This is a genomic window from Aphanizomenon sp. UHCC 0183 (assembly GCF_009712065.1).
GTDB classification, from domain to species: Bacteria; Cyanobacteriota; Cyanobacteriia; order Cyanobacteriales; family Nostocaceae; genus Dolichospermum; species Dolichospermum heterosporum.
Map to the genome: position 1 here is coordinate 4,536 of NZ_VILC01000012.1, position 83,020 is coordinate 87,555.

Sequence of the window (83,020 nt, forward strand, 5' to 3'; positions counted from 1 at the left end):
TTTTCATTACCCGTCAAAATAAATTTGACGAACTACTAGCCATAAAAAATCTCTTTTCTAAAAAGGTTGCCTTTTTTTAAATTCTGTTGTAGGATTGCAAAGCGAGACAACTGGAGAGATGGCCGAGTGGTTGAAGGCGCAGACCTGGAAAGTCTGTTATGCAGAAATGTATACGAGGGTTCGAATCCCTCTCTCTCCATTTACCAATAATAATTAAGTTTGATTTAACAATCCTTGCTTTTAGGCGCACAGAGTAGATTTTACCAACGAAACTCAAGGACAATTCCTGGATATAAATAGTGAATTTCGCCTAAAGGTGTGCATATTGTGTAAAGTATATGCAGGTAGACGGACAAATATCATATTCACCTAGAAGAAATTGGCTAAAATCTAGCTTATAGGTATTAATTCAACCAAGGCAGTATCAAGAAATTAGTTAAAATTTAGCTATTATCAATTTACTTACAACAACATCCCCACTTTAATATTTAGAGGTATCAATGCAGTTTGAAAATTTTAGCTGCGCGAACACGCAGAGGCGCAGAGTCTCAGAGAGTAAGAGTTTCATTTTTTTGATTTTCCAATTTCATACCTCAATTCAGCAACTCCCAAAATTAATAGCTATTCCCTCAACAATTTTAGCCGTGAATTTGCTCAGAAATGATCTAATTTGAGCGATCGCAAAAATTTCCTATTGACAAATTGACAAAAAAGTGATAGTAAACCTATCAATGTTATTAATTTTAGTGATATTTAGGGTTTGCTGATAGCGTGGCGTTAGCCATAGTATGCCCGCGCCACAAGAAATTTTTGGGTATTTTTTTAATTGGAAGTCCCTTAGCCATATTCCTGAATGGGCGCAAGCCCTGCGCCCCTACCTCCTGATAGCCTAGCGTGTCGATAGCTTGCGTAGCGACGCAGGAGTTAGAGATAGGTATTAAATGCTGCATTCTATTTGGCACTTTTTTCATATCTATGCTATATCAGTGTGGAACTAGCTAATTAATATCAATAAGTATACAGCATATGACAGATTAATGAGGTACAGGATCTAAATTCAAAGCCAGACAGCAAGCCAGTTTTACTCCTGACTCGGTAACTCCTGAATTATGCTGTAGCTACCATACTTCAAAATTCAGATTTGAATCAAGTATGATTGCTTGTTAATTTATTTTTAGCATTCACTTAAAATGTATCTGAAATAGCTATTTTTTTAAGAAATTAAATCATTGAAGGAGTAGGTGTAGTGAATCAAATCCAGTCAACTTTAGTTATTAGCTATGTCTTAATGACTGGCTATTTTCTTACCAATTGGTTAACATTTTCTCTCCGTAACCCTACATCTTCTCCAGCGGATAAATTTCTATCTTTTGTCATGGTCATTATTACTACTATTTTATGGCCTGTAGTTATCGTTATCTATTGCTTAGAAATATTAAAAAAAGGCAAGTTAGAATTTACTACGGTAGTTCCTGTACTTTTGGCAATATTTGCATTTAGTATTTCCTACTATTTGAGTTCTTTACATGAACATTGGTTGTGTTATTACGATCTATTTTGCCATATTTAAATTCGGCGTTGCTGAATTGGCGTATGATTTTTGGAGGTAGAGACGTTCCATGTAACGTCTCTACAAGAGTCTTGAACGTACGCAAAATTATTTTCATCCCTAAAATCAGCAACGCCAAACTCTCTAATCTCAAAATAACGTAGTATACTGGGGTTAATCGTATTTAACCGAAAGATGAAATACCTAACCCCAGAACAAGTTTACAAACAATTTGGCTATCACCCTAAGACAACGGCAGAATGGGCTGACTTAGGGAAAATAGAATGTATCCGTTCTCCTGGGGGACACCGGAGATATCCAGAGTCAGCCTTTATCAAAACAGTTCCAACGGATAAAGAGCGGGTTCTTTACGCCCGTGTCAGCACAAAAACCCAGTTGTTAAGTAGGTGAACACCTAAATTTGTACTTTAAGGAATGTGAATTAAATAAGGTGCAAAAGTAGGGTGTGTTAGCGACAGCGTAACGCACCATTCCAGGTTACATCAGAATTGCAGGTTATTAAATTTGCGTTCCTAAGTAGGTGAACACAATAAAACCAAACTGTGTAAAGAAACATAAAATCGCTGAAAACTTCTTTACTCTTGCCTCTTGCCTTGCTATAACGACAATTTTCAACGCCAACCTACTTACTTGTATTAACTCAATCTTTACAGGAATATCCGGTAAGCGTAAAGCTCAGTGGCTTTAGCCGCTGAGAGTGTCAAGCCGTTCTCAGCGCTACCATTGGATCAAGTTGAGCCGCACGACGGGCAGGAACGACACCAAAAAATAAACCAATCCCACCAGAAACACTAGCGGCTAATATAACTGCACTTGGTGAAATTGTAGCCTGTAAGGGGGTAAATATTCCCACTAAAATGATGCTACCACCGCCTAAAGCAATGCCGATTACACCACCAGCTACTGATAATATCACGGCTTCAATCATGAATTGCAAAAGAATGTCCTGTTGAGTTGCACCAATAGCTTTCCGCAGTCCAATTTCTTGGGTACGTTCGGTGACAGAAACTAACATAATATTCATAATACCAATACCGCCAACAAATAAGGAAATACTGGCGATCGCAGCTAACATTAGTGTCAATCCGCTGGTAATTGTATTGCTAATTTCCAAGATATTTTTTTGGCTTTGAATAGTAAAATCATCTTCACGGACAATTTTGTGCCGACGGCGGAGTAAATTTGTCATTTGAAATTCTGCAGCGGAGATGCTATTTTCATCTTGAGCAGATACAGAAATTAAAGAAACATTAATACCAAAGGGGGATGTTCTCCCTACTAACCGACTAAACATGGTATTAATAGGAATAAAAACTGTATCATCACTATTATTGCCAAAGGAAGAACCTTTGGCTACTGTTAAGCCAATCACCTGAAAAGTAGTATTTTGAATGCGGATTTTTTGACCAACAGGATTTTGATTATCAAATAGTTTGGTGGCTAAATCTGGAGCTAATACTGCTACTCTTTTATTCCGTTTAATATCAAAGTCATTAAAAAATCTGCCTTCTTCGATTTCAAAACTACGAACTGTTGTATAATTAGGAGTAGTGCCGATCACTGTACTAGTTGTACTTTTATTTCGGTAATTGATTGTGCTTCTGTTATTAATTTCTGGGGCAACTTCTTTAACTGCACGCACTTGTTTAGCGATCGCCTGAGCATCTTGTAAAACTAAAGTTCTGGGCATTGTTGTCACCCTTCCCCGGCTTCCTGGACTCCCAGGGACAATAAATAATGTATTTGGTCCTAATGATGAAAATTGCTTAATTGCCAATGTTTGTGCGCCTTCTCCAATGCCAATCATGGAAATTACCGAAGCATTACCAATAATAATCCCTAACATGGTTAAACTACTTCGCAACTTATTAGCTAATAAGGTAGTAGTCGCCATTTTCACACTTTCTAAAATGTCCATATTTTGTATTTAATGATGATTTTATTTTTCCGGTTCTTTATTTCCTTTGCCCTTGGTTTTAGGTAGATCAATAAATATGCGATCGCCTGCTTTTAAGCCTTCTAAAACCTGAATTTGGTTATCAATATTTGCACCAATGGTGACTAACTTAAATTGGGGTTTATTTTGATCACCCAATAACCACACACCAGTTTTTCCCTTTTGAGTAACAATTAACTCTTGAGGTATTAACAGCGCATTTTGGATATTATTACCAATAAATGTCACTTCACTAACATTCATTCCCGAACGCAGTTTATTTGCTGTCTTATCAATAGCCACCCGCACCTGAAAAGATGTGACATTTTGCTCAACTACCGCTTCGGGAGCAATCAACCGGACTCGTCCCTGAAAAACTTCATCAGGATAAGCATCAATGGCAATTTCCACTTTTTGTCCCTGTTTAATTTGGGGAATATCCACTTCAGGAACTTTAGCCAGCACTTCTAAACCTTTAGCTAAAGCAACTATAGAAGTAGATGTTGCCGAAGCATCATCTGAAGCGGAAATTGCCGGACTCACATAAGCCCCCACTGTCGCGTATCTTTGAGTTACAATTCCCGAAAAAGGAGCGCGGATAATTGTATCTTCTAATTGAACTTGTTGTTGTTTTAACTGAGCTTCCGCACTAGCTACTGCTGCTTTCAATTTGGCAATTTCTTGGGGACGATTACCATTTTCTAATTTTCGTAATCCTTCTTTTTCTTGATTAACAATTGCTGCTTGCTTTTGAATATCTTGGTTGCGGTTGCCCACTTTTAGTAAAGATAATCGGCGTTGTGCTTCTTCTAAATTAGCCTTAGCTTTACTATTTTCACTCACATATTGTTCTAAACTATCTTGGGAAATAGCCCCATCTTTAGCTAAATCTTGATAACGTTTGACTCTAGATTGGGTCAGTGCCACAGAAGCTTTTGCTGAGTCTACTTGAGCCTGTGCCTGTTGAATTTCCTGCAAACGATTACCATCTCGAATAATCGCTAATTGAGCCTGTGCTTGGTCTACACGGGCTTTTCCTTGGGCAATTTCTTCGGGACGACTGCCGGCTTCGCTATCTGCTAATTGTGCTTTTGCTTGGTCTAAATTAGCTTTATATTGGAGAATTCGCATTTTAATTTCCGAATTATCCATGCGAGCAATTATTTGTCCTTGTTTGATAGTATCTCCCTGTTCAACATTTAAACCTGCCAATAATCCTGGACTTTTAGGACTAATATTCACACTTTCAACTGGTTGAACTTTGCCACTAGCAGTAATGCGGACAGTTACGCTTTTTGCTTCTACAGGAACAGTTAATTTACTAATATCTAGGGGTTTATTTCTTTGCTGGATGGTTTTGATCGTGGCTGTTGTTCCCACAATTAAAACACCACTAGCTATCAAACCCATTAACCACCGCAATGGATATTTAACTTTTTTGCCAATTAAGGGAATTTCAATGTAAAAAGTCATGATTGAAAAAGGTTAGGAATAGAAGTTGGCAAGAATCTTTTATAGTTGAAAATCAATGATAATCATTTGATTTATTTAATTCATCATCTGATTAGGTGAATTTTCAGTTTGTATAGTTTTCTATCTCCGTCCTGGCTATATTAACACATTTTTCTAGGACTTACATATTAACAAAATCAAGCAAATATGCAGTCCAATACTGTTCGGTTAAGCCTGAAAATTCATTATATGGTAGGTTGGGTTGAGGAACGAAACCCAACCTACATTTTCTTAACCGACAAGTATTGATATGCAGTCTTAGAGGATGTTTGAAAAGTGTTATTCCGTAATTTTCATCACATTGCTACCCCCCTTAGTCCCCTCTTGTAAAGGGGGGAAACAATAAAAATCCAGTTCCCTCCCCTTTACAAGGGGAGGGTTAGGGTGGGGTAAAAAATATTTGATACATCAACCATAACTTTTCAAACACCCTCTTATCTTATCTTCTTTGATTCGTGATCAATTCCTATTTATTTATATCCCCGACTTCTTTGAGAAGTCGGGGATCTGGTATTTTGGTATTTTGTTATTAACGGTTTTTTAATTCATTAAGTTTATAGACTAATAAACTTTCTTGTTTACTATCTTCTAATTTCTGGGCTATGGAAATAGCTTGTGTATATAAATCCTTAGCTTTGGTAAAGTTGCCCATTTTCTCATAAATTTCTCCAGAGACAAATAAATATTTTAGATCTTCTGCGGGATTGTTAATAGAATCAGTTAGTTTAACCCGATTGTCTAACAGTTTCAAAGCCAACTCGTAACGACCTAATGCAGTATTAGCTGTGACTAAACCATCAATTGCTCGTAATTGATTGGGACGTTCAAAACTTTTTTCAGATAACTGCATTGCCAAACTATAACTACCAATAGTCTTTTGATAATCGCCCATAGCTAAATAAGCATCACCAAGATTATTTAGGGTATTAGCTTCACCAATAATATCACCAATCTGGCGGCGGAAAGTTAAGGCATATTCGCCAATTTTCACGGCTTTATGATAATCACCTATGCGGAAAGCAACCAAGCTTAAATTACTTAAAGATAGCCCTTGTCCTTCTGGGTTAATAATATTACGAGCCACTACTAAAGCATCTTCAAGAGTTTCTTGGGCGGCGATATTTTCGCCTTTTTGGAGAAATAATGTAGCTAGATTATTTAGGGCAAAAATTTGATTTTGAAAATCTTGATTATCGCGGGCGATCGCTAACTGTCGGCGAATGGCATCTTCAGCATTATTGATATCATTTAATTGCAGATAGGTATTAGCTAATAAATCATAAGTTAAACCCTGGGCTTTTAAATCACCTAATGAGTGATAAATTTCCAAAGCTGCTAAGGATAATTTTAGGGTTTTTTGGGGAAATCCTTGGGATAATTGCTGTCTACCTTGTCTGAGTAATTTATCAGCTACATTTCGTGATGATTTATTTGCGGGATTATTTAAAGGACGATGAATTTGTTGGGTAATATCAATTGCTTTTACACCTGTGGTAGTCAATAAACAGGTGAGTAGTACCATATAAAAAGTCAAAAATGGTAATTTTAAGAAATTGCTGATATTAATTAGATTTCCTGATAGTAAATGCCGCTGTTTCATAATATATAACCGGGAAATTCCGGCTGTAAATAGATGGTATAAGGAACTTCCAAGAAAAAAATTATTCCAATAAATGAACAAAAGAACCACAGAGGCACAGAGAACACAGAGAGAGAAGAAATAGAGAGAGTTTTTGCGTTAGTTTTGGGACATATTTTTAGAGGGTGTTTGAAAAGTTATGGTTGATGTATCAAATATTTTTTACCCCACCCTAACCCTCCCCTTGTAAAGGGGAGGGAACTGGATTTTTATTGTTTCCCCCCTTTACAAGGGGAAAGGGGGGTAGCAATGTGATGAAAATTACGGAATAACACTTTTCAAACATCCTCTTATTTGGAAGTCTCTAAGACAAGTTTTGTCTGAGCAAGCCAAGAACTAACGAGAGGGATTTTTTCTATGGTTCTGTACCGTAAATGATGGGCGACTGTGATTATTATAGCTAAAGTTAGGACGAAATCCCAGCTTCACCTAAGTAAATAGCCCGAATATCAGCAGGTAATTTATCTTCTAGCATCTCATATCCTTCTTGGAGAGAAATTGCGACTTCAGAAGGGGAAATTTGTTCTCCTTCAGCTTGCAAATAGGCAGCAATTCTGGTTTCACTCCAGTGGAAGGTTTGCGCCATTAAAACGATTAATCGTGATATTGGTGGTAGTTGATCTAATGCCTGTTCTACATAGCACCATAGTGGTGGGGATGTATCCTTGAGGGAATAATGAATGGCTTCTGTGGGTGGAAGCTTAATCTCGTTAATATGGAATGCAGTAATGTTAATTAACCAATTTTGTAAGGTTAAGGATTCCGTTTCTGTGGATGCTTGGTTTAAGTCCAGTCCCCCTAATTCATAATAGATATTTCGCCAGATAAGAGCAAATAAATAATCAGCTTGCACAGGCGATCGCGCCGAATGCCGAATTAAGGTGTAAACTATGGGACTATAACGGCAAAAAATCACCGTAAAATACTTGCCATAATCTGGATATCGCTGAAATAGACTCAGTAGTTCTTGATCACTGTGATGAAATAGCGACTTCACCAATGGGTGATTAGCTTCGGGAAAGTGGGGAATTTGCACAATCTCTGAACTAGATAACTGTTAAAATATACTAGGGAATGGTGATGCGATTATTAATAATATCAGACAGCAATACTTGTTGGTTCAGGAAATGTAGGTTGGGTTGAGCGAAACCCAACCAAATCCTTGATCATGTTGGGTTATGGCTGATGCCTCCGGCGATAGCGAAGCGCTGCTGCAAGCAGTTCGCCGGGATACGCTAGACTTCGTGAACGTTCCGATTGCTCCGCAACGCTAAAGCGAACAACCCAACCTACCATAAGTAATTGGACAAAAATATTTACAGTCATTGCGAGCGAAGGGAAGCAATCGCCAGGGTTGTAACTGCTTCATTTCACTTCGTTCCATATAGCTAACGCCAGGCTGCGCTAACGCAATGACATTGTGTAATTAATTCTGTCTCACTACTTATAATGACTTTTCAGGCTTGACCGAGCAGTATTGTATTGGAAAGTCAGTTAGGAATGTGAATTAAATAAGGTGCAAAAGTAGGGTGTGTTAGCGACAGCGTAACGCACCATTCCAGGTTACATCAGAATTGCAGGTTATTAAATTTGCGTTCCTTAGTTTGTAAAGTCAGACCGCGAGACTATTGATAAACTAGAAACAATGTTAGTCTTAACTGACAATACTAAAAGCGTCTCCTTTATTGTGATTCTGTTTGTTCATGGTTATAGAAGCTAGTTCCATAATGTTCCTGCTGAGTCCACTCACTTTCGGCTCTTTCTTGCCCTCCCTGCCCTTGGATAGCCTGTTCTCCACCCAGGGGATTATGATTATGCTACTGGCAGCTTACGCTGGCGCTATGTGGATGTTTCTCAGCAGCGCCCCTAAAGTTTATACTGTCATGGTATCGGATTTAGAAGTTGCCCGACAGTTATATGCAGGATTGCTAGATTTACCTGTAGCGGAAGTCCCTTTGCACTATTATTACAACTACGAGCAAACCATTGGTGCAACAGGTATTGACCCGCTGTATATGTCCGCTAGTCCCAGTTGGTCTAATAGCACCATGAATAATGGTAATGACGGACTGTGGTATCAACTCAAGAAAAATACTCAATTACATATTATCACTGGTGCAAGTTTAGGCAAAAAAGATCAGCATCGTCATGTTTGCTTTGATCATGATTGTCTAGAATTAATTTTAATGCGGGTAGAAGTCAGAGGTTTAAAGTTCAAAATTCGCAACCAAAAGCCTTTGAATTTTTTAGTTAAGGATTATGAAGGGCGTGTCATTGAAATGGCTGAAGTTGCTAATTAGTCATTATGGGTGTGTTGGGTTTTCCTAATGCACCCTGAATAATATGAATTAGGTTAATTTAACTTATCACAGAAGGAAATTACAGAGAGAAAAAACTCAAGTGAGAATAAAAACAATTGAAGAAGGAGTCAGGAGTCAGTAGCCAGGAGTCAGAATCAATCAGTCGAGGATTCAAACCTGCGACTGATTAAAGACCACCAAATCTACGATTTGGTGGGGGTCTTAAACCCAGTTATTCATCCGCCACTCGCACAGAATTCATTCTGAATTCTGACTCGGTGACTCCTGAATTATGTTCGATAAACATATTGAGTAAAAAAAGGCAGAGGAGAAACATTAAATCACCAAAAATGGGATTATTTTCCTTCTTTTTCCTGTCCTAAAAGTAAAATCTTGTCATATAAAAGCGGAGAAATCCAAAAAGTAGAATTTTCAATCAACTTATCCATCAAAGGCTTAACAGCCACAATAAAACCCTTCTTTTTCCCTTCTAATAAAACCCCCAATAACCCCGTAATTCTAATTCCTAACCGTTCTCAGCCCTTCCCCTGCGTTCATCAATTAACAATAAATCAGTCTTTAACTCCAATGCTAAAATAATAGCCTCTGACTCCCCATTATCTAACTTAGGAATGTGAATTAAATAAGGTGCAAAAGTAGGGTGTGTTAGCGACAGCGTAACGCACCATTCCAGGTTACATCAGAATTGCAGGTTATTAAATTTGCGTTCCTTAGCTTGTTGTTTTAATTCATATACTTTATTTTTATCTTTCACAGTCTTAACCTCCAATAAAGGAGATTTTTCTGCTTATATTTCGCTTAAAAATAGAGGATGACACCTGGATAATTCTTCATAAACTGCTTGAGGAATAATCACCCTTTCATAAAGTACCTGCAACAGAAAAATATGTTCAATACTAATTAAATTAGTAATCACAGAAGTATCACTAATGATCACAATCTTCCCAACTCCTGTAAATTCTGTAAATCAATCTCAAAATCCTCCAAATCATAATGATACAAAGGTATTTTACGTGCTTTCAGTAAATCTCGAAAAGCATTTAACTCCATTTGTGCCATTTTAGCTGCATAATCACAAGTTAATCGCCCCGACTCAAATAAATGTAATGCAATCTCTTGTAAAAATTCCGTAGGGGTTAACTGGGAAGCGTCTAAAAATTCATCTGCAATCACTAATGACATTACCAAAATCTCTTAATTCTATATTTATATTTTAGCGAACAATGTCCACTTTAATAAATCCGACTTCCTACAGCGATTTCCAATCATATAAGGTACATCCTAGCCCCCTCATCGCTTGCGGGGAGGGGGTTGGGGGTGGGGTTCTTGTTCCAGGTTTGATGACAATTTGCTGTAACAAATTAATGCTTCTGTTCCCTGTTCCCTGCGATGCACTGAGCTTGTCGAAGTGTTCCCTGCCCTCACAGATAACTTTTATGGCTTACGCCACGCTATCAGCAAACCCTATTTAATGGTTACAGTTCTTAATAGATACCCAACTAGAGTCTGCTATGGGAGAACCATCTTCACCTAGCAAGCTGTAGTGTTCCTTTTTCCAAATTGGCGCATTATGTTTGAGTGTATCAATAGCATACTCACAAGCGGCAAAAGCCTCACCACGATGGGGACAACCCACAGCCACAACCACACTAATTTCCCCAACTAATAATCTGCCAATGCGATGATATATTACCACCCGACTCACATCAGGCCATTGATGGCGAATATCATCAGCAATTTGATAAAATACCTGTAAAGCCATCGGTTCATAAACCTGATATTCCAAAGCTACCACAGACTTACCATCAGTTTGATTACGAACCATACCACTCATCAGCACCACAGCACCATTAGCAGGATTATCTGCTTTACTGTAGATTTCTTCCACAGACAATGGAGCTAATGTAATCCCAAAACCATCTTCAACCCTGGGTTTAGTTGTAATCATACATTCTCCTCATAAAAATCCTCAAATTTATTCATCCGCGTTTATCTGCGTTTATCTGCGTTTAATAATTATTCTATAAGTTTATAGTGTGGGTAGTTTAAAAACCGTAAAATCAGTTAAACTAATTTTTTCAACTATTCATAAAAACCACAATTATCTCATGCAAGTGCAACTCAGTGGATCTAAAAATCCCCTTGCGTATCTGCTATTAATTGCTCCTTTTTTCCTTTGGGGTACAGCAATGGTGGCAATGAAAGGCATAATTCCTCATACTACACCCCTATTTATGGCTGGAGTCAGATTGATACCTGCGGGAGTATTAATTCTCATAGTGGCTGCATTCATGGGTAAACCCCAACCTCAAAGTTGGTTAGGATGGTTGTGGATTATTATATTTGCTTTGGTTGATGGTACATTATTTCAAGGCTTTTTAGCCGAAGGTTTAGTCAGAACCAATGCCGGCTTAGGTTCAGTGATGATAGATTCCCAACCTCTAGCAGTAGCTTTACTTTCCCTCTGGCTATTTCAAGAACATATTGGATTATGGGGATGGTTGGGGTTAGGTTTGGGAATTACAGGAATTAGTCTGATTGGTTTACCCCAAGAGTGGATTTTTCATCTTTTTGACTCAGGAATCACCATTTCCATAGATAATTGGCAAGAGTTATTTAATCGTGGTGAGTTATTAATGTTACTCGCTGCTTTATCAATGGCTGTGGGAACAGTGATGATTCGGTTTGTTTGCCGCTATGCAGATCCGGTAACGGCTACAGGATGGCACATGATTATCGGTGGCTTGCCTTTGTGGGGAATTTCTTCAGTATTAGAATCTCAACAGTGGGAAAATCTTGTCCTATGGGACTGGATAGCGTTAAGTTATGCTACTGTATTTGGCAGTGCGATCGCTTACGGATTATTTTTCTACTTTGCCTCTAGTGGTAATCTCACCAGTTTAAGTTCTCTGACTTTTCTCACACCCGTTTTTGCTTTAATATTTGGTTATATTTTTCTCAATGAAGTCCTGACTACTATTCAATGGTTTGGGGTTTTTCTGACCTTAATCAGTATTTATTTAATTAACCAACGGGAAAATATCGGCGGAAATCAGAAACCTACTATCACAGAAGTCAGGAGTCAGGAGTCAGGAGTCAGGAGTCAGGAGTCAGGAGTTAAGAGTTAAGAGTCCCTTACAGTATCAATACTGTTCGGTTAACGAAAATTTCCACGTAAACAACCTATTGTATAAAACCAAAAAATCATTGAAAATGTTGGGTTTCGTTCCTCAACCCAACCTACGTATTTTTGTTTTTTAGTCTTAACCGAACAGTATTGCTTACAGTATGGCTTTTACCGTAGATTCTTTATCTAATTTAAATTTAACAACCGCCAGTAATTCTCTTGATGTCTAACATTCAAAATCTCAAATCTACCCTCCTACCCCCACCCCTCAAACCCGGTGATTTACTGCGCGTCATTGCCCCCAGTGGTGCATTGCGAGAAGTTGAAGCTTTTAACCAAGGTGTGGAAATTTGGAAGTCGCACGGCTATCGGATTAAAATCAGCGAAAATATAGATAATAGACATGGTTATCTAGCTGGTACAGATGCCCATCGTCGTCAACAATTAGCCACAGCATGGCAAGATCCAGAATGCAAGGGTATTCTCTGCGCGAGAGGTGGTTTTGGTAGCACCCGGATTTTAGAAGATTGGACTTGGCAAGAAAATACCATTACCCCTAAATGGTTAATCGGCTTTTCTGATATCACAGCCCTGCTTTGGAGTCTCTACAACGCCGGAATTGCCAGTGTACATGGTCCCGTCATGACTACCCTAGCCAATGAGCCAAAATGGTCAATCAAGCGGTTATTAGACATAGTAGAAGGTCGTCCCCTCTCACCTTTAAAGGGTTGTGGTTGGGGTGGTGGGACAAGTACAGGAATCTTACTTCCTGGTAATCTCACAGTCGCTACCCATCTTTTAGGAACACCGATTTTACCCAACTTTGATGGTGTGATCTTAGCCTTAGAAGATGTCACAGAAGTACCTTATCGCATTGATAGAATGTTAACTCAGTGGAGATTAAGTGGAGTTTTGTCCCAAGTTCGCGGTATTGCTTTGGGCGGATTTACCAAGTGTGAAGCCCCACCTAACATACCTAGTTTTACTATAGAGGAAGTATTGCGCGATTGTTTGGGTGATTTGGGTATTCCCATAGTTTCTCATCTCCCCTTTGGTCATGATAATCCCAATGCTGCTTTACCTGTGGGAATAATGGCAACATTGGACGCGGAACAAGGAACATTGCATTTTACCTCATAGATATAGATATATTAAGTAGGTTAGCATTAAAAATTGTCGTTATGGCAAGGCAAGAGGCAAAAGGCAAAAGGCAAGAGTGAAGAGGGTTTGGGCGATTTTACTTTTCTTTACACAGATTAGTTTTATTGTGTTCACCTACTTAGACACTATGTTTCTTATCTATTCCCTATTCCCTGTTTAAGACAATGACAAAACATAAATAACTGTAAATCTGCGAGAACTTGATTAAAATCATGATGATTGTATAAACCTGTTTTATGATTAGCATTTCTGAGAACTGTTAACCAATTTGCTACTTCTTTCATGTACTCTATAGATGTATCAATTTTTTGGGGATTATATGATCCTATTTGTCTATGTAATGCTAATTCTTTATCAGTGGGTTGAATACCTAAATCATTGATTTGAGCAGTAAGTATTTTACAGGTCAATTTTTCAACTAAATTTGCGGCTTTTAGACTTATACAATGAGAATGTACACGATATTTAATTAACACTTTGGGAATATTCCAAACTTTGAATTTTTTGGATATTCTTACCCATAGATCATAATCTTGAGCATTTGGATAATCTTTTCTGTAAACCTCTCCATTTATCTTAACTGCGTTGATTGCACTTCTTCTCATCAAAACTGCTGAATGAGCAAAATAGTTATGGAATAACAGCCGACAAGGAATTTTTTGATCGGGTTCTTCCTCATTCCATACTTCACCCGTCAAATTATCCTGATCATCCATTAATTCAACCCAAGACCCAACCATACCAAAGTCTGGGTTATTTTCCATAAACTCAAATTGTTCTGCTAATCTTGATGGATAAGCATAGTCATCGCAATCTAAAACAGCAATGTATTCACCTGATGATGCTTGCAAACATTTATTTCTAGTTGTTGGTATCCCCAGATTTACATTGTTTTTAATTAATTTGATGCGTTTGTCTTCATAGGAACTTATAATTTTTACGCTGCTATCTGTTGAAGCATCATCTACAATTACAAGTTCAAAATTCGTAAACGTTTGATTTAAAATACTCTTGATTGCTGTATCAAGATATTTTTCGCCATTATACACTGGCATAACAACTGTGATTTTAGGATTTAACTCTTGTTGAATAAGCTGATTTTGATTCATAATATTTAATGATTTTGAACAAATGGGTGATTTTTATAGTAATCCATAAATAACGTATAATATGCGAGTTATACCTAATTTCAAGGAACTTTTGTTCAACCTCAAAAAAATGCCTAGTATAAATTTTGACCCTAAGCCGACAATCTCGATTATTTTATGTACCTACAATCGAGCAAAATATTTAAAAGATTGCATAAATAGTGTACTTCAACAAACTTTTCAGGATTTTGAATTAATTGTAGTTGATGATGGTAGCCAAGATCATACTTTTGAAATTGTCAATGGTTACTTACAAAAATTTAACCATGTTCGTTATCTTAAACATCAAAATCGGAAAGCCGCTTACGCCAGAAATGCGGGTATTCAAGCATCTTTTGGTAACTATATCACGTTTATTGACAGTGACGATACCTATAAACCCCATCATCTAGAATCGCGGCTGGAATTTATGCAAGCTAATCCAGAGATTGATTTGATTGAAGGTGGATGTGAAATTGAGGAGGAATTTTCTGTTCCTGATTATTTTCAACCTGATCAAACAATTAATATTAGAGAATGCGTTGTCGGTGCTACATTTTTTGGAAAAAGACCGATGTTTTTTGAATTAAAGGGATTTAATAATATTCCCTATGGCGAGGATGCAGATTTGTGGGAACGTGCCGAAAAAATCTTCAAAACTCAGAAAATTAAAGAGCCAGAAACCTATATTTATACGAGGGTAGAAGATAGTACGACTAAGATTTTCTTAGATAAAATGTCTGCTGCTAATTAACATAATCTAATATCTAACTATTGGAAGTAAATTAACAAAACAAATAGCAGGATTTGCCACTATTTCTAGTTGGAGTTTTGAGTTGATTTTTTAAACTGCATCTATAAAATATTTTCATTAAAGAAAGTTATTTTTAGATGCAATTAATCAATTAAATTGGGAGATTGTTGGCAATTATCTAGCCTGTTTATGTAAGTTGTAAATTGACTCTTTTTGAAGATTGGATAGTATTTGTGTGAATTGGGTGAGAATATGTTAGAATTATAGCAAAATATGACAACTATTCAAAGTTAATTTGACATAATTTTGTCTTTTGTCAAGTTGAAGCCTAAAATCTACATTTTTTTGGAGTTTTGGAGTTTATGACAACCTCACAGGAGAGGATTATCCCGACGGATTTGCGAGGTGAAATGTCGCGGTCTTATCTAGAATACGCCATGAGCGTCATTGTAGGTCGGGCGCTACCAGATGCTAGGGATGGACTCAAACCTGTGCATCGTCGCATCCTCTATGCCATGCACGAACTGGGTTTACTACATGATCGCCCTTTCAGGAAATGCGCCCGTGTGGTGGGGGAAGTATTAGGTAAATATCACCCTCATGGTGACACGGCAGTGTATGATGCCCTGGTGCGGATGGCGCAGGATTTTTCCATGCGATCGCCTCTCATCAGTGGACATGGTAACTTTGGTTCAGTGGACAATGATCCGCCGGCAGCAATGCGGTACACAGAATGTCGTCTGCACGCCTTAACCAGTGTTGCTCTCCTCCAGGATATTGAAGCTGAAACCGTAGATTTTGCCGATAACTTCGATGGTTCGCAACAAGAACCCACAGTTTTACCCTCTCGCATTCCCCAACTCCTGCTTAATGGTTCTTCGGGAATTGCTGTGGGAATGGCGACAAATATTCCTCCGCACAATTTGGGAGAATTGATTGATGGGTTAGTAGCACTAATTCACAATCCCGAAATAACTGATATGCAGTTAATGCAGTATATTCACGGCCCCGATTTCCCCACCGGAGCGCAGATATTGGGAGTCAGTGGCATCAAAGAAGCTTACACCACTGGACGCGGTTCAATTACCATGCGGGGTGTTGCCAATATTGAAACCCTGACCCAACGCAACCGTCCAGAACGGGAAGCAATTATTATTACCGAATTGCCTTACCAAACCAATAAAGCGGCATTAATCGAAAAAATTGCCGAATTGGTGAATGATAAACGCATTGATGGTATTTCCGATATCCGGGACGAGAGCGATCGCGACGGCATGAGAATCGTTATAGAATTAAAACGAGATGCCTACCCCCGCGTCGTTTTAAATAACCTTTATAAACAAACCCCCCTTCAAGCCAATTTTGGGGCAAATATGTTGGCACTAGTCAACAGTGAACCCCAAACCCTGAACCTCAAACGTTTCCTCAGCGTTTTCTTAGATTTCCGCATTCTCTCCATTGAACGCCGGACTCGCTATGAACTAAGGAAGGCACAGGAACGAGATCACCTATTGCAAGGTTTATTAATTGCCCTATCACGATTAGATGCAATTATTGTTTTAATTCGTCATGCACCGGACGCACCCACAGCCAAAGGGGAATTAATCACCACTTACGGACTGTCGGAAGTGCAAGCAGACGCAATTTTGCAAATGCAACTCCGCCGATTAACAGCCTTAGAAGCTGATAAAATTCGCCTGGAACACGACGATTTACAACTTAAAATTAGCGATTTAGAGGATATTTTAGCCAGACGGGAACGGGTGCTAGAAATCATCGAAACGGAAATCAGCCAAATCAAAACTAGCTTTGCCACACCCCGGAGGACAGTAATTACTCATGGGGAAGGAGACATAGATGATATTGACTTAATTGCCAACGAAAAAGCAATTATTCTTGTCACCGAACAAGGTTACATCAAACGGATGCCCGTCAACACCTTTGAATCCCAAAGCCGTGCTACCAGAGGCAAAGCCGGTGCGAAAGTCAAAGATGATGATACCATCGAGCATTTCCTCACCTGCTGCGACCATGATAGTATTTTATTCTTTAGCGATCGCGGAGTCGTCTACTGCCTGAGAGCATATCAAATTCCCGTGAGTTCGCGCACCAGTCGCGGCACACCCATTGTGCAAATGTTGCCCATTCCCAAAGAAGAAAAAATTACCTCCATTGTCCCCGTAGACGAATTTAGCAGCGAAGAATATCTCGTCATGCTCACCAAAGGCGGTAACATCAAAAAAACCGTCCTAGAAGCATTTAGCCATATTCGCGCCAACGGATTAATTGCCATATCCTTAGAAGAAGGCGACCAACTGCGCTGGGTCAGAAGAGCCAGAGTTGAAGACAGCATAATTATCGGCTCACGTCAAGGTATGGCTATTCACTTCCGCTGCACCCATGATCAACTGCGTCCTCTGGGGAGAGCGACTCGTGGTGTAAAATCCATGAAACTCAAGGATAAAGATGAACTCATCGGTATGGATATCCTGCCGGCAGCCATTCTCGACACCTTGGACACAGGTACAGAAGCAGAAATCGAAGAAACTGTAGAAATCGAAAATAGCGAAGAAACCGCAGAAATTCTAGAAATTGTAGAAACCGCAGAAATTGCCGAAATCGAAAATAGTGAAGAAATCGTAGAAGTCACCAACACCAACAGTATTGGACCCTGGGTATTAGTCATTACCATGGGCGGTTATGGTAAGCGCGTTCCCGTTTCCCAATTCCGACTGCAAAACCGTGCTGGACAAGGTTTAATGGCTACCAAGTTCAAAAACCGCAAAACCAAAGACAAACTAGCCACCTTAAGAATTGTTAACAGCGATGACGAAATCATGATGGCCACCAATCGTGGTATCATTATTCGTCAAGCCGTCAATGCCATTTCTATTCAATCAAGATCAGCTACTGGAGTTAAAGTGCAGCGTCTAGACGAAGATGATGCCATTACCGGAGTTGCTATTGTTCCCCCTGACACGGGTGATAATGGAGAACTAGAAGAAGCAGAATAGACAATTAACAATTAACAAGATCCCCGACTTCTTAGAGAAGTCGGGGATCTATTTTTTGTATAAAATATTGCGTGAATTTTATATCTATACGTATAGAGCGATCGCCAAAATTTTTTTTAATATTTGCTTGACAAATAGGGGCAGTTAGTAATATTACTTTATGTGTGAGTAGATAAAATATGTTCACAAGCCAAAAACTAAAGTAACACTTAAAATTTAATTAAACAATACGTATGCTCTAGTTTATGTAAACTTGTAGCTTAAAGGACATAAAAATCGCTGTAAAGGGTTTTTATTGTTAGAGGATGTTTGAAAAGTATCAGAATTAATCGAGATCCCCCCAACCCCCCTTACAAAGGGGGGCTAAATTCCTCAAAGTCCCCCTTTTTAAGGGGGATTTAGGGGGATCTGCGGGTGTCAGATCCCACACGAAAAAGTTTTCAAACAACCTCTTAAAATGCGATGCAATAAATTTAGTTTAGGTTTTAATCCATCGTCCAAGTACACACATTTAACTCAGTTCAGCAATAATTTATGTTCAAGTTTCAAATTGAATTTAAATACTCTGTCCCTATATCCAAGACTTTAACTTTAGGGACATTAGGACCTAGCGGCACTAGCAGTGAAGCAGCACTAAAATATCTAATCAGTCAAATTGAGCAAGAGAAAATTAAGGAAATTAATGTTTTAGTGAAGTTATTTGATAGTTTTATAGATCTACAGCAAGCGTTAAAAAATGAGCAAGTAGATTTAGCTTTAGTACCCCACGCATACGAAAGAATTAACGAATTTTATATGCAGCCTAAATTTGATTTAGGCTTTATATTTGTCTGTCCAACTCCTGTCTACGGATTAGCCAAAAGAAAAGATCAAGAATTTAAAGTCATAGGTAGTAAGATTGTTACCCATCCTGCACCATTACCTTTGTTATCGGAACTTCTACCGCTACAGTATAGTCCTCAAGAAATGACAGTAGAATTAGTCAACTCTACCAGTGTGGCAGCTAAACAAGTACATCAAGGTTTAGCAGATTTAGCCATTACTAATGAAAAAGCACGACAATATTATGATTTGGAATTTGTTTCAATTTATGGAACAATACCTATGAGTTGGTCAGTTTTTTACAAAAAGCCTGCTGTAGCTTATGTCTAAATTTTTTCCCTCATATCAAAATATCAAAGTTAGTAATATAGATATAGCGGCTTTTCAATGTCAGGATATTGTTTTTCAATTTGCCTGCATTGCCCCTGGAGCTTGTTTTCCACTACATCAACATTCTGAAAGTCAAATGGGGATGGTAATTTCTGGCAATTTAGAGATGAATGTGAATGGCAAGAAAGAATTTTTAAACCCATTACAACAAGTTTATAGTGCTGGATCTGAAGTTCCCCATGGTTCAGTAAATTATTCAGATGAATCCATATTCTGTTTTGATGTAAAACGGCTGACTCATTTATCAACAAATGAAGCAGTTTTTATAGACCTAAAACCAACTTTAGATCAAATTACAAATTTCCCCAGCTATATCGCCGTCGGCTCTTGGTTTACAACCATTATTACCCAAATTCCTCCAGGAGAAAAAACCTCCAACCAACAATCTGATAGTGAGGAAATAGGGGTGATTATTGATGGGAAAATGATGATCAATATAGGTGGAGAACAACAGGAGATAAAAAGAGGGGAAATTTATTATGCTCCTGCTGATGTAATTCATTCAGGTTATAATTCAGCATCAGAAACAGTGACATTAATAAAAATTGTGTTGCCACATCATTCTTAAATTATTAATAGAGGTATATTTTCCATGGATTTAGGATTAACAGGAAAAGTGGCTTTAGTTACAGGATCTAGTGCTGGAATTGGTCTTGCAATTGCCCAAACATTAGCAGAGGAAGGATGTAAATTAATTATTTGTGGACGCAATTTAGAGAAAGTTCAACAGATCGAAAAGCTACTAATTCGAGAAAAAGAAAATTTAGAAATACTTGCTTTATCCGCTAATGTTCAGAAAGCTGATGATTCTGAGAATTTAGTAAATACTGCTTTAGATAAATTCGGAAAAATTGATATTTTAATTAATAATTCTGAAGGACCATCATTTGCTAGTGACGCAGTAGAAACATTATCAGATGATGACTGGCGGCTAGTATTTGAAGCCAAATTAATGGGTTATATTCGGATGACCAATTTAGTATTACCAGGGATGAAAAATCACAAATGGGGTAGGATTATTAATATTGTGGGTACATCAGGAAAAGAACCTTCACCAAGGTTAATTAAATCAGGTGTGGCTAATGCAGCTTTGATGAATTTTACTAAATCTGTTTCTACCCAAACAGCGAAATTTAATGTTTTGATTACTACAGTTAATCCTGGTTTAATTGACACACCCAGACATCGCCAGTATTTAGAGATTGCAGCCCAGGAAGAAGATACAACAGTTGATGTAATTAAATCTCGAATTGCTGGTAAAATTCCTGCTGGTCGTTTAGGTTTGTCTGATGAAGTAGCTAATTTAGTAGTCTTTTTAGCCTCAGAATGTTCTAGTTATATCACTGGAATAACGATTCCTATAGACGGGGGATTATCTGTTTCAGCCTTTTAAGTAATTCAGTGATTAAGTTTGTAGATTGATTTGTATTTGTGGAGATTAATAAAAATGGTAACTATGCAAAATTCTGGTAATAAAACCAATAAAAACATTGAAGCTATTTATCCCTTATCATCAATGCAGCAGGGGATGTTATTTCATAGTCTTTATAACCCAGAATCAAAGGCTTATTTAGCGCAAGTTCAAATTAGTTTGCAGGGTAATTTAGATATATTGTCCCTTGAAAAAGCTTGGTGTAAAGTAGTAGAACGTCATCCGGCTTTACGGACTGTGTTTGTGTGGAAAAACCCCAAACAACCTTTACAGATAGTCCAGAAACAAGTTAATGTTCCTTGGGTTAATTTAGATTGGAGTTCTCTATCATCAGATGTACAACAAGAGCAATTAGATACTTTTTGTCAATCTGATCAGGATGAATATTTTGCCCTGGATAAAGCTCCTTTGACGCGATTTACTCTGATTTCTATGGGAAATAAGAGTTATGAATTAATGTGGAGTTCCCATCACATTTTAGCTGATGGCTGGAGTTTGTCAGTGATCATGGAAGAGGTTTGGCAGTTTTATACAGCTATAAATAAAGGAGAAACTTTATATTTATTACCTACCCGTCCTTATCGAGATTATATTGGTTGGTTACAACAGCAAGATATTAAACAAGCGGAAATTTATTGGCGTAAAAATTTGCAAGGTTTTACTGCAACTACACCTTTACAAGTTGATAATCTTCACCGCAAAAAAGATATTAGTCGAGAATATAATCATAAGTATTTTTCCTTTTCAGCAGAAGAGACGGCTAGTTTAAAAAACCTAGCTCAAGAAAATTATTTAACATTATTTACACTGATACAAGCAGCTTGGGGAATACTTTTAAGTCGTTATAGTGGTGAAGCTGATGTAGTTTTTGGTGCTACCATTTCTGGTCGTCCTCCGGCTTTATCTGGTGTAGAATCAATGGTTGGGTTGTTTGTGAATACTTTACCTGTGCGGGTGAAAATTCCTGAAGATATGGGAATTTTACCTTGGTTAAAACAGTTGCAACAAGAGCAAATTGAACGAGAAGAATATGGCCATACTCCATTGGTGGAAATTCAAGGTTGGAGTGATATACCACGAGGTCAATCTTTATTTGAGAGTTTTGTAGTCTTTAATAATTTACCCCTGGGTCAAGAGCTTGGGAAAGCAGATCATGATTTACAAATAACCAAGACTAAAAATACTGGACACGCTGATTATCCCCTAACTTTGATAGTGACACCAGAGAAAGAATTAAAATTAAATTTAATTTATGCTGGCGATCGCTTTGATCATGGGACAATTGAGAGAATGGCAGGTCATTTGCAGACTCTGTTACTAGGAATTGTGGCTAATCCTCAAAGTCTACCAGGGAGATTACCTCTATTAACTCCCCAGGAACAAAAATTTCTTTTGGTAGATAGTAATCAAACAGCAGCGGAAAATCTGCTCCCAGAAAATATCCACGAATTAGTGACAAAATGGTCAGAAACAACACCTGATGCTGTAGCTTTGGTTTTTGCTGATCAAAAATTAACTTATCGGGAATTAAATAACCGCGCTAATCAATTAGCTCACTATTTGCAAAAATTAGGAGTGGGTGCAGATATACCTGTAGGGTTGTGTTTAGAGAGAGGTTTAGAAGTAGCGATCGCTATTTTAGCAATTCTTAAAGCTGGTGGTGTTTGTGTACCTCTAGATTCTAATTATTCTCCAGAAAGATTGGGGTTAATTTTAGCAGATACTCAAGTACCTGTGCTGATCACGCAAACCAATTTACAAGCCTTACTTCAATGTGATTTCCCTCATCATCGGTTAATTTTAGATCAGGAATGGATACAAATTAATTTAGAGGAGAAAACCAACCCAATCACTCAAATTACATCTGAAAACCTAGCTTATATAGTTTACAGTTCCGGTTCTACAGGTAAACCTAAAGGAATTTCTGTTCCCCATTATTCTCTGACCAACTTAATAGCACATCACTTAGTGAAAATGGCTTCTGGTGTCGGCGTTTTACAATTTGCACCTTTGAGTTTTGATGTTAGTTACCACGAAATTGTTGCTGCTTGGGGTACTGGTGGAACTCTTTATCTGATTCCCGAAAATACCCGGTTAGATTTAGAAAAATTAATGGAATTATTGGCAAATAATCCCATTCAAAAAGTGATTCTTCCCGTTAGTCTATTACAGCAACTAGCAGAATTTTACGGACAACAAATAGAACTATTTAGCAATTTACGAGAAATCTGTGCTGCGGGTGAGCAATTACAAATCACTCAACCAATGATTGATTTATTTAAACAACTGAAAAATTGCCGTTTATATAACTTATACGGACCAACAGAGGCAGATTTAGTGACAACTTATGCCTTTAGCGAAAATCCAGAACAATGGCCTGTTTATGCACCCATTGGTAAAGCGGCTGTCAATGTCAAAGTTTATATTTTAGACAAACATTTCCAACCTGTACCAGTGGGAATTGTGGGAGAAATATATGTTAGTGGTTATGGTTTAGCACGAGAATATTTTCAGCGTCCAGAATTAACAAAAGAGAAATTCATTCCTAATCCTTTTGATGAATCACCTTATCATCGTCTGTATAAAACTGGAGATATAGCAAAATATTTACCAGATGGTAATATTGAGTTTTTAGGAAGAATAGATGATCTCGTCAAAATTCGCGGTTATCAAATTGATTTATGTGAAGTCGAAGCAATTTTAAGCAAGTATCCTCGCATTAGTCAAGCAGTAACAACTACTCATGGGGAAAATGCTAAGGAAAAATTTCTCGTCGCTTACTTTATCCCGGTAATTAATGAAACTGTTAATGCTTCTGAACTGAGAAAATATCTGGCTGCTCAATTACCAGATTATATGATTCCTTCTGTATTTGTGCAAATGGATTCTTTCCCCTTGAATCCTAATGGTAAAGTTAAACGTAAAGTTTTACCAATTCCCACGAATGAGCGACCAGAATTAAATCAAATCTATACTGCACCACAAACCCCAATTCAAGAAATACTAGCAGAAATTTGGGCTGAAGTATTAGGAGTTAAACAAGTAGGAATTGATGATAACTTTTTCCAATTAGGAGGACATTCACTCAAAGCCATACAATTAATTGGGAAAATTCGTCAAACATTAGAATTGGACATTACTATTCGTCATTTGTTTACTTCTCCCAGTGTCAAAGAATTAGCTACTGCGCTAGGAGAATTAGCTGGTGGAGAGGACATTATCAATGAGATTGCTAAGACTATTCAAGAAATTGCCCAACTTTCCCCAGCACAAGTACAGGCAATGTTAGCACAGCAGTAGGTTCAAAAATACATCAATTCTATCAAAATACCAAGAAAGAATACTAGGAGAAAATACCATGAATACAATTAATTTTTTATCGCAGTTAAGAAGTTTAGAGATCACAATGTCTCTGGAAGGAGAAGAACTGAAAATTAAAGCTCCCAAAGGAGTAATTACACCATCTTTAAAAGCGGAAATAGTGCAACGCAAACCGGAAATTATTGCTGTTCTCCAAGAGGCTAAAACTTCCACTCAAGATGTTTTTGTACCCATAGCTTCTGTAGATAGAACGGGTATGTTACCCCTGTCTTATAACCAAAGCTCAATGTGGTTTATACATCAATTAGATCAAGATAATACGGCTTATAATGAATCTTTACAATTGAAAATTAAAGGTCAGCTAAAGATCACGGTTTTAGAACAAAGTATTCGAGAAATTATTCGTCGTCATGAAAGTTTAAGAACTGCTTTTCCTGCTATTGACGGGAATCCTTATCAAAAAATCAATTCTCATTTTACTTTTCACCTGCCAATTATAGATTTACAAACTTATTTAGAAACAGAAATATCATCTTACATTACCCGCGAAGTTCGTCAATCTTTTAACTTAGAAAACGGTGATTTATGGCGATTTAAACTATTGCGTACAGGTGCAGATGAGTACATTCTCCTAATTATTATCCACCACATCATTGTTGATGGTTGGTCAATGGGTATTTTTATTAAGGAATTATGTCATCTTTATCAGAGTTTTGCTAGTGGTTCTCCTATATCTTTGCCAGAATTAAATATACAATATGGTGACTTTGTGGTATGGCAACAGGAAAATATTACAGGAGAAATATTACAAAAACAACTAAAATATTGGCAACAACAATTAGCTGCTAAACCACCGTTATTAGAATTGCCAACAGATAAACCCCGTCCAGCTATTCAAAGTTTTGCTGGTGCAACTCATAAATTTAAAATTGATGGTGATTTAACTCAACAATTAAGGAATTTAAGTCAAAAATTAGGGGTAACTTCCTTTCATACTTTACTGACAGCTTTTGTAGTTTTACTTTATCGTTATACTGGTCAGAATGATATTAGTGTCGGTTGTCCAATTGCTAACCGTAAACAAGTAGCAGTAGAAACATTAATTGGTTTTTTTGTAAATACAATAGTTATCCGTAATCAAATTGAAAATAACTGCCAGTTTTCCGAATTAGTAGCACAAATACGACAAACAAGTTTAACCGCTAATAATCATCAAGATGTATCCTTTGAGCAGGTTGTGGAAGTATTAAATCCAGAACGTTCTCTCAGTTATAACCCAATTTTTCAGGTTATGTTTGCTTTGGAAAACATATCTTTAGATACCATAGAGTTACCTGATTTAATCATCACTCCCCAGATGGTGGAACGGGGAATATCTCCCTTTGATTTAAGTTTAGCTATGTTTGAAACCAAGACAGAAATTATTGGTCAATGGGAATATAGTACGGATTTATTTACGGCAGATACAATGATCAGAATGACAGATCATTTACAGACTTTATTATCAGCTATTGTGAATAATCCCAATGAATATATTAACAAATTGCCTTTGTTGACAGCAGCAGAAAAAGAGCAAATATTAATTACCTTTAATCAAACAGACAGAGATTACCCCAAGGATAAATGTATTCATCAATTATTTGAAGAACAAGTTAAACTTTATCCTGACAACATTGCACTGGTTTATGAAAATCAACAATTTACCTATAAACAGTTAAATTCTCAAGCTAATCAACTGGCACATTATTTACAAAATTTGGGTGTAAAACCAGAGGATTTAGTAGGGATTTGTTTAGAAAGATCATCTGAACTAATTATTAGTTTATTGGCAATTATTAAAGCTGGGGCTGCATATCTTCCCCTTGATCCTCATTACCCTCTTGAACGTTTATCCTACATGATTGATCATTCTCAAGTTAAGGTAATACTAACGAAGGAGTATCTGACATCTTTAACAGTTGATAGTAGCACTAAAATTATTTATTTAGACCATTTAGAAAATACGTTTTCTGTTCAAAGTCAAGACAACCCAGTTAGTGAGGTAAAACCTGATAATTTAGCTTATGTAATTTATACTTCTGGTTCAACTGGTAAACCCAAAGGAGTAGCAGTTGAACATAGGTCTTTAGTGAATTTCGTTCAGGTAGCAATTCAAGAATATAAAATTACCGATAATGATAAAATACTTCAGTTTGCATCCATTAATTTTGATGCTGCTTTAGAAGAAATATTTTCTGCATTAGCTTCCGGTGCAACCTTAGTATTACGCACCGTAGAAATGTTAAATTCCTTTTCCATATTCTTGCAAAAATGCCGTCAATGGCAAATCACGGGTTTATTTTTACCTACAGCTTACTGGCAACAATTAATATCAGAGTTAGTAGCTACAGATAAAATTTTACCAGAAACAATTAGATTAATTGATATTGGTGGAGAAAGATTACTACCAGATAAATTAAAACTTTGGCAAAACTATTTACAAGAAAAATTATCTTCTTGGCCAAGTTTACCAATTTTAATCAATACCTATGGACCAACAGAAGCCACAGTAGTTACAACTTTCTGTAATGTATCTCAAGTGGAAGATGAGCGCGAACAACAGTCTATAGGTCGAGTAATTCCTAACGCCAAAACATATATTTTAGATGCTAAATTACAACCTGTTCCTATTGGTATCCCTGGAGAATTACATATTGGTGGTGCTGGTTTAGCTAGAGGATATTTGCATAATCCAGAATTAACATCTGCAAAATTTATTTCCCATTGTTTTGGTGATTCTCCATCTGTTCGTTTATATAAAACTGGTGATTTAGTCCGCTATTTACCTGATGGTTATATAGAATATCTAGGAAGAATAGATGATCAAGTAAAAATTCGTGGTTTCCGTATAGAATTAGGAGAAATTGAGACAGTTCTTACTGCTCATTCACAAATTACAGCAGCAACAGTTGTAGTTCGAGAAGATAACCCAAATATTAAACAATTAGTTGCTTATATAGTTACTAATGAACCTTCCTTAAATCGCTCTGATTTACAGAATTTTCTCAAACAAAAGTTACCAGATTACATGATCCCTGCTGTTTTTGTATTTCTGGATGCTTTACCTAAAACACCTAATGGCAAAATAGATCGTAAACAATTACCAATTCCATCAACAGTTAACGAATCAGAAACATTTATTGCCCCCCGCACTCCTACGGAAGCAGTTTTAACTAATATTTGGCAGGAAGTTTTACGGTTAGAAAAAATCGGCATTGAGGATAATTTCTTTGAGTTAGGTGGAGACTCAATTCTGAGTATCCAAATTATTGCCCGTGCTAATCAAAAAGGTGTCCAAATCACTACAAAACAACTATTTCAATATCAAACTATTGCCCAATTAGCTACTGTGGCCAGTCATACTAATGCTGTTGTAGCCGCACAAGGTTTAGTAATAGGAGAAGTTCCCCTAACACCGATTCAAAAATGGTTTTTTGCGGAGGATTGGTGTGAACCTCACTATTTTAATCAGGCAATGATGTTGCAAGTACCAGAAGAGATTCAGCCAGAATTATTAGTACAGTCAATTGGACAGTTAATTATTCATCATGATGTCCTACGGATGCGATTTATTAAAGTTGATTCCCAATGGCAACAAATAAATAGTAATATCAACAGTGATCATGATCAATTAGTGCCTTTTGAAGTAATTGATTTTTCTGATATACCAAGTACAGAACAGTCAGCAGCGATTGAATTTAAAGCTAATGAATTACAAGGAACATTAAATTTGGCAACAGGTCCAATGTTGCGAGTGGTGTTATTTAATTTAGGTCAAGAAAAATCCAGTCGTTTACTTTTAATTATTCAACATCTGGTTGTTGATGGTGTATCATGGAGAATATTATTAGATGATTTAGTAACAGCCTATTGTCAACTAGAACAAGGAGAATCTATCAAATTACCTGCCAAAACTACATCATTTCAAGACTGGGCAATTCGTCAACAAAACTATGGCAATTCCCCAGCAATCACACAGGAATTAAATTACTGGTTATCTCAAGTTCCAGCCCATATTCAACCTTTACCTTTAGATTTTCCTGTCGTGAAAGCAGCCCAAAAAGCCTTGAATATGGAAGGGAGTTCTGAAGAGATTTTTGTGGCTTTAACAACAGAGGAAACTCGGATTTTACTTCAAGATGTACCTTCTGCTTATAATACACAAATTAATGATATTTTATTAACTGCTTTAGTGCAAACCTTTTCTCAATGGACTGGTGCTGATTCCCTACTGATTGACTTAGAAGGTCATGGACGGGAAGAACTATTTAATGATGTAGTTTTATCTCGTACGGTCGGTTGGTTTACTACTATTTATCCTGTATTTTTGCAGTTAGGGAAAACTTCTGATCTTGGGGAAAATTTAAAAACTATTAAAGAGCAATTGCGAAAAATTCCTAATCGTGGTATTGGTTATGGTATCCTCCGTTATCTGTGCCAAAATATTGATATTTACCAACAATTAGAAAAACTGCCCCAAGCTGAGATATCTTTTAATTATCTCGGACAATTTGACCAGATTCAATCAGAACCGATTCTATTAGGATTTGCTCCAGAAAGTCCAGGACGAATTTTCAGCCCTAAAGCAGCGCGTGGTCATATATTAGATGTGGTAGGCAAGGTGGTAGAAGGGAAACTAGAAATTTATTTTGTCTACAGTCAAAATCTTCATCAGAGAGAAACTATTACTCATCTCGCTAATGATTATATATCGAAGTTAAAAACATTGATTACACATTGTACTTCTTTAGAAACTGGTGGTTATACTCCTTCGGACTTTCCTGATGTAGATTTGAGTCAAGATGAACTTGATGATTTATTATCTACATTGGCATGAATATAGCAATTCCCAAGCTCAAGAAATACACCCCACCCGCTCTATCGCGCACCCTCCCCTTGGTAAGGGGAGGGTTGGGGAGGGGTAATTTTGTATCTCACTAAAGAGGGAAAGGCTAAAAGCAAAAATAATTTATTAATGAAGAAAAAAAAATGGAACATAATCTTTTTGATTTAACGGGTAAAGTTGCTATTATTACAGGTGCTGCTAGAGGAATTGGTAAAGTAATTGCTCAAGGATTAGCTGCTGTGGGTGTAAAAGTAGTAATTGCTGATATTAAACAAATAGAAGCAGAAGCAACAGCGAAAATTATTCAAGCAGCAGGAGGGGATGCTATAGCCTTAACAACTGATGTTACTAAACGTCAAGATTGCCAAAATTTAATTCAGCAAACTGTTAATTATTACAACCGTTTAGATATTTTAGTTTGCAATGCGGGAATTGATATTCTCAAACCTTTTATTTCCCTAGAAGAAGAGGAATGGGATGCAATTATTAATGTTGATTTAAAGGGGTATTTTAATTGTTCTCAATTAGCAGCTAAACAAATGATGGCACAAGGTACAGGTGGATCAATTATTATGAATTCTTCCATAGCTGGTGTAATTGGTATCTCTGGTTGTGCTGCTTATACTGCGGCCAAAGGAGGTGTAAATCAGTTAGTGCGATCGCTTGCAGTAGAATGGGCAAATGATAGGATTCGTGTGAATGCTTTTGCCCCCGGATATATCAATAATATTATGGAAGGCACGGAAAAATTTCGTTTACCTCCAGAGCAAGATCAAGCACATTTAAAAATAAAAATTCCCATGCAGCGAAGAGGTGAACCAACAGAATTAGTTGGTCCGGTGATTTTTCTCGCTTCCGACGCTGCTACTTACGTCACAGGTGCAATTTTAATGGTAGATGGTGGTTACAGTGCCATTTAAAAGCTACTCCAGGCTATTAGAGGATGTTTTAAAAGTGGTATCCCGTATTTTTATCACATTTTTACCCCCCTTTCCCCTTATGAAGGGGGGAAACAAGAAAATCCAATTCCCTCCCATTAACAAGGGGAGGGTTAGGGTGGGGTCAAAAATATTTGATACATCAATCATAACTTTTCAAACACCCTTTTAGCAAGTAATGAAATCAGTTGTCAGGAGATTTTTAGCAGTGTTTAACATCAATAATATTGACTCTATGAATCAGCCAATTAATAATCTAGAAATCAGCAAATATATCTCAGTTATTGAATCAGCTTTATTAAGAAATATCCTTATTGAAGACTGTGCTGTAGTCAGCAAAAAAGGCGAAAATGGTCAATTTCAATTAATTGCCTACATCGTTTCTAGTGTACGCATATCCCCAGAACAAATTCAATCCCAACTACAAAATAATTTACCAACATCTTTATTCCCAATATTACCAAAAACCTACGTTCCTGTTTCTAGTATTCCCTTAACAGCTACAGGGCAGATAGATGAAGTTGCTCTAATGAAATTAGCTGTGATTGATTCTCACTTAATTGCTAATGCAGAAAAACAACTGGAGTCAATGGGAGAAATTGATCATGTTGCCGTCATAGTTGAACCACAGATTAACAAAATTCCTGCCCTGCATTTAACAGATTTATTACCAGAAATTTCAGTTATTAACGCTGAAGATCATCAAACTCACGGACAAAAAACCTTATCCAGCAATAACAGAGAACATCAACAATTGCTAGAACCAAAAAAACTAGCTATTAGTCATGGAGAACCTTTAGACTATCCTCAAGACGCTCCCCAAACATTAGGAGAATTACTAGAAAAAACCGCTCAAAAATCAACTAATAATATTAGTAATAATATTATTTATATTCAACCTGATGGCTCAGAAAAAATACAATCTTATCAAGACTTATGGCAACAAGCCCAAAGGATTTTAACTGGGTTGAGAAAGTTAGGACTTAAACCCCAAGATAAAATAATTTTTCAATTGGAAGACAATCAAGATTTTATATCTGCCTTGTGGGGTTGTATATTAGGGGGATTTGTGCCAGTACCAATATCCATCTCCCCAAACTACAACCAAATAAACAACACTACCAGCAAACTCCAGAAAATTTGGCAAATGCTGGAGAAACCCCTGGTACTAACAAGTGCTTCTTTATCTCCTAAAATTAGTGATTTGTCGAAACTTTTCAATTTAGAAAACTTTCAATTTGAAAGTATTGACAACCTTCGCAAATGTGAACCAGATGCCAATTTTCATCACAGTCAACCAGAAGACTTAGCAATTTTGTTTTTAACTTCTGGTAGTACCGGTACACCTAAAGCTGTTATGCAAAATCATCGCAGTTTGATTAGTGCTTGTATTGGTATTACTGCAATTAATAGTCTTAGACCAGATGATGTTTGGTTGAATTGGCTTCCCCTAGACCATGTTGTGGGAATAGTAATGTGCCATATTAAAAGTGTCTATATAGGTTGTCAGCAAATCCATAGTCCGACAGAATTAGTTTTGCAAGAACCAACAAAATGGTTAGATTGGATTGATCACTATCGAGCTACGATTACATGGTCCCCTAATTTCGCTTATGGTCTGATCAATGGGCAACTAGAAAAGCTTTCAAACAAGTCCGTTACTAGATGGAATTTGTCTTCAATACGATTCATGATTAATGCTGGTGAAGCCATAGTTCCCAAAACAGCCCGAAGATTTTTAGAGTTGCTTATATCTTATCAACTCCCTACCACAGCCATGCAACCAGTTTGGGGAATGGCTGAGACATCTTCAGGAGTGACTTATTCTCACAGCTTCTTGTTGAGTTCAACTACAGATAAACAAAAATTTGTGGAAGTGGGAGCGCCTATTCCCGGATTAGCTATGCGAATCGTCAATACTGAAAACCAGATAGTTGAGGAAGAAACAATTGGACAATTGCAGGTAAAAGGTGCATCTGTCACATCTGGTTACTATCAAAATCCCCAAGCAAACCAGGAATCTTTCACTGAAGATGGTTGGTTTAATACTGGAGACTTAGGAACTCTACGTTCAGGCATTTTAACGATTACCGGACGACAAAAAGAGGTAATTATTATCAATGGACTTAATTATTATTGCCACGAAATCGAAGCTCCTGTGGAAGAAATTGACGGGATAAAAATATCTTATACTGCGGCTTGTGCTGTGCGACTAAATGATAGCAATACCGATAAGTTAGCAATATTCTTTCATACGGAAAAAGTTGATGATGCCTTATTTAATCTCCTGAAAGAGATTCGTAACCAGGTAGTTAAACAAGTGGGAATTAATCCAGATTATCTAATTCCAGTCGCTAAAGAAATTATTCCTAAAACTGCCATTGGTAAGATTCAACGCTCTCAACTAAGTCAGCGGTTTCATAGTGGTGAATTTCAAAAAATTATTAAACAAGTTGATATCTTGTTTGGTAATTCTCACACTATTCCCGATTGGTTTTATCGGCAAATTTGGCAACAAAAAAGCCCGATAATTAACCATGATACTCTGAACATAACCAATTCTACTTTAGTCTTTACTGATAATTCTGGATTAGGAGAATATATCTCTCATAGATTATCTCAATATAATCTGCCATACATAACTGTTTCATCTGGTGAAGATTTCCTAAAAATCAATAATTTATCCTATCAAATAGCTCCCGAAAAAGCAGAACATTATGAGTTATTATTGAAGTCTTTAGCAGATAATAAGATTATCCTTGGGCAAATTATCCACCTATGGACTTATGAAAAATATACTGGGGAAGTCACGAGTTTAGAGGCTATTAAACAAGCGCAAATACCAGGCATATATAGTTTATTATTCCTGGTTCAAGCCTTAGGTAAAGTTCAGAGTTCTCAACATCAAATTAAGTTGCTATTTGTTTCTAGTTACGTTCAATCTATCTTATCAACTGACTTAATAGCTTATGAAAAGTCTCCAGTTTTGGGACTGTTAAAAACCATTCCTCAAGAACTACCCTGGTTAAATTGTCGTCACATTGATTTAACTTTTGAGGAAGTTGAAAAAAATGGTGATTATCTTCTTCAAGAACTACAAATATCTAGTAAAGAACGGGAAGTTGGCTATAGAAATGGGGGACGTTTTGTGACTCGCTTGCAAAAAGTAGAATTGCTCAATGAACCTAAACAGCCAATTCCTTTTCAGCGAGGTGGAACTTATTTATTGAGTGGAGGACTGGGAGGTATAGGAGTAGAAATTGCTAAATATTTGTTGAAGAATTACCAAGCTCGACTATTATTAATTGGTAGAACTGCCTTACCAGAGAAAAGTACCTGGGATTTGCATTTACAAAAAACAGATCCTATTTACCAACGTCTACAAGCTTATCAAGAACTAGAGCAGCTTGGGGGAGAAATTACCTATGAAGCTGCTGATATTTGCGATTTAAAACAATTGCAGTCAATAGTTGCCAAATCTGAAGCAAATTGGGGTAAAAATTTGGATGGTATTATTCATTTAGCTGGGATATTTTATGAACAATTAGTATTAGAAGAAAGCCCAGAAAAATTATTAGCTATGTTAACTCCTAAGATGTTAGGAACTTGGACATTACACCAATTGATTAAAAATCATAGCAACAGCTTTTTTATCAATTTTTCTTCTTTATATGGCTTTTTTGGTAGCACTGCTGTAGGTGGTTATGCTGCGGCCAATAGTTTTATTGATCGTTTTTCCCAATATCAACAATTTCACAGTACATTAAATAGTTATTGTTTTGCTTGGAGTATGTGGAATGATACAGGTATGAGTCAGGGTTATGAGATTCAAAATCTCATGAATACCAAGGGGTTCTCTGCTATGTCTTGTTCTCAAGCTATCGCTTCTATGTTTGCTAGTTTGCACCATAATCAAACACAGTTATTTGTCGGTTTAGATGGTAATAGTCTTAATATTCGTCGTTGGTTAATAACATCTGAAAATTTACAAACATTAACCGCTTATTTTACTACTAATTCGACCGATATAAAATTACATAACTGGCAAATAAACGACAGTTTTGGTACTAGTTGCACTTGTAAATTAGTACAACTTTTAGAAATGCCCCTGACTACAAATGGTGCAATTGACAAAGACAAATTAATACGGCAGTATATTCGTCAGGAAACAAGCGATTATATAGAACACCGCAACGAAGTAGAACAGAAAATTGCTCAAATTTGGCAACAAGTTTTAAACATTTCTCTTTTGAGTGTGGAGGACAACTTTTTTGAATTAGGGGGTAATTCTCTTTTAGCTGGCCAGGTAATTTCTCGGTTGCGTGATACTTTTGCTATTGAGTTATCTCTGCAAAGTTTATTTGCGTCTCCTACTGTAGCCACTTTAGCCCATAAACTTGATATACTGAATTGGGCGGTAACGTATGCAAATGATACTATTAATACATCAGAAGAATACGAAGAAGTTTGTTTATAACTTCGACAGAGTAATAAAAAATTCATCTATGTATTGTATAATAAAAATATTGCCAAGTTACCACTTATACACTATGTTTACCACAGCAATAACCACAATCCGGGAAATGCGCCTGTTTTTAATTATCTGGTTAGGACAAGTCATCACCTTTATCGGTTCTAGTATTACCGCCTTTGCGTTGGATGTTTGGGTATATGAACGTACGGGTTCAGTCACACAATTTGCCTTAATCACCTTATTTAATACCTTACCGTTTTTGTTAATTTCACCTATAGCTGGTACATTTATAGACCGTTGGGATAAGCGGTGGACAATGATTATTAGTGATATGTGCGGAAGTTTGGGAACATTAGCGATCGCTGCTTTATTTATATCTGGTAAACTAGAAGTATGGCATATTTATTTAGCTAATACTTTCAGTTCTGCTTGTTTAGCCTTTCTACATCCTGCTTATATGACAACCAATAGCATGATAGTACCACAAAAACACCTAAATCGTGCTAATGGAATGATGAATGCTTTACATGGTGCAGCCCGCATTATTGCACCACCTTTAGGGGGTTTATTATTAGGATGGATTCACTTACAAGGCATTATAGTTATTGATTTTATTACCTTATTTTTTGCCATTGTTCCTTTAATGTTTTTGCGATTTCCAGAAATTAAAACCTCTAGTGAATCAGTTCCACCAATTTCATTTTTAGAAGATATAACTTATGGTTGGAAATATTTAACACAAAGACCTGGTTTATTAGGATTAATGTTTTTATCAGCTTTATCCATATTTACTGTTGGGGGAATTCACGTCATTACCACCCCTTTAGTATTAACTTATGCTTCTGTTAATGTCTTAGGAACTGTCCTTTCTATTTTTGGTTCTGGTATGCTAATCGGGGGTTTATTAGTTAGTATTTGGGGAAATTTCGAGCGCAGTATAGATATTATTTGTCTGTCTACTTTTATTGGTGGCATACTTGTATTTATCTCTGGCTTAACTTCCTCTTTGATTCTGTTTACCGTCTCGATTTGCCTATATTTTGTCATTTCCACCTTTGCTTCCAGTCCTATGCAAGCAATCTTTCAAAGAAAAGTAAATATCAATGTTCAGGGTCGAGTATTTGCCATGAAAGATGCTATAGAATTTTCTCTTTACCCTTTAGGTTACATCATTGTTGGTCCTTTAGCAGAAAAAGTTTTTGAACCTTTAATGTCTGGTGACAATTTCTTAACTAATACCATTGGACAAATTATTGGTGTTGGTCCTGGTCGGGGAATGAGTCTTCTATTAATCCTATTAGGAATTCTCACCATGATCTCTACCTGCTTGGCTTATCTTTCTCCACGGTTAAGATCAGTAGAAGAAGAATTACCAGATATAGATATCATTTTAGATACAAATCAAACAGTAACAACCTTTCCTGAACCAGTTACTTCTGTATCTTCCAACTAACTTATTAGTGAGGGATTTATCCTTCTTTATCTTGATTTTTAAAACTAACAACTTAAAGTTAATTCACTTTTAACTACAACATCTCATGACTAGCACAGAAAATTCTTTAACTAACCAGAAACGCGATTTACTCAAACTCCTCCTCAACAAAAAGGGTATCAATCTCCAAACAGAAATTATTCTTCCTCGTCCCAACTCTGAAGCAGCACCTCTATCTTTTGGTCAAGAACAACTCTGGTTTTTATCCCAAATTCAGGATAATACCACTTATAATATGCCTCTTGCATTACAAATTAGTGGTAGTTTAAATATATCAGTTCTAGAACAAGCAATTACAGAAATTGTCAGACGACATGAGATTTTACGTACCAATTTCCAACAAATAGAAGGTAAGAATTTACAGGTAATTAGACAAGAAATTAATATTGGCTTGCAAGTGATTAACTTGGAGAAAATTCCCGCTAAAGAACAATTACAAAATGTCCAACAACTAATTAATCAAGAAACTAATAAAATTTTCAATTTAAGTGAAGATGATTTATTCCAATCTACACTTTATCAACTCAATCAAAATTCCTATGTCTTGCTTTTAAATATGCACCATATCATCTCTGATGGTTGGTCAACAGGAATTTTATTACAAGAATTATCTACACTTTATGCAGCTTATCTCGCAGGAAATGAATCACCATTACCAGAGTTACAAATTCAATATGCTGACTATGCAATTTGGCAAAAAGAAAAATTCACTTCAGAAATCAGAGAAAAACAACTAAATTACTGGCAACAACAACTAGCAGACATACCACCATTATTAGAATTACCAACAGATAAACCTCGTCCCCCAGTTCAATCTTTTCGCGGTGGTATTTGGGAATTTTCAATTAATAGCAATTTAAGCCAAAAAATTAGAACATTAACCCAACAGTCAGACACTACATTATTTATGACCATGTTAGCGGCTTTTGTGATTCTACTCTATCGCTACAGTGGTCAAGATGATATTTTAATTGGTTCTCCTATGGCCGGTAGAAATCGTCAGGAAATACAATCATTAATCGGCTATTTTGTTAATACTGTAGTTTTGAGAACTAAACTCACTGGAAATCCCAACTTTAGGGAAATTCTCAACCAAGTTCGTCAAGTAGCTACGGACGCTCATAATTATCAAGATATCCCTTATAATCAAGTAGTAGAAGCATTAAATCCACAACGCAACTTGAGTTATAATCCTGTATTTCAAATATTATTTGATCTTCAGCATTCACTCACAGACAAATCACAACTACCAGGACTGACTTTACAACCTTTTCTAGGGGAACATTCAACTTCAAAATTTGATTTATCTTTAATCATAGAAGATAGGGGTACAGAATTAATTGGCGTTTGGGAGTATAGCAGTGATTTATTTACCCAGGAAACTATCAGCCGAATTACAGAAAATTTTCAAACCTTGTTAAATGGAATTGTTAACAACCCAGAAACACCTATTAATCAATTACCTATAATTTCAGCATTTGAACAACAGCAAATTTTGGAAAAGTGGAACAATACACAGCAAGATTATCCTGCATCTTTTTGTATTCATGAATTATTTGCACAACAAGTTATCAAAACACCAGATTCTATAGCGGTTAAATTCGGTAATCAACAATTAACCTATACTCAATTAAACCAAAAAGCTAACCAATTAGCTAATTATTTACAAAATTGTGGTGTGACATCAGAAGTATTAGTAGGATTGTATTTAGAACGTTCTTTAGATATATTAATAGCCATTTTAGCAATTCTTAAAGCTGGTGGTGCATATCTACCTTTAGATCCTAAATATCCTCAAGCAAGATTAGCAGATATCTTAGATGATTCTCAAGTTTCTATCATTTTAACCCAAGAAAAATTATTAACCTCCCTTAGTTCCCCCTTACAAAGAGGGGAAACTCCACTCACCACATATCAAGGGAAAATTATCTTATTAGACACAGATTCAACAATCATTTCTCAGCAAAATATAGGAACACCAATTAGTGCAATAAAACCAGATAATTTAGCTTATGTAATTTATACTTCTGGTTCAACTGGTAAACCTAAAGGAGTAATGATTACCCATCAAAATATAGTTAATCATGCTACTAGTATCATTGACAAATATCAAATTAATAGTCATGATCGGATTTTACAATTTACCACATTTATATTTGATGTTGCAGCAGAAGAAATGTTTCCAGCTTGGTTAAGTGGTGCAACTTTGATCATGTGTCCTCAAGAAATGTTTACAAATTTAATAGAGTTTAGCCAATTTTTAGGACAAGAAAGTTTAACAGTTGTCAATTTACCTACACCTTATTGGCAAGAATGGGTATTAGAAATAGATAGAAAAACAAGTCAAATTCCTGATAGTTTACGTTTAGTTATTACAGGTAGTGATCAAGTTTTACCGGAAAAATTAGCTTTATGGCAAAAATTAGTAGCAGAAAAAGGACAAAACATTCAGTGGATAAATGCTTATGGACTAACTGAAACTACTATCACCAGTACAGTTTATCAACTTCCAGTAAATTATCAATTAAATACCACCCATTCTGTACCTATTGGTCGTCCTGTTGCTAACACAGAAATATATATTCTTGATCAGAATTTACAACCTGTTCCTATCGGTATACCTGGAGAATTACATATTGGTGGTGCTGGTTTAGCTAGAGGATATTTAAACCGCAAACAGTTAACCAACGAGAAATTTATATCCAATCCTATTCCCAGTTCTAAATCATCAAGATTATACAAAACTGGAGATTTAGCTAGATATTTACCAGATGGAAATATTGAATTTTCAGGTCGCATTGATTATCAAGTTAAAATTCGTGGTTTTAGAATTGAATTAGGAGAAATTGAAGCAGTTTTAGCACAACATCCTTTAGTTAAATCATCAGCAGTAATTGTCAGAGAAATTCAACCGGGAAATAAGCAATTAGTCGCTTATGTTGTCACCGAAGAACATAGCAATATTCAACAGGATTTACGTTCTTTTTTGAAGCAAAACTTACCGGATTATATGCTTCCCGCATTTTTTGTCAGATTAGCAGAATTACCCTTAACTCCTACAGGAAAAATCAATCGTCGGGCTTTATCTGCATTAATGCTAGAATTAAATCATGAAACTGATTATATATTACCTCGTAATCCCCTTGAGCAGAAATTAGCAGAAATTTGGTGTCAAGTTTTAGGGTTAGAAAAAGTTAGCGTCGAGGAAAACTTTTTTAACTTAGGTGGACATTCTTTAGCAACCATCCAAATTATATCTAGAATTAGACAAACCCTAGAAATAGATTTACCATTACAATATTTATTTACAGAACCAACAATAGCAGGTTTAACAAAAATCATTAATCAGTTATTACAAACCGCAGATCATATCACTCCTATTGACGATTTTTATGTTGATGCTATTTTAGATTCTAGCATTAAACCGCAAAATCTACCTCAACAATCTACTAATCAGTTACAACATATTCTCCTAACTGGTGCAACTGGTTTTTTAGGTGTTCATTTATTACATGAACTTTTAGAAAAAACCTCAGCTAATATTCATTGTTTAGTCCGCGCTGAGAATGTTTCTGAAGCTAGGAATAAATTGAAAAATAAACTATCATTTTATCAGCTATGGAATGAACAGCATAGTCAAAGAATTATACCTATCATTGGAAATTTAGAAAAACATCTCCTGGGATTGTCTGAAAAAGAATTTCAAGATTTAGCTAATCAAATTGATATAATTTATCATAATGGTGCTTCTGTAAATTTGATTTATCCTTATTCAGTTTTAAAACCTGCTAATGTACTGGGTACTCAAGAGATTTTACGTTTAGCAAGTCAAATTAAAATTAAACCTGTACATTTTGTTTCTACCACTTCCGTCTTCTGTCCAGAAAATTATCCTGAAAATGAAGTATTACTAGAATCAGATCCTTTAGACTATTATCAAGGATTAGTAAATGGATATACTCAAAGTAAATGGGTAGCAGAGAAGTTAGTAATGCAGGCAAGAGAACGGGGTTTACCTGTTACAATATATAGAGCAGCTAGAATTATCGGTCATAGCCAAATTGGTATTTGCAATACTGAAGATTTATTTTCCAGAATCATTACAACTTGTATGCAATTGGGAACAACACCTAACATTGACTGGGAAGATAATTTAACACCCGTTGATTATGTCAGTCAAGCAATTGTATATTTATCTTTTCAAAAAGAGTCTTTAGGAAAAGCTTTTCACTTGCTAAACCCGCAGATTATATCCATGAATCACCTATTTAATTTAATTCGTAAACTAGGTTATCAATTACCACAGACTAGTTATGATCAATGGTACTCCCAATTAATTAATCTGATGCAAAAATCAGCAGATAAAAGATTAGAAATCATGTCTGCATTCTTTCCACCAACTTCACAGCAAAAAATCCCCGAACCAAAATTCGATGATCAAAATACAGTTAAGGGATTATTTGGTGCTAATATTAATTGTCCGCCAATAAATGAAAACTTACTCAGCCAATATTTTAAAAATGACAATTTTATTTACAGCAAATGATCAAACTTGGACAGCCAAAAACTGCTAATAGCATCACATTGTATACCTTATCTCTCCTCAGTGGCATACTCATGGGAGTAACCGTAGCCCCTATTGGTGCATGGTTTCTAGCCTGGATTGCCCTTGTCCCTCTGTGGCTATTAGTTATTAAGTATACATCTAAAACAGATCCCCCTGCCCCCCGCCCCCTGCCCCCCGCCCTGCTCTGGGGTATCGGTTATCACGGAGTCGCCTTGTCATGGATTACAGGGATTCATCCTATGGATTGGTTAGGTGTCCCTTGGTTGCCAAGTTTAACTATTACCCTCCTTTGTTGGGCATTTATTAGCCTGTGGGGAGGAATTTTAGTTACTGTTTGGGCGGCTTTAATGGTGCGTCTAGATAGGGGAAATCCTTGGTTGCGTGTTCTATTTGGTACAGCCTTATGGTGTGGGTTAGAAAGTCTCTGGAGCGCTAGTCCTCTGTGGTGGAGTTCTTTGGCTTACACTCAATCACCGCAAAATCTGGTAATTCTCCATTTAGGACAGCTTTCTGGACCAAATACTATAACAGCGGTAATTGTGGCGTTTAATGGGTTAATTGCGGAATATCTCACGCAAAGGCGCAAAGGCGCAAAGGAAGAGGGGAGTTTAGGGAAAGGTTTTGTTAATGGTTATTTAATTTTGGCTGTTTCCTTATTAATTATTTCTCATTTTATCGGCTTTATTCTCTACACTGCACCCCTAAATCTAACCTCAAGTACGGCTTTAAAAATTGGTGTTATTCAAGGTAATATTCCTAATAAAATTAAGGTTCTTCCTCAAGGTTTACGTCGGGCGATTACTGGTTATACTGAAGGATATTTAAATTTAACTAATCAAGGTGTGCAAGCTGTTCTTACCCCGGAGGCTTCTATACCTATTTTTTCTCGTGATTTACTTCAAACTCCTTTGTTAGCTGCTATTCGAGAAAAGGGTGTAATAGCTTGGATAGGTGCATTTGGTGAAAGAGGAAATAGTTATACAAATAGTTTATTTACAGTTCTTGGTAATGGGGAAGTTACCAGCCGTTATGATAAATCTAAACTTGTACCATTAGGAGAATATATTCCTTTTGAAAATATTTTAGGTGGACTGATTCAACGGTTATCACCCCTAGAAGCACATCAAGTTGCGGGTAAAGCCCAGCAAATTTTTGATACTCCTTTTGGTAAGGTAATTGTTGGTATTTGTTACGAATCTGCTTTTGCGGAAAATTTTCGTTATCAAGCTTCTATGGGTGGGAAATTTATTCTCAGTTCGTCGAATGATGCCCATTATACGGCGGCAATGGCAGATCAACATCATGCCCAGGATATCATGCGGGCAATTGAAACTGATAGATGGGCGGTGAGGGCAACAAATACAGGCTATTCGGCATTTATTAATCCCCATGGGCAAACTCTCTGGAAATCGGCTTATAATACCTATCAAACCCACGCAGAAACTATTTATCCCCGTCAAACTCGGACTTTATATGTGCGTTGGGGTGATTGGTTAACTCCTTTATTGTTGGTTCTGAGTGCTTTGAGTCGGATATTCCAAAGCCTTGCACTTTTTTGTGATAAAAATCCGCGAAACCCTTATTACAGCAAATTGTCATCAAACCCGGAACAAGAACCCCGCCCCCAACCCCCTCCCCGCAAGTGATGAGGGGGCTAAGATGTACCTCATAAGATTGGAAATCGCTGTAATAAGGGACTTCCAAGAAATAAATTATCCTGATTAACGAACCACGGAGGCGCAGAGGACACAGAGGAATAAGGGTTTGAGGGATTTTTGCGTTGGGTGGTTTATCGGTTGTCAAGAGATTGCTTCCTTTCACTCGCAATGACAACTCATGCAGCACAGGTTTATTAGAGACTTCCAATCAAAAAAATATCCCAAAATTTCTTGTGGTGCGGGCATACTATGGCTAACGCCACGCTACGCTATCGACAAGCTCAGTACGCTCAGTACAAGTCTTGCCCGCTAATCATCAAGGACGGGCAAGGATGCCCATCCCACAAAATTGGATCATTTTTTTTGTGGAGTTCTCTAAGAGGGTGTTTGAAAAGTTATGGTTGATGTATCAAATATTTTTTACCCCACCCTAACCCTGCCCTTGTAAAGGGGAGGGAACTGGATTTTTATTGTTTCCCCCCTTTACAAGGGGGGACTAAGGGGGACTAAGGGGGGTAGCAATGTGATGAAAATTACGGAATACCACTTTTCAAACATCCTCTAAATGGTTTTAGCTTTACTCAGCCTGCCCTATTTATGAGAAAATCCTAGACAAAACAATCTGAGTTATGTCCGCAATTTCCCAGATTTACCACCTCTTCAAGCAACGGGAGACATTCACCTGTAGCAATCATCATCAATAAATCCCCTTTTTCTCAGACATAAATATAGAAATTATGTCCTAACTTTTAGATCAAACCACTTGATTTTCTGAAATTAATTCGTAAAAATACAAATAAGTCTAACATCTTGTAGGCTCTCTTGGTGACAACTTAACCTTATCCAATATCTAGAGTCCGCTTGCGCGGACTTTTTTATTTATCTGGATATTTTTTACATTTTTATCTCAGTTTTTAACTTTTCAATTTGTTGATTAAAGTATGATTCTTGATGTTTAAGTTGTTGTGCTATTGCTAATCCCTTCTGAAATGCTGTTAATGCTTGGTTATATTCTCGCCGTTCTATATATAAGTTGCCAATTTGGTCATAGGCTGACATTAAACCATAAAAATTGTGAGCTAATGTTTGTGTTTCCAAAAGAATTGCGCCAGTTTGCAAGGCTGCATCTACTTGTTTTTGTGAACGATAAAAAGCAACTAATTTCTCTAGTGCTTCTCCAGCCCTAGCGTATTGCTCTAATTGCCATGCTGTAGTATAAGCTGCTTGATAATTATCGAAAGCCTGTTGTTTTAATGTGGGATTTTTTTGGGCTAGATATTCATAATTTGCTGCTATGGCTAATTTTAAAGCGGGAATTTCACTGAGATTTTGGTCACGAGTATAAAGAAGGACTAATTTATTTAATATATCTATTGCTGCTTGGGGTTGTTTTCCTCGCCCATAGATATAAGCTAATTGTTGTAAATATCCCAATTCATTAGTTTTGTCACCCTGATTAACTGCCAAATTTAATAGTTTTTGGTAAGTATTGGCAGCTTGGTCATAATCAAACCAACTTAAATATAATTCTCCAATATTTTTTAAAGTCTCTATTTCTCCAGATGAATCCTGTTGTTGTTTAACTACTGTTAAAACCTGTTCATAAGCCGATATTCCCAATTTAGGAAGACGGATTTTTTGATAAGCTTTACCCAGGAGTTGCCATAATTGTAAATCCGCGCTTTTTTGTTGTCCTATCTCCTTTTGAATTACTTGTAATCGCTGACTAATATATCGCACCTCGTCCCGTTCATTTTGATTCCAGGCGATTTCTCCCACCCGTGATAACGCTTCTATCTCAGCCAATGTACCCAAATAACGTCTTAATCGTAGTTCACGATTCCAAACCTCAAAGGCTTTCTTTCTGTATCCTCCTTGTAGTGTCACCTGTGCCTCTTGATTTAACCCATTTAAATCTGTCCTTAATTTTTGCAATTCTGTTAATGTTAATTGGCGTTTATCTGGTAAATTTGGTAACAGTGGATCAGGTAAAATCATTTCTAGGGGATTGGGAGGAAACTTATCCATATTTTCAATTTTTTTTTCCTGAGCAAGGGTGCTAAAAATACACAAATGCCACACAATAATAGTGGTAATGATGAAAATAAAACGCTGTAGCATGGTGAGTTTACCTTTATTACACTAATTAAACGCAGCATTGCAGGTCATGAGATGACTTAATTTAGGTTATAAGCAAATATCAAGCTTTTCAAGTATTCTGATTCACTGACTTTTTATTTATTTCTTCTTTTTCCTTCCTGTTATTCTGCCTATTTCTCCTGACTACGTAGGTGAACGGAAAAAAACCGTAGACGCGAAGCGGCTTCTCGAAGAGTAATATGTAACGAAAAGTAAAATCGCCCAAACCCTCTTCACTCTTGCCTCTTGCCTCTTGCCTCTTGCCTTGCCATAACGACGACTTACTGACTCCTTTCTTAATTAATATGAGTAAAATAATTCCGGCAATTAGTGTGAAAAACTTTAGTTTTTACTACAGCAAGCAAAAAATCCTGGAAAGTCTGTCAATGGATATTCCCCAAAATAAAATTATTGCTATTATGGGACCTAGTGGCTGTGGGAAATCTACTTTTTTAAAGTCTCTCAACCGCATGAGCGATTTGGAGGGAGAAGTCCACACAGAAGGGAAAGTAGAGTTTTTTGGGCAAAATATTTATGAGAGACGGATTAATCTCAATCGTCTCCGTCGTCAAATTAGTACAATTTATTCCAAACCTAATCTTTTTCCCATGAGTATCTATGATAACGTTGCTTACGGGATTAAATTAGTTGGTTGGCGACCAAAACCAGAATTAGATGAAGTTGTGGAGTTAGCTCTTAAATCTGCGGATATTTGGGAAGAGGTCAAAAACAAGCTCTATAAGCCGGCTTTAGAACTATCTTGTGGTCAACAACAACGACTGTGTATTGCCCGCGCTTTAGCTGTAAAACCCCAAGTTATTCTCATGGATGAGCTTTGCAGTGGACTTGATCCCGTCACTACCACAAAAATTGAAGAACTCATTGAGTGTTTGCGTTCTGAATTGACAATTATCTTTATCTCTCAAAACATCCAACAAGTCTCTCGTCTGGCTGATTTCACGGCTTTATTTCAATACAATCAGAATCATGTGGGACGATTAAGAGAGTTTGCATCAACAAAAAAAGTCTTAGCTCAAGCTACAGATTATCGTACCCGCGATTATGCGACCAGTTATTCCCGGTAACTATACCAGGAGTCAGGAAGAAGAAAATTATTTACCAATTACCAATTCCCTGTTCCCTGTTCCCCGTTCCCTGTTCCCTATTTTACAGCAAATTGTCATCAAACCTGGAACAAGAACCCCACCCCCAACCCCCTCCCCGCAAGCGATGAGGGGGCTAAGATGTACCTCATAAGATTGGAAATCGCTGTAAAAATGAACGCAGCAGGAAAAAACTAGCAATGGATTTAGCATCTACAGGTTCTCCTACCAAAATGGCTTTTTCCAATTCTTCAGGAGTTAGTAATACTGTCTCAATATCTTCGTCTTCGTCTTGTGCTGGTGGTGTTTCTAGCTTTTCTAAATCTCTGGCAATAAAAGCATAGATAATTTCATCAGAATAGCCAGGAGCAAGGAAAAATTCTCCTAATTTATCCCACTGACGAGCATGATAGCCAGTTTCTTCTGCAATTTCCCGTTTGACTGTTTCTAAAGGATCTTCATTGGGTTCTACAGTTCCCGCCGGAAATTCCAATAATCTTCCCTGCACTGCAAACCGATATTGACGCACAAGTACCAGTTTACCGTCTGCGGTTATGGGTATAACCAGAGCACCACCGGGATGACGAATACATTCCCATTCCCCTTCGGCTTTGTTGGGTAAACGCAAGCGGTTAACTTCAAAGTTAAACTTGCGTCCTTTATAAAACAAGCGTTGCTTGAGCAACTGTGGTAATTCTCTACCTAATGGCATAGTAAATTCTACCGTCTGTGAATACAGAGAACTTATACGGGGGTTTTCTGTTGTTATCAGTTCTTTTTGGGTTATAAAAATGGTAATTTTTTTACCCACTAGAATAAATGTACATCATTTGTGTTGATCTCTAGTAGTAAATCTTGAATTACTCGTTGAGATATAGGGTCTATCCAATCTGGAGCAATTTCTGCCAGAGGGACTAAAACAAAGGCTCGTTCAGCCATGCGAGGATGGGGAATTTGTAGATTTGGTTGCTGTAAAATTAAGTCATCATATAATAATAAGTCTAAATCTAAGGTACGTGGACCCCAGTGTTCCTGACGCACACGCCCAAACTTTTGTTCAATGGTGAGTAATTGTGCTAATAAGGCTTGTGGTGAAATCTGCACTGATAATATCGCGCAACCATTTAAGTAGTCTGGTTGAGTTGGTCCTATGGCTTTGGTACGATACCAATGAGATTGGGCTTGTATGCTTATGCCTGATGTTTGAGCTAAGGTTTCTAAAGCTCCTGTGAAAATGGCTAGGGAGTTACCTCTGTTACTACCAAGGGCGATCGCCGTTCTAGCCGCAGTTTGTACCATTCTTTAAGACTCCTACACACCTGGGTTTTTTGAATGTGGGATGTGATGTCCACAATAAGTGCAGAAATCACACACCTACAGTTCAAATATCATCAGGATTGATACCTAATGATCTTAAGTAAGTTGCTAATTTCTCCTTTTGTTGTCGTTCTTGTTGGGCAATTTCCTCTGCTTGTTGTTGGGCTAAAGTTGCTTGTTGGGCAATTTCCTCTGCTTGTTGTTGGGCTAAAGTTGCTTGTTGTCTTGCGTCTTCTGCTTGTAAACGAGCTTGTCTTTCAACAATAGCCCTTTCATCACCAGTTAATAGCAAATTTCCCACATCATCCCACCAACGAACCCACGGTAAACCATCATTTTCTATTAAACCTAATTCCACACCCATAGGATAAATTGGAAAATGATTACGCTCGTTTGGTTGCATCTTTTCATAACGCCCATCAACTAAGCGATAAACTTCCAGTAATGCTTTTCTCGCTTCAAAAATTGCATAAAAAGGAATATGAATTGCTTGTTCATAAACCCAGAATTTACCAGCTTTTTCTGTTTCACTCGGAGGAGTTGCGTCTCTTTCTTCTGAACCATTTCCCGAAACAAACTCAATGGCAATTAATGGTGCGACAAACTCTTTCCATAATACATAGGAACGACGATATTCTCCATTGAGAAATGGTGGTACATTAGGCACATAAAACCAATCAGGAGCTTCTGCACCTTTTTCAGGTGGTTCAGTTAAACGCCAATAAATACCGCTATCTTGACCAATACAGTAGTTTCCATCTGGATGTAGTTTCTGTAATACTGGCTCAATGGAACTGGTTAAGACTATACTTTGTGGATGCTCCTGGAAATTTTTCACAAATGTGCCATCTGAATCTGGTAGTTGCGTATGATCTGGTAATGTGAATTTATTGGTGTGAATGTCTTGACTTGGGGGAGTAGTGGGATTAATCACTGCTTGAGTGGTTTCCATAGTAACTCCAGGATGTATATTGACTTAATTTTAACAGTAGACATCAAAAAGTTGAAGTGTCTGAATCAGATAATTAAATTTGGCTTGATCAATCCTAAACAATCACAAGCTATCGCATTTTTTGGGTCAAATTTGAGTGCTTGTTGCCAAGATGCGATCGCTTCTCTCCATTCTCCTTGCAATGCCGATAATTTCCCCGCTAAGGCATGAAAGTCTGCATGACTATAATACAAAGCTAAAGCTTGATTGTTGTGCATTGCTGCTTCTGGATAACGCTTTTTTGAAAACAGATCCAGGGCTTGTCTGTGATACCAGATAGCTTGGTCATGCAGAGTAATCAAGTCGGACAAATCGGCTTTACAGCGTCTACAAGATGGAGAGTGGGGAGGCAAGGGAGATATCTTGCTGTCAGTTTCTCCCCCTTGCGCCCCTGTTCCCTTTGTTGGACGATAAATTGCTCCACAAACAGGACATTTCATGATTTCTCACTCTCACTCATGAGAAATTGCGTAGTACAGAAAATCTGAGAGTTCTTCTTGTAACTGGGATAATTCTGGACTCTTGTTAGCACTGGCATTTTCAATCTGGGCTAATAAGTTTTGTAATTCCTCTGCTTGTTCAGAATCTAGTGTGGGCAGTGTTTGTTGAGCGCGGTCTAAAAGTGCCGCTAATTCTGGAGCTATTTCTACTACTGAGATTGTCTCTTCTGTGGAGATTTCGATAGTTTCATCAACTTCAAACAAGGCATCTATATCTGCCCTTGCTTGCTTCAATTCATGACTAGAAAGTTTCTCAATCCCTGCATTATTGACTACTAGCGTTCCCTGTTGTCCTTTGCCTTTTTCAGTAGTGGTAACAGTAAGAATGCCATTCACGTCAAAGTCAAAGTGAACCTCAACTTGAATACCCCCTGCTGGTTTGGGTGGTAAGTTCTCGACTCTAAAATCACCTAAAGGCACATTTTCTTCAGCGATGGTATTTTCTCCCTGAAAAACTTCAATTTCTACGGCTTCTTGTTCATCAGACACGGTGTAATAAACCTGAGAGCGAGAAACGGGAACAACGCTGTTACGGGGAATAATCACACTGAAGAAACCGGGCATAATCCCCATTTGTGTAGACATCGCCGCAGCAATACCCAAGGAATGGGGAATTACATCTACAAGAATGGCATCTACAGATTCACCTACCAACACCCCAGCTTGTAAAGCTGCTCCCAAGGCCACACAAAGGTCGGGTTGAATACCATCACTGGGATTCTGTCCCAGATGTTCTGAAATCATTTGTTGGGCTAGGGGAATGCGTGTCGAACCACCAACTAAGATAATTCGGTCAATATCACCGGGTAATAGGTCTGCATCGGTGAGAGCGCGATCAATAGCCTCTAAGGTTTCTGTTAATAGGGGGCGAATCAACTTTTCCAAATCTGCTCGCGCTACTTCTGTTTCTAGATGGAGTGCAGTCTTGCCCTTACTACCTAAAAAGGCTTCTCGAACTGTGGCGAAAGCATGGGAACTCAAATCAATTTTTAACTGCTCGGCTGCTCGTAAAAGACGCGCTTGGGTGACAGCATCATCTGGAACATCCACACCATGCTGTTTACGAAATAGATCCACTAGATAAAGTTGCAACAGCCTGTCAAAATCGTCTCCACCCAAGCGATTGTTACCATGAGTTGCTAATACTTCTGTGACTTCGCCTGTAATTTCCACTACCGACACATCAAAAGTACCACCTCCCAAATCATAAACCAAAACCCGTTCTGTCTCTTCGGAACGCAAATCATAAGCTAAAGCGGCTGCTGTTGGTTCGTTGATAATTTGCAGTACCTCGAAACCAGCAATCTCTCCAGCGGTTTTGGTTGCTTGTCGTTGAGCATCCGTAAAGTAAGCGGGAACTGTAATTACTGCTTGGGTAATTGTTTCTCCTAAAGCATTTTCAGCCCGTTGTTTGAGGGCGCGGAGAATAATAGCGGAAACTTCATGAGGTAAGTATTCTTTATCCCCTAAAGTGGTTTTGTGGTCTGTTCCCATCCACCGTTTAATTGACTTCACGGTGCGTTCGGGAGCCGCAGCATATTGACGCAGTGCTTCTCGTCCCACTAGGACTTTACCCGTATCGCTAAATCCTACACAGGAAGGTAAAATCAGATCGCCATCTTCTCCTGGCAATACCCGCACCTGTCCGTTTTCGACAATTGCTACTTCGGAATTTGTTGTCCCTAAATCAATACCAACTGCTTTCATAGTTCTAAATTTACAAGTTTTTGCCTCTGGTGTTATGCCTACGGCGAGCGAAGCTATTGCACAAGCTCACACCGTAGTAATTACAATAATTACAAAATACCGTATTTTGGCAGCATGACAGCTTCACCATTAGAGATAAGATTACAAGATATTGACCAAATAATTCATAAAAGAAGGGAACAGGGAACAGGGAACAGGCAACAGGGAACAGGCAACAGGCAACAGGGAACAGGGAACAGGCAACAGGGAACAGGCAACAGGGAACAGGGAACAGGGAACAGGGAACAGGGAACAGGGAACAGGGAACAGGGAACAGGGAACAGGGAGCAAATAAGAAACAAAAGTTGCTGAGTTTAAAGCTCAGTCAAAAAAAGGATGTTTTTTTCGTGCTACGCATCTCAAAAAACAGCACTTCGACACCGCTCAGTGACCGTGTCATTATTTCAATCTCATGTTTTTAAACATGAGTTTTTCCTGCGATGTACTGAGCTTGTCGAAGTGTTCCCTGCGATGCACTGAGCTTGTCGAAGTGTTCCCTGTTGCCCGTTCCCTGTTCCCTCTGAAAATTCTTGTCTGTCAGGGCGATGCGTCGGGTTGCGCTGTCGCTTAACCCGACCTACAAAAAATGGACAAGGTATTGATTTTGAGACACCATTAGCCAAAACCTGGCATTTTTTTGTGGTAAAAATCCGCGAAACCCTTTGTTACAGCAAATTGTCATCAAACCCGGAACAAGAACCCCGCCCCCAACCCCCTCCCCGCAAGCGATGAGGGGGCTAAGATGTACCTCATAAGATTGGAAATCGCTGTAATAGATGGTTTTAGGTTTATATGGCTAACGCCACGCTACGCTATCAGCAAGCCCTAATTATTAACTGACAATAAACCGGGGGGAGGAGTAATTTCAACTCGACGGGTTGCTAGATCAACAATAGGGACAATTGCCATCACAAAAGGAATTAAAACTGTTTTTTGTTCTTTATCAGTTTTAAATTCTTCATGGTTAGTGACAAAATCAGGATCAAATTTAACTTCTAATAAATCATGACCTGAAGGTAAGATGTCCACCACCGTTCCTACAAATTCCCCAGATGATTGCATAAAGACTTGCAACCCTAGCAAATCTAACACATGAAATTCACCTTCTGCCAATTCCGGGCGATCGCTCACAGGCACGAAAAACCGACAATCACGCATATTTTCAGCTTGATGGCGATCGCTCACTCCCTTTAATTTAATCACATAAAGATTCTTATTCTCAATATATCGCCCATTTAATAACTCCACAGTTTCAAGTTCCGTTTCCCCAGGACGTAACAACCAGCGTTTTCCCGGTTCTTCAAAGCGTTCAGGAAAATCCGTATTAGGATAAACCCGCAACTCCCCAGTTAAACCTTGAGGTGCGACAATTTTCCCAATTTCCAACCAATCATCGAGATTGGGAATTGGGGACTGGGGACTGGGGACTGGGGACTGGGGACTGGGGACAGGTGATTTTTGACTTTTTCCCCCTGCTCCCTGCTCCCTGCTCCCTTGCTTCTTCTTCGTGTTCTTTGCGTCTTCGTGGTTCATTTTCTTACACACTCACAGCCGCAACTTGATAAACCTGTTCAGCAACTTTCGCTAAACGCTGCATACCGATAGTAATTTCCTCATCACTACCAGTTAAACTGATTCGCAGACATTGGTGTTTGTGTTCCCAGTCCTCCTTTAAACCAGGGAAGAAACTACTACCAGGAACAACAATCACACCCACTTTCTTTAATTCCTGGTAAAATTCCCAATCAGTCATGGGTAAGTCTTGCAACCACAACCAGCCGAAAATAGCCCCCTCACCGCGATGTAAGAACCAAGGTAAATTTTTTGGCATCGCTGCTTCCAATGTACTTTCCAATACATCAAACTTTTGCTGATAGAAAGGACGAATCACATTTTCCGCGATATTTGCTAATGTACCTGATTCTATCGCTCTTGCTGCGATCGCTTGACCATATCGAGAAGAATGAATTCCCACATTAGTTTGGAAACATTCCAAAACTTGAATTAGGTTTTCATCTCCAATGGCTACCCCAATCCGTTCTCCAGGCAAACCTGCTTTTGATAAACTCATACAGTGGAGAATATTTTCCCCAAATACCGGAGTCATTTCTGTAAAATTCAAAGCTGGGAAAGGAGGTGCATAAGCCGAGTCTATTAACACAGGTACATGATGCGGTGCTGCTAAATCCGTGATTTTATTCACTTCATCATTAGTTAAAACATTACCCGTCGGATTACAAGGACGGGAAAAAATCACACAACCAGTATTTTCTGTAATCGAAAGTTGGTTAAAATCAGGACGATATTTAAATCTATGTGCGGCTGTATCAATATCCAGAGTAGGTTTATAAGCAACCAAAGCTTCTGGGAACAAACAAACACCACCATAGCCAGTATAATCTGGACTTAACGGCAACACAATTTCTTTCAAATTGCCATCTTCAGTATAGCCACCAAAAGCATTAGCGGCGTAAAAATAGATAGTTTGACTACCCGCAGTAATTAAAATATTCCGCTCAGTTAAACTTAACCCATAACGCTGGTTAAAATCCTGAACAATCGCCTCAATTAATGGTGAATAACCTTGACTTGAACCATAACGACAAACAACTTCACCATATTCAGAACTAGCTAATAAATCTGCCGTACAATCCCGCCATAACTGTTCTACCTCTGGTAAAATCAACGGATTGCCAGCGCTTAAATTATATAATTCCTGTCCCTTACTAGCTCTGAGGGTTTCGTTAATATCTTTCATAATCGCTCTTACGCCAGTTAAGTTGGACATTTGAGCGCCAATTTTCGTAAGGGCAGGTTTTATCATGTTTGTTATAGACTGAATTAATCGCAAAAGTGGATAAGTGATTGGGTGGTTGCAGCTAAGACAAAATTTATTATAGTTGCCAAAACAGCGAATACCTTTAACCAATCTAAACTAATGAATGCGATTTTAACAAAATCTGATAGTTAATAAAGCCCCACCGATGAAAGTGGGGGGTTTCTCATGTGATAGATACTAATGTACTACACGGAAAATAATTTGACAAGTAATTATGGAAAATATTCCGCAAAACCTTCCCAAATTTAACTCGATATTAGACAATTCACTAACAGGACTTACGTATTGACAAAGTTTTTTAAATATGTATTGTGGATTTTATCTCTTGTAGGGTGCGTCAGACCCAATAATTTGGTAAAAAACAGATATCCCCTATCTGACGCACCCGACTCAATAAGTTATTCCCAAAACCGAAAACGACGCAATTTTATTCATTCATCTGATGGTAAGTTAGTAAGCGTGCGTAAGTCCCATATTAGTAAGGTGCGTCAGATGTTGAAAATCTCTTAATTGTTTGCGAATTATCGAGTCTGACGCACCCTACAAGCGACATTTAATGTGACAAAGGAGAATGGGAATGGAAGTCAAAGCAGCAGTAGCCTACACCCCAGGTAAACCCCTGACAATTGAAACCGTACAATTAGCACCACCACAAGCAGGGGAAGTATTAATTGAGATTAAAGCCAGTGGGGTTTGTCATACTGATGCTTTTACCCTTTCCGGTGATGATCCTGAGGGCTTATTTCCGGCAATTTTAGGACATGAAGGCGCTGGTATAGTTGTTGAAGTGGGGGCTGATGTCAAAAGTCTTAAACCTGGAGATCATGTAATTCCTTTATACACGCCTGAATGTCGGCAATGTGATTATTGCTTAAGCTTCAAAACCAATCTCTGTCAAGCAATTCGCGGCACACAAGGACAGGGTTTAATGCCTGATGGTACTAGCCGTTTTAGTATTGGTGGCGACAGGATTCACCATTATATGGGTACATCCACCTTCGCTAATTATACGGTATTGCCAGAAATCGCCGTTGCCAAAATTCGGGAAGATGCGCCTTTCGATAAAGTTTGTTATGTCGGTTGTGGTGTGACAACAGGTATTGGTGCGGTTATCTACACAGCTAAAGTAGAACCGGGCGCAAATGTGGTAGTTTTCGGGTTGGGTGGAATTGGTTTAAATGTCATCCAGGGGGCGCGAATGGTGGGCGCAAATAAGATTATTGGTGTAGATATTAATCCCAGTAAACGGGCTTTAGCTAAAAAATTTGGGATGACACATTTTGTCAATCCCCAAGAAGTTGCGGGTGATTTAGTTCCTTATTTGGTAGATTTAACCAAAGGTGGTGCTGACTATTCTTTTGAATGTATTGGTAATGTGAATACCATGCGTCAAGCTTTGGAATGTTGTCATAAAGGTTGGGGTGTGAGTGTCATTATTGGTGTTGCTGGTGCGGGTAAAGAAATCAGCACTCGTCCGTTTCAATTAGTAACTGGCAGGGTTTGGAAAGGTTCGGCTTTTGGTGGTGCAAGAGGGCGGACAGATGTACCGAAAATAGTAGATTGGTATATGGATGGAAAGATCAATATTGATGATTTAATTACTCATGTGATGCCGATTGAAAGGATTAATGATGCTTTCGATTTAATGCACAAAGGGGAATCTATTCGTAGTGTAGTGACTTTTTAGTTTTTTTTGTTTCGTGCGATCACTTTCTGTAAGGTCTAATTACACTTCACAGAATAAGTAAAATTTGATAATGCTTTTTTTGATTTAAAAGGAAAGTAAGATGGAAGAACTAAAAATTGTTTATGTCGTTACAAATCCAGCAATGCCGGGGTTAGTGAAAATCGGCTATACTACACAAAATGATGCTAATACCCGCATTGGCCAACTCTATACAACAGGTGTTCCAGTTCCATTTGAGTTGGAATTTGCCTGTAAGGTCAAAAATGCTGAGAAAGTTGAAAAGGCGCTTCACATTGCATTTTCTCCCTACAGAATTAATCCAAAGCGTGAGTTCTTTAAAATTGAGCCAATCCAAGCAATTGCAATCCTAAAGTTGCTTGATGTTGAAGACGCAACTCAAGAAGTTGTGCAACAGCCAAGTGATATAGATCAACAGTCAATTGTGGCTGGCCAACAGATGAAAAATCGTAGACCGAACCTAAACTTTGAAGAAATGGGAATCCCTATTAACTCTGAACTGAAGTCAGTTCGTTCTGAGGTTTGCGTCACCGTTGTATCTTCAAAGAAAGTCAAATTGGATGAGGAGGAGATATCTTTAACTGCTGCTACACGCAAAGTTTTTGGGTATGACTATGACGTTGCTCCTGGTCTTTACTGGACTTATAACGGTATCCTGTTGAGGAAGATATACAACGACATTTATGGAGAAGCTGAGTGAGTTAGTCTGTCCTTTGTTTATATGACAATAAAAAAAACGGATTTAGCTAGAATTAAAATAATACTAATATAGCCAGAAAGACCATTAAACTTATGTTCAATTTCTAGTTATTTTGGTGCGTTACGCTATCGCTAACACACCCTACATTTTTTCAACTATCAAACCAGACTATCATATAATTATTACGGTTCACCAGGTTTTAATTATGCAGACACAAAAAGCGAAAGAATCGGCTGTAAACCTAAATGATCATCTTTATGAAACGGATTTTCACGCCTGGACTCAACAACAGGCTAATTTATTACGTTATCAGCAATGGAATCAAGTTGATTTAGTTAATTTAATTGAGGAAGTTGAATCTTTGGGAAGAAAGGAACGCCAAGAGTTAAGAAATCGTCTGAGTGTTTTAATTGGACATCTACTAAAGTGGGAATATCAATCATCAAAACGGAGTCGTAGTTGGTTAGCAACTATTCGGATTCAACGCCGGGATATGATAAAATTACTGAGTGAAAATCCTAGTTTGCAGTCTTCTCTAGAAGTAGCACTTCAGGAAGCTTATGAAAATGCTAGGGATTTAGCATCAGCAGAAACCAATTTACCTTTATCAACTTTCCCTCAGCAATGTCTATATTTATGGGAAGATTTAATTAACCTCAACTTTTATCCTGGTGAAGTCGCAAATGATGATCTGATGCAATAATAACTTTGCGCCTTTGCTTCTTTGCGCCTTTGCGCGAAACATAATTCATTATTCTCCCAACTTTTCAAACAACTTCGCTAACATCACATTAGAAAATATAAAACCATCGGGATCGCTAAAACGCAACCTATCCCCAACAATCTTCACCCAACCCTGAGCAAAGTATGGTTGCAAACAGCTTTGAATTTTCTCTACTTGATGGTTGCCAAAGTTTGTTGCTAAGGAATTTAAACTGATTCCTTCGGCTAACCGTAACCCTAACATGAGAGTTTCTAGCAAAACATCTGCCTTTGGTGTGACTTCACAATCAATCACAGCACCGTTTTTTAACCATTGGTAATATTCCTGGGTTTTGCGGGGACGGGTGAAGCGTTTACCATAAATATAGCTGGCTGCACCCATACCAAAGCCATAATAGGGGCGATTTTGCCAATAAACTCGATTATGCTGGCATTGATGTCCTGGTTGGGCATAATTGGAAATTTCGTAATGTTCGTAACCGGCATCAGTTAAGGTTTTTTGCCCCAATTGATACATTTTGACTGTGGTTTCATCTGTGGGTAAGGGATGATCTCCCGGTTTGTAATAACGATTGAAGGCTGTTCCCGGTTCAATGGTAAGGTCATAGATGGAGATATGAGTTGGTGTGGCTGCTACAGCTTGGCTTAGGGAATTTTGCCATTGTGCTAAGGACTGATGCGGTAAGCCAGAAATCAAGTCTAAGCTAAATTCGGGAATCTCGACCTTGTGAATTAACTCTATAGCTGTAAATATATCTACAAGGGAATGCGATCGCCCAGCAGTTTTTAACAATTCTTCTTGGAAAGCTTGGACACCCAAACTAACACGATTTACTCCTAAACTGCGATAACCAGCGATATGTGCGAAATCAAACGTCCCTGGGTCAATTTCCATGGAGATCTCTACCTTAGAGGCAATGCCAAATCGCTGTTCTAAGGTTGTCAATATAGATTGCAACTGTGCTGTAGATAATAACGAAGGAGTACCACCACCAAAAAAAATTGTTTCTAAAGGTTGACCATAAATTGGCGCAATTCTGATTTCCTGACATAAAACTTCAACATATTCGGCAATTGTCCCAGAATTTTCACCCCGTGAGCGATCGCCCACTACAAATACCGGAAAATCGCAATAAAAACATCGTCGCCGACAAAAGGGAATATGCACATAAGCAGAACTGGGAATCCCCCAACCAACGTCTTTTTGAATCATTCTGATCAATAGTGAAGTTAATTTGATTTGACTGTTAAAAATAATGAAAATGAGGAGTTGGTTTACAACTTTTTATGCTTTTTCCCTAAAAATAAAAATAATATGCAGTAAAAACCCTTTAGTTATAATGTTGGCATATTCTGTCTGACTAAACAGCTAAGATCATTCCATCACTAAAAAGGACTCAAACAAGCATACTTTACTCTATCGAATAAATATCGTTGTAGGAACACAACACAACCATGCTGGATGTCATTATTATTCTCTCATTTATCTTGGCAGCGGCGGGGATAGGTTATTTCAGCACCGACCTACTCCCACCAGGTACTCTCACTGGAGTTACCAATTTAGATGCCTTACGCTTAATTCTAGCCGTCTTTGCTGCCATTATTGGTGGTGCAGTCGGGCTGAGTTTCCAGACTACATACCGCCGTCTAGAGTCACAAGTCCGGGAAATGCCCCTAGAAGTCATCTTAACCCGTGCTATTGGCTTAGTAATTGGGCTACTACTCGCCAATCTGATGTTAGCCCCGCTATTTTTATTACCCATTCCCCCAGATTTTGGTTTTATCAAACCTCTTGTCGCCGTTGTTGGTAGTATTATCCTCTCTGTTACAGGGATGAATTTGGCAGATACTCACGGACGAGGTTTGTTAAGATTAATTAACCCCAATACTGTCGAAAGCATGGTTGTGGAAGGAACTCTCAAACCTGCCAACACCAAAGTTTTAGATACTAGCTGCATTATAGACGGACGGATTGAAACATTACTAGAAACAGGATTTCTAGAAGGGTTAATTCTTGTCCCCCAATTTGTTTTACAAGAATTACAACAGGTAGCTGATGCTAGTAAAGACCAAAAACGGGTGAGAGGAAGAAGAGGACTAGAAATTCTCAACCGCATTCGGGAAACTTATCCTGAACGTATTTTAATTAACCCTGTAGACTATGAAGACACTCCTACTGTTGATGCTAAATTAGTCCGTTTTGCTCAAGAAATCAATGGCACATTACTTACCAATGATTACAATTTATCTAAAGTCGCTAGTGTACAAAAAGTCCCAGTTTTGAATGTTCACGATTTAGTAAATGCCGTCCGTCCGACCTATTTACCGGGTGATAATCTTGATTTGAAAATTCTCAAAGAAGGAAAAGAACCAACTCAAGGAATTGGCTATTTAGATGATGGCACAATGGTAGTAGTTGAAGAAGGCAGAGGTTATGTCGGTGGTGAATTACGAGTAGTAGTTACCAGTGCTTTACAAACTTCTGCTGGAAGGATGATTTTTGCCAAACCCCAAGCTTCCGCATTAGCCTAAGGAATATGGCACGGAAAATTAGAGTTAAATTATGTAAATCGGTGTGGGAAAACTGCACCGATTTTGTTGATTAAGCTGAATGCTTGTATTTGGCTGATCAATCTCAAACAGGGTATTGTTATCTAATTAATATTAGAATACGAATAGTAGTTGGTAAATAAATTTAGATATGAAGACCATCTTATCAAGTGAAAAAGCATTTATTATTCGGACTGAGCGAGGACTCACAATTGCGGGAACGCGCATCACCCTTTATGATGTAATAGATTTGATCAAGGCTCAGTATCCTCCGAAGTTAATTCGAGATAAATTCAATCTCACAGATGAACAAATTAGTGCAGCTTTATCTTACATTGACACAAATCATACTCAGGTAGAAGCTGAATATCAAGAAGTTCTACAAACTAGAGAAGAAATTTATCAATACTGGGAAGAACGTAACCGCGAACACTTTGCAAAAATGGCAGCAAAACCACAAAAGCCCGAAAAACAGGCTCTTTGGGCGAAACTTGAGGAGCAGAAAGCCCAACGTACCTCAATAAAGCCATGATATTTTTAGTGGATTACAATCTTGATGGATACGCTGTAGTTTTGCTGGGAATCTTGGCGAAAAACGGTTGGCTTGAGTTACTATCTATTCGTTTTGTCACATTTCGAGAAGCGGATTTATCAATGGATAGTAATGACCGCGCAGTTTGGTGTTATGCTCAAGCAAATCAAATGATGATCCTCACCGCTAATCGGAATATGAAAGGTGAGGATTCATTAGAACAAGTAATGCGTGAAGAAAATACACCAACTTCATTTCCTGTGATTACAATTGGGAATCTTGATCGCATTGACGAATATGATTATCGAGAACAATGTGTTGATCGTATAGTTGAGATTATCATAGATATTGATAATTATTTGGGAGTAGGTCGGCTTTTCATTCCATAAACATCATAAAACAGTCTCATTATTGCTTCAGTGTCAGATATCGGATATTCTCTGACTATCATTATGGTGTTTTTACAGGTTTGATATTTTTGGCTTTATAAAATGTTTCTAAACTATCAGTATCACCGACAAAACGCCAATGCCAAGGTTCATAACTCACGCCTTGAAGATTATTTTTAGGAAAGGAAATTTCAAAACTAAACTTAGCCGCATTGGCTTGTAACCACTGATAAGCTTTGGTATTATCAAAGTTGGCTTGGAGATTAGTTGCTGGGACTGTGCGATCGCCAACATCTACCGCATAACCTGTATGATGTTCACTATGATTTGGTGGTGCGCTGAGGGCAGCCCTTTCCGCCGGAGTTTGATTACGCTGTGCGCTTACACCAAAAAATAACTGCTTTTGCTCCTGTACAGACCGAAACCCAGAAATTGGTACTAAAATTACACCTGCACTTCTCGCTGCTTGTACCATTGCTTGAAATTGAACAGCGGCAGTTTTTCGCATTCTGATTCTGCCGTCACTCGTAATTGGTGCTAATTCTGATGCTGGTGCTTCTGAGTATGGAAAATGTCCCAATACTGTATCATTATCATTATTGCTAACTGGGGTATTGGTAGCTACAGGTGTAGAACTAATTGGTGTAGCTACAGAATTAGCAGTTGGCTTAGGTGCCGTTAACGAGAACAAAAAACCACTGGTGATAGCCAGTAGCAAAAATCCTGTTAATCCACCTATAATTAAAATCACAGGTTGGACTTTGATCTTACTTCCTGCATCATCTGTATCACGTAAAGCCACTGGTATATCATCACCAGAGAGAGGGTAGGAATTGTGCGGTTTTTTAGGAAACCCAGCTTTATTCAAGTTTTTGCTCCTGTTTGTGTTTAATAGTTAGTTAAAGAAGAAAAGAATTTTTTTTAATTCTTAATTTTGAATTATGGTGTAATTTTGATAAATCTTTTAGAACTATATATCAAGTTAGTGGGATTAATCCTAGTGGGATTTATACTGGGACGTAAATTACCTAACAATACTTCTACTTACGTAGGTCAGTTTCTCTATTGGGTGGGAGTACCTATCAGTATTATTGGTTTTTTAATACAAACAGATTTATCAGGACAGATTTGGATTGCACCGATAATAGCTCACTTGGCAATCTTTTTGGGGGCATTATTAGCTTGGTTAAGAATCAAAGCCCAAGCCTATTTTACTCATTCAGTTCCCCCCACTACAACTCAAGGTAGTTTGATTCTAGCAGCAATGGTAGGTAATACAGGTTATCTGGGTTTTCCCATTACTTTAGCAATGGTAGGTAAAGAATATTTTGCCTGGGCTTTATTTTACGATATGTTGGGTTCGCTGTTTGGTGCTTATGGTTTAGGTGTGTTTCTTGCTGCTAAGTTTGGTAATAATATCCAAAATCAGATGCAAATAGCGAAGGTAATTTTGATTAATCCGGCTTTATGGAGTTTTGGATTTGGCTTATTATTACATCAAGTTACCCTTCCCTCCCCAGTGGTATTTTGTTTGGAGAAATTGGCTTGGGGTGCAGTTGCCTTATCTTTGATGTTAATTGGTATGAGACTTTCCCAACTAAAATCTTGGCGGAAATTACCAGAAGCGGGGAGTAGTGTCTTCATTAAAATGCTATTAGTGCCGATGATTTTCGGCAGTATGCTGTCGCTGTTTGGGGTGACAGGTAATGCAGCACAGGTGATAGTTTTACAAATGGGTATGCCTCCAGCTTTGGCTACCTTGGTAATAGCAGAAACCTTTGATTTGGATAGAGATTTGGCTGTTACTGCGTTAGCTGTAGGGATGATAGTTTTGTTGTTTACTCTTCCTGTTTGGTTATGGTTGTTTTGAAAATAAGTATCTTACCTGTACCCAACTCTGGGATGATGTATTAAAAACAATTCTAATCGCTCAATGCCTAAGCCGAATACCACAGCCCAAAAGACTCAAATCATTGAAATTTTGACACGGGATTATTTTCCGATGATCCCTCAACTTCAGAGAAATTGGACATCAGAACAACATAAAAAAAATCGTTTAAGTCGTTCTTTGGCTGCATTTGCGATCGCTAATCTTGCTGATCTTACTCCCCCTCAAGCTGCTCACTCGATTATCAATGGAGGAGATGATAATGGTATTGATGCAGTTTATTTTGATCGGGTTAATAATCGGCTTTGGTTAGTACAGGCTAAAGCGGGAAATGCTCCCGACATGGGTGATAATAAAAAATTTTGTGATGGCATTAGGGATCTTGTCCATAAACGGTTTCAAAAATTTAATTATATAGGGCTTACGCATTGACAAAGTTTTCTAAATATATAATGTGGATTTTATCTCTTGTAGGGTGCGTCAGACCCAATAATTTGGTAAAAAACAGATTTCCTCTATCTGACGCACCCTACTCAATAAGTTATTCCCAAAGCCGAAAACGACGCAATTTCGTTCATTCATATGATGGTAAGTTAGTGAGCGTGCGTAAGTCCTATTATAGTTTTTCCCGGTTGCAGCAAGATATTGAAGATGCTTTAGAAAAAAATATGAGCTTTCAGGAATTACACTTTGTCACTATGTGCGTATATTTGAATATCTTGATCAGATTTTTGAAGATTCTCGAAAAGCAGAAACAGAAACTCGGCGTAAAAATTTCTATCAACATGGTAGATTGTTTATATTAGATATTTTATCAAGACGCTATAAGTCTCTAATCAATAAACCAGAAGTTAATTTATCTCAAGATGACTTGACAGAGTTTTCCAGAATTAATTGGTACAGACCTTGCTGAGTTAATTTATACTCTTGCTGAATCTCAGTTTGCTAGTGATGAAAAAGGCTATCTTGCTATTTTTAGAAGTTTGACGGATGTTAAGTCTTTAACCAGTGCAGTGATGCAAAAATTAACTAACAGAGAAGCTTAATCTAACAATATTAATTGACATGGATTTTAAAATTTAATTTTTGAGATAAAATCAGAACTAATTATGAGTAAAAAGCAGAGACTAGAACTTACATGGATTGGTAAAGAAATTCGCCCCAAATTAGAACCGCGAATTTTATTGGAAGATGCTGAAAAATCTCATCATGCTGCACATCGAGTCAGTGAAAATGATATTTTTGATAATCGTTTAATTCGTGGAGATAACTTATTAGCTCTCAAGGCTTTAGAACAGGAATTTACAGGAAAAGTTAAATGTATTTTTATTGATCCTCCCTATAATACAGGTTCAGCTTTTGAACATTATGATGATGGTTTAGAGCATTCTATCTGGCTTGGCTTAATGAGAGATCGTCTAGAAATTTTGCGTAATTTATTATCTAAAGATGGTTCTATTTGGATTACAATTGATGATAATGAAGCACATTATTTAAAAGTAATGTGTGATGAAATTTTTGGACGTACAAATTTTGTTGCTAATGTAATCTGGCAAAAGAAGTTCTCTCCACAAAATGATGCTAAATGGTTGAGCGATATGCACGACCATATACTAGTTTTTGCTAAGGATAAGTCAGTGTGGCGACCTAAGCTATTAAAATCTGAAAATGTTGGGCGAAAGCGATCAAATCTTGATAATGATTCTCGCGGAGATTGGATATCAGTTGACTACACTTGTAATAAAAATAGATTTGAGCGTCCCAATCTTTACTATCCAATAACGAATCCTAATACTGGTGAAGAGATTTATCCAAAAGAGACTGCTGTATGGCGTTATAACAAAGAAAGACATCAAGATAATGAACAGCAAGGATTAGTTTACTGGGGTAAAAGTGGTCAAAACAAAGTTCCGAGATTTAAGAATTTTGTTGCTGTAGATCGAGAAGGTCAAGTACCATCTACTATTTGGTTACATCAAGATGTTGGCAATACTCAAGAGGCTAGAAAAGAGTCAAATATTTTCAACTCAGATGATCCTTTTGCTACACCCAAGCCTGAGCGTCTATTAGCGCGAATTATTCAAATAACAACAGATCCATCAGATATTGTTCTCGACTCCTTCGCAGGTTCAGGAACAACAGGTGCAGTTGCTCACAAAATGGGAAGACGCTGGATCATGATTGAACTAGGGGAACATTGTCATACCCATATTATTCCCCGACTTAAAAAAGTAATTGATGGCGAAGATCAAGGTGGCATTAGCAAAACAGTAAACTGGAAAGGTGGCGGCGGATTTCGTTATTATCGCCTTGCACCATCATTATTAGAAAAAGACAAATGGGGTAACTGGATTATTAATAAAGAATATAACCCCGCCATGTTAGCAGAAGCACTCTGCAAAATTGAAGGCTTTACATACTCACCATCAGATACATTTTATTGGCAACATGGTTATTCTACAGAACGAGATTTTATTTATGTCACTACCCAAAATCTCAGTCAAGAACAATTATCTCAACTTGCTGATGAAGTAGGACAAGAACGCACATTATTAGTTTTATGTAGCGCTTTTCGTGGCAAAGTTGATATATTCCCAAATCTGACAATCAAAAAAATTCCTCAACAGATACTTTCACGCTGTGAATGGGGTCATGATGATTACAGTTTGAAAACTGAAAACCTGCCTAAAGCACCTCCAAAAATTGAAAAACCATCAATAGAAAAACCTATACAAAAATCACTATTTGACATGGATAACTTATGATAAATCAACTTGTTAATAACATTGCTAATCGTCTCAGTCTGCGCCCACCGCAACGCCAATCATTAGAAATTCTAGATCGGATTTGTGAACTTTTATCTATCAATGGACAATCAGATATAAAAACAAGTTTAGCGAAAATCAACAAAGAATTTCCCTCAGTTAACGACTTTGAACGTGAATTCCCTTCGCTGTGTTTTGCACTAGCAACAGGTGTGGGTAAAACGCGACTTATGGGGGCTTTTATCAGCTACCTGAACTTAGCGCATGGGATCAAGAATTTCTTCGTTTTAGCACCTAATTTAACAATTTATAATAAACTAATTACAGATTTTACACCTAATAATCCCAAATATGTATTTACAGGTATTTCTGAATTTGCAATCAATTCACCAATCATTATCACAGGTGATAACTATGAAACCAATGCGAGAACAATTTTAGATCCACAAATTACCTGCAAAATCAATATTTTTAACATCTCAAAAATTAATTCTGAAGTGCGCGGTGGCAAAACACCTAAAATCAAACGACTATCTGAATATATTGGTGAAAGTTATTTTGATTATCTATCTCAATTAAAAGACTTAGTAATTTTAATGGATGAATCGCACCGATATCGAGCTTCAGCAGGTATTCGAGCAATTAATGAATTAAAGCCATTAATGGGTTTAGAACTCACAGCTACACCTTCTATAGAAACCAGCAAAAAACCAGTATATTTTCAAAATGTTATTTATGAATATTCTTTAGGAAAAGCAATTACAGATGGTTTTGTTAAAGATCCTGCTGTTGTTACTCGTAAAGATTTTAATCCTGCCAGTTTATCACCAGGAGCAATTGAAAGAATAAAATTAGAAGATGGAATTTATTTACACGAAAATATTAAGGCTGAATTAAAAATTTATGCTCTTCAAACAGGAAAGCCAATTGTTAAGCCATTTATGCTGGTTATTGCTCGTGATACTACCCATGCTACACAACTTTTAGAACTGATTAAATCTGATGAATTTGCAGCAGGGTTTTACAAAGATAAAGTCATTCAAGTTGATTCTAGTAAAACAGGCACTCAAGAAGATGAAATGGTAGAAAGATTGCTAAAAGTAGAACATCCAGATGAACCAACAGAAATAGTTATTCATGTGAATATGTTAAAGGAAGGTTGGGATGTGACTAACCTTTATACAATTGTACCATTAAGAGCCGCAAATTCGGAGATTTTGATTAAACAATCAATTGGTAGGGGATTACGTTTACCTTATGGAAAGCGTACAGGTGTCACCATTGTAGATCGTTTAAATATTGTTGCCCATGACAAATTTCAAGAAATTGTGGAAGAAGCAAAACGCCCAGAATCAGAAATTAGATTGCAACAAATTATTCTCACACCTGAAGAGTTAGAACAAACAAACAAAACAGTAGTTTCACAGTCAAAACTTGCCCAAAGTTTAGGAATCACGACGGAACAAAAGAGTGAAAAAAATATAACTATTCCAGGAACAGAAAACCAAGATATTCAAACATCTATATTTGCATCTATCATCGAACAAAAGATTGCAAACCTGACTTACCAAGAAATTCAAAAATTAGAAAATCAGCCAGAAAAAGTACCAACTGCATCATATCTGTCAACACCAAAAGTTCAAGCAATAGTGCGGGAAGCTGTAGCTAGAGAATATCAGCCGGAACAATTAGAAATTGAAGGTGTAAGCACACCACCAGATATTGCAGATATTGTGGCTAAAACCACTAATTTAGTTATTCAACAAACCATTGATATTCCCAAAATTATTGTTGTTCCCCAAGGGGAAGTAAAATCAGGTTTTAGGTCTTTTGCTTTAGATGTGACAGGTTTAAATTATCGTGTTCCATCCAAAAAAGAATTATATATCCAATCTTTAGCAACGGATGATTCTACATCTTTAGAAATCAAGACAGACGATTTTGAAGAATTTCAGTTAGAAAACTATATTGTCAAAAATTTAGTCAATTTTGATGATATTTGTTATGATGAAAATGCTGATTTACTTTATGATTTAGCAAGTCAGGTTATTAGTCATTTTCTCACTTACTTATCAGAAGAAGAGACACAGAAAGTTTTATCTGATAACCAAATCGAAATTGCTAACTTTGTCCATAACCAGATGATAAAACATTTCTGGGAAGATGATAAGGTTGAGTACAAATACGAAATTAGCAAAGGTTTTACAACCTTAAAAGAGAGTGCATATACCACAAATGCGAGGAATTATTTAAATTATAGAACCTCGCCTCCAGATAAAAGCAATATGTCCAAATATCTGTTTACAGGTTTTGAAAAATGCCTTTATGCAGAACAAAAATTTCAATCAGAAGCAGAAAGAGTATTATCTATAATTTTGGAACGAGATGCAATAAAATGGTTTAAACCAGCAAGAGGACAATTTCAAATTTATTACAAATGGGATGGAAATTATTTAGAATATCAACCCGATTTTGTAGCAGAAACAGCAGAAATTATCTATATGCTTGAACCCAAAAATCGAGATGAAATAGATAGTCCTCAAGTGGTTGCTAAGAAGGATGTAGCCGTTAAATGGTGTCAAAATGCTTCTGATTATATGCTACAACACAATGGAAAGCCTTGGGTTTATGTATTGATACCCCATGATGCGATCGCTCAAAATATGACTCTCAAAGGTTTAGGCGATGCCTTCGGCGAGCGCAGCTATCGCTTTCAAACAAAATGACAGATAATAAGAATTATCATCGTTGACTCATCTTTTTTGCCAATTCCGCAGGACTAATAGATTCGTAATGTTCAAAAGGTTGATGAATCCAAGGATTATCAGCCAGATAATCAACGTGGTAGTCAGGAACAACAACTGAACAAGCTTTATACCAAATTACAGCGGTGCGAATTTCTTGAATGGGAAAATCATGATGTTTCTGTAGCCAGGGAACTGTTTCTTGAATAGTGATACCAGAGTCTACTAAATCATCTACTAGCAAAATCCGTGAACCTAAATTTTCACTAGTCATGGTTAATTGACGAGAAATAATTAAATTACTTCTTTTATATGTCCCCGCGCCGTTGTAAGATGAAGTAGCTAAAATTGCTAATGGTTGATTGTATATGCGGGAGAGAATATCTCCTACTCGCAGTCCCCCTCTGGCTAAACAGACGATTTGGTTGAATTCCCAACCCGATTGATAAATCTTTACAGCCAGTTGTTCAATTTTGTGGTGATAATCTGACCAAGAAATGTAAAGGTCTGACATAAGACTAAAATAGGTGTGTTAATAATTGTTAATTATCTGTTGTCAATTGTCAATTCATAAGGGTGTAATTTATGGTTAAAGATAATTCTGATAATAACGATTTTCACAAATCTCTGACAAGTGAAAAATTAGATTTTAAAACTAAATTAGCTTATGGTGCGGGAGATTTGGGTCCTGCGATTACTGCAAATATTGCTGTATTTTACATGATGGTTTTCTTTACCAATGTGGCAGGAATTCCAGCGGGTTTGGCAGGTAGTATTTTGATGATTGGCAAAATTTGGGACGGTATCAACGATCCTATGGTGGGAATGCTGACTGATAAAACCCAATCCCGCCGCTGGGGTCGTCGTTTACCTTGGCTTTTATATGGGGCAATTCCTTTTGGTTTTTTCTTTTTCTTGCAGTGGATTGTTCCTCAATTTACTGCCGATAAAAGTATTAATATGTGGTGTTTGTTTTGGTATTATGTAGTAATTGGCATTGTCTCTCAGGCATTTTTTACTGTTGTGAATTTGCCCTATACAGCCATGACTCCTGAATTAACTCAGGATTACGATGAACGGACTAGTTTAAATAGTTTTCGGTTTACGTTTTCCATTGGTGGCAGTATTTTATCATTAATTTTATCAAAAATTATTTTCTCACAAATTAGCGATCGCCAACAACAATATTTAGTTTTAGCGGCTGTGTGTACCGTGATTTCGGTTTTATCTTTGTATTGGTGCGTTTATGGGGTGCGCGATCGCATTTTGGCTTTTGAAGCTAAACGGATGGAATTACCACAAGAAGCAGAAATTCCCTTTCTGGAACAGCTAAAAATTGTCTTTAGTAATAAACCTTTTCTGTTTGTTATTGCTATTTATCTTTTTTCTTGGTTAGGTGTGCAAATCACAGCCAGCATTATTCCTTATTTTGTCGTTAACTGCATGAAACTGAAAGAGGGAGATGTTCCCACAGTCATGATTGCAGTTCAGGGAACGGCTTTGTTTATGTTATTTATTTGGAGTTATTTAAGTAAAAAGATTGGCAAAAAACTGGTTTATTTTCTAGGTATGAGTTCCTGGATTATTGCCGCTGCTGGATTATTTTTCTTACAGCCTGAACAAATTGGTTTAATGTATGTTATGGCTGTAATGGCAGGTGTGGGAGTTTCCACAGCTTATCTAATTCCTTGGTCAATGATACCTGATGTGATTGAATTGGATGAATTGCAAACTGGACAACGACGGGAAGGTATTTTCTATGGTTTCATGGTTTTATTGCAAAAATTTGGTTTAGCTTTTGGGCTATTTTTAGTCGGTAATACTTTACAAGCCTATGGTTTTAAAGAAGCTGTTTCTGGACAAAGTTCTTTACCTATACAACCTGAATCCGCACTTTTAGCGATTCGGATTGCTGTTGGACCAATACCAACTTTTTGTTTAATTGCCGGGTTGGTTTTAGTCTATTTCTATCCCATTACCCGCGAAATGCACGCAGAAATCATGCTAAAACTGCAAGCACAACGAGAGAGAATATAAAGATTTAAAAGTTCTATACCAGCGGGTAAACAATAGTGAACAGAGTAGAAAATTTTTTGGTGGGCAACACCCACCTTACATAATATTGCAAAAATCAAATATTATTTCCATCTAAATTATCTCTTCGATGTTATAATTAATTTTAAGTTAGATGATCAATAAGTAAATCTCTCCAAACAAATACTAGAGAAAAAACCATGACATCATCTCTTTATGAAACAGATCACAACCAATGGACACAAGATACTATCCAATACATCCAAAACCGTAATTTTGACAGCATAGATTGGGATAGCTTAATCGAAGAACTAGAAATTATGGGAAAAAACGACAAACGCGCCATAATTAGTCTGTTGACCCGTGTTCTAGAACATCTCCTAAAATTGTCTTACTGGGAATCTGAAAAAACAAGATCCGGTAATCACTGGGCTGCGGAAATTGTCAACTTTCGCGCCCAAATTCAAGGGCGTTTGGAAGATAGTCCTAGCCTTTATTCTCAATTACAAACGTTCTACGAAAAAGCTCATCCCGTCGCTATCAAGTCCGTTTCTAAGTTATGTCCACTTCCCCCAGATGCTCACATTAGCCTCTTGCAAGCCCTAGATGACAACTGGTTTCCGAATGACATCTCAAATGATTAAGTAGGTGGGCGTTAAAAATTGTCGTTATGGCAAGGCAAGAGGCACTCATGCAAGAGGCAAGAGTGAAGAGGGTTTGGGCGATTTTACTTTTCTTTACACAGATTGGTTTTATTGTGTTCACCTACTTAAATATCACAGTATTCAACAGCAGAGACAGATACAATTTACATAATGAATGCTACACAAGAACAACTAAAACTCAAATTAGCACAGGCTTTAGTGGCTGCTTTTGGCACAGATTATACCAATACAGATCCAATTTTAGTGGCTGCAAGTAATCCTAAATTTGGTGATTATCAAGCTAATGTGGCTTTATCTTTAAGTAAAAAGTTAGGAAAGCAACCCCGAATTATCGCTGGGGAAATTGTCAGTAAACTAGATGTATCTGATATTTGTGAACCTCCAGAAATCGCAGGTCCTGGTTTTATTAATCTTAAATTACAAACATCTTATCTAGAAGCACAACTCAACGCAATTCAGGTAGATGCTAGATTGGGAATCCCCACAGCGACAAATCCCCAAAAGCAAATTGTTGATTTTTCCAGTCCGAATATTGCGAAGGAAATGCACGTCGGACATTTACGTTCTACCATTATTGGTGATTCTATTGCCCGGATTTTAGAATTTTGTGGTCATGATGTTTTGCGGTTAAATCATGTTGGTGATTGGGGTACGCAATTTGGGATGTTAATTACTTATTTGCGGGAAGTTTATCCAGACGCACTCACCACTGCAAATGCTTTAGATATTGGAGATTTAGTTAATTTTTACCGCAAAGCCAAACAGCGATTTGATGAAGATCCGATTTTTCAAGAAACTTCCCGTCAAGAAGTTGTGAGATTACAAGCGGGTGCAGAAGATACACTTCATGCGTGGAAATTGTTATGTGAACAATCTCGACAAGAATTTCAAATCATCTATGATTTACTGAATATCAAATTAATAGAAAGAGGTGAATCTTTTTATAATCCTTTATTACCAAAAGTTGTTAAAGATTTAGCAGCAACAGGATTATTAGAATCAAGTCAAGGGGCAAAATGTGTTTTCTTGGATGGTTTTACAAATAGGGAAGGTGGTCCTTTACCCTTAATTGTCCAAAAAACTGATGGTGGTTATAACTACGCAACCACAGATTTAGCAGCTTTAGGTTATCGGATTCAAGAAGATAAAGCCAAGCGAATTGTTTATGTGACAGACGAAGGACAATCTAACCACTTTACCCAATTTTTCCAAGTCGCAAGAAAGGCAAATTGGATTCCTAATGATGTCGAATTAGTTCATGTTCCTTTTGGGTTAGTATTAGGTGAAGATGGCAAAAAATTTAAAACTCGTTCTGGGGATACTGTGCGGTTACGAGATTTATTAGATGAAGCTATTAACCGCGCCCGTGCAGACATAGAAAAGAGATTACAAGAAGATGAACGGACAGAAACAGAAGCGTTTATTCAAAATGTCGCTGAAGTAGTGGGGATTAGTGCGGTTAAATATGCTGATTTAAGCCAAAATCGCACCAGTAGTTATGTCTTTAGTTATGACAAAATGTTATCTCTCAAAGGCAATACAGCCCCTTATCTTCTCTATGCTTATGTGAGAATTCAAGGTATTAGTCGTCAAGGGAATATTGATTTTACCAACTTGGGAATAAATCGCCAAATCTTGCTAAGAGAAGATGCAGAATTAACTTTAGCTAAACATCTGCTGCAACTTGATGAGGTAATTAAGGAAGTAGAACAGGATTTATTACCAAATCGTTTGTGTGATTATTTGTATCAACTCAGCGATAAGTTTAACAAGTTCTATGAAAATTGCCCTGTTCTCAAATCAGAAGAACCTGCTAGAACTTCGCGGTTAATGTTATGTGATTTAACTGCAAAAACTCTCAAGTTGGGATTATCTTTGTTGGGAATTAAGGTTTTAGAAAGGATGTAGATATAGCGGTTATTGGTTGGGTGAAATACAAGAACCCCACCCCCAACCCCCTCCAATATCAAAAGTTTATCCTTTTCTTCCCCCCGCTGCGGGGGGAATGAGGGGGGTGCGAGGAGGGGGCTTATGATTCAAGTGCATACTGCTATAAAAGAATTCAGAAGTAGGTAGGGGTTTAGCTTTTGCTTTACCCTGACATAATATCAAACATATTCAGTATTTTTTTGATAATATTCCGGTATTATTCTCATTTATCAATGGCTGAATTTTCTCTTTATATTGACAACTCCTGATGTAATCTAATAAAATAGAGAGGGTTAAGGTTTATCAAAAATAAATTATGGGAATTGGAGAATTATTACTACCATTTCGAGAAGAAATATTAAAGATTGCCACTAAATATGGTGCTGATAATTTGCGGGTTTTTGGTTCTGTTGCTAGAGGTGAAGCAACACCAGATAGTGATATAGATTTTTTAGTAGAATTAAAACCACAAAGTAGTTTATTTGATTATATTGGTTTAATGCAAGATTTAGCAGCATTGCTAGGACGAAAAGTGGATATTGCTGAACCTGATAATTTACATGAGTTAATTAGAGATAAAGTATTAGGTGAAGCTGTACCGTTATGAAAGATGAGCGTTTATATTTAAGTAATATTAAAGAATGTATTGAACGAATAGAAGAATATACAAAAGGTGGTAAGGAAGAATTTATGCAAACCAAGATGATTCAAGATGCTGTAATTCGCAATTTTGAAATCATTGGGGAAGCAACAAAAAGATTATCACCTGAGTTGAGAAGTAAATATTCTGATGTTCCTTGGCAGCAAATGGCAGGTTTACGAGATGTTTTAATTCATGATTATTTAAAGGTAAATCTTAATTTAGTTTGGCAAATTATTGAACAGAATTTATCTGATTTAAAAAGACAAGTTACAGCGATTATGGAAAATTTATAACAGATGGTAAGGGTTTAGTAATGATAAACCCTGCTAATATATTTTAATGTTATTGAATATTAAGCCACATTCATTAATTGTTCCAAAGATTTAACTACAGGTAAAGGTTTACCATCTTCTTGATATTCGGCAATTAGCATTTCTATAACTTCCTGAGCATTTTTAACAGCTTCCTCATAAGTATCACCATGAGTATGATATTTTTGAGTAGGAAATTCTGGTAAATGAACTGAATAACATTTATCTTCACTACTCCATTGAATAATAATTGTGTAATGTAAATTCATTCTTCTGACTCCTCTTCTTGAATTGATTTTAATTTTGGGCGTTGCTGATTAAGGGTATGAATTTTAGTCTCACGCAAAGGCGCAAAGACGCACTGAGGTTTGAGTTTTAAAGATTCAATTTGGGAATTTCATACCTCGATTCAGCAACGCCTAATTTTGCTAATTTTTCGGTAACTTCTTTTTCTATATATAGTTTAGCATCATCTCCATCTTTACCAGATATGGTAATCGGATCACTAGGTAATAAAGATAAATGTAGGTTTATTTAGAGTTAGCATTGCGGTTAAATTTACCATTTTCTCTCAGAGGTTGTTTGAAAACTTTTTCGTGTGGGATCTGACACCCGCAGATCCCCCTAAATCCCCCTTAAAAAGGGGGACTTTGAGGAATTTAGCCCCCCTTACAAAGGAGGGTTGGGGGGATCTCGATTAATTCTGATACTTTTCAAACATCCTCTCACATGATAATTAGTGAGAACAGTATAAAAACCGTTTTGTTTTTTAATAATCGTTCCTGATGCAGTTTCCTTATCATCAACTAGGACTTTAACTGTAATTTCTTTTAAGACATTCTTTAATTCTGATTCTGATAATATCCCTGGTTTGCGTGCGAATAGGGAAGAAATACAACCAGTGATAATAATCGGAGAATCGGGAAATAAGAGAAAAAATAATAATAATAAATGGGATAATTTGTGTAATTTTATAGATGATACTCCTGTTATTTGATAATTTGGTAATTGGTTAATTTTTGGTTTGTTTCATAACTCGTCTGGGAATAAATTCCCAGTCTAATAGCCCAAGTCCGTTAAAACGGACTAAAAAATTCTTCCATTCAGTCGGTTTCAACCGACTTTAGCTTTCAGACAGGGAATTTATTCCCTGGCTTTAAATACCTTGAAAATATCAACAGTACAAGTTAAATTACTACCGTTTTTGACCGCACAAGAAGAATTTTGAAATGCTTTGGAAGCGTCACTGTCACCATTTAACACCGCAGTAAAAGCTTTTAATTCTACATCAGGATCATTTTCAGCTTCAGAATAACCCCAAGTTAAATCTTTCAAAGTTCCATCATCATAAGCAGTTTGTAATTTTGGTATTACTTTCTGACATCTTCGTTGAGGAGGGAAATCTAAAGGCTACATAAAACAAGATCCCCGACTTCTTTAAGAAGTCGGGGATTTGAATTTTGCAATGTATCCCTACGGGACTCTACGCTAACACAAATCAAATATAAATTCTATTTTTCAGTGCTTAAATTTCCTCATGCTTTTACCATTTTTCCGCCCAGTAGATAATTTCTGAAGATGCAATATCAATTGCGACTCCATGACTATTACCATGATTCCATTTTGTACCGGGTTGGCTTTTATCTTCAGCTTTTAATACCAATATTTCATAACTGCTAGGAAAAGTTTCTGTTTCTGAATCGCTAGTATAAAAGAATGTTGTCGGTACGCCGTTGGGTTGGTTACTATGATTATTTGTATTCCCACCCTGGTATTGATGCTGAGAGATTTTTTTGTATTGTTTCAGCAGGTTTTTGATTTTTGTTTGTGGTTCTTTGAGACGAATTTGTAAAGAACTACTTTCGGGTGTAATTCCGGGAGAATAAGCCATTTGTAAAACTTGAGCATCACTAGGAATTTGTCCAGGAAAATGTTGAATTTGTTGAAGATCAGCCCATTTGTGATGACGAATTTCTTGATATTGTGATGTATCAGTAATTGGCTGTAGTTGTTTGGTTTTACTAGTAGCTTTATTAATCAGGAAACCCCCAATAACTAGACCAAAACTACCCAGGGACAGTAGAATTATTGTAGCGAGTTTAACTAAAATAGATTGATTCATTTGGTTGGGTTGCATCTAGCTGGTAGATTACTATCCCAACCTTTAAAACAGTAGTCCTGATAGTTTTAATCTAGCCTGAGTTAGATTGACAGGAAAATTTTGATTTGGTTAAATTGATGACAAATTTAAAAAGAACCAATGATCATTCCTGCCAAAATTAAAAAACCAATCCAGACGTTTTGACGAAACATTTCCCCATAGGCAGGGTGAGGTATTTTTGGCTGTTGTAAGCGCATAATTTGCCAAATCCAACCGATGGTGGCGAAGATTAAACTGATCCAAAATGCTGTCTTTAAGTGAACTAATACACCTACTCCAGCTAGGAGAATAACTGTCCCCATGAGGAAAATAGCGATCGCTGTCGGGGCATATTTACCAAAGAATATAGCACTAGAATTAATACCTATACGTTTATCGTCTATGCGATCGCTCATCGCATAGATCGTATCAAATCCTAATGTCCATAGTACCGTCGCCCCCCAAAGTAACCACGTCGGCGCTGTAATATTGGCTGTAACTGCACTCCAACTAATTAAAACCGCAAAACCCCAAGCTATGGAAAGCACCAATTGAGGAACAGGAAATACCCGTTTTGCGCCAGGATAAAGGACGATAACCGGAACGGCGGCCACAGACAACCAGAAGCTTAATGGATTAAGATAGAAGGCGATAACTGCGGCACAGGCGAGGGAGACTATCCCCACCACAATCCCAATTTTAACGGAAAGGGCGCGAGATGCCAGGGGGCGATCGCGTGTTCTCTCAACTTGGGGATCAATATCTCTGTCCCATAAATCATTAACCACACAACCAGCCGCACTGGTCGCCATACTACCGCAAATAATTACTCCTACTAGGGGGATAGGCGGTTTACCGCCAGCGGCTAAGAATACAGCCCATAATGCGGGTATCATCAGAATTAACCTACCTTCCGGTTTATTCCACCTTAACAGCCGGATAATTACAAGCCATAATGGTTCTTGGTTGGTTTTTGGTGTCTCCAACATATTTGGTCATTTAACATATCTTTACATTTATAGAATATCCTTATTTGCTATTTCTCCTCCAGTCCCTATTCGCAAGCACAAAAAATGGTAAATTCCGTCTCGGCTAATTGGGAGAACACACCCAGTCAATCAGTTCCAGAAAATCAGATGATTGCAGCCATTGATATTGGTACAAATTCTTTGCACATGGTGGTGGTAAAAATTGAAGCAACTTTACCATCTTTTACCATTATTGCCAGAGAAAAGGAAACGGTGAGATTAGGCGATCGCAATTTAATTACTGGCGACTTAAAACCAGAAGTTATGAGTAAAGCGATCGCCTGTTTAGGCAGATTCAAAACCCTTGCTGAAAGCTTAGGAACAAGTAGCATTGTAGCTGTAGCGACAAGTGCAGTCCGTGAATCTCCCAATGGCAAAGAATTTCTTCATCAAGTCGAAATCGAAGTTGGCTTAATTGTTGACTTGATTTCTGGACCAGAAGAAGCCCGTCGCATCTACTTAGGTGTCTTGTCGGGGATGGAATTTAACAACAAACCCCACATCATCATTGATATTGGTGGTGGTTCAACAGAATTGATTTTAGGAGACAGCGAAGAACCCCGTAGTCTCACCAGTACCAAAATTGGTGCAGTGCGCCTAACCGGAGAATTAATCGCCTCAGATCCCATCAGCGAAACCGAATTTAAATACCTCCAAGCCTACGCTAGAGGAATGCTAGAACGTTCTGTAGAAGAAGTCCAAGGAAAACTCAAAATTGGCGATTCTCCCCAGTTAATCGGCACATCTGGGACAATAGAAACCATTGCTACCATCCATGTGCGGGAAAAATTAGGTCTTATTCCCACCACCCTCAACGGCTATCAATTCAGTCTTCAAGACTTGCGAACCTGGGTAAATCGCCTCCGCAAAATGACCAATGTGGAACGGGCGGCGATCGCCGGAATGCCAGAAAAGAGGTCAGAAGTGATACTTTCAGGAGCAGTAATTTTACAGGAAGCAATGACCTTGTTAGGAGTCGAATCCTTAACAGTATGTGAACGTTCTCTTCGAGAAGGCGTAATTGTAGACTGGATGCTGACTCATGGCTTCATTGACAACAGACTACGGTTTCAAAGTTCCATTCGAGAACGCAGTGTATTAAAAACTGCCAAAAAATACCAAACTAACTTAGAACATAGCGCTCGCGTTACCGCTTTTGCGTTAGATATATTTGACCAAACCAAAGGACAACTACATTATTGGAATGCAGATCAACGCCAATTACTATGGGCTGCTGCCATTTTACACAATTGTGGTCACTATGTCAGTCATTCATCACACCACAAACATTCATACTACTTAATTAGAAATAGTGAATTACTCGGTTATAACGAAACCGAAATCGAACTCATCGCCAATATAGCCCGTTATCACCGCAAATCTCCACCCAAGAAAAAGCACGACAGCTATCGAAATCTACTCCACAAAGAACATCGGACAATGGTTAATCAACTCAGCGCAATCTTAAGATTAGCTGTGGCTTTAGACAGAAGACAAATAGGAGCTATTTCTCATGTTCAATGTGACTATATTCCCAACTTCAAAGAATTTAAGATGTCCATATTTCCATCTACCATTGATGATGAATGTGCCTTAGAAATGTGGAGTTTAGATTACAAAAAAGGAGTTTTTGAAGAAGAATTTGGTTTAAGATTCGTAGCAACATTAATTAATAGATAAAGTTGCTACAAGTAGGTTAGCATTGAAAATTGTCGTTATGGGAAGGTAAGAGGCAATACTTCGACTTCGCTCAGTAACCAGATGCAAGAGTGAAGAAGCTTTGGGCGATTTTACTTTTCTTTACACACTTTGGTTTTATTGTGTTCACCTACTTAGCCGTATGCACTCTTTGTGAGATACATAAATCGCAAAACCTGTAGGTTTCCCCGCCCTTAATTATATTGCATCAAGCGCGATAACCGCTATATTACCGTAGGGATGCTTCCGTTGCCAAATGCGGAAAATCCCTCCGAGATGATGCTATAATTTAAGTAATCAAATTCCAGGATAAATTCTATGCCAGTAGAAGCTATTTATGAACAAGGAACATTGAGGTTATCAGAACCAATAACACTACCAGAAGGAAGTAAAGTACAAGTAATTATTATTCCTCTAGAATCTTATTCTCAACATAAAAACCCCTTAGAAATTTTACAAGAGATTGCTGAACTGCCTTTAGAAGGAAAAACAGATACTTTCTCAGGTTTAGATCATGATCAAGTTTTATATTCCAAATAGTTTATGATTTTTGTTGATACGGGTGCTTGGTTTGCTAGTATTGTTCCTGCTGATTCCGAGCATCAAAATGCTATTTTATGGTTAACTAATAACAAAGAAACTTTATTAACGACTGACTACGTAATTGATGAAACATTGACTTTATTAAGAGCAAGAAGAGAAACAAAACGATCTATTATTTTAGGTGAAGCTTTCTTTTCAGGTAAATTAGCAACCATCTATTATTTAACAGAGGAAGATATCCATTTAACTTGGCAACTATTTCGTGATTATTCTGATAAAGAATGGAGTTTTACGGATTCTAGTAGTAAAGTTGTCATGGAAAAGCTGGGAATTATGAAAGCATTTGCGTTTGATTACCATTTTCGTCAGTTTGGTTCGGTTCAAGTTGTTCCATAATCTACATAAAAATTTAAGTATTGTAAAGTGGGTAATGCCCACCTTAAGAGGGCTTTAATAGACTTTAAAGAAAATGACTCATAGATAGGTTAATTATGAACTAGCCTCACAGCTAATACCTATAACCAAAAATTATATATATATAAATATCACAATACAAATTTATTATATTTACGGTTGCACAGCCCTAACCACACATTGATATATTCACAGAAGTATTTATCAAAACAAAGTAAAAAAGATAACACTTAAAAACAGAAATTTCTTTTATAAAAAATCAGCCGAGGCGTGCTAAAGTTTTGATCTTGTTATCTTCCTTAGCTGCTTCAGCTTATGTATCTGCCTTCTTTACATCCACAACACCTTGAAGAATTAGTCAAGAACAGTGGTATAAACTTAGACTTAATTCTTTTAAACTTTAAATCGCTTCAGGGCATCAGTGCTTATGAATATTTGCTAATTTCTGACCAACTCCCTCGCACCAATACAGGGATGATTAGAAATGCTTGGTTGCAGCGTTATCATCATGTTACCGCAGGTGGTTGGTGGTGTTCGGGACTAGACCCCCTCAACAATTGGCACAATATGGAATGGGGATGTTTTAAGCCCAACCAACCGCGACAAAATCAAAAAGGTAAATCCATCAAATATGAACATCCTCCCAGCACACCCACACGCATATTTTGTTTACGCATACCCTTACAAATTTGGCAAGAAGTTGGACAACGTTACAACTTAAGTTTACCGGAAAATATCACCATTAATCATGATGGTGAAGCCGAAGGCTTTTGGTCATGGGTAATTAAAAATAAAATAGCTATTGTTATTTGTGAAGGTGTGAAAAAAGCCGCAGCCCTTTTAACTCAGGGATATGTTGCGATTGCGATTCCTGGTATTAATAGCGGTTATCGGGTCATTAAAGATGAATTTGGCAAAGTTACCCGTCGGCAATTAATCCCTGATTTAGCCGCATTTACAAATACAAAGCGCGATTTTTATATTTGTTTTGATTTTGAAACTCAAGCCAAAAAAATTGCCGCTGTAAATAATGCTATTTCCCAACTCGGTTATTTATTTCAACAACAAAACTGCCCTGTTAAAGTTGTCGAACTTCCAGGAAAAGAAAAAGGAGTTGATGAATTTATCATTGCTAAAAGTGCAACAGCATTTGATAAAATTTATCGTCAAAGTGTAGATTTAGATATTTATATTGCCCAAACCAAACCCCATACAGAGTTAACAATTCCGGCAGCACTTACTATTAACCGTCCTTATTTGGGAAACATTGCCTTTCCTACCTCTGGTTTAGTGGGAGTTAAATCAGCAAAAGGTACAGGTAAAACCACAGCCCTACAAAGCATTGTTCAACAAGCAAAAAACAATAATCAACCAGTTTTATTAATTACCCATAGAATCATCTTAGGACGGTTTTTATGTGATAAAATCGGCATTAAATGGGGTTTTGAACATCAAGAATGGAGTATAAAAGCTGATGAAGTACCTGTTACTTATCCTTTAGCAATTACACCATCTTTAGGATTATGTGTAGATTCAATTTGGAAATTAAAACCCGAAGATTGGCGCGGTGCAATATTAATTTTAGATGAAGTTGAACAATCTTTATGGCATTTACTCAATAGCAATACCTGTAAACAAAAACGAGTTAAAATTCTCCGCATTTTTCAACAACTAATTTCTACAATTCTCACAACTGGAGGATTAATCATTGCCCAAGATGCCGATTTATCAGATGTATCTTTAGAATATTTACAGACTTTATCAGGAATTAAATTAACCCCTTGGGTAGTTGTCAATGAGTGGAAACCGGCAAAAGGTTGGGATACAACTTTTTATGATTCACCCAATCCTACACCCCTAATTCATCAACTGGAATTAGACCTAATTGCTGGACGAAGATGCTATGTAACTACCGATAGTCGTTCTGGACGTTACAGTTGTGAAACCATTGAACGTTATTTAAGGGAACGGTTACAAAAACTCAGAAGAGAATTTCCTGAAACCCTGGTAGTTAGCAGTCATACTACTAATACACCTGGTCATGCAGCCGTTGATTTGATAGCAGCAATAAATCAAAAAATTACTGATTATGATACTGTTTTTGTTACCCCTAGTTTGGGAACAGGAATTAGTATTGATGTCCAACATTTTGACCGAGTTTATGGTATTTTTCAAGGAGTAATTCCTGACTCAGAAGCCCGTCAAGCTTTAGCAAGAGTTAGAGATAATGTTCCCCGTGTGATTTGGTGTGCTAAACGCGGTATTGGCTTAATTGGTAGTGGTAGTACAAATTATCGGTTACTATCTCATTGGTATCAAGAAAATCAAAAAGAAAATTTGGCTTTATTAAGTCCTTTACACAAAATAGATGTAGATTTACCTTTAGTTTATGATCCCATTCATTTACGTACTTGGGCAAAATTATCTGCTAGGGTAAATGCCTCTATTCGTCTTTATCGGCAATCTATGCAAGATGGATTGATAGCTGATGGTCATTATATTCAAATGCGAAGTAATGAAGTACAAAACAACATTCTCCGTGATTTACGTTTAGCCTTTTTTGCCACTGAACCTAGTGATTTAGAAAATCGTAAACGGTTAATTGTCGAAATTGTGAAAGTGCAAAAAGATTGGGCGCAAAGTCGTCAAAAAGCTAAAGAAATTAAACGCAAAATCAAGGACATTAAACAGCAGAATCAATTAGCAGCAGCCAATTCTGTAGCTACAGCCAAAGATATTAACTATGTAGAATATGAACAACTATTGACTAAACATTCTCTCAGTAATGCAGAACGTCATCAAGTTAATAAATATATTCTCAGACAAAGGTATGGAATTGTAGTTACTCCTCAACTGAAATTACAAGACGAAAAAGGATATTATGGGCAATTGTTAATTCATTATTATTTAACTCATGAAAGTGAATATTTTCATGTCAAAGATCAACAAGAATGGAGTCAGCAATTATTGTGGGGTGAGGGTAAGGTTTTTCTGCCAGATTTAAGAACTTATACGCTCAAAGTGGAAGCTATGCGGGCTTTGGGAATAATGCAATTTTTGGAAATAGAAAGGGTATTTACTGAAAATGATGCTGACTTGATTTGGTTGAAAAATGTGGCTATACAAAGTAGTAGACATATTAAACGCGCTTTAGGAATTGATTTAGTTAGAGGTAAGGAATCTGTTGCGGGAATTAAGTTATTAAACAGACTTTTAAGTTTGTTGGGTTTGAAGTTGCAACAAGTCAATGATGGTTATAAAATTGATTTAGAAACTCTCAATGATGGTAGAGATAAAATATTTACAGTTTGGCAACACCGTGATGATTTGATGTTAACTTCTTTACATAATATGGAACGAGAAATAGTGGATTTATCTAGGAAGTCTCAGTATGAAACTGTGTTGATAAGTTGACCAAAAAAACAGATCCCCGACTTCTCAAAGAAGTCGGGGATCTGTGGTAGAATCTAGTTTGTGCGCCTATAAGTGACAAAATGAATAAGAATATCAATTTTGATGTTGTTAATGCTTTGCACCAACAGGGTTTAGATCATTATCATGATGGTAATTATCAACAAGCGATCGCTAATTTTGATACAGTTTTGGAATTATACCCTGATTTTTCGATAGCTTATATTAATCGAGGTAATATTTTTCATATTTTAGGGAATTATGAAAAAGCTATTGCTGATTATAATCAATGTATAAAAATAAATCCTAATTTTGCGGAAGCCTATCATAATCTTGGTAATAGCTATTATGCTTTGCAAGAATATGAAAATGCGCTTTCTAATTATAATTTTTCTCTAGAAATTAATCCTAAATTTGGTGCAGCTTACTACAATCGCGGTTTAGTTTATGCTCGTATTCAAGATTATCACCAAGCGATCGCTAACTTTAATCAAGCATTAAAAATAGTTCCTGATGATATTCAAGCATACTATGAACGAGGTTTAGTCTATAGCAACTTGGGAGATTATGAAAGTGCTATTCAAGATTATAACCAAGCATTACAAATTAATCCCACATTAGCTTTAGTATATGGTTTTCGAGCTAATGCACATCATCAATTAGGAAATTATGAAAATGCAGTTAAAGATTATAACCAAGCATTACAAATCAATCCCCATTTAGCTACAGCGTATTATGGACGGGGAATGGTACGAGAGGCTATGCAAGACTTTGTTAATGCAGTTACAGATTATACTCAAGCTATAGAAGTGTCTCCAGAATTTGCCCCGGCTTATTGTAAGCGAGGTGATGCTCATAAGTTGTTAGGTAATATACAAATGGCTATTCAAGACTATAATCAAGCCTTACTAATAGATACAGATTTTTTAGCTGCTTATTATCATCGAGGTAATAGTCGTTATACAGTTAAAGATTTTGCTGGTGCAGTTAGTGATTTCACAGAGGCTTTACGCTTAAATCACCAGTCTGCTGTATTTTATAGCGATCGCGCTAATGCTCGTTATGCCCTGAAAGAATATCAAAAAGCCATATCAGATTATACTCAAGCTATCAGCATTAACCCCAGTTTAGCCGAAGATTGGTTTAATCGAGGTCGGAGTCGCTTTCTAGTCGGAGACTTAAATAACGCATTAGCAGATTTAAACCAAGCGATACAATTACAGCCCCGTTATTCTTTAGCTTATTTAGTCAGAGCAGATATCCATAAACATTTAGGTAATCAGTTAGATGCGATCGCCGATTTTCGTAAATCCGCTGATCTCTATTCTCAGTCAGGAAATACGCGGTATTATCAGGAGATTACCAATCTGATTTCCAGAATGTCTCAGTCTTGAATAGGGGTTAGGGGAGTAGGGGGGTAGGGGAGTAGGGGG

63 protein-coding genes and 1 tRNA gene are annotated in these 83,020 nt (G+C 37.3%); 40 read left to right on the forward strand and 24 right to left on the reverse strand.

The window, feature by feature from the left end; genetic code table 11:
* Positions 1-112 precede the first annotated feature (112 nt).
* From FJR37_RS06025 to FJR37_RS06035, 3 genes are all read left to right on the forward strand, one after another.
* Positions 113-199 (forward strand) — tRNA-Ser (locus FJR37_RS06025).
* 1,047 nt (positions 200-1,246) lie between these two features.
* Complete coding sequence (locus FJR37_RS06030) at positions 1,247-1,570, forward strand: hypothetical protein (RefSeq protein ID WP_039203988.1); 324 nt, start codon at positions 1,247-1,249, stop codon at positions 1,568-1,570.
* Positions 1,571-1,744: 174 nt separating this feature from the next.
* Positions 1,745-1,960 (forward strand): helix-turn-helix domain-containing protein, encoded by a 216-nt coding sequence (locus FJR37_RS06035; protein WP_174763397.1) that lies wholly within the window; start codon positions 1,745-1,747, stop codon positions 1,958-1,960.
* 310 nt (positions 1,961-2,270) lie between these two features.
* On the opposite strand, the gene FJR37_RS06040 is transcribed toward FJR37_RS06035, so the two are convergent.
* The 4 genes from FJR37_RS06040 to FJR37_RS06055 all read right to left on the reverse strand — a co-directional run bounded on the left by FJR37_RS06040 (position 2,271) and on the right by FJR37_RS06055 (position 7,693).
* On the reverse strand, positions 2,271-3,488 hold the full coding sequence (locus tag FJR37_RS06040; protein ID WP_168465560.1) for an ABC transporter permease: 1,218 nt from the start codon (positions 3,486-3,488) through the stop codon (positions 2,271-2,273).
* Positions 3,489-3,509: 21 nt separating this feature from the next.
* Positions 3,510-4,979 carry an efflux RND transporter periplasmic adaptor subunit gene (locus FJR37_RS06045; RefSeq protein WP_039203984.1) on the reverse strand — a complete coding sequence of 490 codons (1,470 nt, stop codon included), beginning with the start codon at positions 4,977-4,979 and terminating at the stop codon, positions 3,510-3,512.
* Positions 4,980-5,547: 568 nt separating this feature from the next.
* On the reverse strand, positions 5,548-6,618 hold the full coding sequence (locus FJR37_RS06050; protein ID WP_081981522.1) for a tetratricopeptide repeat protein: 1,071 nt from the start codon (positions 6,616-6,618) through the stop codon (positions 5,548-5,550).
* A gap of 445 nt (positions 6,619-7,063) precedes the next feature.
* Positions 7,064-7,693, reverse strand: coding sequence for a DNA-directed RNA polymerase sigma-70 factor (locus FJR37_RS06055; RefSeq protein WP_039202460.1), 630 nt, complete (start codon positions 7,691-7,693; stop codon positions 7,064-7,066).
* A gap of 667 nt (positions 7,694-8,360) precedes the next feature.
* Here FJR37_RS06055 and FJR37_RS06060 point away from each other — a divergent pair.
* Positions 8,361-8,957, forward strand: coding sequence for a glyoxalase-like domain protein (locus tag FJR37_RS06060; RefSeq protein WP_039202459.1), 597 nt, complete (start codon positions 8,361-8,363; stop codon positions 8,955-8,957).
* 356 nt (positions 8,958-9,313) lie between these two features.
* Here the strand turns inward: FJR37_RS06060 and FJR37_RS26860 are convergent, their stop codons facing one another.
* The 4 genes from FJR37_RS26860 to FJR37_RS06080 all read right to left on the reverse strand — a co-directional run bounded on the left by FJR37_RS26860 (position 9,314) and on the right by FJR37_RS06080 (position 10,926).
* On the reverse strand, positions 9,314-9,424 hold the full coding sequence (locus tag FJR37_RS26860) for a hypothetical protein (protein WP_371416101.1): 111 nt from the start codon (positions 9,422-9,424) through the stop codon (positions 9,314-9,316).
* Between the two features lie 341 nt (positions 9,425-9,765).
* Positions 9,766-9,915 carry a hypothetical protein gene (locus tag FJR37_RS06070; protein WP_160289989.1) on the reverse strand — a complete coding sequence of 50 codons (150 nt, stop codon included), beginning with the start codon at positions 9,913-9,915 and terminating at the stop codon, positions 9,766-9,768.
* Positions 9,912-10,160, reverse strand: coding sequence for a UPF0175 family protein (locus tag FJR37_RS06075; RefSeq protein WP_027403645.1), 249 nt, complete (start codon positions 10,158-10,160; stop codon positions 9,912-9,914). The genes FJR37_RS06070 and FJR37_RS06075 overlap by 4 nt, the downstream gene beginning before the upstream one ends.
* A 286-nt stretch (positions 10,161-10,446) precedes the next feature.
* Complete coding sequence (locus FJR37_RS06080) at positions 10,447-10,926, reverse strand: molybdenum cofactor biosynthesis protein MoaE (RefSeq protein WP_168465561.1); 480 nt, start codon at positions 10,924-10,926, stop codon at positions 10,447-10,449.
* A gap of 160 nt (positions 10,927-11,086) precedes the next feature.
* Between FJR37_RS06080 and FJR37_RS06085 the strand changes: the two genes are divergently transcribed.
* Both FJR37_RS06085 and FJR37_RS06090 read left to right on the forward strand, forming a co-directional pair.
* On the forward strand, positions 11,087-12,106 hold the full coding sequence (locus tag FJR37_RS06085) for a DMT family transporter (RefSeq protein WP_168465562.1): 1,020 nt from the start codon (positions 11,087-11,089) through the stop codon (positions 12,104-12,106).
* Between the two features lie 221 nt (positions 12,107-12,327).
* Positions 12,328-13,245 (forward strand): LD-carboxypeptidase, encoded by a 918-nt coding sequence (locus tag FJR37_RS06090; RefSeq protein ID WP_039202455.1) that lies wholly within the window; start codon positions 12,328-12,330, stop codon positions 13,243-13,245.
* A 155-nt stretch (positions 13,246-13,400) separates the two neighbouring features.
* On the opposite strand, the gene FJR37_RS06095 is transcribed toward FJR37_RS06090, so the two are convergent.
* Entirely contained in the window at positions 13,401-14,375 is a 975-nt protein-coding gene (locus tag FJR37_RS06095; RefSeq protein WP_039202453.1) for a glycosyltransferase, read from the reverse strand.
* 109 nt (positions 14,376-14,484) lie between these two features.
* On the opposite strand from FJR37_RS06095, the gene FJR37_RS06100 reads away from it, so the two are divergent.
* From FJR37_RS06100 to lnt, 12 genes are all read left to right on the forward strand, one after another.
* Positions 14,485-15,147 (forward strand): glycosyltransferase family A protein, encoded by a 663-nt coding sequence (locus tag FJR37_RS06100; RefSeq protein WP_039202452.1) that lies wholly within the window; start codon positions 14,485-14,487, stop codon positions 15,145-15,147.
* A gap of 362 nt (positions 15,148-15,509) precedes the next feature.
* Positions 15,510-18,161: a DNA gyrase subunit A gene (gene gyrA, locus FJR37_RS06105; RefSeq protein WP_168465563.1), complete on the forward strand. Its 2,652-nt coding sequence runs from the start codon at positions 15,510-15,512 to the stop codon at positions 18,159-18,161.
* A 534-nt stretch (positions 18,162-18,695) separates the two neighbouring features.
* Positions 18,696-19,313 carry a LysR family transcriptional regulator gene (locus FJR37_RS06110; RefSeq protein WP_168465564.1) on the forward strand — a complete coding sequence of 206 codons (618 nt, stop codon included), beginning with the start codon at positions 18,696-18,698 and terminating at the stop codon, positions 19,311-19,313.
* Positions 19,306-19,941: a cupin domain-containing protein gene (locus FJR37_RS06115; protein ID WP_168465565.1), complete on the forward strand. Its 636-nt coding sequence runs from the start codon at positions 19,306-19,308 to the stop codon at positions 19,939-19,941. Before FJR37_RS06110 ends, FJR37_RS06115 begins: the two co-directional genes overlap by 8 nt.
* Before the next feature lie 24 nt (positions 19,942-19,965).
* Positions 19,966-20,766 carry an SDR family oxidoreductase gene (locus FJR37_RS06120; protein ID WP_168465566.1) on the forward strand — a complete coding sequence of 267 codons (801 nt, stop codon included), beginning with the start codon at positions 19,966-19,968 and terminating at the stop codon, positions 20,764-20,766.
* 54 nt (positions 20,767-20,820) lie between these two features.
* Positions 20,821-24,105, forward strand: a complete 3,285-nt coding sequence (locus FJR37_RS06125; RefSeq protein ID WP_168465567.1) for a non-ribosomal peptide synthetase — start codon at positions 20,821-20,823, stop codon at positions 24,103-24,105.
* 58 nt (positions 24,106-24,163) lie between these two features.
* Positions 24,164-29,002, forward strand: coding sequence for a non-ribosomal peptide synthetase (locus FJR37_RS06130; protein ID WP_168465568.1), 4,839 nt, complete (start codon positions 24,164-24,166; stop codon positions 29,000-29,002).
* A gap of 152 nt (positions 29,003-29,154) precedes the next feature.
* Complete coding sequence (locus tag FJR37_RS06135) at positions 29,155-29,931, forward strand: SDR family NAD(P)-dependent oxidoreductase (protein WP_168465569.1); 777 nt, start codon at positions 29,155-29,157, stop codon at positions 29,929-29,931.
* A 226-nt stretch (positions 29,932-30,157) separates the two neighbouring features.
* Positions 30,158-34,426 carry an SDR family NAD(P)-dependent oxidoreductase gene (locus FJR37_RS06140; RefSeq protein WP_371416102.1) on the forward strand — a complete coding sequence of 1,423 codons (4,269 nt, stop codon included), beginning with the start codon at positions 30,158-30,160 and terminating at the stop codon, positions 34,424-34,426.
* Positions 34,427-34,499: 73 nt separating this feature from the next.
* Positions 34,500-35,876, forward strand: a complete 1,377-nt coding sequence (locus FJR37_RS06145) for an MFS transporter (RefSeq protein WP_254434524.1) — start codon at positions 34,500-34,502, stop codon at positions 35,874-35,876.
* Positions 35,877-35,961: 85 nt separating this feature from the next.
* Positions 35,962-40,461 carry a non-ribosomal peptide synthetase gene (locus tag FJR37_RS06150; protein WP_168465571.1) on the forward strand — a complete coding sequence of 1,500 codons (4,500 nt, stop codon included), beginning with the start codon at positions 35,962-35,964 and terminating at the stop codon, positions 40,459-40,461.
* Entirely contained in the window at positions 40,458-42,128 is a 1,671-nt protein-coding gene (lnt, locus tag FJR37_RS06155; RefSeq protein WP_168465572.1) for an apolipoprotein N-acyltransferase, read from the forward strand. Before FJR37_RS06150 ends, lnt begins: the two co-directional genes overlap by 4 nt.
* 906 nt (positions 42,129-43,034) lie before the next feature.
* On the opposite strand, the gene FJR37_RS06160 is transcribed toward lnt, so the two are convergent.
* Positions 43,035-44,261, reverse strand: a complete 1,227-nt coding sequence (locus FJR37_RS06160) for a lipopolysaccharide assembly protein LapB (protein WP_168465573.1) — start codon at positions 44,259-44,261, stop codon at positions 43,035-43,037.
* Positions 44,262-44,584: 323 nt separating this feature from the next.
* Between FJR37_RS06160 and FJR37_RS06165 the strand changes: the two genes are divergently transcribed.
* Complete coding sequence (locus FJR37_RS06165) at positions 44,585-45,364, forward strand: phosphate ABC transporter ATP-binding protein (RefSeq protein ID WP_039199698.1); 780 nt, start codon at positions 44,585-44,587, stop codon at positions 45,362-45,364.
* A gap of 166 nt (positions 45,365-45,530) precedes the next feature.
* Here FJR37_RS06165 and FJR37_RS06170 read toward each other — a convergent pair whose 3' ends face one another.
* From FJR37_RS06170 to FJR37_RS06205, 7 genes are all read right to left on the reverse strand, one after another.
* A complete protein-coding gene (locus FJR37_RS06170) occupies positions 45,531-46,094 on the reverse strand; it encodes an NUDIX hydrolase (RefSeq protein WP_039199709.1) in 564 nt (187 codons plus the stop codon).
* Between the two features lie 98 nt (positions 46,095-46,192).
* On the reverse strand, positions 46,193-46,681 hold the full coding sequence (gene folK / locus FJR37_RS06175; protein ID WP_039199700.1) for a 2-amino-4-hydroxy-6-hydroxymethyldihydropteridine diphosphokinase: 489 nt from the start codon (positions 46,679-46,681) through the stop codon (positions 46,193-46,195).
* 82 nt (positions 46,682-46,763) lie between these two features.
* Complete coding sequence (locus tag FJR37_RS06180; protein WP_168465574.1) at positions 46,764-47,651, reverse strand: Uma2 family endonuclease; 888 nt, start codon at positions 47,649-47,651, stop codon at positions 46,764-46,766.
* Positions 47,652-47,716: 65 nt separating this feature from the next.
* Entirely contained in the window at positions 47,717-48,130 is a 414-nt protein-coding gene (locus FJR37_RS06185) for a tetratricopeptide repeat protein (protein WP_168465575.1), read from the reverse strand.
* Between the two features lie 12 nt (positions 48,131-48,142).
* The gene (locus tag FJR37_RS06190) at positions 48,143-49,897 is read right to left on the reverse strand and encodes an Hsp70 family protein (RefSeq protein WP_039199705.1); all 1,755 of its coding nucleotides are present in this window, start codon (positions 49,895-49,897) and stop codon (positions 48,143-48,145) included.
* An 864-nt stretch (positions 49,898-50,761) separates the two neighbouring features.
* Positions 50,762-51,469, reverse strand: coding sequence for a ribosome maturation factor RimM (rimM, locus tag FJR37_RS06200; protein WP_168465576.1), 708 nt, complete (start codon positions 51,467-51,469; stop codon positions 50,762-50,764).
* 4 nt (positions 51,470-51,473) lie between these two features.
* On the reverse strand, positions 51,474-52,757 hold the full coding sequence (locus tag FJR37_RS06205) for a valine--pyruvate transaminase (RefSeq protein ID WP_168465599.1): 1,284 nt from the start codon (positions 52,755-52,757) through the stop codon (positions 51,474-51,476).
* Between the two features lie 595 nt (positions 52,758-53,352).
* Between FJR37_RS06205 and FJR37_RS06210 the strand changes: the two genes are divergently transcribed.
* The 3 genes from FJR37_RS06210 (at position 53,353) to FJR37_RS06220 (ending at position 55,883) form a co-directional block, all read left to right on the forward strand.
* Complete coding sequence (locus FJR37_RS06210; RefSeq protein WP_168465577.1) at positions 53,353-54,462, forward strand: S-(hydroxymethyl)glutathione dehydrogenase/class III alcohol dehydrogenase; 1,110 nt, start codon at positions 53,353-53,355, stop codon at positions 54,460-54,462.
* A 100-nt stretch (positions 54,463-54,562) separates the two neighbouring features.
* Positions 54,563-55,180, forward strand: coding sequence for a GIY-YIG nuclease family protein (locus FJR37_RS06215; RefSeq protein WP_168465578.1), 618 nt, complete (start codon positions 54,563-54,565; stop codon positions 55,178-55,180).
* 205 nt (positions 55,181-55,385) lie between these two features.
* Positions 55,386-55,883, forward strand: coding sequence for a DUF29 domain-containing protein (locus FJR37_RS06220; RefSeq protein WP_168465579.1), 498 nt, complete (start codon positions 55,386-55,388; stop codon positions 55,881-55,883).
* 48 nt (positions 55,884-55,931) lie between these two features.
* On the opposite strand, the gene hemW is transcribed toward FJR37_RS06220, so the two are convergent.
* Positions 55,932-57,116 carry a radical SAM family heme chaperone HemW gene (hemW, locus tag FJR37_RS06225; RefSeq protein WP_168465580.1) on the reverse strand — a complete coding sequence of 395 codons (1,185 nt, stop codon included), beginning with the start codon at positions 57,114-57,116 and terminating at the stop codon, positions 55,932-55,934.
* Between the two features lie 242 nt (positions 57,117-57,358).
* On the opposite strand from hemW, the gene FJR37_RS06230 reads away from it, so the two are divergent.
* The 3 genes from FJR37_RS06230 (at position 57,359) to FJR37_RS06240 (ending at position 59,374) form a co-directional block, all read left to right on the forward strand.
* Positions 57,359-58,435 (forward strand): PIN/TRAM domain-containing protein, encoded by a 1,077-nt coding sequence (locus FJR37_RS06230; RefSeq protein WP_168465581.1) that lies wholly within the window; start codon positions 57,359-57,361, stop codon positions 58,433-58,435.
* Positions 58,436-58,604: 169 nt separating this feature from the next.
* Positions 58,605-58,985, forward strand: coding sequence for a DUF433 domain-containing protein (locus FJR37_RS06235; protein ID WP_039201952.1), 381 nt, complete (start codon positions 58,605-58,607; stop codon positions 58,983-58,985).
* On the forward strand, positions 58,982-59,374 hold the full coding sequence (locus FJR37_RS06240; protein WP_039201951.1) for a DUF5615 family PIN-like protein: 393 nt from the start codon (positions 58,982-58,984) through the stop codon (positions 59,372-59,374). Before FJR37_RS06235 ends, FJR37_RS06240 begins: the two co-directional genes overlap by 4 nt.
* Before the next feature lie 61 nt (positions 59,375-59,435).
* On the opposite strand, the gene FJR37_RS06245 is transcribed toward FJR37_RS06240, so the two are convergent.
* The gene (locus FJR37_RS06245; RefSeq protein ID WP_039201950.1) at positions 59,436-60,242 is read right to left on the reverse strand and encodes a D-alanyl-D-alanine carboxypeptidase family protein; all 807 of its coding nucleotides are present in this window, start codon (positions 60,240-60,242) and stop codon (positions 59,436-59,438) included.
* Positions 60,243-60,326: 84 nt separating this feature from the next.
* Between FJR37_RS06245 and FJR37_RS06250 the strand changes: the two genes are divergently transcribed.
* The 5 genes from FJR37_RS06250 (at position 60,327) to FJR37_RS06270 (ending at position 66,753) form a co-directional block, all read left to right on the forward strand.
* Positions 60,327-61,244 carry an AEC family transporter gene (locus FJR37_RS06250; protein WP_053541160.1) on the forward strand — a complete coding sequence of 306 codons (918 nt, stop codon included), beginning with the start codon at positions 60,327-60,329 and terminating at the stop codon, positions 61,242-61,244.
* 63 nt (positions 61,245-61,307) lie between these two features.
* Complete coding sequence (locus tag FJR37_RS06255; RefSeq protein WP_168465582.1) at positions 61,308-61,694, forward strand: hypothetical protein; 387 nt, start codon at positions 61,308-61,310, stop codon at positions 61,692-61,694.
* A 268-nt stretch (positions 61,695-61,962) separates the two neighbouring features.
* Entirely contained in the window at positions 61,963-62,175 is a 213-nt protein-coding gene (locus FJR37_RS06260; RefSeq protein ID WP_168465583.1) for a hypothetical protein, read from the forward strand.
* Positions 62,176-62,371: 196 nt separating this feature from the next.
* Complete coding sequence (locus FJR37_RS06265) at positions 62,372-64,027, forward strand: site-specific DNA-methyltransferase (RefSeq protein ID WP_168465584.1); 1,656 nt, start codon at positions 62,372-62,374, stop codon at positions 64,025-64,027.
* The gene (locus FJR37_RS06270) at positions 64,024-66,753 is read left to right on the forward strand and encodes a DEAD/DEAH box helicase (RefSeq protein ID WP_168465585.1); all 2,730 of its coding nucleotides are present in this window, start codon (positions 64,024-64,026) and stop codon (positions 66,751-66,753) included. The genes FJR37_RS06265 and FJR37_RS06270 overlap by 4 nt, the downstream gene beginning before the upstream one ends.
* 16 nt (positions 66,754-66,769) lie before the next feature.
* Here FJR37_RS06270 and FJR37_RS06275 read toward each other — a convergent pair whose 3' ends face one another.
* The gene (locus FJR37_RS06275; protein WP_168465586.1) at positions 66,770-67,285 is read right to left on the reverse strand and encodes a phosphoribosyltransferase; all 516 of its coding nucleotides are present in this window, start codon (positions 67,283-67,285) and stop codon (positions 66,770-66,772) included.
* Between the two features lie 71 nt (positions 67,286-67,356).
* On the opposite strand from FJR37_RS06275, the gene FJR37_RS06280 reads away from it, so the two are divergent.
* The 5 genes from FJR37_RS06280 to FJR37_RS06300 all read left to right on the forward strand — a co-directional run bounded on the left by FJR37_RS06280 (position 67,357) and on the right by FJR37_RS06300 (position 72,335).
* A complete protein-coding gene (locus FJR37_RS06280) occupies positions 67,357-68,808 on the forward strand; it encodes an MFS transporter (protein ID WP_168465587.1) in 1,452 nt (483 codons plus the stop codon).
* Positions 68,809-69,005: 197 nt separating this feature from the next.
* Positions 69,006-69,449: a DUF29 domain-containing protein gene (locus FJR37_RS06285; RefSeq protein WP_096663115.1), complete on the forward strand. Its 444-nt coding sequence runs from the start codon at positions 69,006-69,008 to the stop codon at positions 69,447-69,449.
* Between the two features lie 171 nt (positions 69,450-69,620).
* Positions 69,621-71,378: an arginine--tRNA ligase gene (gene argS / locus FJR37_RS06290; protein WP_168465588.1), complete on the forward strand. Its 1,758-nt coding sequence runs from the start codon at positions 69,621-69,623 to the stop codon at positions 71,376-71,378.
* 337 nt (positions 71,379-71,715) lie between these two features.
* Complete coding sequence (locus FJR37_RS06295) at positions 71,716-72,006, forward strand: nucleotidyltransferase family protein (protein ID WP_053537749.1); 291 nt, start codon at positions 71,716-71,718, stop codon at positions 72,004-72,006.
* Positions 72,003-72,335 carry a DUF86 domain-containing protein gene (locus tag FJR37_RS06300; protein ID WP_053537750.1) on the forward strand — a complete coding sequence of 111 codons (333 nt, stop codon included), beginning with the start codon at positions 72,003-72,005 and terminating at the stop codon, positions 72,333-72,335. The genes FJR37_RS06295 and FJR37_RS06300 overlap by 4 nt, the downstream gene beginning before the upstream one ends.
* Before the next feature lie 59 nt (positions 72,336-72,394).
* On the opposite strand, the gene FJR37_RS06305 is transcribed toward FJR37_RS06300, so the two are convergent.
* The 4 genes from FJR37_RS06305 to FJR37_RS06320 all read right to left on the reverse strand — a co-directional run bounded on the left by FJR37_RS06305 (position 72,395) and on the right by FJR37_RS06320 (position 75,482).
* Complete coding sequence (locus FJR37_RS06305) at positions 72,395-72,622, reverse strand: type II toxin-antitoxin system HicB family antitoxin (protein ID WP_168465589.1); 228 nt, start codon at positions 72,620-72,622, stop codon at positions 72,395-72,397.
* 874 nt (positions 72,623-73,496) lie between these two features.
* Complete coding sequence (locus tag FJR37_RS06310) at positions 73,497-73,688, reverse strand: hypothetical protein (protein ID WP_052150097.1); 192 nt, start codon at positions 73,686-73,688, stop codon at positions 73,497-73,499.
* A 208-nt stretch (positions 73,689-73,896) separates the two neighbouring features.
* On the reverse strand, positions 73,897-74,475 hold the full coding sequence (locus tag FJR37_RS06315) for a hypothetical protein (protein ID WP_152608985.1): 579 nt from the start codon (positions 74,473-74,475) through the stop codon (positions 73,897-73,899).
* Positions 74,476-74,600: 125 nt separating this feature from the next.
* Positions 74,601-75,482, reverse strand: a complete 882-nt coding sequence (locus tag FJR37_RS06320; RefSeq protein WP_039204947.1) for a 4-hydroxybenzoate solanesyltransferase — start codon at positions 75,480-75,482, stop codon at positions 74,601-74,603.
* Between the two features lie 84 nt (positions 75,483-75,566).
* Here FJR37_RS06320 and FJR37_RS06325 point away from each other — a divergent pair, with 84 nt between their 5' ends.
* The 5 genes from FJR37_RS06325 to FJR37_RS06345 all read left to right on the forward strand — a co-directional run bounded on the left by FJR37_RS06325 (position 75,567) and on the right by FJR37_RS06345 (position 82,981).
* A complete protein-coding gene (locus tag FJR37_RS06325; protein WP_168465590.1) occupies positions 75,567-77,201 on the forward strand; it encodes a Ppx/GppA phosphatase family protein in 1,635 nt (544 codons plus the stop codon).
* A gap of 336 nt (positions 77,202-77,537) precedes the next feature.
* Positions 77,538-77,759, forward strand: coding sequence for an antitoxin family protein (locus tag FJR37_RS06330; RefSeq protein ID WP_039204950.1), 222 nt, complete (start codon positions 77,538-77,540; stop codon positions 77,757-77,759).
* 3 nt (positions 77,760-77,762) lie between these two features.
* The gene (locus FJR37_RS06335) at positions 77,763-78,158 is read left to right on the forward strand and encodes a type II toxin-antitoxin system VapC family toxin (RefSeq protein WP_072033674.1); all 396 of its coding nucleotides are present in this window, start codon (positions 77,763-77,765) and stop codon (positions 78,156-78,158) included.
* A gap of 333 nt (positions 78,159-78,491) precedes the next feature.
* The gene (locus FJR37_RS06340; RefSeq protein ID WP_168465591.1) at positions 78,492-81,590 is read left to right on the forward strand and encodes a plasmid replication protein, CyRepA1 family; all 3,099 of its coding nucleotides are present in this window, start codon (positions 78,492-78,494) and stop codon (positions 81,588-81,590) included.
* An 80-nt stretch (positions 81,591-81,670) separates the two neighbouring features.
* Positions 81,671-82,981: a tetratricopeptide repeat protein gene (locus FJR37_RS06345; RefSeq protein ID WP_168465592.1), complete on the forward strand. Its 1,311-nt coding sequence runs from the start codon at positions 81,671-81,673 to the stop codon at positions 82,979-82,981.
* Positions 82,982-83,020 lie beyond the last annotated feature (39 nt).

Excerpts from the sequence above, each read along its gene's own strand:
- FJR37_RS06035 (WP_174763397.1), top strand. The coding sequence starts at position 1,745 with ATGAAATACCTAACCCCAGAACAAGTTTACAAACAATTTGGCTATCAC.
- FJR37_RS06040 (WP_168465560.1), bottom strand. The coding sequence starts at position 3,488 with ATGGACATTTTAGAAAGTGTGAAAATGGCGACTACTACCTTATTAGCT.
- FJR37_RS06045 (WP_039203984.1), bottom strand. The coding sequence starts at position 4,979 with ATGACTTTTTACATTGAAATTCCCTTAATTGGCAAAAAAGTTAAATAT.
- FJR37_RS06050 (WP_081981522.1), bottom strand. The coding sequence starts at position 6,618 with ATGAAACAGCGGCATTTACTATCAGGAAATCTAATTAATATCAGCAAT.
- FJR37_RS06060 (WP_039202459.1), top strand. The coding sequence starts at position 8,361 with ATGGTTATAGAAGCTAGTTCCATAATGTTCCTGCTGAGTCCACTCACT.
- FJR37_RS06075 (WP_027403645.1), bottom strand. The coding sequence starts at position 10,160 with ATGTCATTAGTGATTGCAGATGAATTTTTAGACGCTTCCCAGTTAACC.
- FJR37_RS06080 (WP_168465561.1), bottom strand. The coding sequence starts at position 10,926 with ATGATTACAACTAAACCCAGGGTTGAAGATGGTTTTGGGATTACATTA.
- FJR37_RS06085 (WP_168465562.1), top strand. The coding sequence starts at position 11,087 with ATGCAAGTGCAACTCAGTGGATCTAAAAATCCCCTTGCGTATCTGCTA.
- FJR37_RS06090 (WP_039202455.1), top strand. The coding sequence starts at position 12,328 with ATGTCTAACATTCAAAATCTCAAATCTACCCTCCTACCCCCACCCCTC.
- FJR37_RS06095 (WP_039202453.1), bottom strand. The coding sequence starts at position 14,375 with ATGAATCAAAATCAGCTTATTCAACAAGAGTTAAATCCTAAAATCACA.
- FJR37_RS06100 (WP_039202452.1), top strand. The coding sequence starts at position 14,485 with ATGCCTAGTATAAATTTTGACCCTAAGCCGACAATCTCGATTATTTTA.
- gyrA (WP_168465563.1), top strand. The coding sequence starts at position 15,510 with ATGACAACCTCACAGGAGAGGATTATCCCGACGGATTTGCGAGGTGAA.
- FJR37_RS06110 (WP_168465564.1), top strand. The coding sequence starts at position 18,696 with ATGTTCAAGTTTCAAATTGAATTTAAATACTCTGTCCCTATATCCAAG.
- FJR37_RS06115 (WP_168465565.1), top strand. The coding sequence starts at position 19,306 with ATGTCTAAATTTTTTCCCTCATATCAAAATATCAAAGTTAGTAATATA.
- FJR37_RS06120 (WP_168465566.1), top strand. The coding sequence starts at position 19,966 with ATGGATTTAGGATTAACAGGAAAAGTGGCTTTAGTTACAGGATCTAGT.
- FJR37_RS06125 (WP_168465567.1), top strand. The coding sequence starts at position 20,821 with ATGGTAACTATGCAAAATTCTGGTAATAAAACCAATAAAAACATTGAA.
- FJR37_RS06130 (WP_168465568.1), top strand. The coding sequence starts at position 24,164 with ATGAATACAATTAATTTTTTATCGCAGTTAAGAAGTTTAGAGATCACA.
- FJR37_RS06135 (WP_168465569.1), top strand. The coding sequence starts at position 29,155 with ATGGAACATAATCTTTTTGATTTAACGGGTAAAGTTGCTATTATTACA.
- FJR37_RS06145 (WP_254434524.1), top strand. The coding sequence starts at position 34,500 with ATGTTTACCACAGCAATAACCACAATCCGGGAAATGCGCCTGTTTTTA.
- FJR37_RS06150 (WP_168465571.1), top strand. The coding sequence starts at position 35,962 with ATGACTAGCACAGAAAATTCTTTAACTAACCAGAAACGCGATTTACTC.
- lnt (WP_168465572.1), top strand. The coding sequence starts at position 40,458 with ATGATCAAACTTGGACAGCCAAAAACTGCTAATAGCATCACATTGTAT.
- FJR37_RS06160 (WP_168465573.1), bottom strand. The coding sequence starts at position 44,261 with ATGCTACAGCGTTTTATTTTCATCATTACCACTATTATTGTGTGGCAT.
- FJR37_RS06165 (WP_039199698.1), top strand. The coding sequence starts at position 44,585 with ATGAGTAAAATAATTCCGGCAATTAGTGTGAAAAACTTTAGTTTTTAC.
- FJR37_RS06170 (WP_039199709.1), bottom strand. The coding sequence starts at position 46,094 with ATGCCATTAGGTAGAGAATTACCACAGTTGCTCAAGCAACGCTTGTTT.
- folK (WP_039199700.1), bottom strand. The coding sequence starts at position 46,681 with ATGGTACAAACTGCGGCTAGAACGGCGATCGCCCTTGGTAGTAACAGA.
- FJR37_RS06180 (WP_168465574.1), bottom strand. The coding sequence starts at position 47,651 with ATGGAAACCACTCAAGCAGTGATTAATCCCACTACTCCCCCAAGTCAA.
- FJR37_RS06185 (WP_168465575.1), bottom strand. The coding sequence starts at position 48,130 with ATGAAATGTCCTGTTTGTGGAGCAATTTATCGTCCAACAAAGGGAACA.
- FJR37_RS06190 (WP_039199705.1), bottom strand. The coding sequence starts at position 49,897 with ATGAAAGCAGTTGGTATTGATTTAGGGACAACAAATTCCGAAGTAGCA.
- rimM (WP_168465576.1), bottom strand. The coding sequence starts at position 51,469 with ATGAACCACGAAGACGCAAAGAACACGAAGAAGAAGCAAGGGAGCAGG.
- FJR37_RS06210 (WP_168465577.1), top strand. The coding sequence starts at position 53,353 with ATGGAAGTCAAAGCAGCAGTAGCCTACACCCCAGGTAAACCCCTGACA.
- FJR37_RS06215 (WP_168465578.1), top strand. The coding sequence starts at position 54,563 with ATGGAAGAACTAAAAATTGTTTATGTCGTTACAAATCCAGCAATGCCG.
- FJR37_RS06220 (WP_168465579.1), top strand. The coding sequence starts at position 55,386 with ATGCAGACACAAAAAGCGAAAGAATCGGCTGTAAACCTAAATGATCAT.
- hemW (WP_168465580.1), bottom strand. The coding sequence starts at position 57,116 with ATGATTCAAAAAGACGTTGGTTGGGGGATTCCCAGTTCTGCTTATGTG.
- FJR37_RS06230 (WP_168465581.1), top strand. The coding sequence starts at position 57,359 with ATGCTGGATGTCATTATTATTCTCTCATTTATCTTGGCAGCGGCGGGG.
- FJR37_RS06235 (WP_039201952.1), top strand. The coding sequence starts at position 58,605 with ATGAAGACCATCTTATCAAGTGAAAAAGCATTTATTATTCGGACTGAG.
- FJR37_RS06240 (WP_039201951.1), top strand. The coding sequence starts at position 58,982 with ATGATATTTTTAGTGGATTACAATCTTGATGGATACGCTGTAGTTTTG.
- FJR37_RS06255 (WP_168465582.1), top strand. The coding sequence starts at position 61,308 with ATGCCTAAGCCGAATACCACAGCCCAAAAGACTCAAATCATTGAAATT.
- FJR37_RS06265 (WP_168465584.1), top strand. The coding sequence starts at position 62,372 with ATGAGTAAAAAGCAGAGACTAGAACTTACATGGATTGGTAAAGAAATT.
- FJR37_RS06270 (WP_168465585.1), top strand. The coding sequence starts at position 64,024 with ATGATAAATCAACTTGTTAATAACATTGCTAATCGTCTCAGTCTGCGC.
- FJR37_RS06275 (WP_168465586.1), bottom strand. The coding sequence starts at position 67,285 with ATGTCAGACCTTTACATTTCTTGGTCAGATTATCACCACAAAATTGAA.
- FJR37_RS06280 (WP_168465587.1), top strand. The coding sequence starts at position 67,357 with ATGGTTAAAGATAATTCTGATAATAACGATTTTCACAAATCTCTGACA.
- FJR37_RS06285 (WP_096663115.1), top strand. The coding sequence starts at position 69,006 with ATGACATCATCTCTTTATGAAACAGATCACAACCAATGGACACAAGAT.
- argS (WP_168465588.1), top strand. The coding sequence starts at position 69,621 with ATGAATGCTACACAAGAACAACTAAAACTCAAATTAGCACAGGCTTTA.
- FJR37_RS06295 (WP_053537749.1), top strand. The coding sequence starts at position 71,716 with ATGGGAATTGGAGAATTATTACTACCATTTCGAGAAGAAATATTAAAG.
- FJR37_RS06300 (WP_053537750.1), top strand. The coding sequence starts at position 72,003 with ATGAAAGATGAGCGTTTATATTTAAGTAATATTAAAGAATGTATTGAA.
- FJR37_RS06305 (WP_168465589.1), bottom strand. The coding sequence starts at position 72,622 with ATGAATTTACATTACACAATTATTATTCAATGGAGTAGTGAAGATAAA.
- FJR37_RS06315 (WP_152608985.1), bottom strand. The coding sequence starts at position 74,475 with ATGAATCAATCTATTTTAGTTAAACTCGCTACAATAATTCTACTGTCC.
- FJR37_RS06320 (WP_039204947.1), bottom strand. The coding sequence starts at position 75,482 with ATGTTGGAGACACCAAAAACCAACCAAGAACCATTATGGCTTGTAATT.
- FJR37_RS06325 (WP_168465590.1), top strand. The coding sequence starts at position 75,567 with ATGGTAAATTCCGTCTCGGCTAATTGGGAGAACACACCCAGTCAATCA.
- FJR37_RS06330 (WP_039204950.1), top strand. The coding sequence starts at position 77,538 with ATGCCAGTAGAAGCTATTTATGAACAAGGAACATTGAGGTTATCAGAA.
- FJR37_RS06335 (WP_072033674.1), top strand. The coding sequence starts at position 77,763 with ATGATTTTTGTTGATACGGGTGCTTGGTTTGCTAGTATTGTTCCTGCT.
- FJR37_RS06340 (WP_168465591.1), top strand. The coding sequence starts at position 78,492 with ATGTATCTGCCTTCTTTACATCCACAACACCTTGAAGAATTAGTCAAG.
- FJR37_RS06345 (WP_168465592.1), top strand. The coding sequence starts at position 81,671 with ATGAATAAGAATATCAATTTTGATGTTGTTAATGCTTTGCACCAACAG.